Here is a 110,666-nt window from a genome sequence, read left to right on the forward strand (position 1 = left end):
CCGAACTTCGATGCCAGAACCGTCGTGATCGCCGCCGTCAGCGTCGTCTTGCCATGGTCCACGTGGCCAATCGTGCCCACGTTGACGTGCGGCTTGGTCCGCTCAAATTTGCCTTTTGCCATTTTTTCAACTCCAGAAATTTATAAAGAGTTACAAAACCAGTGAATCACTACCGCCGGCCGCAGCACCTTGCATGCTGCGCCGGCTCAAAATTGGTGCCCTTTGCGGGAATCGGACCCGCGACCTCTCCCTTACCAAGGGAGTGCTCTACCACTGAGCCAAAAGGGCTTAAATTCTTCAAAAAGTCAAACGACTTCAATCCCACCGCAATCCAACGCAAGACCAACCAACAGAGCCCGCAAACACCACAAAACCACGATTTTGTGGAGCGGGAGACGGGAATCGAACCCGCGTCATTAGCTTGGAAGGCTAGGGTTCTACCATTGAACTACTCCCGCGCAGCTCTGCCAATTCAACTCACATCAAACCACTCACAGTCCAAAACCCGCTTTTCGCGACTGCTTTGCACTGGCCGCTTGCCAAAAATCAACAAAAATCTGGTGGATGAGGCTGGATTCGAACCAGCGTAGGCGTTAGCCAACAGATTTACAGTCTGCCCCCTTTAGCCACTCGGGCACCCATCCTTCAAGCGAACCTCGGATTATGCCACGCTTTTATGTCGGACGGAATCCCCGGGCATCGCAAAAAGCATTAAAAATAGCTCATGAGCACCCCACCCCCAATCCCCTCGCCGCCAGATCCCTCCTCCCAGCGCCGGGTCAACCTGGCCTTGCAGGGCGGTGGCTCGCATGGCGCCTTCACCTGGGGTGTCCTGGACGCCCTGCTGCAGGACGAGCGCATCCAATTCGACGGCATCAGCGGCGCCAGCGCGGGTGCGGTCAATGCCGTGGCGCTGGCGCACGGATTCGCGGTCGCCGCGCACAAAAACAGCGGAACGCCCAATCCCCGGGAGGCCGCCCGCGCCTCACTGGCGCGGATCTGGCAGGGCGTGGCCGCCATGGGCAGCCTGGGCTCCATGGCCGACGGCATCAGCAAGATGCTGCTGGGAGGCTGGCCCTCCGACAAAGTGGGCACTAACTTTTTCAACAACGCGATGAGCCAATGGCTCTCTCCCTACCAGTCCAACCCGCTGGACATCAACCCCCTGCGCAAGCTGCTGCAGGCCGAAATCGACTTTCCCGCTGTCGCAGCCCTGCAACTGCCCAAGGCTTTTGTATCCGCGACCCATGTGAACACCGGCCAGGCCGAAATCTTTTCGGGCAAACGCCTTACATTGCAGGCGGTGATGGCCTCCACCTGCCTGCCCACGCTGTTCCAGGCGGTGGAAATTGACGGCCAGTCTTACTGGGACGGCGGGTTTTCCAGCAATCCCTCCCTGCTGCCCTTGATCAGCGAATGCAGCAGCCGCGACATCATCGTGGTGCAGATCAACCCGTTGCGGCGGCCCGAGGTGCCCCACACGCCGCACGACATCATGGACCGGGTGAACGAGCTGACCTTTAACGCCAGCCTGCTGTCCCAGATGCGGACCATCGATTTCATCAACCGCCTGCTGGCGGACGGACGTCTGCAGGAAGGCGCGAAGTACAAAAGCCTGCTGCTGCACCGCATCGACGGCGGCGAGGCCCTGGAAAACCTGCCATCGTCGAGCAAGATGTCGGCCGACGGCGCCATGATCGAAAAGCTGTTTGAAATGGGCCAGGGCGCGGCCAAACGCTGGCTGCGCCGCCACTTTGAAGCGCTGGGCCAGCAAAGCACGGTCAATATCCGGCGCGACTATGTCGGCAGCCTCCCCCAAGAGTTCTAGAGGGCCGCTCACAGCCCTCTATTAACTAGTGCTTGTCGCCGCAGCGCTAGGGTTTCGGGTGCGCGTCACGCCATTCCCGCGCCTGCGAGAAATGCCCACAACCGATGAAAGGCAAAGGCGGCCGCAGGGCCGACAGCGGCGAAGGATGGTTGGCCACCAGCACCTTGTGGCGCTTGGCATCAATCAGAGCCCGCTTGCTCTGGGCATGGGAGCCCCACAGCATAAAAACCACCGGGTGGTCGCCGTCGGCCACCTGGCGGATCAACGTGTCGGTCAACACTTCCCAGCCTTTACCCGAATGGCTGGCCGGCTGGCTTTCTTCCACCGTGAGGCAGGTGTTGAGCAGCAGCACGCCGTGCGTGGCCCATTTCACCAAGCTGCCGCCAGGCACCGGGAATTTGGGCGGCGGCGTGCCCAGGTCACGCTGCAGTTCCTTGAAGATATTGCGCAGCGAAGGCGGCAAGGCCACGCCGGGCGCGACGGAAAAGGCCAGCCCCTCGGCCTGGCCCCGGCCGTGGTACGGATCCTGGCCCAGGATCACGACGCGCACCTCTTCGGGCGGCGTGAGTTCCAGAGCGCGCAGCGGCTGCGGCGGAAAAATCACCGCGCCTTGCGCGAGCCGGCCTTGCAGGAAATCCAGCAGCTTGCGGCCGGTGGAACTGTCAAAAAAGGCCTCGGTGGTGGGACGCCAGCCGGGCGCCACCGGCCAGTCCGCAGGGTCCGCGCTCAGCAGCTGGTCCGGAGGGTTCATCTGCACCGCCTCCTGAATTTACTTACCGCCGAACAGCTGGGCCAGCGCCAGGCCCGGCTCGTCGGCGCGCATAAAGGCCTCGCCGACCAGGAAAGCGTTGACGCCGGCGTCCCGCAAGCGCTTCACGTCGGCCGGCGTGGCGATGCCCGACTCGGTGACCAGCAGGCGGTCGGCTGGCACCTGGCTCAGCATGCCCAGTGTGGTGTTCAGCGAAACCTCGAAAGTCTTGAGGTTGCGGTTGTTGATGCCGACCAGCGGCGTTTTGAGCTTGAGCGCCCGGTCCAGCTCAGCCTTGTCGTGCACCTCGACCAGCACCGCCATGTCCAGCGACATGGCCAGCGCCTCCAGCGACTTCATCTGCGCGTCGTCCAGGCAGGCGGCGATCAGCAGGATGCAGTCGGCGCCCATGACGCGTGCCTCATAGACTTGGTAGGGGTCGACCATGAAGTCCTTGCGCAGCACCGGCAGGCTGCACGAGGCCCTGGCCTGCTTGAGGTAGTCGACGCTGCCCTGGAAAAATTGCTTGTCGGTCAGCACCGAGAGGCAGGCCGCGCTGAGCGTGCCGTCGCCTTCGGCATAACTTTGCGCGACGTCGGCCGGGATGAAGTCGGCGCGCAGCACGCCCTTGGACGGGCTGGCTTTTTTGACTTCGGCGATCACCGCGGGCTGGCCCGCCGCGATCTTGGCGCGCAGCGCGCCCACGAAGTCGCGCGTCAGCACGCGCGATTCGGCGTCTTCACGCATCACGGCCAAGGGTTTCTTGCGAATCGCTTCAGCGATTTCCTGGCGCTTGACGGCGATGATTTTGTCGAGGATGTCGGACATGGTGTTCAGGCCGCGAGTTGTTGGGTGGTGGAAACCAGTTGCTGCAGGCGCGCCTTGGCTGCGCCCGAGGCCAGTGCTTCACGGGCCAGAACGATGCCGGCCTTCATGGAGTCGGCCACATTGGCGGCGTACAGCGCCGCGCCGGCATTGAGGATCACGATATCGCGCGCCGCGCCGGGCTGATTGTCCAGCACGCCCAGCAACATGGCCTTGGACTGCTCGGGCGTCTCCACCCGCAGCGCGCGGTTGCTGGCCATGGGCATGTCGAAGTCCTCAGGGTGGATTTCGTATTCAGTGATCTCGCCGTTCTTGAGCTCACCGACGACGGTGGCCGCGCCCAGGCTGACCTCATCCATGCCGTCCTTGCCGTAGACCACCACCGCATGCTCGGCGCCCAGGCGCTGCAGGGCGCGCACCTGTATACCCACCAGATCGGAATGGAACACGCCCATCAGGATGTTGGGCGCGCCGGCCGGGTTGGTCAGCGGGCCCAGGATGTTGAAGATGGTGCGCACGCCCAGTTCCTTGCGGATGGGGGCGACGTTTTTCATCGCCGGGTGGTGGTTGGGCGCGAACATAAAGCCCACGCCGACCTGCTCTATGCATTTGGCGATGGCTTCGGGCGAAAGGCCGATATGGATGCCCAGCGATTCGATCACGTCGGCGCTGCCGGACTTGCTGCTGACGCTGCGCCCGCCGTGCTTGCTGACCTTGGCGCCTGCCGCCGCAGCCACAAACATGGAGCAAGTGGAAATATTGAAGGTGTGCGAACCGTCGCCGCCGGTGCCGACGATATCGACCAGGTGGGTCTTGTCGGCCACGTGAACCTTGGTGGAAAACTCGCGCATCACCTGCGCGGCGGCGGTGATCTCGCCTATGGTCTCTTTCTTGACGCGCAGGCCGGTGATCAGCGCGGCCATCATCACGGGCGACATCTCACCACTCATGATGAGCCGCATGATGTGCAGCATCTCGTCGTGGAAGATTTCGCGGTGTTCGATGGTGCGCTGCAGCGCTTCCTGCGGCGTGATTTTGTGGGTATGGGGCATGGCGTGTCTCGCTTTTTTTGTTCCGGGCTGGAGTAAGGTTCAGTTCGCGGGATTATCGGTAAAGGCAAGCTTGAGGCCAAACGCGATGAACATGGCGCCGGCCGCGCGGTCCAGCCAGTGCATGCCGCGCTGCACGGCGTCGCGCCTGGCCATCCAGGCGGCCGCCACAGCCCAACCCGAATTGACCGGAATGGCGTTCAGGTTGAACAGCACGCCCAGCAGCACAAAGGCCAGCGCCTTGTTTTCGGTGCCCGGCGCGATGAACTGCGGCACAAAGGCCAGGAAGAAAATCGCGACCTTGGGATTGAGCACATTGGTCCAGAAGCCGCCCATAAAAATCGCCTTGAGGGGCTTGGGCGCTTCGGCGGCGGCGACCGCGGCGAGGTCGGTCGTAGCATGCGGCGCCCTGGACAGCAGGATCTTCGCGCCTACCCACAGCAGGTAGGCTGCGCCTATCCACTTGAGCACGGTAAAGGCCAAGGCCGACGTGGCCAGCAAAGCGCCCACGCCCACGGCCGCGGCGAAGATGTGGACAAAGCAGCCCGCCGTGATGCCCAGGCCGGCCACAATGCCGGCGCGCGCGCCCGAGCGCAGCGAATGGGTCACGATGTAAAGCACGTCGGGGCCCGGCGTCAGGTTGAGCAGCCAGCCGGCCGCGATAAACAGCAACAGGTGTTGGAAATCAGGCATGACGGCTCCTCAGCGATGGAAAAATTCCCGGATGGCGGCCACCGCGCGGTCCACGCCTTCGGCATCCACGTCCAGGTGGGTCACAAAACGCAGGCGATACAGGCCCGTGGCCTGGATGCCTCTGCCGGCCAGGTGCTTGAGCAGGGCCGCGGACTGCTCGCGCGCCGCGCCCGTCAGGTCGACAAACACGATGTTGGTCTGCGGCGCTTCGACCTGCAGGCCTTCAATGCCGGCCAGGCCGTCGGCCAGTTGCCTGGCCAGCGCATGGTCCTGGGCGAGGCGCCCCACGTGATGGTCCAGTGCGTGCGAAGCCGCCGCGGCCAGCATGCCGGCTTGGCGCATGCCGCCGCCGGCCATCTTGCGGATGCGGTGCGCCCGCGCGATGAACTCGCGCGAACCGCACAGCGCCGAACCGACAGGTGCGCCCAGGCCCTTGCTGAAGCAGACGGACACACTGTCGAAACAGCCGGCGATGCGTTTGGCTTCGGCAAGAGCGCTGCTTCCCGTTTGCGCGGCCTGCGCGACGGCGGCGTTGAACAGCCGCGCGCCGTCAAGGTGACGGGCCAGGCCGTGTTTTTTTGCGAGTGCGGTGGCCTGCTGCACATAGTTGAAAGGCAGCAGCTTGCCACCCAAGGTGTTTTCCAGCGCCAGCAGGCGTGTGCGCGCGAAATGCGCGTCGTCGGGCTTGATCGATGCCTCGATCTCTGCCAGGGACAACGTGCCGTCGCTATGGTGGTTCAGCGGCTGCGGCTGCACGCTGCCGAACACCGCCGCGCCGCCGCCTTCCCAGCGGTAGCAATGCGCCATCTGGCCGACGATGTACTCGTCGCCGCGCTGGCAATGGCTCAGGATGGCGCAGAGGTTGCTCTGCGTGCCGGTGGGCACAAACAGGGCGGCCTCAAAGCCCAGCAGGCCAGCGATTTTCTCTTGCAGCGCATTGACGGCGGGATCATCGCCGAACACGTCGTCGCCCAGCGGCGCGGTCAACATGGCCTCGCGCATGGCGGCGGTCGGCCGGGTGACGGTGTCGCTGCGCAGGTCCACAAAGGCTTGGCTCATGCGCTTTGCTCCAGGAAGTTTTTCAGCATGGCGTGGCCGTGCTCGGTCAGTATCGATTCGGGATGGAACTGCACGCCCTGGATGGGCAGCTCCTTGTGGCGCACGCCCATGATCTCGCCATCGTCCGTCCAGGCCGTGACGGCCAGGGCCTTGGGGCAGGACGATTTTTCAATCGCCAGCGAGTGGTAGCGGTTGACGACGAACTGCTCGGGTAAGTTGGCGAATACGCCCTCTTGCGTGGTGGTGATCACGCTGGTCTTGCCGTGCATCAGCTGCTGGGCGCGGATGATGTTTCCGCCGAAGGCCGCGCCTATGCTCTGGTGGCCCAGGCAGACGCCCAGGATAGGCAGCTTGCCGGCGAAATGCTGGATCGCCGCGACCGAAATACCGGCTTCGGCCGGCGAACACGGCCCGGGCGAGACCACCAGCAGGTCGGGCGCGCGGGCGGCGATGTCCGCCACGCTGATTTCGTCATTGCGAAACACCTCGACCTCCGCGCCCAGTTCACCGAAGTACTGGACGATGTTGTAGGTAAAGCTGTCGTAGTTGTCGATCATCAAGAGTTTGCTGCGCTTCATGTTCAGGCCTCCTGGCGCAGGCGTTGGAACTCGCCGCGCTCAAAGTCAATGGATGCGGCGATCATGGCGCGGTAGGCCGCTTCCAGGACGGCCTCGGGGGCGCCGGCCGCCCGGGCCTGGGCGCGCACGCGGTCTACGATGAATTCGATGCGTGCGTTGTCGACGATCTGGTCGGCGCTTTGCTTGATGCGCGCGGCCTGCGCGACGTAAGCGCTGCGCTCTGCGACCAGCGCCACGATGCGGTCGTCGAGCGCGTCGATGTTGCGGCGCACGTCGGCCATGGTGTGGCAGTGTTCGATGGATGGGTAGGTGGCCGCGCTCATTCCAGGCCCTCCTCGACGAGCTCGGACGCCCGCAGCAACGCGCGCGCCTTGGCTTCGGTCTCTTTCCATTCGAGCTCGGGCACCGAGTCTGCCACCACGCCGGCCGCCGCCTGCACATACAGCGTCTGGTCCTTGATGATGCCGGTGCGTATCGCAATCGCCACGTCCATATCGCCGGCATAGCTGAGGTAGCCGCAGGCGCCGCCGTAGAGGCCGCGCTTGGTAGGCTCGAGCTGGTCGATGATTTCCATGGCGTGAACCTTGGGCGCGCCGGTCAGCGTGCCGGCCGGGAAGGTGGCTTTGAGCACGTCCATGCTGGTCATCCCATCCAGCAGCACGCCCTCGACATTGCTCACGATATGCATCACATGGCTGTAGCGCTCGACCGCGAAGGCCTCGGTGACCTTCACCGTGCCGGTCTTGGCGATGCGGCCTATGTCGTTGCGCGCCAGGTCTATCAGCATGACGTGCTCGGCGCGTTCCTTCGGGTCGTTGACCAGTTCCTGCTCGACGGCCTTGTCAGCCTCGGGCGAGGAAGCGCGCGGGCGGGTGCCGGCCAACGGCCTGATGGTGATCTTCTGCCCCTCGCTGACTTGTTCCTGCCGCACCAGGATTTCGGGCGAAGCCCCCACCACATGGAAGTCGCCGAAGTGGTAGTAATACATATAGGGCGAGGGATTGAGCGAGCGCAGCGCGCGGTACAGGCTCAGCGGCGACTCGGTGTAGCGTTTCTTGATGCGCTGGCCGACCTGCACCTGCATGAAGTCGCCGGCTTCGATCAGGCGCTTGGCTTTTTCCACGGCGGCGATGTAGTCGGCCTTGGCGAAGTCGCGCTCGGCCGGGTAGCTTTGCGAGGGTTTCACCACCGGGGCGCTGACGGAGTACTTGAGTTTTTCCCTGAGTTCGCGCAAGCGCTTCTTGGCGTTGGCATAGGCCTCGGGCTGGGCCGGGTCGGCGTAGACGATCAGGTAGAGCTTGCCCGAGAGGTTGTCGATCACCGCCAGCTCTTCGCACTGCAGCAGCAGGATATCGGGGCAGCCCAGGGTGTCGGGGGGACAGCTGGCTTCGAGCTTTTTCTCGATGTGTCGCACCGCGTCGTAGCCGAAATAGCCGGCCAGGCCGCCGCAAAACCGCGGCAGGCCCGGCCGCAGCGCCACTTTGAAACGCTTTTGGTAGTCGGCGATGAAGTCCAGCGGGTTGGCCGCCGAAGTTTCCACGACACGGCCGTCCGTCACTACCTCGGTGACCCGGTCGGCGCCAAAACCCGAGGCGCGCACCAGCGTGCGGGCCGGCAGGCCGATAAAGCTGTAACGGCCGAAGCGCTCGCCGCCGACGACGGACTCCAGCAGAAAGCTGAATTTGCCGCCGTCCTTGGAATGCGCGAGCTTGAGATAGAGGGACAGCGGCGTCTCAAGGTCGGCAAACGCCTCCGCCATCAAGGGAATGCGGTTGTAGCCCTGGCCGGCCAGGCTTTTAAATTCGAGTTCAGTGATCACGGTAAATCCTTCGCTGGGAGGCAAAGCGCAAAGAGGCGCCGCCGCCGGTCATTCAAAACGCCCCGAAGATCGAGGCCCGGATGCACCTCTCGGGAGGGCATCGATGGGAAAGGGGGGTGTCGCAGAACCTGCGGCAGTTGCGCGGGCCGATGGCAGCGTGGTAACGCGCCGGCCCGCATGCGCCTCAGGCGTGCGAGAAATGACAGGTACGCCAGGGCCAGGCTCCCCGGTCGCCACAACCTGTTTGAATGATGCGATGAATGAACATGTAGGGCAAAGTGTAGCAAAGACCGGGACCGACCCGCGCCGGGAAAGCATGGCCGGGACAAACTAGTACTAATGCTTATCTCGCAAACCCTCTTGTGAGAGGGGCCCCCGGAACTCGAGAATGGTGAAATAAAAAAGAACGCTCGTTCTATTTCAACCATTCTTTGGAGACAGCCCATGACTTTGACAGCGCGATGCATCGCGGGCCTGACCAGCCTGCTGCTTTCATTCGGCATTCTTGCCGCACCCATGGAAGTAGCTGGCGTCAAACTCGACGACCCGGTGGACCTTCACGGCGCCAAGCTCCAGCTCAATGGCGCGGGCATACGCTACAAGGCCGTGTTCAAAGTCTACGTGGCCGGCATGTATCTGCCCAAAAAAGCCTCCACTCCCGAAGAGGTCTACACCATGGCCGGTCCCAAGCGCATCAGCATCACCCTGCTGCGCGAGATTGACTCCAACGAGCTGGGCAAAAGCTTCACCACCGCCTTCACCGAAAACGCGCCCAAGGCGGAAATGTCCAAGCTGATCCCCGGCCTGATCAAGATGGGCCAACTTTTTGCCGACCAGAAGAAGCTGGTGGCCGGAGAGGGGTTCACCATCGACTGGATTCCCGGCACCGGCACCGTGATTTCCGTCAAAGGCAAACCGCAAGGCGAGCCCTTCAAGGAGGCCGAGTTTTTCAACGCCCTGGTGCGCATCTGGCTGGGCCCGCAGCCCGCCGACTGGAAGCTCAAGGACGCGCTACTGGGCAAATAAGGCCCGAGGCTTTCGGACAATCAACGGGGCGCAAGCCCCGTTGCCGTTTTCACCGCCTCATTGCTATTTCTGGAAACGCAGTTCGGCCAGCGAGTCGACAAAGCCGTCGGCGTCGACCTCGCGCACCGGCTCGCCGTGGTTGTAGCCGTAGGTCACCAGCAGCACCGGGCAGCCCGCAGCTCGCGCGGCCCGAGCGTCATTGCTGGAGTCGCCGATCATCAGGGTCCGCGAGGGTGCGATGCCCAGCGCCTCGCAGGTCTTGAGCAGAGGCAGAGGATCGGGCTTCTTGCGCGCGAAGGAATCGCCGCCAAAGACCTCGCTGAAAAAACCGTCCAGGCCCTTGAGCCTGAGCAGCTGGCGCGCCATGGCCAGCGGCTTGTTCGTCAGGCAGGCCAGTTTGAGCCCGGCTTGCTGCAAGGCACGCAAGCCTTCCAGCCCTCCGGGGTACACCGTCGAATGCACACCATTGATAGCTGCGTAATGCCGTTGGTAGCTCGCCATGGCTTCGGCATAGCGCGCCGGCAGGCCTTCACCGGCATGCGCCAGCACCGCCTTCACGAGGTTCTCGGAGCCTTTGCCGACCATGCAGCCCACGGTCATCGCATCCAGCGCTTGCGGCGTCTGGCCCGGCTTGCGCAACTCGGCCAGCATGGCGTTCACGGCGGCCACGAAGTCGCCCAGGGTGTCTACCAGCGTGCCGTCCAGGTCCACCATGGCGGCGTCGAAATGGGTGAGCGTCAGAACAGCAGGATTCATGCAGAACAGCCGGTAAAAGGTGGCAAGCGGAGCGGGGATCATGCCAGAACCCGCTCCCTGGCACCCGGCTTTCTGCGGTACGCTAGACCTGCACTTTTCCAATTGCCGCCACCGACCTTCCGGGAATGCCATGAATGCTTTTTCTCAAGACCGATGCCGCAACAAGGCGCTGCGGCGGCTGGCCGCGGCCTGTGCCGCATTGTTTGCCGCGACGATGCCGGGGCCCACGATGACCCAGCCTGCACCTGCACCCGCGCCGCTCGCCGTGGTGCCGCCCGGTGCCAACACCTTTGAACGGCTGGCGACAGGTGCCGGAATCACCAGTTGCTCCAAGGCCCTGCGCACGCTGGGGCCGGTGCTGACCGGGCCGGAGGGCGGCTATGCCGTGATGCTGATGGCCAATCGCGTGGCGCCGGCCGCCTCGGCCTTCTCGGCCTCGATTGAAAAAACCGGGCCCGCGGGCACCACCTTTGTCAGCGCATTTTTCAGTCCCGGCCTGATGGGCGGCTGCGATGTCGGCTATGACACCGTCAGCACCTGGAACAAGTCCTGCCAGGACGTCGCCGAGCAGGATTTCCGCTATGCCCAGCCGCTCAACGTGATAGGCCGCAATATCAGCGTGCTGCCGTATTCCCCCACCCACCACGTATACCTGATCCGCATGCCGGGCGGCTGCATCAGCATCAACAAGGAAATGCTCTATCCCTGAACGGCGCTCAAGAGGCGGCGCGGCGCCTGGCCTGAATCGCGCGCTCCAGGCTGCCCAGCAGGCGCTGCTCGTCCAGGGGTTTTTCCAGCCAGCCTGAGACCCCGAGCGTCTGGCTGCCGGCCTGCTGCCGCGCCTCCGCGGCGGTGACCGACAACACCAGCACCGGCAGGCGGGCGGTGCGCTTGTTCGCCCGCAACTCGCGTATCAGCGAGAACCCGATCTCATAGGGTTGCCTGACGTCCACCGTCATTGCCGCGTAGGACTCCATCTTGAGGTAGTCACGCGCCTGCTCGGGGGTGTGCGCCATGTCCGCAGCATAGCCGCCGTTGTCCAGCATCATGCCGATGAGCTGTGCCACGTCGGGATCGTCTTCGTACACCAGCACGCGGGGGCGCGCCACCCCGTCAAGCCCCATAGGCGCCGTGACCGGCGGCGCTTCCCGCCACACGGGCAGCTCGAAGAAGAAGGTCGTTCCCACCCTGTTTTCCGTGGTGAAGCCTATGCTTCCGTCCATGCGCTCGATGATGGCCTTGGAGATGCTCAGGCCCAGGCCGGTTCCGCCTTTTTGCCGCGTATCGGAAGAGTCGGCCTGGGAAAACTTCTGGAAGATGCGCTGTCGGAATTCATCCGGAATGCCGGGGCCGCTGTCGGTGATCTCCACGCGCGCGCGCCCCGCATCCGTGCGCAGCGACACCTGCACGACACCTCCCGGCGGCGAGAACTTGATGGCATTGGACAGCAGGTTGGTCACCACCTGGATCAGCCGGTCGCTGTCGACGCAGACCTGCACGGGCGCCTCCATCCTGCCCAGCGCCAGCGTAACGCCGTGCTGCTCCGCGAAGCCTTCATTGGCGGCCAGGGCCTGCTCCAGCAGGGGCTCCAGCTCCATGGGCCGCAGCTCAAAACTCATCTTGCCGGATTCGATTTTTTCGCTGTCCAGGATGTCGTTGATGAGCCGGATCAGCCGCTCGCAGTTGCTCTTGGCGATGCCCACCAGGTTTTTGGCCTGCGCCGGCAGCTCGCCCGTCACACCGCCCCAGACCAGCCCGAGCGATCCGCGTATCGAGGTCAACGGCGTGCGCAGCTCATGACTGACGGTGGAGACGAACTCGCTCTTCATGCGGTCTATGCGCTTGAGCTCGGTCACGTCGTTGCCCAGCGAGGAAAACCCGATAACCGTGCCCTGCTCGTCCCCCTCACCGTAGCGCGGAAAATGGCTCATGACGTACTCGCGCCGCTCGCCGCCGGGCGTCACCTGCACGCATTCGTAGCGAACCGAATAGCCCGCCAGCGCCTCCTGCACATGGCCCTTGACCTGGTCGTACAGCTGCGGCCCCATGACCTCGAACAGGGTCCGGTTCTGTATCTGCTCGGACGCAAGACCGAAGGCCTCTTCATAGGCCCGGTTGTGGAACTGGAAGCGCTCCTCCCTGTCGACGTAGGCGATCAAGGCCGGCACGGCGTCGGTCAGTTCGCGCAGCTGGGCTTCGCTGCTGCGCAGGGCGTCGCTGATGCGGTTGCTTTCAGTGATGTCATGGATGATCGCGGTGAACAGCCGGCGGCCGCCGACGTTGACGTCGCCGAAGGACGCGTTTACCGGGAACTCGGTGCCGTCGTGGCGCAGGCCCAGGACCTTGACGTCCCATTCGCGAAAGCCGCGCTGGCGCCCGCCCAGGCTCGCGAAGAAGGCCTGAAAGCCCATGCGGTAGCGCGTGGGCAGCAGCATGGTCACTTCGCGGCCCACCAGATCGTCAAGCCGGTATCCGAAGAGATGGCGGGCCGCGCTGTTGGCATTGACGATGATGCCCTCCTGGGTGGCCGTCACCAGCCCTTCGGCCATGCTCTCGGTCACGGCCCGGCTCATGGCTTCGCTGTCGGAAAGCCTGGCCTCGATACGGCGGCGCTTGGCCTGCGCCCGGACAATCATCTGGATGGCCCAGCCGAACACGCTCAGGCAGAGCAGCCCGCCCAGCAGGATCAATTGCTTGACGGTCTGCGCGGTCTGGCGCGTCTCCTCTTTTGAGTGCTCCAGTGCCTGGATTTCGGCTCCCTTGATGCGCGCCACCAGCGCCTCGATCTCGTCATGAAGCTGGCGGTTGGACGCGTTGCCGACGATGGCGGCCGCCGCGTCCAGCCCGGTTTGCTGCCGGGCGGTGATGGCCAGCTCCATGAGTTCGAAGCGGCGCGTCATGGCCTCGCCCAGTGCGCGCCAGTCCTGGCGCGTGCCGGCCTGCGCGTGCACGCGCTGCAGCGCCTGCTGGCTCAGCGAACGAGCCCGCTGGTAGGCGGCGAGGTCGCCGGCGACGTTGGTCAGCAGATAGCGTCGCTGCGAGGACTCCGCCGCCTGGAACTCCGAGACGACCTGCTCCAGCAGCAGAACCGTTTCGCGGGCCTCGGTTTCGCTCTGCGTGCCGCTGAGCAAGGAATTGATCGTGAGATAGGAAGCCGCGATGCTCAGGATGATCAGGACCATCCCGGCGCCCAGCGCGACATTGATGGTGGCGCGAAAAGGTAGCCTCATGGCACTTGAGCCGGCAGGCCTGGTTGACCAGAAAAGCGGCTCATCTCGCCATGCTCGCGCGCTACTGCGAGCCCAGCACGGTGCGGACCGCCTGGATCAGCGACTCGGTCTCCACGGGCTTGGTGATGTAGCCGTCGGCACCGCTGGCCAGCCCCTTGAGCACCGCCTCGCGCGTTGCCTTCGCCGTGAGCATGATCACGGGAATGTCCTTGAGCTGGGGGTGCGAGCGGATGCGCAGCAAGATGTCAAAACCGTCGGCGTCAGGCAGCATGACGTCCAGCAGCACCAGGTCGGGAATCGGCGGCTTGCGGAACTCGGCCACCACTTCGGCGCGCGAGCCCGCCACCCGCACATCGAAACCCTCGAAGGTCAGGTAGTGGTTCAGGAACTTGGCCAGGTGCTCATCGTCGTCCACGATGATGGCCGACTGGCGTTCGCCCGGCGCGCGCTGGCGCGGCGAGCCGCGCTTGCGGGCAATGCGGACATAGTAGTTGGACTTCTTGAGCGTGGCCGCGCAGAGGTCGGCTTCGGCACCCGCGTCCGTGAGCGCCGTCGGGCTCAGCTGGAACTGCAGCGAAGCGGCGAACGGATCCGGCGCGACCTGCGTCACCAAACCCTTGGCCAGCAGCAGTTTGACGGTGTTGTCCAGCGTCGCGCCCACGGCCTCTCCCACGCTTTGGCGTATCTGGGCCATGGACAGGATGCCGTCAAGGCGCACCAGCAGTTCCACCTCGGGCGGAGAAATCGTGGTGGCGGCGCTGCGCAGCTCCTGCTGGCCTTTGGGCGTAACTGCGTAGATGTCGTTGTACTGCACGGTGTAGCTCCTCTCTGTGGTAAGGGGCATGACATGCGCCTGGGCGCCCTGCCTGATGATTCTAAGGGTCCAGGGCCGGCCCGAATGGCGTACGCCCACAGCAAGAAGATACACCAAGCGGGCCGGCCCGGGTGTTCATGGCGATTTCACGGGATCGGGCGGCGGCAAGGCCGAGCGCAAGGCCTCCATCAGTTCCCCCAGCGACTCCTCCATGCGCAGCAGCAGCTCGTCGATGCCCTCACGCGGCGCGTTGTCGCGCAGCGCCTGCTCCAGTGCCTCGGCGTCCTGCGGCAGTTGCGTGGCGCCTATCTGCGCCGAGACGCCGCGCAGCGAGTGGCTCAGCAGTTCCGCCGCCTTCAGGTCACCGGCCGCCAGCGCTTCGCGTATGCGCACCGGCGTGTCCGCCCGGCCGTCCATAAAGCGGCGCAGCATCGAAATGTAAAAGCCTTTCATATTCATTGCCCGGCTCAATCCCACCGTCAGGTTGATTCCGGCAATGCTGTCCGGCAGCGCTTCATCGCCGGCGCCCGCTGTATCCGCCGCCTGCACGGCGGCAAGGCGGGAGGCCTGCGTGCCGGCTGCGGCTCCCGGTGCCGGCGCCAGCGCGGCGATGCTCGCGACGGCCAGCGGCGCGGGCTCCAGGCTGTCCAGCGCCCTGCGCAATTCGGCGGCGGCGTCCGCGCGCTGCGCGGGTGTGAGGCGGCCCGGATCCAGCTCCAGGCGCAGGCCGGGCCGGTCGCACTGGATCACCCCCGCCGCCGCGGCCGGCGGGGCCGGGGTTTTGCGGACCGCGTAAACCGTGATGGGTTCGGAAAACCCCTTTGCGATCACCGGCTCGCGCTCCTCGACCTCGATGTCCCCCTGCACCAGGTCGTAGGTGTCCCTGGAAATCAGGATGCCGCCGGGCTCGGCGGCCTGCTCCAGCCGGGCGGCGAGGTTCACCTCCCGGCCGATGATGGTGTAGTCCATGCGCAGGTTGCTGCCGAAGTTGCCGACGTCGCAAAAGCCCGAGTTGATGCCTATGCGTATCTCGAAAGCCTTGGGGATGCCCAAGGCCTTCCAGCGCTGCCGCAGCTCGGCCATGCGCTGCTGCATGGCGATGGCCATCCTGACGCACTGCACCGCGTCCTGCCGCGGGCCCAGGGTGTGGGGATCACCGAAGAAGATGACGATGGCATCGCCGATGAACTTGTCCAGGGTCGCGCCGTACTCGGCGGCGATCTGCGACATCTCTTCGAAGTAACTGTTGAGCAAAAACGTAACTTCCTCGGGCTGCCACTGCGCCGTGGAGGCGGTGAAGTTCTTGATGTCCGAGAAAAACACCGTGAGCCGTTTGCGCTGGGTCTGGATTTCGGCCTGGCGGGATCCGTCAAAAAGCGACTGGTAGACCTGCGGTGCAAGGTAGCGCGACAGCTGCTCGGACAGGGTCTTCAGGCGCTTGGCATTGGCGCTGCGCTCCAGGTGCAGCCTCACGCGCGCCAGCAGCACGGGCGGGCTGATCGGTTTGGTGATGTAGTCGGTGGCGCCCAGGTCCAGCCCGAACTGCTCTTCTTCCACGCTGCTCAGCGCCGTGAGGAAAATGACGGGAATATCGGCCGTGCGCGGGTCGCGGGCCAGCCGCCGCATGACCTCATAGCCGTCCATGCCGGGCATCATCACGTCCAGCAGGATGATTTCGGGGCGACGATCGGACAGCGCCACCTGCAGGCCTTCTTCGCCCGACTCGGCAGCCTCCACGTCATAGTCGTCCCGCAGCAAGGCGACAAGGAAAAATCTGACGTCCGCCGTGTCGTCCACCACCAGGACGCGGGCGCGGCGCGCGGGACGCTGCCCGTCTTGCTCGCTTACGGCTTCAGTCATGCGGCTCCTCCATGTGTGACGGGGGGCCGGCGTCCGGCCTGGCCGGTTACCGGGATTGGCGCGCGCGGGTGCGCATTGTCGCGCGCCGGCTTATTTCACCAGTTCCGCCCGCATGGCGTCAATTACCGCCTTGTAGTCGGGTTTCCCAAAAATGGCGCTTCCTGCCACAAAGGTGTCGGCGCCGGCAGCAGCCACGCGCGCGATGTTGTCGGCCTTGATGCCGCCGTCGACTTCGAGGCGGATGTCCTTGCCCGAAGCTTCGATGCGCTTGCGCGCCTGTTCGATCTTGCGCAGCGCCGAGTCGATGAAGCTTTGCCCGCCGAAACCGGGGTTGACGCTCATGATCAGGATCAGGTCGATATCCTCGATCATCCAATCCAGCACGTCCAGCGGCGTGGCCGGGTTGAACACCAGCCCGGCCTTGCAACCCTTGGCCTTGATGGCCTGCACGCTTCGGTGCACATGGCCGGAGGCCTCGGGGTGAAAGCTGATCAGGTCGGCGCCGGCGTCGGCAAAGGCCGCGGCCAGCGCATCGACGGGCTGCACCATCAGGTGCACGTCCACCGGCACCGGGGTGCCGTCGGCCTTTTTGGCGTGCGGCTTGAGCGCCTGGCAAATCATCGGCCCGAAAGTCAAGTTGGGCACATAGTGGTTATCCATCACGTCGAAGTGGATCCAGTCGGCGCCGGCGGCGATGACGGCTTTAATCTCGTCGCCCAGGCGGGCGAAATCAGCGGACAGGATGGAAGGAGCGATCCGATAGGTGGGCGGCTGGTTTTTAGGCATGGCAGGATTGTCGCAGCAAGCCGTGGCCCCCGCCTGCCCGCAGTGTTGCCCGCTGTTTCGCCGGGCCAACAGCCACGGCAGGCGGTTAACATGGTCGCGCATGCCCAAATATCAGTTCTCCTGCGAAGTCGTCCCCCAATACCTGCCCGAGCAATCGGCGCCGGAAGACCACGTCTACGGGTTTTCCTATACCGTCACGGTTACCAATACTGGCGAAGTGACGGCCCAGCTGATTTCGCGCCACTGGGTCATCAGCGACGCCAACGGGCACAACGAAGAAGTCAAGGGCCTGGGCGTGGTCGGCCACCAGCCGCTGCTCAAGCCGGGCGAATCCTTCCAGTACACCAGCGGGTCGCGCCTGCGCACGCCCAGCGGCACCATGCACGGCAGCTATTTTTGCGTCGCCGAGGACGGTGAACGCTTCGAGGCGCCTATTCCCATGTTCGTGCTGGAAGCGCACACCGGCAACGGCAGCACCCCGCCCGGCCGCGTCCTGCATTGAGCATCCCGTCCTGACCGCCCGATGAAAGACCTGGCATCCCTGCTCAAGGCGCTGGATCCGGACGCCGGCTTGGCCCAGCGCCATGTCTGGCTGATCAAGCTTTTCGAATGGATACGCGGCGACCAGACTTCCGTCCCGGCCGCGGTCGCGCGGGTGCAGGCCTTCATCGATGCCGTCGAGATGCAGCCCGAGCTGCGCGCCCGCCTGCAGGCCTGGTGGCAGACGCTGATCCAGACGGTCGACATCACCACCTTGCTGGCCGATTTCGGCTTCGCGCCGCGCACGGCCTTCGTCAGCGAACTGGCCGAGCGCCTGCGCCGCAAATGGCTGCCCGGCACGCCCGAGACCGTCGACGCCTCAGAGCTGTTTCCCCTGGTGGCACCCACCCGCTTTGACGCGCAGTGGATGGGCGCGCTCGAGGAGCCCCAGATCGCCCGGCTTACCCTGCTGCTGTCGGCCAGCCCCGACATGGACACGCTGCACTGGCACTACAGCCTGATGGACGCGCTGGCCTACTGCACGGCGCAGATTCGTGCCACCGGCTTCGCGCCTGAGCTGCGCCTGCGCATGAACCGCGCCACGCCGCACGCGCGCGCTTTTCATGCGCTGCCGGCCGACATCGACGGGCTGCGCAACGCCTTTTTCAAGCCCGAACGGGACGAGGCGCAATTGCAGGCCGCGATCGCGCAATACCGCGAGCGGCTGGACGCCTGCCGCCAGGCCGTCAACAGTATCTACACGCACCTGGAGGAAAACGGCATTTCGGTAGGCATGGTGTTTCGCCTGCGCCAGCTGCGCGAGCGCATGCTGCGCGTGCGCGAGCTGCTCGACAGCCTGGTCTCGCCCAAACCGGCCATGGCGGCCGTCAAGCTGCTGGGGCGCCGCGTCATCACCGCGCAAGAGGGCAAAAGCATCAGCGCGCTGATCAGCGCCAACTCCACGCTGCTGTCGGCCAAGGTGGCCGAGCGCAGCGCCGAGACCGGCGAGACCTATATCACCCGCACGCGCGGCGAATACCGTGAAATGCTGGGCAAGGCCATGGGCGGCGGCGCCGTTACGGCCCTCACCACGCTGCTCAAGTTCATGATCGTCGCGCTGGGCCTTTCGGCCTTCTGGGGCGGCTTCTGGTCCGGCCTCATGTATGCCGCAAGCTTCATCATGATCCAGCTGCTGCATTTCACGCTGGCCACCAAGCAACCGGCCATGACGGCACCGGCCATGGCGGCCAAGCTCAAGGACCTCGGCTCGGCCGATGCCAGCAAGACCATAGAGGCCTTTGTGGATGAGGTCACGCACCTGGTGCGCTCACAGGTGGCGGCGGTCTTCGGCAACGTGTTCATGGTGGTGCCGGCGGTGCTGCTGGTCAACACGCTGGTGCTGTTGCTGCTGGGCCGGCCCATGATCAGCCCCACCGAGGCCGAGCATGTGCTGGGCACACTGACTTTGCTGGGCCCCACGCTGATGTGGGCGGGCTTTACCGGCGGCATCCTGTTCGCGGCCAGCATGATCGCGGGCTGGACCGAAAACTGGTTCGTGCTGCACCGCCTGGACTCGGCCATGCGCCACAACCCGCGCATCACCGCCGTGCTGGGCAGCGAGCGCGCGGCCCGCTGGTCAAGCTTCATGCGCGACAACATCTCGGGCTTCGCCTCCAACATCGCGCTGGGCTTCATGCTGGGGCTGATCCCGGCCTTCACCGGCTTCTTCGGCGTGGAACTCCAGGCGCGCCACGTCACGCTGTCCACCGGCCAGCTGGCCGCAGCCGGCGCCTCGTTGGGCCTGGAAGCCTTCAGGCACCCCACCATCTGGTGGTGCGTCGCGGCCATTCCGCTGATAGGCGCGCTGAACCTCGGCGTGAGTTTTTACCTCGCGTTCCGCCTGGCCCTGCAGGCGCACAACGTAAGCAATGTGGACCGGGCCCGCATTCGCGCCGCCATCTGGGCGCGCTGGCGCAGCCATCCGCGCAGCTTCTTTATGCCCTCTGAATAAGCTCACCCCCGTCCAGGCTCACTGCGTGTAGCCTGTTCCCCCCTCAAGGGGGCGGCGCCTGGGGCCGGCGAAGCCGGACCCTCGGCCCCCACTGGTGAACACCCCTCCTCAGAGTTACAACCACTGACTCTTCAAGCAAGCAGGGGCCGCGGAACCGGCTTTGCCGGGCCGCAGGCGCAGCGCCCCCTCGGGGGGGGCAGCGCATTACACGAAGTCGAAGACGCAGTGAAAAGCGTGGGGGCCTTATTTCCGACCTTGTCCTACAGGCTCGTCCCCGGGGCGCCTGTAAATTAATGCAACACGTTTCGTTCGCGCAAACCCACCGGGCCTCACGCCGCAAGGCTGGCCGACCAACGCGCAACATGCTGCCTTCAGGCGGTTTGTCTGCAGAAGTTCCTACCAGAGTGGAGACCCTTTCCCCATGAATGAAATTCTGGCCATCTGGGCCGAATGGATCAAACCTTCGGCAGGTTTGCCGACCGTGCAGTGGTCCATCCTGCTCGCGGTGGCCGCCGCCGCGGGCCATCTGCTGAACCGCTACACCGGCCTGCCCAAGGTGGTCGGCTATTCGCTGGTCGGCGGCTTTGCCGGCCTGGCCGGTTTCACCGGCGCGGTCTGGCCGCTGCAGGGCACGGGGCTCTTTCTGCTGGAGCTGGGCGTGGCCGTGGTGCTGTTCGAGGCCGGCGGACGCATTCCGCTGCGCTGGTTTCGCCACAACCCCATGGTGCTGGTGCAAAGCCTGGCCGAATCGGCGTTGACCTTCATCCTGGTTTACTGGGCCCTGGGCGCGATGAGCGTGCGCGTCGCCGTGGCCGAACCACTGGCCCTGCTGGCCATGGCTGCGTCGCCGGCCGTGCTGTCGCGCGTGGCCATAGACACGCGCGCGGCCGGCCCGGTCACCGAACGCGCACTGGTGCTGTCGACGCTGGGCACCCTCTATGCGCTCACGCTGTGCAGCGCCCGCGCCGGCATGATGCACCGCCCCGAATCGGGTGTGGCCAGCGTGCTCAGCACCCTCTACCCGGTGCTGGTGGTGCTGGGGCTGTCGGTGGTGGTGGGCGCGGTGCTGGCGCTCACGCTGCGAACCGCGCTGCGCGTGATGAGTCCCACCAGCGAAAACACCGCCATCCTGCTGCTGGCCCTGATCGCCGCGGGCGCCGCGCTGGCGGCCCACTTCGGCGGCTCGGCGCCGCTGGCGGCGCTGCTGGGCGGCATGCTGCTCAAGCAGCTCAACCCGCGCCCCTGGTCGTGGCCGCGGCAGATGGGCACGGCCTCCGCCATGCTGACCATGCTGATGTTCGTGCTGGTCTCGGTGGTGGCGGCGCAGGCCGACTGGAGCGGCCCGGTGGCCGGCCTCGTCATCGCCATGGTCCTGGCGCGCATGGCGGCCAAGATCATCGGCGTCGCCATCGGCAACGTGGGCAGCGGTGCCAGCTGGAAACAAGCCTTGTGGGTGGGCTGCGCGATGTCGCCGATGTCCTCGGTCGCGCTACTGCTGGTGTCGCAGTTCGCCACGGCCTCGGGTGCCCTGGGCCGGCAGATTGCCAGCGTGGCCCTGCCCGCCATCCTGCTGATGGAGGTGTTGGGCGCGGTGCTGGCCACCGTGGCCATTTACCGCGCCGGCGAAAGTTCCAAACCCTGGGCGCCGCTCACGCGCGGCCCCGCATCCGGACCCGTCCATGAGCCTTGAACCTTTTCACAAATCGGCCGCGCTGTCGCTGGGCGTGGAGCTTGAGCTGCAGCTGGTGAACACGCACGACTACGACCTCGCGCCCTATGCCGAGGACATGCTGCGCCTGATGTCCAAAATCCCCTTGCCCGGCGCCGTGGTGCCCGAGATGACCTCCAGCATGATTGAAGTTTCCACCGGGATCTGCCACAACGCTTCGGAGGTGCTGGGCCAGCTTTCGCAGATCCGCGACGCATTGGTCAAGAGCGCCGACAAGCTCAACATCGCGGTGGTCGGCGGCGGCACACACCCCTTCCAGCAGTGGCATGAACGCCGCATTTACGACAAGCCGCGCTTTCGCGAGCTGTCCGAGCTCTACGGCTATCTTTCCAAGCAGTTCACCATCTTCGGCCAGCACGTGCACGTGGGCTGCCCCGACGCCGACAGCGCGCTGCTCACGCTGCACCGCATGTCGCGCTACATTCCGCACTTCATCGCGCTGTCGGCCTCCTCGCCCTATGTGCAGGGCCAGGACACGGCCTTCGACTCGGCCCGGCTCAACTCGGTGTTCGCCTTTCCGCTCTCGGGCCGCGCGCCCTTCGCGCTGACCTGGGACGATTTCACCGTGTACTTCGACAAGATGACGCGCACCGGTGTGGTCAAGAGCATGAAGGACTTCTACTGGGACATCCGGCCCAAGCCGGAGTTCGGCACCATCGAGATCCGCGTGTTCGACACGCCGCTCACGGTGGAGCGCGCCACCGCGCTGGCCGGCTTTGTCCAGTCGCTGGCCTCCTGGTTCATGCACGAGCAACCCTTTGTGCCCATCGAGGACGACTACCTGGTCTACACCTACAACCGTTTCCAGGCCTGCCGCTTCGGCCTGGACGCGGTCTACGTGGACCCCGCCACCGGCGGCCACATGCCATTGCGCGAGCACATCCTCCAAACCATGGGCCAGATCGAACGCCATGCCACCGCCATGGGCGCGGGCGCGTCGCTGCACCTGCTGCGCAACAGCGTGGAGCGCGGCGACAACGACGCCCGCTGGCTGCGCGAAAGACAAGGTGAGGAACACCTGCTGGCCGAAGTCATACGCCAGGCGTCGGAACGTTTTCGCGGCGGCGTGACGCACCAGCAGAATTCCTGAACCCCTCCGCCGGCGCAGCCTGTATGCTCTGCGCCATGGGTGAATTTGACCTGATTGCGCGCTACTTCACGCGCCCCGCCGCGCGCGCGGCGCTGGGCGTGGGCGACGACTGCGCGCTGCTGCAGCCCGCGCCCGGCACGCAGCTGGCGATTTCCAGCGACATGCTGGTCGAGGGCCGGCACTTCTTCGCTGACGTGGATCCTCTCACGCTGGGCCACAAGGCGCTGGCCGTCAACCTGAGCGACCTGGCCGCCTGCGGCGCCAAGCCCCTGGCCTTCACGCTGGCCCTGGCCTTGCCGCGGGTCGACGAGGCCTGGCTGGCCGCGTTTTCAAAAGGCCTGCTGGCGTTGGCCGATGCGCACAGCTGCGAACTGGTGGGCGGCGACACCACGCAGGGGCCGCTCAATATTTGCATCACCGTATTCGGCGAAGTACCGGTGCTGAACGGCAAAAGCCAGGCGCTGCTGCGCTCGGGCGCAAAAGCCGGCGATGATGTGTACGTCAGCGGCACGCTGGGCGACGCCCGGCTTGCGCTGGAAGCGCTGCGCGGCACCGTGCCTCTGCCGCTAGGCTTGCTGGCCCAGGCCAGGCGCCGTCTGGAGCAACCCACACCGCGCGTGGCCTTGGGCCAGGCGCTGCGCGGCATCGCCTCGGCAGCCATCGACGTGAGCGATGGCCTGATCGGCGACCTGCAGCACATCCTGCGCGCCTCGCGTGCTGGCGCCACGCTCGAGACGGCACTTGCTACCCGTTTGGTGGCCGCTTGCGCCCACCCTGATTGGTCCGGAACCGGCATTGGCGCTGAAAAACAGCTGGAGTTCACGCTGGCCGGCGGCGACGATTACGAACTCGCCTTCACCGCGCCCGAGTCGGCCCGCGAAGCCGTGCAGGCGGCGGCAAAGCAGGCGCAAACACCTGTCAGCCGCATAGGCCGCATCAACGCGGACCCCGGCCTGCGCCTGCTGGACGCGGCCGGCGCGCTGATTGAGCGGCGCTACGCGTCTTTCGATCACTTCGCCTGAGGGCGGGTGGCGGCGCCCGGGCGCCCTGGGTGCACCAGCCCACGCGTGAAGCGGCCCAGCGCCGACCAGAATTGGGCTGGTGCCAGGGCACGCAAATGCCGGGCTTCAGCTATCGCGGCGGCGGCCAGGCGCTTTTCTTCGGCTGCGGTGTAGAGGGAGTTCATGAGAGCGTCCTTTCGGTTGAGGTACGCCTCCACTGTGCGCAAAATCATCGCCGCCGGAAACCACCCGCGGCGCAAATGCGTCTTGCGCCGGACGCAAAACAAAAAGCCCGGCGATGGGTAATATGGCCGGCATGCGCAACCTGAACTTTGACGACATGCACCTGTTCGCGCGCGTGGCCGAACTGGGCAGCTTCTCGGCCGTGGCCCGCGCCCGAGGCGTGCCCGTCAGCCAGGTGTCGCGCGCTATCGCCCGCATCGAGAAAACCTGCAACGCGCGGCTGGTGCAGCGCAGTACGCACGCGCTGACCCTCACACCCGAAGGTGAGACCTTTCTCGGCTATTGCCGACGCATGACACACACACTGGACGACCTGGAAGGCGAGTTCGCCAGCCAGAGCGGCGAGGCCAGCGGCTGGGTGCGAGTGGCGGCCAGCACCGTGATGGCCGAGTACCTGCTGGTGCCCAGCCTCGAAGGACTTAGCCGGCGCCATCCGCACGTTCGCGTGGAGCTGAAGGTGGACGACCGCCTTGTGGACATGGTGCGCGACGGTGTCGACATCGCGATCCGCAGCGGCACGCACACCAACGAGAACACGGTGATGCGACAGATCGGCACGCATGGGCGCAGGCTATACGCCACGCCGAGCTATCTGGAGGCCCACGGCACGCCCGAGCATCCCGACGACCTGGGCCGGCATCGCCTGATCAGCAACAGCGGCGCGACAACGCTCAACCGCTGGCCCTTCATCATCAACGGCCAGCCCGTGGTGATCACGGCAGACGGCCATTGGCGCGCCGACTCCACCGGCACAACCAGCCAGTTGGCCCTGCAAGGCCTGGGCATTGCGCGCTTTGCCATGCTGGCGGCCGAGCCCTTGGTGCGGCGCGGCCTGCTGGTGCCGGTATTGCCGGGCTTTGTCGACGAGCAGCCCGTGCCCATCCATGCCGTGACGCTGGGCGGGCGCCACCGGCTGCCGAAGATCCGGGCCTGCATTGACTACTGGGCCGAATGGTTCAGCCACGAAGGAGACTTGATCCGCTGACCCCCTACCGGTTGATCCGGCCGGGTTATCTGGCGTCGACCAGCGCGCGGATATCCAGCAAAGTCAGCTCATTGGCATCGGGCTTGCCGATTTCGCGCCCCGATGAATAGGGAAAATTGTTGTCGTTGACCAGCACGATGTGGGTCGCGTCGACAATCGCCAGGCCTTCGGGGCCCAGATGCGGCAGCGAAAACATCGCTTCATTGGGCCCCAGCTTCGCGAGGCGTTGCGGGTTGGCGATGCGGGTCAGGTCGATATAGGCCACCTTGCGCACAAAACCATCGGCATCGGCGGCCGCCAGGTCTATCTTGTAGACGCGCTTGAAACGCGCGGGCCGCGTGAAGCAGTCGGTGCGCGCTTCGCCCGGACAGGCCGGCGCCTGGCCTTCGGTGCTGTCGTCGCGCTCTATCACCAGGCCCGTGGTGGCGTCCAGCAGCTGGAAATCGGCCGCGACATTGCCCACTTCCTCGAGCAGGTACTTCCACTGCTTGCCGGTGTAGCTGCCCGAGGCAACGTCCACCTCGTTGATGCGCACATAGGTCTTGTCGCCGGTTTTCTCCACGCTTTTGGCCGCGGTATCGAACAGCGGGCCTTCAAACATGGGATAAAGCTTGCTGCCGTCTGGTGATTTGGCCATGCCTTCAAAGCCGTTGGAGCGGCGCACCTCGAACAAGGCCTCGCCGGGCAGGTTGGGCAGGCGGCCCTGCATGTAGTGGTCGGGCGAAGCCAGCAGCTTGCCCTTGATGACGGTTTCGATCACGCCCAGCACCCGGCCCTGGAAGTCGGTGCGCAGCAGGTAGGGGCCGTATTCGTCGCCTATCCACCATTCATTGCCCACCACCTGCAGGGATTCCGGATCGAAATCGATGCCCGTGAGGTAGCGCCGCGAGGTGTTTTCGTTCTGAATGTGGAAAGGAATACGCTTGTGGGGGTCGCTCAGGAAGGTCGTGCCGCGGCGCAGGACCCGACCCTTGCCCCAGTCGACGGACAGCCGGTGCACCATCAGCAGCGCGTCCTGCGAGTTGACCTTGTTGCCGAAACCGTTGTCGGTCAGCGCCAGGAATTCGCCTTTGCCCAGGGAGACAATGCCCGAAAAACCCTGCACCGACTGGCCCTTCATGGGCAGCGCGCCGCCGGAGGCGCGCGGGTATTTGGGGTCTCCGACAAAGGTGTTGGCGCTTTCGCTGCCGAGCTGCTCGTTGCGCTGGCGTTTGGCATTGGCAAACTTGCCCGCCGTGGCAAAGAATGCCCCCGCATCGCGCGGCGCCGCCACCGAAGCGTCGGCGCCCAGGACCGCATGGCCCGCCAGCGTAGCCTCCACGGCCGGCGCCGTCTGGGCGCGGCCGCTGCCGGCCGCAAGGCACAGCGCGCAGGCGGCGGCCAGGGTCAAGGCGTTCATCCTGTTCAAAACCTGCTTGTGTTTGCTCATCCCGAATTCCCTCTTGTCTACTGAATCGCTGGACTGTGCCGACCGCGTGTGAAACCGCTGTGACAAAATCAACCACTGCCCCGGGCATTCGCTGCCCGCCCCCACACATGACCGACACCACCACGCCGCTGCCCGCCTTCCGGCCCACCGCGAAATTCCTGCTGACGCACCCCGCGCACTTCATTGCCCTGGGCTTTGGCGCCGGCCTGAGCCCGGTCGCGCCCGGCACGGCCGGCACACTCTGGGCCTGGCTGGCCTTCCTGGTGCTGCAGCAGTGGCTCACGCCAGCCGAGATGGGCTGGCTGATCGCGGCTTCAACACTGGTGGGCTGGTGGGCCTGCACCGTGACAGCCAAGGCCATGAACGTACTCGACCCGGGCAGCATCGTCTGGGACGAAGTCGTGGCCTTCTGGTTGGTGCTATGGCTGGTGATGCCCGCGGACTTCGGGGCCCAGCTGGCCGCGTTTGCGCTGTTCCGCTTTTTTGATGCCGTCAAACCCGGTCCCGTGGCCTGGGCCGACCAGGCCTTCAAGGGCTTTAACTGGCGCGGCGGCTTCGGCATCCTATTTGATGATTTCGTGGCGGCGTTTTGCGCGCTGCTGGTGATCGCGCTCTGGAGGTTCTGGTGAGCGGCGTAGCCGAGCTGACGGAACAGCTCGCCGGCCTGCTGCAGGCCCAGGGCCGGATGCTGGCCACCGCCGAAAGCTGCACCGGCGGCATGATTTCCGCGGCCTGCACCGACCTGGCCGGCTCCAGCAACTGGTTTGAGCGCGGCTTTGTCACCTATTCCAATGAAGCCAAGACGGAACTGCTGGGCGTCCCGGCCCCGCTCATCGCACGCCACGGCGCGGTCAGCGAGGAAGTGGCCCGCGCCATGGCCTCTGGTGCGCTGGCGCATTCTCGCGCGCAGGTGTCCGTGGCGGTCACGGGGGTGGCCGGCCCGACGGGCGGTAGCGCCGCCAAACCCGTGGGTACGGTATGGTTTGGCTTCGCGCTGCCGGGGCGGCTGGTGTCGGAAGTCCAGCGCTTTGACGGCGACCGAGCCGCGGTGCGCGGCGCCACGGTGGAATACGCGCTGCGGCGGCTGCTGCAATTGCTGCAATTGCTGCAAGAACCGGAAGCGCCGGAAGCACCGGAAGCACCGCAAGAGGCCGGCTGACGCCTGAGTGACGCCCGCCCCGCGCCGGTCGCTATAGAGTTCGCGGACCCGATCCTCACCGACATTGCCGACATTGCCGACCAGGAGACAGCATGCATCCCAACCAGATCACCCTCGATCACTTCTACGCTTCCTTCGCCCGCCTCGACTCAGATGCCATGGCAGCCTGCTACGCGTCCGACGCCCAGTTCGACGACGAGGCCTTCTCGCTGCGCGGTCACAAGGAGGTCACCGGCATGTGGCACATGCTCTGTGACGTGACCAAGGCCAAGGGCGCCGACGTCTGGAAGCTGACCTACAGCGGCATTGAGGCCGGCGCGCAGACCGGAAAATCGCACTGGGAGGCCGACTACCGTTTCAGCACCACCGGGCGCATGGTGCACAACGTGATCGACGGCCAGTTCGAATTCAACGAACAGGGGCTCATCAGCCGCCACCGCGACCGCTTCGATTTCTGGGCTTGGTCGCGCCAAGCGCTGGGCGCACCGGGCCTGCTGCTGGGCTGGACGCCTTTTCTGCGCGCCAAGGTCAGGGCCCAGGCGGCGGCAAATCTGCAAAAATACCTGGCGTCACGGCACTAGCCCCACGCAAGACTTGAACCCCGACGGGAGTAGCCCATGCCCTGGTTTGACGGTTTTGAATCGCGCAGCTTCGAGGTTAACGGCGCCTCCATCAACGCACGCGTCTCGAAAACCACGCTGGGCGAGCCGCTGCGCCCGGCCCTGTTGCTGCTGCACGGCTTTCCGCAGTCGCATGTGATGTGGCACCGCGTGGCCCAGCGCCTGGCCGGCGACTATTTCCTGGTGATGCCCGACCTGCGCGGCTACGGCGACTCCTCCAAGACGGCGGGCCTGCCCGACCACAGCAATTACAGCAAGCGCAACATGGCGCACGACATGATAGGCGTCATGGACGCGCTGGGCGTGAACCGCTTCTTCCTGTGCGGCCACGACCGCGGCGGGCGTGTGGCGCACAGGCTGGCGCTGGACCATGCCGCACGCGTGTCCAAACTCTGCGTCATCGACATCGCGCCCACGCTCGACATGTATGAAGGCCGCAGCATGACCGAGCCCTATATGGCCTTTGCCCGCGCCTACTACCACTGGTTCCACATGCTGCAGCCCGCGCCGCTGCCCGAGATCATGATGGGCGCCAACCACCCGGAAACCGCCAAGGCCTATCTGCACGCCAAGCTGGGCGGCTGGGGCAGCGCCGGACTGAACTACATCGAGCCGCAGGCGCTGGCCGAATACGAGCGCAGCTTTTGCAATGCCGAAGCGCTGCACGCCGCCTGCGAGGACTACCGCGCCAGCGCCGGCATAGACCTGGAGCACGACCGCGACGGTCGCGCGCAGGGCCTGAAGCTGGCCTGCGAGCTGCTGGTGCTGTGGGGCGAGCGCGGTGTGGTGCACCGCCTGTTCGACCCGATGGCGCTGTGGCGGGCTCAGTGCGGCGGCGAAGTCAGCGGCCAGGCCATGCCCGCCGGGCATTTCATTCCCGAAGAGCAGCCCGAGGCCACCGCACGCGCGCTGCGCAACTTCTTCAATTGATCCACTCCGGACCTTCGAAACATGTCGCACTACACCGCACAAACCTTGTGGGAACGCAAGGACGCCAACTTCCTGGACAACCGTTACAGCCGCCGCCACCTGCTGCGCTTTGACGGCGGCCTGGAGGTCCCGGGTTCGTCCTCGCCTTCCGTCGTGCCGCTGCCCATGTCCGACGCCTCGGCGCTGGACCCGGAAGAGGCTTTTGTGTCCGCGCTGTCGAGCTGCCACATGCTGTGGTTCCTGACCATGGCTGTCAAACGCAAGTTTCGCGTGGACCGCTACTTCGACGCGGCGAGCGGTGTCATGGAAAAAAACGCGGAAGGCAAGGTGGCCATGACCGTGGTCACGCTACATCCCGAGGTGACATTTTCCGGCGAGCACCGGCCCAGCCGCGAAGAGCTGGCCAAGATGCACCACGACGCGCACGAGGCCTGCTTTATCGCCAACTCGGTGAAGACCGAGGTGCGCTGCGAGCCGGTCTACGGCGATGCCTGAACGGCCGCGGCGCAGCGCCTTGCGCTACTTGAGCCAGCCGCGCTTCCTGAAGTACCACATGGGCACAACGGCGCTCGCCACCATCAGCAGGATCGCGTAGGGGTAGCCCAGCGACCAGTCCAGCTCGGGCATGAGCTTGAAGTTCATGCCGTAGACGCTGGCGATCAGCGTGGGCGGCAGCAGTGCGACGCTGGCCACCGAGAAGATCTTGATGATCTTGTTCTGGTTGATGTTGATGAAACCGACCGTGGCATCCATCAGGAAGTTGATCTTGTCGAACAGGAAGGCGGTGTGCGAGTCCAGCGAGTCGATGTCGCGCAGGATCTGCCGCGCCTCCTCGAACTGTTCGGCATTGAGCATCTTGCTGCGCATCATGAAGCTGACGGCGCGGCGCGTGTCCATCATGTTGCGGCGTATGCGGCCGTTCAAGTCTTCGTGGCGGGCAATGCTGCCCAGCACTTCGCCGGCCAGCGCGTCGGTCACGTCGCCCGACAGCACCTGGGTGCTGACTTTCTCTAGCTCAACGTAAATGCCTTCCAGCGTGTCGGCCGAGTATTCGGCGTCGGCGTCGAACAGCTTGAGCAGCACTTCCTTGGCATCCTCGATCAGGCCGGGGGCGCGGCGCGCGCGCATGCGCAGCAGCCGGAACACCGGCACGTCCTCGTCGTGGATGGAGAACAGCACGCCCTTGCTCTTGAGGTCGTCGTTGACCAGGTTCAGGATGAAGGCCACGCGCACGGTGCGCGGCTCGGCATCGTCGGCGATCAGGAAGTCCGAGCGTATGTGCAGCTCGCCGTTGTCTTCCTCGTAAAAGCGCGCCGACTCCTCGATGTCTTCGTCCATCGCGTCTTCCGGGATGGACAGGCCGTAGTACTGCTTGATCCAGCGTTTTTCTTCGAGGGTGGGGGACTCCAGGTCCACCCAGATGGGCTGGAACCTGGAGAGTTCTTCCAGGGATTCGATTTCTTCCTGGAAAAGCCGGCCGTTGGCGAGCGTGAAAATATTGAGCATGACTGACTGCCTATCGGTTCAGGGACCTGCACACAAGGCCTGCGCTCAGGCCTTGCGCAAAGCGCGGTAAAGGGGAGGTGGGATGGTGCATCGCTTTCAACCCCTCTTTTGAACGTGAGCCTTTGCAAGCCTGCGTCAGTCTGCGGTGTTGAAAGCTAGCGACTAGGGCTGCTTTCCAAGGATTTCTCCGTAATTGAACTGCGGCGATTATGGCATTTCAGGCCCGGCTTAGGCTACATAAAAAAGGCGATGAGCTCGTCCTTGCGCGCATAGGCGTCGCGCTCGCCCAGCGCCATCAGCGCCTTCACAAAACCCGGCTCGAACAGCAGGTAGCTGGCCAGCGCGGCGCCGCCGGGGCTGCCCTTGGCGCCCAGCGCGCCCAGGCCCGCCAGGGCGTTGTAGGTCGCCGCGGGCAGTTCGGACGCATGGGCCTGGGCCAACGCGTCCAGCGATTGCGAGGGTGCGATCGCGAGGATGTCCACCGGCCGGTAGGGCATGATGGCCGCGATCTCGCGCGGCATCTGGCGCACGGTCTTGCTGACACGCTGCGCCTGCTCCACGTCGGCCTGCAGCGTGTCCTGGAAAACGCTGGCCATGGCATGGCCGGCAATCGCGCCCAGCGAAGGCCGGCCGGTGACGTTGGCGCCGTTGCCTCCGCCCACAAAGCCGGCGCGTTCGGGCTGGCCCACGCCTATCACCAGCACCTTGCCGGCACCCAGGTGCAGCGCGGGCGACAGCGGCGAGCTCTGGCGCATGGAGCCGTCGCCGAAGAACTCGGGATGGCCGTCCACCCACAGCGGCGTGGCCGGAAACAGGAAAGGGATGGCGCTGGAGGCCATCAGGTGCTCGATGGTGATGGGCTGGAATTCGGCGCGGCGCCCGGGTCGGCTCCACAGGTCGGACTGCCGGCCCGCCGCCATCTGGCAGAAGGTCCAGTGCACGCCGCTGCTGTAGCTCGAAGCCGTGACGGCCACGGCGCGAAGCGTCCTGTCCTGCAGGGCCTGCTCGATGCGACCCAGCGAGATGGTGCGGTGCAGCGTGTCCACCAGCGGCGTGTTGTCCAGCAGCGCCTGCTGCGCCCGCACCTGCTGCGACAGGAACAGCGCCGCGGCGATGCGGCTCGAGCGTATCCAGGCCGGAACCTTGAGCTTGTAAACATGCGAGGAGCGCAGCGTGGTCCAGAAAGCCGCCAGCTGCGCAAAGGCCTGCAAGCCTTCGCCGGCGCGGCTCGCGAGGAAAGCGGCATTGAGCGCGCCGGCCGAGGTGCCCACCAGGATGTTGAACGGAAAACGCTCGCCAGCCCCGCCGCCCTGCAGGCTCAACATGGTCGACAGCGCATGCAGCACGCCGGCCTGGTAGGCGGTGCGCGCCCCGCCGCCCATGAGCACCAGCGCACTGCGGTCCTCGTCGGGCCGGGTTAATGCGGAGGAAATAATGGTCTCAAGCGACATGGCCGGGCCGGGTCGGAGGCGAACAGGGGAAAAGCAGGCGGTGCATGGTCGTGAAGAGGCCTGTTGTTATGGTTTTCCTGCAGCCCGGCACACAGCTTCCCGGTCCTGGATGGACCCTTGTTTCAGCCCCGGAGCAGCCGGCGTGAACCTTGCCCGCATGATGCCGCCCGCGCGGATTTCCCGCAAGCCTGGCATCCCTCCAAGCGTGGCTCCGGCCGCAAAAAGCCTGCGAAATCAAGCGCTTGCCGCACCTGCGGGAACGGCACCCCGACCGGCCTCGCGAATGCGGCACCGTACCGGTCAAGAGGATTTTCAGAAGGTTTCATTATTTATTGCAAGCCCGGTTGCAATTGACGGCCTTCGGGCGCATAGTGAATCCAAGAGCGTTGTCCCCGTCTGCCACCCTCCCCTCACGGGCCGGGTGGTGTTTTCAACCCCAGCTCCAACTTTGGAAAAGGAGTCTCTTTATGAACTTGACGATCAGCGGTCACCATCTTGAAGTCACCCCCGCGTTGCGCGGCTACGTGACGAGCAAGCTGGATCGGATTACCCGGCATTTCGACCAGGTAGTGGACGTAAAAGTCCTGTTGACAGTGGACAACATGAAAGAAAAGGAAAGACGCCAGCGGGCCGAGTGCAATGTGCATGTCAAGGGCCGCGACCTGTTTGCCGAGAGTTCCCACGCTGATCTTTACGCTGCTGTAGACGAGTTGACCGACAAGCTGGATCGCCAGGTCGGGCGCTACAAAACCAGAACCCAGGACCACCACCACGTTGCCGCCAAGCGCCAGGCCTGAAGGGCCTACCCGTTTTTTGCCCGAGCCGGTGCGCCGCCCTGCCAAGGGGGCGCGCTGTTCCCAACGCGGCCCGACTGGAGGCTTCGCCTTGGCAACCGGCACCGGGTTTGCGCAAATTGCATGAAAAAAGCCGCTTGAGGGCTCAAGCGGCTTTTTTATGCCTCTTTTCCCAGCAAACCCGCTGCAAAGTGCATAATTCGGCGACTAAAAGATTGTTATGAACCGTCTTTCGCAAATTTTGCCCCCCTCCCAAGTGCTGGTCAGCGTCGAAGCGACCAGCAAAAAGCGTGCTTTTGAAGAAGCCGGGCTGCTGTTCGAGAACCAGCACGGCCTGAACCGCGCGCTGATCACCGACAGCCTGTTCGCCCGTGAACGCCTGGGCTCGACCGGTCTCGGCCATGGGGTGGCGATTCCGCACGGCCGCATCAAGGGGCTCAAGGCTCCTATGGCGGCGGTGTTCCTGCTGCAGTCGCCGATCGGCTTCGACGCGCCGGACGAGCAGGCCGTGGCCCTGCTGATCTTCCTGCTGGTGCCCGAGGCCGCCACGCAAAAACACCTCGAGATCCTCTCGGAAATCGCCGAACTGCTCAGCGACAGCACCTTGCGCGAGCAACTCAAGACCAGCACCGATGCCGCTGGACTGCACCATCTGATCGCTTCCTGGCACTCGGTCCACGAAGTCAGCTCCTAGTGTCGCGTCACGCATGATCTGTCGTTTTGCACTCGTCCTCGACGCACATCGCGGCGTTGCAGCCCTTACCCATGCTTCAGCATGGGCGGCGGCCTGCGCCTTGCGCTGCACGCCGATGACTTTGCGCAAATCCGACATCTCATGCGTGACGCGACACTAGCCCTAACGGCCTTTTCCCGCGTCACAGGCCGGCATGAAGCCCACCGTTGTCAGCGCCGACGTTTTATTTGAAGACCACCGCGCCTCCCTGAAATGGGAATGGGTCGCCGGCCTGGGCGCTTCCGAGCGGCGTTTCGACGAAGTGGCCGTGCGGGCCGCGCGCTCCGGCGCCGACCTGGTCGGCTACCTCAACTACATCCATCCCTACCGCGTGCAGATTCTGGGCGAGCGCGAGGTCGCCTACCTGACCAACGCCAGCCCCGAGGACTGCGCCCGCCGCATATCCCGCATCATCACGCTGGAGCCGCCGGTGCTGGTCGTGGCCGACGGCCAGGTGGCGCCCGACACGCTGCTGTCCATGTGCGAGCGCGCGCAGCTGCCGATGTTTTCCACGCCGGAGTCGGCCGCCTTCGTGATCGATGTGCTCAGGGCCTACCTGTCCAAGCATTTCGCCGACCGCACCTCCATGCACGGCGTGTTCATGGACATCCTGGGCATGGGCGTGATGATCACCGGCGAGTCGGGCCTGGGCAAAAGCGAGCTGGGCCTGGAGCTGATTTCGCGCGGCCACGGCTTGGTGGCCGACGACGCGGTGGACCTGTACCGCATCAACCAGACCACGATCGAGGGGCGCTGCCCCGAGCTGCTGCAGAACCTGCTCGAAGTGCGCGGCATAGGCCTGCTCGACATCAAGGCGATTTTTGGCGAGACGGCGGTGCGCCGCAAGATGCGCCTCAAGCTGATCGTGCACCTGGTGCGCCGCGAAACGCTGGAGCGCGACTACGAACGCATTCCCTACGAACCGCTGACGCAGGACGTGCTGGGCATACCCGTGCGCAAGGTCATCATCCAGGTGGAAGCCGGCCGCAACATCGCCGTGCTGGTCGAGGCCGCGGTGCGTAACGCGATTTTGCAGCTGCGGGGCATCAATACTTACCAGGAATTCGTCGAAAGGCACCGACGAGCCATGGAACAGGATGATTAGCCCCCACGCTTCTCACTACGCCTTCGGCTTCGTGTAGTGCGCTGCCCCCCCCGAGGGGGCGCTGCGCCTGCGGCCCGGCAAGCCGGTTCCGCGGCCCCTGCTGGTTTAAGAACTCCCAGACCTCGGGACGCTCGCTACGGTTTCTTCACACCTTCTACGCCGCGCGGCACTTCCCACTCAATAGACACCCCCCAAACTCTCACGAATGGTGATGCCTGACCGGCGTGCCGGTGTTGCGGTTGGGGCATTTGTCCTTGGTGCAGTTGGCGTAGATGGACAGGGAGTGGTCGGCGATGGCGAAGCCCTTGGACTTGGCGACCGACTGCTGGCGCTTTTCGATCTCGGCGTCGTAGAACTCCTCAACCTTGCCGCAGTCCAGGCACACCAGGTGGTCGTGGTGCTGGCCTTCGTTGATCTCGTAGACCGCCTTGCCGGACTCGAAGTTGCTGCGGTTGAGCAGGCCGGCCTGCTCGAACTGGGTCAGCACCCGGTAGACGGTGGCCAGGCCGATGTCCGAGCGCTCTTCGAGCAGCACCCGGAACACGTCTTCGGCCGTCATGTGGCGCTGTTTGCCGGTCTGAAAAATTTCCAGGATCTTCAGGCGCGGCAGCGTGGCCTTCAAACCCGTGTTTTTCAGCTCGTCAATGTTGCTCATGGGAAAACTCTCTGGGTAAAACCGGTGTAAAGCGGCAATGCGCCCCGTCCGGGCGGATGCCGGCCGGGAGCCCCCAGCCGCTACAATGAACAATCATATCGCTACACCCCCTTACTATGTCAGCCATGCCTGCAAATCATCGTTACGGCGCCCGAACCGCTTTCCTGCTCCTGGCTTGCACGGTGCTGGCGTCCTGCAGCAGCCTGAGCGGCATGAGTGCCAGCTCCGCCAACCCGATCAATTGGGTCACCCCCTACAAGGTCGATGTGATCCAGGGCAACTTCGTGTCCAAGGAGCAGGTCGAGCAGCTCAAAACCGGCATGACGCGCGACCAGGTCAAGGCCACGCTGGGCACCCCGCTGATGGCCAGCCTGTTCCACGCCGACCGCTGGGACTACGTCTTCACCCTGAAACGGCAAGGCGTGGAGCCCCAGTCCTACAAATACACCGTGTTCTTCAAGAACGACCAGCTGGAGCGTTTTGAAGGCGACGCCATGCCGAGCGAAACCGAATTCATCGCCAAGTTGGGCAATCGGCGCAAACTGGGCGAAGTGCCCGTGCTCGAAGCCACCGAAGAGCAGCTGATCAAGGCCGCCGGGAAATCCAAGCCGGCAGCGGACAGCACCGCCGCAACGTCCGCGAACGTGCCGGCCGGCGCGCCAGCCGCCAGCTACCCTCCCCTCGAAAGCCCGAAACAGTGAGCGGGGCGGTTGCCAACCAGGCCCGCCGCCACCGGGTCGCGGTGGCGGGCGCCAGCGGCCGCATGGGCCAGATGCTGATCGAGGCGATCAACGCCAGCACCGACTGCCAGCTGACCGGCGCGCTTGACCAGGCCTGCAGCCCGGCCATAGGCGCCGACGCCGCCGCTTTCACCGGCCGCGCCAGCGGCGTGGCCATCAGCGCCGACATCCGCCAGGGGCTGAAAAACTCTAGTGTTCTGATCGACTTCACCCGCCCCGAAGGCACGCTGGCCCACCTGGCGGCCTGTCGCGAGATGGGCGTCAAGCTGGTCATAGGCACCACCGGCTTCTCCGATGCACAGAAAGCCGAAATCGCCGCCGCCGCCAAAGATATCGCCATCGTCATGGCGCCCAACATGAGCGTGGGCGTCAACGTCACGCTCAAGCTGCTCGAGATGGCGGCCCGGGCCCTGTCCACCGGCTACGACATCGAGATCGTCGAAGCCCACCACCGCCACAAGGTCGACGCGCCTTCCGGCACCGCGCTCAAGATGGGCGAGGTCATCGCCGGCGCGCTGGGCCGCGACTTGAAGGACTGCGGCGTCTATGCGCGCGAGGGCGTGACGGGCGAGCGCGACCCGCTGTCCATAGGCTTTTCCGCCGTGCGTGGCGGCGACGTGGTGGGCGACCACACCGTGATGTTCCTGGGCACCGGCGAGCGCATCGAAATCAGCCACAAATCGTCCAGTCGCAGCAACTATGCCCAGGGCAGCCTGCGCGCCACCCGTTTCCTGGACGGGCATGCCACCGGCCTTTTCGACATGTTCGACGTGCTGGGTCTGAAAAAATAAGCGCGGCCCGGGCCGCGGCAACTCAAAGGTGTGACCTACATGGATTTCCTGAGCCTCATGACCCAAGGCGGCATCGTCAGCCAGTTGGTAGCCGCCCTGCTGCTGGCCATGTCGGTGGCGAGTTGGGTCGTGATCCTCTGGAAAACCTGGCTGCTTCACCGCGCCGCCGGCGACGTGGCGCGCAGCACCGCGGCCTTCTGGCAATCGGCCTCGATGGAGCAGGCCGGTGAAAAAGTCGCCGCCTTCGACCGCGAAGCGCTGGTGTGGCCGCTGATCGCGGCGACCAAACTCCCGGCCGCCGGCACGCTGGCCACGGCGGGCGACAAGTCCCAGCAACTGACCCGGGTGCTGCGCGACGCGCTGCACGCCGTGCTGCACAAGCTGCAATTCGGCCAGGTGCTGCTGGCCACCGTCGGCTCCACCGCGCCTTTCGTGGGGCTGCTGGGCACGGTCTGGGGCATTTACCACGCGCTGGTCGGCATTGCCTCGGCCGGCCAGATCACCATCGACAAGGTTTCAGGACCCGTCGGCGAGGCCCTCATCATGACGGCGGCGGGCCTGGCCGTGGCCATCCCGGCCGTGCTGGCCTACAACATCTTCGGCCGCTCCATAGGCCGCATCGAAGCCGACCTGGAAGGCTTCGCGCGCGACCTGCGCGAGCTTCTGGCGCACAAGGCCTGACGACCATGGCCTTTGGACGCCTTGAACGCACCCAGGGCCCGCAGCCCATGAGCGAGATCAACGTCACGCCGCTGGTGGACGTGATGCTGGTGCTGGTGGTCATCTTCATCATCACCGCGCCCCTGCTGGCCAGCAGCATACGGCTGGACCTGCCCAAGACCGATGCCGCCAAGCCGACCGACGCGCCGAAATTCATCACGCTGGTGGTCGACAAATCCGGCCAGGCGTTCCTGAACGACAAGCCACTGAATAGCGACGAACTGGCAGGCCGGCTGCGTGAGACCGCCGCCCAGAACCCCGAGACCGAGGTCCAGCTACGGGCCGACGAGGGTGTGCCCTACGGCAAGGTGGTGCAGGTGATGGGCCTGGCGCAAAAAGCCGGGCTCAACCGCATCGGCTTCGTGGCCGACAACCCTTCCGCCTCGGCCGCCCCGCGCTAAACCACGCCAAAGCAGCCCAGCCCCTAAAATCGGGGATTCCCGGCAACGGCGCGCCGCCCGGCCTTTTTCCTGTTTCCTGTTCCGCTTTCCGCCTTCCCGGTTCTCCATGCAAGACAAATACAACCATCTCGACGTTGAGCGCGACGCTCAAGCCCACTGGACCGCCGCCGACGCCTACCGCGTGACGGAGGATGCCGGCCGCAAGAAATACTACGCCTGCTCCATGCTGCCCTACCCCAGCGGCAAGCTGCACATGGGCCACGTGCGCAACTACACCATCAACGACATGCTCACGCGCCACCTGCGCATGAAGGGCTACAACGTGCTGATGCCCATGGGCTGGGATGCCTTCGGCCTGCCGGCCGAAAACGCCGCCATGAAAAACGGCGTGCCGCCGGCCCGCTGGACCTACGACAACATCGCCTACATGAAAAAGCAGATGCAGGCGATGGGGCTGGCCATCGACTGGAGCCGCGAGGTCGCCACCTGCGACCCGGACTACTACAAGTGGAACCAGTGGCTGTTCCTGAAGATGCTGGAAAAAGGCATTGCCTACCGCAAGACCCAGGTCGTGAACTGGGACCCGGTCGACCAGACCGTGCTGGCCAATGAGCAGGTCATTGACGGCAAGGGCTGGCGCACCGGCGCCACCGTGGAAAAGCGCGAAATCCCCGGCTACTACCTCAAGATCACGGCCTACGCCGAAGAGCTGCTCGACAGCGTCAGCCACAAGCTGCCCGGCTGGCCCGAGCGCGTCAAGCTGATGCAGGAAAACTGGATAGGCAAAAGCGAAGGCGTGCGCTTTGCCTTCACGCACGACATCCAGGATGCCTCCGGAAAACTGATCGGCGACGGGAAGATGTACGTCTTCACGACGCGCGCCGACACCATCATGGGCGTGACCTTCTGCGCCGTGGCGCCCGAGCATCCGCTGGCCCTGCATGCGGCGGCTTCCAGTCCCAAGGTCGCGGCCTTCATCGAGGAAAGCAAGGCCGGCGGCACGACCGAAGCCGAGCTCGCCACGCAGGAAAAGAAGGGCGTGCCCACAGGCCTTTTCGTCACGCACCCGCTCACCGGCGGCAAGGTCGAAATCTGGGTCGGCAACTATGTGCTCATGAGCTATGGCGACGGCGCCGTCATGGGCGTGCCGGCGCATGACGAGCGCGACTTCGAGTTCGCCAAAAAATACGGCCTGCCCATCAAGCAGGTGGTCGACGTCAAAGGTCTGGTCTACAGCCTGGACGCCTGGGCCGACTGGTACGGCGACAAACAGCAAGGCGTGACCATCAATTCGGGCAAGTACGACGGCCTGGGCTTCAAGGCCGCCGTCGACGCCGTCGCGGCCGACCTCGCAGCCAAGGGCCTGGGCGAGAAAAAAACCACCTGGCGCCTGCGCGACTGGGGCGTGAGCCGCCAGCGCTACTGGGGAACGCCCATTCCCATCATTCATTGCGAGGAACACGGCGCCGTGCCGGTGCCGGAAAAAGACCTGCCCGTGGTGCTGCCGCAGGACTGCGTGCCCGACGGCTCCGGCAACCCGCTGCACAAACACGCGGGCTTTCATGCCGGCGTAGTCTGCCCCGTCTGCGGCAAGCCCGGGCGCCGCGAGACCGACACCATGGACACCTTTGTCGACTCTTCCTGGTACTTCATGCGCTACTGCGATCCGAAGAATGCCGAGAAGATGGTGGCCGAAGGCGCCAATTACTGGATGCCCATGGACCAGTACATAGGCGGCATCGAGCACGCCATCCTGCATCTGCTCTATGCGCGCTTCTGGACCAAGGTCATGCGCGACTTGGGGCTGGTGAAAGTCGACGAGCCCTTCACCAAGCTGCTCACGCAGGGCATGGTGCTCAACGAGGCCTTCGCGCGCACCACCACCGGCAAGCAGTACTTCTGGGTGCACGAACTCGACATCGTGCGCGACGAACACGCCAAAGTGATCTCCGCCACCGCCAAGGCCGACGGCCTGCCGGTGCCTTACGAGGGCTGGACTACCATGTCCAAGTCCAAGAACAACGGCGTCGACCCGCAGGACCTGATCGAAAAGTACGGCGCGGACACCGCCCGGCTCTACACCATGTTCACCGCGCCGCCCGACACCACGCTGGAGTGGAACGACGCCGCGCTCGAAGGCTCCTACCGTTTCCTGCGCCGCGTCTGGAACTTCGGCGTCAAGCTCGGCGCCGGCAAGCAGCCCGAAGGCGGCGCGCCCTCGCTCGACAAGGACACCAAAGCCTTGCGCCTGGAAATCCACACCGTGCTCAAGCAGATCGACTACGACTACCAGCGCATGCAGTACAACACCGTGGTATCGGGCAACATGAAGCTGCTCAACGCGCTGGAAGACTTCAAGGGCGCGGCCTCCGCCGGCTCGGAAGCTGCCCTGCGCGAAGGCTTCGGCATCCTGCTGCGTTGCCTGTACCCGGCAACGCCCCACCTGGCGCACGCGCTGTGGTCGCAGCTCGGTTATGCCGCGCAGCACGGCGATCTGCTCGACGCGCCCTGGCCGCAGGTGGACGCCTCCGCCCTGCAGCAGGACGAGATCGAGCTGGTGCTGCAGATCAACGGCAAGCTGCGCGGCGCGGTCACGGTGCCGGCAGGCGCCGACAAGGCCGCCATCGAGGCGGCCGCGCTGGCATCCGAGGCCTTCACCAAGCAGGCCGCGGGCGCGCCCGCCAAAAAAGTGATCGTGGTGCCCGGCCGCCTGGTCAACATCGTCATCTGAGACCGTTTCAACGAAAAGAAGGCAAGCCCATGCAGCGTCGCGCATTCCTTTCCCTGTCGGCCACCGCCGCCGCCCTCACGCTGAGCGGCTGCGGCTTCGCCCTGCGCAAAGCACCCAACTTCGCCTTCAGCACGCTTTTTTCTTCCCTGGGCGAAGGCTCGCCGCTGGGCGTGGAACTCAGGCGCTCCTTGCAATCGACCCGCAAGGTGGAAGTGATCTCCGACCCTCGCCGCATCAACGAGGCGCAGGTCATCCTCGACGTGCTGGGCGACCAGCGCGAGAAGGTGGTGCTCAGCACCAACGCCTCGGGCCAGGTGCGCGAGTTCCAGCTGCGGCTGCGTTTTCGCTTCAGGCTGCGCACGCTGGCGGGCAAGGAATTGATCCCCGACACCGAAATCCTGCAGCAGCGCGACATCAGCTTCAACGAATCCGCCGTGCTCGCCAAGGAAGCCGAAGAAGCCCTGCTGTACCGCGACATGCAAAACGACGTGGTGCAGCAGATCATGCGCCGCCTGGCGGCCGTGACGGAGCTGTAGGTCGGGAAACGCGGGCCTCAGGCCCGCATCAAGGTGCTCTTGCCGAACAGGCTTTCGATCAGGTCCACCGCGACTACGGCCGTGCCGTTGCGCACGTCCAGCGCCGGGTTCAGCTCCATCACGTCCAGCGAACCCAGCAGGCCAGTGTCGGCGATCATTTCCATGCACAGCTGGGCCTCGCGGTAGGTCGGCCCGCCCTTGATGGCGGTGTCCACGCCGGGCGCGATGGACGGGTCCAGGAAATCCACGTCAAAGCTCACGTGCAGGTGGGTGTCGGCATCCATGCCGGCCAGGGCTTTTTCCATGGTGTGGCGCATGCCCATCTCGTCGATGTAGCGCATGTCGAAGACCTCCAGCCCCTCCTGGCGCACAAAGCGCTTTTCGCCCTCGTCCACGCTGCGGATGCCGATCTGCCGTATCGCCGAAGGGCTCATGGCCGGCGTGGCGCCGCCTATGCCGGTGAGTTCGGCCGGGCCGTGGCCGCACAGCACGGCCACCGGCATGCCGTGCACATTGCCGGTGGGCGTGAGGGCGTTGGTGTTGAAGTCGGTGTGCGCGTCCAGCCAGAGCACGCGCAGCTTTTTGCCGCTGGCGCGGCAGTGGCGCGCCACCGCGCTGATGGAGCCTATGCCCAGGCAGTGGTCGCCGCCCAGCAGGATGGGCAGGCGTCCGGCGGCCAGGCTCTGGTACATGGCCTCATGCACGGCCCTGTTCCATTCGACCACCTCCTGCAGGTGGCGGTAGCCGTCGGCCGGCGGCAGCCAGGGATTGGTCGGACCGGCCAGGTTGCCGGTGTCGGCCACTTCCAGGCCGCGCGCATGCAGTGCTTCGCGGATGCCGGCCACGCGCAAGGCCTCGGGGCCCATGGAGGCGCCGCGACTGCCCGCGCCAATGTCGGTGGGCGCGCCTATCAGGTCAACGGGAATGCTCATCAAGGGCCATTTCAGGGGTGGTGTCGGGATGCGGTGCCTTGACTGTACGGGCTGCGGCCGGCGCCAGCAAGCCGAACAGGTCCTTGGGGTTGTCCAGGAGCGGCACCAGGTCGATCTGACGGCGCAGGGCCGGGTCGGCGAGCTGCAGCTTGTGCAGGTAACGCAGGGCCGAGTAGTCCTCCAGCGCGAAGCCAACCGAATCGAAAATCGTGACTTCTTCAGGCGATGCGCGCCCGCTGGCCGTGCCCTTGAGCACGTCGGCGAATTCGGCCACCTTGAAATCCTCGGGCATTTGCTGGATCTCGCCCTCTATGCGCGACTGCGGCTCGAACTCGACCACCACGCGGGCGTCGGGGCGCAGCAGGATGTCGGCGTGCAGCTCGGTCTTGCCGGGGCAGTCGCCGCCCACGGCGTTCAAGTGCATGCCGGGTTTGACCATTTCCGGCGTCAGGATTACGGCGTTGCGCTTGTCGGCGGTGATGGTGGTCACGATGTCGGCGCCTTGCACGGCCTCGGCAGCGGAGCGGCAAACCGTCACGCGCAAGCCCTGCAACCCCATCGTGTGCAGGTTGCGCGCCAGCTTGTCGCTGGCCGCGGCGTCGATGTCGAAGAGGCGCATCTCGCGTATACCCAGCATGTGGTGAAAGGCGATCGCCTGGAACTCGCTTTGCGCGCCGTTGCCGATGAGGGCCATGACGCGGCTGTCTGGCCTGGCCATCCATTTCGCGGCCAGGGCGGAGGTGGCGGCAGTGCGCAGCGCGGTGGTGATGGTCAGCTCGGACAGAAGCAGCGGGTAGCCGGTGTCCACATCGGCCAGCACGCCGAAGGCGGTGACTGTCAGCAGGCCCAGCTCGGTGTTCTTGGGGTGGCCGTTGACGTACTTGAAGGAATACTGGTGGCCGTCGCTGGTCGGCATCAGTTCGATCACGCCGTCGGGCGAATGGATGGCGTGGCGCGCCGACTTGTCAAAATCGTTCCAGCGCCGATAGTCATGCTCGATCTCGCCGGCCAGGCCTTCGATAAAGGCGGCGGCGCCGCGCTGGCGCACGATTTTCTGGATGCTTTCAATGCCAATGTAGTCAACCATGGTGGGGCTCCCAGTCTTGTGTTGATTTCCATTGTCTGCAGCCCTCATGGCAAAGAAAAGTCAGTAAGTTGATCAGATTTTCGAGTTGTTTGAGCAAATAGCCAGCTCATACTGGCATTTCGCCAATAAAATCAGTCCATGGACGATACCGACCGCCAACTGCTGTCCCTGCTGCGCGACAACGCGCGGGCGTCCATCGCCTCCCTGGCCAAGGTGCTACGGGTCTCGCGCGGCACGGTGCAAAACCGGCTGGCCAGGCTGGAGGCCGACGGCACCATCACGGGTTACACGGTGCGGCTCAAGCCCCAGGCCGAAGGCCACCGCATCCGCGCCTTCATGACGGTGGCGGTCGAGGGCAATCGCACCGACGCGGTGCTGGCCGCCCTGCGCGGCGACCCGGCCGTGAGCGCCCTGCACACCACCAACGGCCGCTGGGACATGGTGGCCGAGCTGCAGGCCGACAGCCTGGAAGCCTTTGACCGCGTGCTGGGCCGCATACGCCTGCTCGAAGGCATTGCCAACACCGAAACCAGCCTGCTGCTGTCGACCACCAAGCTTTAAACTCCCCGACATGAATCTGGCCCCCGCCCAACTCCAGGAACACCTCAAGCGCGGCTTGAAGAGCCTGTACACCCTGCACGGTGACGAGCCCCTGCTGGTGCAGGAGTTCGCCGACGCGCTGCGCGCCGCAGCGCGCGCCCAGGGCTACACCGAGCGCACGGTGCACACCGTGGCCGGCGCGCATTTCGACTGGAGTGAGGTGCTGGCCAGCGGCGGTTCCTTGAGCCTGTTCGCCGACAAACAGATCGTCGAGATCCGCATTCCCAGCGGCAAGCCCGGCAAGGATGGCTCGGTCGCGCTGCAGCAGATCGCCGAGCGCGCGCAGGGCGACGACAGCACGCTGACCCTGGTCATGCTGCCGCGGCTGGACAGCATGACGGCCAAGGGCGCCTGGTTCGGCGCGCTCGAAAGCTTCGGCGTCACCGTCAAGTTCGACCCGATAGATCGCCGCAACCTGCCGCAGTGGATCGCCCAGCGCCTGCAGCAGCAGGGCCAGCGCGTGGCCGCCGGCGAGGAAGGCCAGCGCACGCTGCAGTTTTTCGCCGACCGGGTTGAGGGCAACCTGCTGGCGGCGCACCAGGAAATCCAGAAGCTGGGCCTGCTCTACCCGGCCCAATCGGGCGGCAGCGACGGGGTCCTCAGCTTCGACCAAGTCGAAAACGCCGTGCTCAACGTGGCACGCTACGACGTCTTCAAGCTCTCCGAAGCCGTGCTGGGCGGCCAGGCGGTGCGCGTGGCCCGCATGCTGGACGGCCTGCAGTCCGAGGGCGAGTCCGAAGTGCTGGTGCATTGGGCGCTGGCCGAAGACATCCGCAGCATGAAGCGGGTGAAGGATGCCATTAGCGCCGGCCGGCCCATGCCCATGGCGCTGCGCGAAAACCGCGTCTGGGGCATCAAGGAAAAACTGTTCGAGCGCGTGCTGCCCCACATTGGCGACACCACCTTGGCCAACCTGCTGCACGCTGCCCACAAAGTCGACGGCATCGTCAAGGGCCTGAAGCAGCCCGACTGGCCCGCAGACGGCTGGCAAGCCCTGCACCGCCTGGCCGGCATGGTCTGCGAGCAATGCGCTGCGCCGGGCCGCACCCGGCAGGCATAGCACCCCAAGCCGTGGGTGCCCTGCGGCAGGCCTAAAATGGCAGGATGAATGCGCCCGACTCCCACCAAGCCCTTGCTTCTTCCAGCGATGCCGCCGGCGACGTCGCTGGCCTGATGGAACTGCTGGGCTCCCGGGCCAAGGCGGCTTCGACCGAGATCGCGCGCGCGCCGGCCGCCGCCAAGAACAAAGCCTTGCTGAACCTGGCCAAGTCGCTGCGCAAAAACACGGCGGCGCTGGAAGCCGCCAACCAGCGCGACCTGGAGCGCGCCAAAACCGCCGGCCTGGCCGGTCCCCTGCTGGACCGGCTCAAGCTCACGCCCAAGATCATTGACACCGTGGCCCAGGGCTGCGAACAGCTGGCCGCAATGGCCGACGTGATCGGCGACATCATCGGCATGAAGGAGCAGCCCAGCGGCATACGCGTGGGCCAGATGCGGGTGCCCATAGGCGTGTTCGGCATGATTTACGAAAGCCGGCCCAATGTGACGATAGAGGCCGCCTCGCTCGCGATCAAGAGCGGCAACGCCTGCATACTGCGCGGCGGCTCGGAAGCCATCGAATCGAACAAGGCGCTGGCCGCGCTGGTGCAGCAAGCCCTGGCCGACGCCGACCTGCCGCCCGACGCCGTGCTGCTGGTGCCCACCACCGACCGCGAGGCCGTCGGGCAACTGATCGCCATGCCGCAGTATGTGGACGTCATCATCCCGCGCGGCGGCAAGGGCCTGATTGAACGCATCAGCCGCGATGCCAAGGTGCCCGTCATCAAGCACCTGGACGGCAACTGCCATGTGTACGTCGACGACCCCTGCGACATGGAGATGGCCTTCAAGGTCGTCGAAAACGCCAAGACGCAGAAGTACAGCCCTTGTAATGCCGCAGAGAGCTTGCTGGTGGCGCGATCGATAGCAACCGGGTTCCTGATTCACATGGGTGCCATATTTGCCGCGAAAGGCGTCGAAATGCGCTGCGATGAAGAGTCAGCAAAGATTCTTCGGAGTGATGGACTACCCGACGCATGCGTGAAAGACGCCACCGAGCAGGACTGGTACGAGGAATACCTGGCGCCCATCATCAGCATCAAAGTGGTGGACGGGATTGACGAAGCCATCGCCCACATCAACCACTATTCCAGCCACCACACCGACGCCATCCTCACGCGCGACCACATGCACGCCCAGCGTTTTCTGCGCGAAGTGGATTCGGCCAGCGTCATGGTGAATGCAAGCACCCGCTTCGCCGATGGTTTCGAGTTCGGGCTGGGCGCCGAAATCGGCATCAGCACGGACAAGTTCCACGCGCGCGGGCCGGTCGGCATAGAGGGGCTCACCTCTCTTAAATATGTGGTGCTGGGACAGGGCGAAGTGCGCTCCTGAAGGCATGCCGGGCCGCGAATGCGGTCCACGGATTTTCGGATGATTTGCGTTGGCGTTACCCCTTGTAACCCGGGGATGCCATCCCAATATCCCTAAAATTCGGTCAGCTATAACCGAAGCAAATAACAGATTCCCTCATCGAAAGTGGCCGAATGGTTCCGCACCTCATCACCGCCCTGAACGGCCCCATCAACGAACTCGAACAACGCGTGCTGGACTCCACCCCGGCCATCGAGCGCTGGTTCCGGCTGGAGTGGATGGAGCACACGCCGCCGTTTTACAGCTCGGTCGACATCCGCAACGCGGGCTTCAAGCTGGCCCCGGTGGACACCAACCTGTATCCCGGCGGCTGGAACAACCTGACGCCCGAGATGCTGCCGCTGGCGGTGCAGGCCGCCATGGCCGCGATCGAGAAGATCTGCCCGGAAGCGCGCAACCTGCTGGTCGTGCCCGAAAACCACACGCGCAACACTTTTTACCTGTCCAACGTGCTGCAGCTCAAGCGCATCTTCCACCAGGCGGGCCTGAACGTGCGCTTTGGCTCGCTGAGCCCCGAGATCAAGGCGCCCACCACGCTGAACCTGCCGACCGGCGAGACCATCACCATCGAACCGCTGATACGCACCGACAGACGCCTGGGCCTGAAGGACTTCGATCCCTGCACCATCCTGCTGAACAACGACCTGTCGGCCGGCATCCCGGGCATCCTGGAAGACATCAACGAGCAGTACCTGCTGCCGCCGCTGCACGCGGGCTGGTCGGTGCGCCGCAAGTCGCACCACTTCAAGGCTTACGAAGAAATCTCCAAGCGCTTCGGCAAGCTGCTGGGCATAGACCCCTGGCTGATCAACCCCATGTACGCGCAGTGCGGCGAGGTCAACTTCGCCGAGAACACCGGCATGGAGTGCCTGACCACCAACGTCGACGCGCTGCTGACCAAGATCAAGCGCAAGTACAAGGAGTACGGCATCAACGAAAAGCCCTTTGTCGTCGTCAAGGCCGACAACGGCACCTACGGCATGGGCATCATGACGGTGCGCGACGTCAAGGACCTGGACGCGCTGAACCGCAAGACCAAGAACAAGATGAGCACCACCAAGGACGGCCAGGCGCTGTCGGAAGTGATCATCCAGGAAGGCGTGCTGACCAACGAACGCGTCAACGACGCGGTGGCCGAACCCGTGGTCTACATGATGGACCGCTATGTGGTCGGCGGCTTTTACCGCGTGCATGCCGAGCGCGGCGTGGACGAAAACCTCAACGCGCCCGGCGCCAGCTTCGTGCCGCTGGCCTTTGCCGACAGCGGCCGCCTGCCGCAGCCCGGCGAAAAGCCCGGCTCCAGCAGTCCCAACCGCTTCTATATGTATGGCGTGATCGCCCGGCTGGCCATGCTGGCGGCGAGCTACGAACTCGAAGCGACCGACCCGGACGCCGAGGTTTACGACTGAAAAACCCCCGCAAGGGGGTTTTTTGATGGCCTTTATGGATTTTCGGGGCCAGCCCCCATGGGCCATACACAGCCCACTATTAAATACATAGCATTACCCGGTCATCGGCCGGATCGGCCCCAAGCACGTGCGGCGCCTCCGCGTCGTTACAAGTTGTTGCGGTGCAACAAAATCGGTATTAGTTGGATTTAGGGGTGCCCGCCGACTTGCAAGCCGGGCCCCCGGGCGCAAAATAGCGTTCCCAAAGGTAACCATTCCCGCCGCTTCGGACCCGCTTGAACGGGCCGGGCGCAAAGACGGGAAGTTTTTGTGTCTAGTCAAAAATCATCACTCGCGGCGCTCACCTTGGGCGCCATCGGTGTCGTCTACGGCGACATCGGAACAAGCGTCCTGTATGCCGTCAAGGAAGTTTTCGGTTCCGGGCACGTTCCCTTCACCCCCGACAACGTCTACGGCATCCTGTCCATTTTCTTCTGGACGCTGACCGTCATCGTTTCCATCAAGTACGTGGCGTTGGTACTGCGGGCCGACAACAACGGCGAAGGCGGGCTGATTGCCATGCTGGCGCTGGCCTCCACCGCGGTGAAGGACAAGCCCCAGCTGCGCCGCACCCTGCTCGTCGTGGGCATTTTCGGCACCTCCCTGTTCTACGGCGACGGCGTCATCACGCCGGCGATTTCTGTGCTGTCGGCGGTCGAGGGCCTGGAAGTCGTCTCGCCAGCCTTCAAACAGGGCGTGATCCCTATCACCCTGGTCATCCTGTTTGCCCTGTTCGCGGTGCAAAAGCACGGCACCTCCGGCATAGGCAGGTTTTTCGGACCCATCACACTGATCTGGTTCGCCGTGCTGGCGCTGCTGGGCATTTCGCAGATCGCCACCAACCCCCACATCCTGGTGGCGCTGAGCCCGCATTACGCGGTCATGTTCATGTGGGGCAACCCCGGTACCACTTTCATCATCCTGGGCGCCGTGGTGCTGTGCGTGACCGGCGCCGAGGCGCTGTACGCCGACCTCGGCCACTTCGGCAAAAAACCGATACGCCTGGCCTGGTTCTCGGTGGTCATGCCATCGCTGGTGCTCAATTACTTCGGCCAGGGCGCCCTGCTGATCAGCAACCCCGCCGCTGTGAAGAACCCCTTTTATCTGATGGCGCCCGAGTGGGCGCTGCTGCCGCTGGTGGGTCTGGCCACCATGGCCACGGTGATCGCCTCGCAAGCCCTGATCACCGGGGCCTTCAGCGTGACCAAACAAGCCATCCAGATGGGCTATCTGCCGCGCCTCAATATCCAGCACACCAGCGTGCGCGACACCGGCCAGATCTACATGCCTTTCGTCAACTGGGGCCTGTTCATCACCATCGTGCTCGCGGTGGTGATGTTCCGCTCGTCCAGCAACCTGGCGGCCGCCTACGGTATCGCGGTCTGCACCGACATGCTGATCACCACCATCCTGACCTTCTACGTGATCCGCTACGGCTGGAAGTACCCGCTGAGCCTGTGCATCGCCGCCACCGGCGTGTTCTTCCTCGTCGACTTCGCCTTCTTTGCCTCCAACCTCATGAAGCTGTTCGCCGGCGGCTGGTTCCCGTTGGTCATAGGCGGCGCCGTCTTCACGCTGATGATCACCTGGAAGGAAGGCCGGCACCTGCTCAATGAAAAGCTGCGCGCCGACGCGATAGACCTGCCCAGCTTCCTGGACGCCGTTTTTGTGAGCCCGCCCGCCCGCGTCGAAGGCACGGCCGTGTTCCTGACCGCCGAGCCCGGCAGCGTGCCCAACGCGCTGCTGCACAACCTCAAGCACAACAAGGTGCTGCACGAGCAGAACCTGTTCGTGACCGTGCGCAACCACGAGGTCCCCTGGATAGGCATGAACAAGCGCCTGGAAATCCAGGCACTGGGGCATGACTGCTGGCAGGTCAATGTGCACTACGGCTTCAAGAACGACCTGGACCTGCCCAAGGCCCTGCAGCAGATCAAGGGCCGGGGTTGCGAGCTGGAGTCCATGACGACCAGCTATTTCCTCTCGCGCGACACTGTGATCCCGACAATTGGCAGCGGCATGGCGCCATGGCGCGAAAAACTTTTTGCGCAGATGCACCACAACGCGAGTGGGGCGGCTGACTTCTTGAATTTGCCGAACAACTCCGTGGTGGAGCTGGGCAGCAAGATAGAAATCTGACGCCCGCCCGCGAGGGCGAGCAAACCCTCAAACGCCGCCCGCCAGCAGCGCGGCATTCCCGCCAGCCGCAGTGGTATTCACCGTCACCGTCTGCTCAGCACAGAAACGGTAAAGATAATGCGGCCCGCCGGCCTTGGGACCGGTGCCGGAGAGCCCCTCTCCGCCAAAGGGCTGCACCCCCACCACCGCGCCAATCATGTTGCGGTTCACGTAAATGTTGCCGACATGGGCCGCCGCGGCCAGCGCCTGTGCGCGTGAATCGATGCGGGTCTGTATGCCCAGGGTCAGGCCGTAGCCCAGTGAGTTGATCTGCGCGATCACGGCCTGCGGGTCCTTGAGATCGCCGCTGCCCCAGCGCACGACCTGCAGCACCGGGCCGAAGATTTCATCTTTCACGTCGGCCAGGCTGGACACTTCAAAGGCCGCGGGCGGGATGAGGTTGGCCGGTGAAACCGGGGCCGCCGGTGCGACCAGCACCTTGGCGCTTGCACCCAGGCGCTGCAAATGCTTCTGGATGTTGTCAAAGGCCTCACGGTCTATCACCGGGCCGACGTCGGTGGCGAGGTCTGCCGTCTCGCCGGCTGCCAGTTCGCGCGCCGCGCCCTGGATCATCTCTATCACGTGGTCGGCGATGCCTTCGTGCACGCACAGCAGGCGCAGCGCCGAGCAGCGCTGGCCGGCGCTGCGAAACGCGCTTTGCACCACCGCGTCGGCCACCTGCTCAGGCAGGGCCGTGCTGTCGACCAGCATGGCGTTGATGCCGCCGGTTTCGGCGATCAGCGGGACGATGGGGCCGTCCTTGGCGGCCAGCGCGCGGTTGATGATTTTGGCGACCTGGGTGGAGCCGGTGAACACCACGCCTGCCACCAGGGGTGCCGCCACCAGCGCCGCGCCCACGGTCTCGCCGGGGCCGTGCGCGAGCTGCAGCGCACCTTCGGGTACGCCGGCTTCATGCAGCAGCTTTACGGCCTCCCAGGCAATGCCGGGCGTCTGCTCGGCGGGCTTGGCCAGCACGGCGTTGCCGGTGGCCAGGGCGGCCGCGACCTGGCCGGTGAAAATCGCCAGCGGGAAATTCCAGGGGCTGATGCAGACCCAGACGCCGCGGGCCGTGAGACGCAGCTCGTTGGTCTCGCCTGTCGGACCGGGCAGGGCCACCGGCTGCATGATGCGTTCGGCCTCATTGGCGTAATAGCGTAGAAAGTCCACCGCCTCGCGCACTTCCGACACGGCGTCGCCCCAGGTCTTGAAGGCTTCCTTGACCAGCAGCGCGCAGAACCTGGGCATTTGCCGCTCCATCGCGTCGGCGGCGCGGCGCAGGAAAGCCGCGCGCTCGGCCACGTCCACTTTGCTCCATTGTCGATAAGCGCCGGCGCCCTTTTCCACCACAGCCGCGGCCTGCCGGGGGTCAAACTCCGGCACCACGGGCACTGGGGTAATCGCCAGCGCGGCCAGCAGCGGCGCGCGCATGCTGCCCACCGTGAGGTCCAGACCCAGGCTGTTGGGCCGGCCGGGGCCGTAAAGCGCGGGCGGCAGCGGCAGCGAGGACTCGGACTCCAGCCGCAGCGGCGAGGTCAACAGCTCGCCCATGCCGACCGACTCGTCGGCGAGCTGGTGCACAAAGGAGGAATTCGCGCCGTTCTCCAGCAATCGGCGCACCAGGTAGGCCAGCAGGTCGCGATGCGCGCCCACGGGGGCGTAGACGCGGCAGCTGATCAGCGGGTTCTTGAGCACCTCGCGGAACACTCCTTCGCCCATGCCATGCAGGCGCTGCAGCTCGAAGGGCACGGCATTGCGCGAAGCCATCTGCAAAATCGCGGCAATGGTCGCTGCATTGTGGCCGGCGAACTGCGGGTAAATCGCATCGGGCGCGGCCAGCAGGGCCTGCGCGCAGGCCAGGTAGGACACGTCGGTGTGGTGCTTGTGCGTGAACACCGGATAGTGCGGCAGGCCCATCTCCTGCGCGCGCTTGATTTCCGAATCCCAGTACGCGCCCTTGACCAGGCGGCACATCAAGCGCAGCTTGTACTTGCGGGCGATGGCGGCGATGTGATGGATCAGATCCAGCGCGCGCGTCTGGTAGGCCTGCATGGCCAGGCCGAAGCCCTGCCACTGCGGGTGGTGTTGGGCCACCAGCGCGGCCAGCGACTCAAAGACGTCGAGCGAAAGCTCAAGCCGGTCGACTTCCTCGGCATCTATCGTGAGGTTGATATTGGCCCGGGCCGACAGCTCGCACAGGCCCCAGACACGCGGTACCAGTTCGGCCATCACACGTTCGCGCTGCGCGTCTTCATAACGCGGATGCAGCGCGCTGAGCTTGATCGAGATACCGTCGTTTTTTTCGGTCGGGCCAGCGGCATTCGCGCCGGCGGCGATGGCCTGGATGGCATGGGTGTAGCTCGCCAGGTAGCGCAGCGCATCGGCGTCGGTGCGCGCGCCCTCGCCCAGCATGTCGTAGCTGAAGCGCAGGTTGGGGATTTTTTTGCGGCTATCGTCGGCCTCGCCCATGGCGTCGCCAATGGTCTGTCCCAGCACGAATTGCCGGCCCAGCAGTTGCACGGCGCGCAGGGTGGCGGCCACCACGGTGCGCGCGCCCAGCTTGCTCATCAGGTTGGGATGGCCGCCTTCGGGCAAAAACAGCTTGGACATCGCGATCGCGGAGGCCGACAGGCGCGCCATCACGCCGTCGCCGGCGCCGTCGAAATCCGCGCGCCCCAACTGGTCGGCCGTCAGGGCAATCGCGGTTTCGGCGTCCGGCACGCGCAGCAGGGCTTCGGCCAGGCGCATCAGGGCCAGGCCCTCGGCGCTGGAAATCGGGTATTCCTTGAGCAGGCTTTCCATGGCCCAGAAAGGCGGCGGGTTGTCGCGCACGGCCTGCACCCAGGGCTGGGCCGAATGCGCCGCCGCGGCCCAGTCCAGCGCGCCGGCCAGGCTTCGCAGCTGGCCGGCCACGATCTCGGATTCAGGGCGGTAAGGAAAAGGCAGGCGCGGGGAGGTGAACATCAGGGGCTCCATGGAGGATTTCACGGTGTGGGGCACTTATTCAGTGGATGCATCGATGTTCCGTTGAATAATGACGAATTTCCCGCTAAATTTCTAAAAATAACCGAATAATTCACTACTCATGTTTGAAGCCTCCGCAGAAATTGACCGCATAGACCTCAAAATCCTGAATGTTTTACAGCAGGACGGCCGGATTTCCAACCTCAAGCTGGCCGAAAGCGTCGCCCTGTCGCCCACGGCCGTATTGGCACGGGTACAGCGCCTGAGCCGGGACGGCTACATCCTGGGCTATGAGGCCCTGCTCAATCCGCTCAAGCTGGGCGCCGGCATGATGGTGTTTGTGGAGGTGCTGCTGGACCGCACCACGCCCAATGTGTTCGAGGCCTTCAAGGCCGCGGTGCAGGTGCGCCCTGAAATCACCGAATGCCATATGGTGGCGGGCGGCTTCGACTACCTGCTCAAGACCCGCATGGCCGACATGGCGGCCTACCGCTCTTTCGCCGGCACCGTGCTGTGGCAGCTGCCGGGCGTGCGCGAAACCCGCACTTACGCGGTAATGGAAGAGGTCAAGAGCACCACCCGGCTGGCACTGGGCGTGTAAGCCCTGCGGGACATTCATCACGCAATTCGAGACTTTTGCGGCATTTTTGCCCCTCTTGAGGCACTGCAAGCGCAAGAACGGGGGCTAACCGTGTTGCCAAGCCGGCGGGCTTGGGATACCTTGGCAGCACAACACCTAAGTAGTGGATTGCATAGGTCGCCGCAGCCGTATCCCCGGCAGCGGACAACATCGGAGGGCTTCCTGATGAACAACCAGCCATGGTCCCGGTTCGGCGCACTGCTGCTGGCGCTGGCCGCCGGTAGCGCGCACTGCGCGGAAACCGGTGTCAGCGACAGCGAAATCCTGGTCGGGCAGTTCGCCGCCCAGACCGGCCCCGCGGCCGAGCTGGGCAAGCGCATGCAGCTGGGCATACTGGCCCACTTCAATGCGGTCAATGCGGCGGGCGGCATCAACGGCCGCAGCCTCAAGCTGGTCTCGCGCGACGACGGCTATGAGCCCGAGAAGGCCGCCGCCGCGGTCAAGGCCCTGATCGAAGAGGACAAGGTGTTCGCGCTGGTCGGCTCGGTCGGCACGCCGACCACCCTGGCCGCCGTGCCGGCCATCAACGCGGCCGGCATCCCGCTGATAGGCCCCTTCACCGGCGCGCAGGCCCTGCGCGAGCCCTTCAACCGCAACATCTTCCATGTGCGCGCCAGCTACTTTGACGAGACCGAGCGCATCGTGCAGCACCTGAGCACTGTCGGCATCACCAGGATCGCCGTCTTCTACCAGAACGACTCCTACGGCAAGGCCGGGCTGGAGGGCGTGACGCGGGCGCTGGCCAAACGCAACCTCAAAGCCGCGGCCAGCGTCACCGTCGAGCGCAACAGCGTGGACGTGGCCGCGCCGCTGGCGGAGATCCTCAAGGCCGCGCCCGAAGCGGTGATACAAATCAGCGCCTACAAATCCTGCGCCGCGCTGATCAAGCAGGCCCGGGCCAAGGCCTACGGCGGCCAGTTTTTCAACGTGAGCTTCGTCGGCTCCAAGGCCCTGGCCGAGGAACTGGGCGATGCCGGGGCCGGCGTGACGATTTCGCAGGTCGTGCCCTTTCCCTACACGCCCTCCTCGGCCATCGTGCGCGAGTACCAGCAGCGCATGACGGAAGCCGGCAACAAGGATTTTGATTTTTCGAGCATGGAAGGTTTTCTCGCGGCCAAGGTCTTCACCGAGGGACTGCGCCGCGCCGGCAAGAACCTGACCCGCGAAAGCCTGGCCACGGCGCTGGAATCGATGCGCGACCACAACATGGGCGGCTTCACCATCAACTACGCGCCCAAAAGCCACGAAGGCTCGCGTTTCACCGACCTGACCATCATCGGGCGCGGCGGAAAATTCATGCGTTGAAGCGGGCCCGCCGTTCGGGCAAGGGCCGCGCCGGGGCTTGCCAGGCGGCGCTCCCTGGCCATAATGCGAGCACAAACCACACCCCTCTCTGTCCGACCTCACCAGGAGTGCCTATGAAATCCACCTCTCTTCTGCTGGCAGGCGCCACACTGGCCTTCGCCGCCGGCGCTTATGCGCAAACCACCAAGCCCGGTTTGTGGGAAATCACCAACAAGATGCAGTCGAGTTCCGGCGAAATGGAAAAAGCCATGGCCAATATGGAAAAGCAGATGGCCAGCATGCCGCCCGAGCAGCGCAAACAGATGCAGGACATGATGGCCAAGCAGGGCATGTCCATGGGCTCGGGCTCTGGTGGCGGCATGAGCATGAAGGTATGCATCACCAAGGAAATGGCCGAGCGCAATGAGTTGCCGCAGCAGCAGCAAGGCGACTGCAAAACCACCCGTTCGCCGGGCAGCGGCAACACCATGAAGTTCTCTTACGCCTGCACCCAGCCGCCCTCCAGCGGCGAAGGCGTGATGACCTTCAACGGCGACACCGGCTACACCATGAAGATGAACACCACGACCACCGTCAAGGGCAAGCCCGAGAAGATGACCATGGATGCCACGGGCAAATGGCTGTCGGCCGACTGCGGAAACATCAAGCCCATCACCCCTCCGAAGAAGTAGCCCCCACGCTTTTCACTTCGTGTAATACGCTGCCCCCCGAGGGGGCGCTGCGCCTGCGGCCTGGCAAAGCCAATTCCGCGGCCCCTGCTTGCCTTACTCCCTATCCCTCTGGGAGAGGGCGGGGGTGAGGGCCGACGGCGATTGAAAGTCAGCCCGCCACGTCGCGGCTTACCGGCTTCCGAAGATGGCGGTGCCTACGCGGACCATGGTGCTGCCCGCATGGATGGCGGCTTCGAGGTCGGCGGTCATGCCCAGCGACAAGGTATCCATTGGTACGGCCAAGACACCGGAAGCGTTGACGGCATCGAAGACGGCCTTGGTCCTGGCATGCACCGCGCAGGCCGCGTCGAAATCGGCGGCGGGTTCGGGAATGGCCATCAGGCCGCGCAGCACCAGGCGCGGCAGCTGCGCGACTTCCCGCGCCAGGGCCTGGACCTCGGCCGGGGGCAGGCCCGACTTGTTGGCGCCGCCGTCGATGTTGACCTGCAGGCAGATCTGCAGCGGCGGCAGGCTGTCAGGCCGCTGCTCGCTCAGGCGCTGGGCGATCTTGAGCCGGTCGACCGACTGCACCCAGTCAAAATGCTCGGCGACCAGGCGGGTCTTGTTGCTTTGCACCGGGCCTATGCAGTGCCACTCCAGGGCCTGGCAGCCCGGCCGGCCCCGCAGCGCGAGGATTTTTTCCACGCCCTCGGCGATATAGTTTTCGCCGAAGGCGCGCTGCCCGTCCGAGGCGGCGTCGGCGACGGCATCGGCGCCGAAGGTTTTGGAAACGGCCAGCAGCCGCACGGTGGCCGGGTTGCGCCCGGCGGCGAAGCAGGCCGTGGTGATACGGTCACGGACAAGCTGGAGATTGCGCACAATCGTGGTCATAATCGAACTGTAAACTTTAGTTGAGTCATTTTTAGAAGGGTCCCGGGATGGATATCACGCAGTTGCTGGCCTTTAGCGTCAAGAACAAGGCGTCCGACTTGCATTTGTCGGCTGGCTTGCCGCCCATGATTCGGGTTCACGGCGACGTGCGGCGCATCAACATCGACCCGCTGGACCACAAGCAGGTGCATTCCATGGTGTACGACATCATGAACGACACCCAGCGCAAAACCTACGAAGAATTCCTGGAGGTCGACTTCTCGTTCGAGATCGACGGGCTGGCCCGCTTTCGTGTCAATGCCTTCAACCAGAACCGCGGCGCCGGCGCCGTGCTGCGGACCATTCCGTCCAAGATTCTGACGCTGGAGCAGCTCAACGCCCCGAAAATTTTCGGCGACCTGGCGCTTAAACCGCGCGGTATGGTGCTGGTGACGGGCCCCACGGGCTCGGGGAAGTCCACCACGCTGGCGGCCATGGTCAACTTCCTGAACGAAACCGAGTACGGCCACATCCTCACGGTGGAAGACCCCATCGAGTTCGTGCACGAATCCAAAAAATGCCTGATCAACCAGCGTGAGGTCGGCCCGCACACGCTGAGCTTCAACGCCGCGCTGAAATCCGCACTGCGCGAAGACCCGGACGCCATTCTCGTGGGCGAAATGCGCGACCTGGAAACCATACGCCTGGCCATGTCGGCCGCTGAAACCGGCCACCTGGTCTTCGGCACGCTGCACACCTCCAGCGCCGCCAAGACGATCGACCGGATCATCGACGTGTTCCCGGCCGAGGAAAAGGAAATGATCCGCTCCATGCTGTCGGAGTCGCTGCAGGCTGTGATCTCGCAGACGCTGTGCAAGACCAAGGACGGCGCGGGCCGGGTCGCGGCGCACGAGATCATGCTGGGCACCTCCGCAATCCGCAACCTGATCCGCGAAGCCAAGGTCGCGCAGATGTATTCGGCCATCCAGACCGGCAACAGCGTGGGCATGCAGACCCTGGACCAGAACCTGACCGACCTGGTCAAGCGCAATGTGATTTCCGCCGCGGAAGCACGAGGCAAAGCCAAAATCCCCGAGAACTTTCCGGGCTAGAGATGGGCAACACGCACAACACGGACTTGCTCCCTGCCAGCAGGGGCCGCGGAACCGGCTTTGCCGGGCCGCAGGCGCAGCGGCCCCTCGGGGGCAGCGCAGTACACGAAGTGACAAGCGTGGGGCATTAATGATTAAAGGAGCCGCTCATGGAACGCGACCAGGCCAGTAAATTCATCAACGACTTGCTCAAGCTCATGGTCAGCCGCAACGGCAGCGACCTGTTCATCACAGGCGACTTTCCGCCGGCCATGAAGGTGGACGGCAAGGTGACCAAGGTGTCGCCGCAGCCGCTCAACGCCAACCACACGCTGGCGCTGGCGCGCTCCATCATGAACGACAAGCAGGCGGCGGAGTTTGAGCGCACCAAGGAATGCAACTTCGCGATCTCGCCACCCGGCGTGGGTCGTTTTCGCGTGAACGCCTTCATCCAGCAGGGCAAGGTCGGCATGGTCATGCGGACGATTCCGGCCACGCTGCCCACCATCGACGGGCTGGGCGTGCCCCAGGTGCTCAAGGAAGTGGTGATGAGCAAGCGCGGCCTGACCATCCTGGTCGGTGCCACCGGTTCGGGCAAGTCGACCACGCTGGCCGCCATGGTGGACTGGCGCAACGAGCAGTCCTACGGCCACATCATCACGATTGAAGACCCGGTGGAGTTCGTCCACGCGCACAAGAACTGCGTGATCACGCAGCGCGAAGTGGGCCTGGATACCGACAGTTGGGAAGCGGCCCTGAAAAACACGCTGCGCCAGGCGCCCGACGTGATCCTGATGGGCGAGATCCGCGACCGCGAGACCATGGAGCACGCCATCGCCTTCGCCGAAACCGGCCACCTGTGCCTGGCCACGCTGCACGCCAACAGCGCCAACCAGGCGCTGGACCGCGTGATCAACTTTTTCCCCGAAGAGCGCCGCACCCAGTTGCTGATGGATCTGTCGCTCAACCTCAAGGCCATGATCTCGCAACGCCTGGTGCCCAAGCAGGACGGCAAGGGCCGTTTTGCCGCGGTGGAAGTCATGCTCAACTCGCCGCTGATCTCCGACCTGATCTTCAAAGGCGAAGTCTCCGAGATCAAGGAGATCATGAAGAAGAGCCGCAACCTGGGCATGCAGACCTTCGACCAGGCCCTGTACGACGCCTTCGAAAGCCACTTCATCACCTATGAAGATGCCCTGCGCAATGCCGACTCGGTGAACGACCTGCGCCTGCAGATCAAGCTCAATTCGCAGCGCGCCAAGTCGACCGACCTGTCGGCCGGCACCGAAAACTTCGCCATCGTTTAAACCGCTGAACTACCGGTTTTAGTGTGGCCGGGAGCCACGCCAGAAGAAGTGAAATCCACGAAGCAGGCCTGAAGGTAATCGATGGTGGCGCGAATTTTGGGGGCCCGGTGGCGCTCGGCCAGGATCACCGCATCAATTGAATAAGCACCGCTTACCGCGTACCGGGCCAGCACTGGCCTCAGCCGGCCCTGCGCCACCAGCGTGCGGCCGATAACATCATTGATGCGGGCAATACCCGCTCCAGCCAATGCAAGCGACACCACTGCCGCGCTACTATTGACGCGCAACTGCCCCTGAACTGCAAGTGTGCTGACAGCCGTACCGTCTGCAAAACCCCATTGGTTATGGGTAATCGAAGCGGTATTTGATATCAGACTGTGCGATTGAAGATCCGCCGGTGTACGGGGAACTCCATGCTTCCTGAGGTACCCGGGTGAAGCATACAACGCCCGCCCATGGCTCCCCAGGTTTCTGGCAACGGCTGTCTGTGGAGGTGCGACACCCGCCCGCACAACGATATCCACCGCCTCATCGGCCATGCTGACAAGGCGATCGTCAAGGTGCAGGTCCAGTTTCAATTCCGGATGCAAGGCTCGCAACTTGCCCAACCCCGGGATCAATACATATTCAGCAAGAAGTTGGCTGATGCTCAAGCGCACCGTACCCGCCACCGACCGGCTTCGGCTGGCGAAACTGTTTTGCAACTGCCTGTGCTCGGCAAGAATGCGCTGCGCATATTCAAGAAAGACCTCACCTTCGTCGGTAAGGGAAAGGCTGTGGGTGGTCCGATGCATCAGCCGCAGGCCGCATTGGGCCTCCATGCGCGCCAGCGAACGCGACATATGGCTGGCCGCAACATTGCGCTCCCTCGCTACCGTCGAGAGCGACTGTGCGGATGCAAGTTGTGAAAACAGCGCGAAATCATTCAGGCTGAGATTTTTCATGCTTGTGCAGATTTGACACAAGCATTATGCATTCTGAGATGTTTCCAACAGGAGGCATTCTGGGCACAGTTCACACCGCACGGACATATTGCACCGTCAACCATCAAAGGACTTTTATGCCCATCTCCATCCAGCTATCCCGGGGGCTTTTAACAGTGGCCGGCGAACGTGAGGTTTTCTCCAGGATCGCGGACGCCTTGTTGCAGGTACATGGCCTCGGCGGAAACGCATTCCTGGCTCCCACAGTCATCGGGCATGTCGATATTTACCCTGAAGAACACAGCTATGCCGGCGGCAAACCCCAGTCGCTCGCGGTCATTGAGGTCAAGGTTCCCTCCGTCACTTTTCCTGACGAGTCTGTGAAAAGCCGCTTCGTCAAAGTGGCCACGGACATTATTGATGAACTCAAGGCGGGTGGACACCCGAGAGACCGCACCTTCGTCAACGTGACCTACGCCGTTGACGGTGCCTGGGGAATTGCCGGCAAGGCCTATACCAACGCCGACCTGGGACGCGCCATCGGGGCGGCCGCAGGCCAGGCAAGCTGAGGAGTCAGCCCCACTCGCGCCCGCATCCACTTAAGAGCGCCACAACACGCGTGCCAATCAATCGAAAGGAAACACATGCCGCTCGTACGAATCGACCTTCCGGATACCACATCGGACGAAGAGTGTTCAGCAATCTCCCAGCTTGTGCATCAGGCCCTGGTAGACACCTTCAATGTCCCAATGCCGGATCGCTTCCAGATACTTACGCGGCGCACGCCGCACGAACTCATCTGCTCCGAGGAGTTCCTCGGTGTCAGGCACTCCGCCCATGTGGCCTTCATTCAGATATTCTGCGCACCCGGCCGTTCACTGGAGATGAAGAAGGCGCTATTTTCGGAAACCGCGCGGCAAGCTTCTTCGCAATGCAGCTTCAGCGCGGCGGACGTCATCATCAACCTGGTTGAAACGCCCCGGGAAAACTGGTCTTTTGGAAACGGCTTGATGCAGTACAGCCCGTGAGGGGATGCGGGGCTACAGGTTGTGGGTCCGCCGCGGGGGAGCACAAAATGAAAAGTGGGCCCTCTTCGCGCCGAAAGCAGGCCCTCTGCGACAAACCACGCGACCAAGCCATAATCATTGCTGCTCAACCTTTAACCGACGGACTTGGAGAGATTTCACTGTGCCATCTACCAACCCCAAAACCTACGAACCCTCTTCCGCCCGCCAGGTCGCCTTCCTGGGCCTGGGTGTCATGGGTTACCCCATGGCCGGGCACTTGGCGCTGGCCGGCCACAGTGTCACGGTCTACAACCGCAGCCCGGCCAAGGCTGCCGCATGGGTCGCCGAGTTCGCGTCGACGAACAAGCCGGCGCACGCCGCCCTGCCCCGCCTGGCGGTAGCCGGCGCCGATATCGTGTTTTGCTGCGTCGGCAATGACGACGACCTGCGCGCCGTTACCCTGGGCGCGGACGGCGCCTTCGCCGGCATGAAGCCGGGCGCCATTTTTGTCGATCACACCACGGCCTCGGCCGATGTGGCGCGCGAGCTCTACGCGGCGGCGGCCAAACTGGGCCTGCAGTTCATCGACGCCCCGGTGTCGGGCGGCCAGGCCGGCGCGCAGAACGGCGCGCTCACCGTGATGTGCGGCGGCGACAAGGCGGCATTCGACGCCGTCAAACCCGCCGGCATGGCGTTTTCCAAGGCCTTCACGCTGATGGGCGCCAGCGGCGCGGGCCAGCTCACCAAGATGGTCAACCAGATCTGCATCGCCGGCCTGGTGCAGGGCCTGAGCGAAGCGGTGGCCTTCGGCCAGAAAGCCGGGCTGGACGTGAACCAGGTGCTGGAAGTGATCGGCAAGGGCGCGGCGCAAAGCTGGCAGCTCGACAACCGCGGCAAGACCATGGTCGCCGACAAATTCGATTTCGGCTTCGCCGTCGACTGGATGCGCAAGGACCTGGGCCTGGTGCTGGACGAGGCCAAGCGCAATGGGGCCCGGCTACCGGTCACCGCCCTGGTGGACCAGTTCTACGCGGATGTGCAGGCCATGGGCGGCCAGCGCTGGGATACCTCGAGCCTCATCAAGCGCCTGCGCTAAGCGCGCGTCACAGGCAAAAAAAAAGCGGCCGTACCGGGCAAGCCGGTGCGGCCGCTTTGCTTTTGGGCCTCAGCCTCCCGCGGGCTTGGTGCTTTGGGCCGGTGGCGTGGCGGGCTTGGCCGGCAGCATGCGCGCCAGCTCTTCCTCGCTGATGATCTCGAAAATGCGGATGACCTTCTGCACGCCCGGCGTGGAGCGCACCACCTCGGTGGCGCGATCGGCTTCACGCTGCGTGACACGGCCCATCAGGTAGGTCGTGCCGCGCTCCGTGATCACCTTGAAGGCGTTGGACGACAGGTCGCGCGCATCGAGCAGCATGGCCTTGACGCGGCCGGTGACCAGGGCGTCGGAAGAGCGCTGCGTCAGGGTCGAGGCGCCCATGATGGACAGCTCGTTGACCACCGAGTTCACGTTTTCCACACGCGCAACGATCTGCTCGACCAGTTGTTTGTCCTGGGCATTCGGCACTTCGCCGGTGAGCAGCACCTGACGGTTGTAGCTGGTCAGGTTGACATGCACGCGCTCGCCGACATTGCTGCGGATGCGGCTGGTGGCGCGCAGCTCTATGCCCTCGTCCTCGAGTTGCGCGCCGGAGGTGCGGCGGTCGGTCGCCACCATCGCGCCGCCCGCGACGCCGCCCACCACCAGCGGGAAGCAGGCCGTCAGGCTTGCGCCCAACAGGGTGGCCGTGACCACGGTCAAAGTCAGCCGTTTAAACGAAACACATTTCATACAGAGGTCTCCTGGTCGCCAAGTAACTGGGTATCCACGCCATCGCAGATGCAATGGAGGACAAGAAGGTGCACTTCCTGGATACGCGCGGTCCGCTCATGCGGCACGCAGATATGCACATCGGTTTCACGCAAGGCGTGGGTGATCTTGCCGCCGCCGCGGCCCGTCAGGGCCACCACGGTCATCTCGCGCTCATGGGCGGCTTCGATGGCGGCCAGCACATTGGCCGAGTTGCCGCTGGTGCTCATGGCCAGCAGCACATCGCCGGCGACGCCCAGCGCGCGAACCTGCTTGGAGAAGATCACCGAAAAATCGTAGTCGTTGGCAATCGCGGTGAGGATGGAGCTATCCGTCGTCAGGGCGATCGCGCCCAGCTCGGGCCTCTCGCGTTCATAGCGGCCGACGAACTCGGCGGCGAAATGCTGGGCATCGGCGGCCGATCCGCCGTTGCCGCAGGCCAGCACCTTGCCGCCGCTGGTGACACTGGCCAATATGGCCTGCACCGCCGCCGCGATCGGTTTGGAGAGAACCTGGGCGGCCTGGTACTTGAGGTCGGCGCTGTCGATAAACTGCTGTTCAATGCGTTGTTCAAGCATGCGCCAATGATAGCGGGTCATGGTGGCCCTCTGATTGCCGGCCGGCGCAGGTCGGCCGGCCCGCCCCGGCGATCTTTATAGAATCGAAGGCTTTGCGAAAAAGCAGCCGCCCCCCGGGTAGGCCTGCCCCGTATCGCGGGGCACAAAAGCGGAACTAGTTCCAGGAACTATGTCCCGGTTCATTCCAAAAATGCGGCGCGCGACCGCCGCTTGCGGAGAAATTGGGCCATCATCGATACACACGGTTACCTAACAAACCAGTCCCCACGCACATGAGCAGTCCCGTCTTTGATCCCGAGGTCGTGAGCAGAGTGACCACCGCCTTTATGCAGGCAACGGCCGCGAGATGGTCGTTTCCGAGCGTGGAGCTGCAGGACCGCGACACCTTCATGCTGATACGCGTAGACGTTCCGCCCTCGGACCAGCGCGACATCGACCTGCCCGTGCGGCAATCCATCGCACTCGCGCTCAACCAGGCCGTGCCCGTGCATTTCACGCAGAAGTTCGGCCACTGGATCGTCACCTTTCTGCGCGACAACAAGATGGTCGAGACCGTGCACCCGAGCGAATTTCAAACCTGACGAAGCGAGCCCCCGCAATGCCGGCGGGCACGGTTCACGAAGCGTCGAACGCGGCCGGCAGCCATTCGATGGCGGTGCCCGCCTTTTGACCGAGCGCGCCCTGCACCAGCACCACGTCAAAACGGCAGGGCGGCGGGCTCGCGAAACGCATCAGGTAGTGGCGCGCCGCCAGCACGATGCGCTGCCGTTTGGCGCTGCTGATGCTGGCCGCCGCGCCGCCGTGTGAGTCATCCGCCCGCTGCCGCACCTCCACGAACACCAGCGTGCCGTCGGGCGCGCGCATCACCAGGTCGATCTCGCCGCCGCCGCGGCCGGGCGTTCGATAATTGGCCTCCACAAAGCGCAAGCCGGCCCGTTGCAGGTAAGCGCGCGCGGCGGATTCCGCAGCATCGCCGCGCGACTTGGTGGTAACCTGACCGGGCTCGGGCCGCGCCTCGGCGGCCGCGGCCACCGGCGGCACCTTGGAAACCTGTTTTCTGGAAAACCACATTGAACGCTTCTTTCGACCTGGCCCTGGATGCGGCGCGCGCCGCGGCGGGCATGCAGCATTATCCGGAAAGCGCGCTGTATGTCGTGGCCACGCCCATAGGCAACCTGGCCGACATCAGCCTGCGCGCGCTGCAGGTGCTGCAGCTGGTGGATGCGATCGCCTGCGAGGACAAACGCCACTCCCAGCCCCTGCTGCGCCAGTACGGCATCGATAAACCGCTGCTTGCGGTGCATGAGCACAACGAGGCGCAAGCCGCGAACCTGGTGATCGAGCGCCTGCAGCGCGGCGAGCGCGTGGCCTACGTCAGCGATGCCGGAACGCCCGCCGTGAGCGACCCGGGCGCGCGCCTGGTCGCGGCGGTGCGCGCGGCCGGCCTGGCCGTCATGCCCCTGCCCGGAGCCAGCAGCGTCACCACGGTGCTCAGCGTGGCCGGGTTGGCCAGCCCTGGCGGCGAGACCGGTTTTGTCTTTGCCGGCTTCCTGCCGAACAAGGCCGGCGAACGCGACCAGGCCATCGCGGCGCTGCAGGCCGATGCGCGCGCCATCGTCATTCTTGAAGCACCGCATCGCATCGAGGCGCTGGCGCGCGCCATGGCCGTTCTGGGGCAACGCCTGGTCACCGTGGGCCGCGAATTGACCAAGCAGTTCGAGGAAATCGCGACGCTGCCGGCGCAGGACTTCGCGGCCTGGCTGGCCGCGGGGCCGCAGCGCACACGCGGCGAATTCGCCCTGGTGCTGCACCCGTCCATCGCGCCCGAAAGCGCCGAGGACGGCACGCGGGTGCTGCGGCTGCTGCTGGCCGAACTGCCGCTCAAGACTGCCGTGAAGCTGGCCGCGGACATCACCGGCCTGGGACGCAACGAACTCTACGAAACCGCCCTCAAACTCAAAAACGCATGAATCCCAATGCCGACCAGCTCTGGCGCGCCCCGCGCTGGACACTTGCCGCCCTGCTGGCCATTCTCGGCATGCTGGGGCCGTTTTCCATAGACACCTACATCCCGGCGTTCTCCGGCATCGCGCAGTCGCTGGGCGCCTCGCCGGTGCAGATGCAGCAGACGCTGTCGGCCTACCTGTTCGGCTTTGCCTTCATGAACCTGTTCCACGGCGCGCTGGCCGACAGCTTCGGCCGCCGGCCGGTGGTGCTCTGGGGCATCGCGCTGTTCACCCTGGCGTCGGCCGGCTGCGCGCTGTCGCAAAGCATAGGCCAGCTGGTCTTCTTCCGCGCCGTGCAGGGCCTGTCGACGGGCGCCGGCATCGTGGTCTCGCGAGCCGTGATCCGCGACATGTACCCGCCGGCCCAGGCCCAGCAGGTCATGAGCCAGGTCACGATTTATTTCGGCGTGGCGCCCGCGCTGGCGCCCATCGTCGGCGGCTGGCTGTTTGTGCACCTGGGCTGGCACAGCATCTTCTGGTTCCTCACCGGCGTGGGCGTAGTGCTGTGGGCAACCAACTTCCGCTTCCTGCCCGAGACGCTGCCGCCGCTGGACCGCCAGCCGTTTGAGGTGCGGCATTTGATGCGCGGCTACTGGCAGTTGGGCTCCAGCCCGCGCTTTTTGCTGCTGGCTCTGGCCAGCGGCGTGCCCTTCAATGGCATGTTTTTATACGTGCTGTCGGCGCCCGCGTTTCTGGGGGACCACCTGGCGCTGCAGCCCACCGAGTTCTTCTGGTTTTTTCTGCTCACGATTTCCGGCATCATGTCCGGCGCCTGGCTGAGCGGCCGGCTGGCGGGCAAGATCGCGCCCAAGCAGCAGATACGCCACGGCTTCGTCATCATGCTGATGACCTCGCTGCTGAATCTCACGGCAAACCTGCTCTTCACGCCGCATGCCTCCTGGGCGCTGTTCCCGATCGCGGTGTTCGCCTTCGGCTGGGCGCTGATGGTGCCGGTGGTCACGCTGCTGGTGCTGGATCTGTACCCCGAGCGGCGCGGCATGGCGTCGTCGCTGCAGGCCTTTATCGGCTCCACCGCCAACGGCATTGTGGCCGGCATCGTCGCTCCGCTGGTCATGCATTCCACGCCCGCGCTGGCCGCGGTGTCACTGGGCATGATGTGCATAGGACTCACGGCCTGGATGTATCTGCACCACCGCTGGCCCGAGATAGGCCGCGTCGCCTCGCGCGACTGAGGGCGGAACCAGGAACCGCTTTACAAGCGGTCGTTCACCCTGACCGGGAACTCCATGCCCTGGCCCACACGCTGCACCACGTAGCCGGCATCGAGGTAGACAAAGAAAAACATGTCCTGGACGCCGTCCCGCCAGCGGTAGGTCATGATGTCGCCCGACCAGGAGGCCACACCGTCTACCTTCGCGGGAGGCCCGAACTCGCGCTCCACGTCCGCACGCGTCCATTTGCCGACTTCTATCCTGGAGAAGTCCTGCGGGTTCAGGACCTGCCTGGCGCTCACCACCTTGCCCGTCGCATCGAGGTCAACCATCACAGCCGTCTGGCCCGAGGGCTGGCGGGAATACTGCAGGCGCGTGCCCGAGGCCAGCGCCACCGTGCGCGTGGGCGTTCCATAGCTCGCGAGGACCTGCTCGCGCGACATCCCGGGCTGCACGCCGACGGCACAGCCCGCGGCCAAAAAAGCGGCAAGGGCCGCTGCGGAAACGGTTTTAACCATAGTCATAAGGGGTAACTCCTGGATTCATCCCTGAATCTGTCTGACATCGCCGGTGCATGAATGTTCCCGGTGAACCGGAACGGACTAGCTGTTCAGTTGCGCCCAGCCCGGCGTGCCCGCGCGGCCCGAGTAGCGGCTCGTCGCGTCGTAGCGCTCCCACGCCAGCCGCGCTGCCCGCCCGCCATAAACATCCCGCTGCAGCCATTCACATTCGGCCTGCAACGCAGCGTCGCCGCCCAGCCGCGTGTGCCAGACCTTGGCGGTGCTGTCCCAGCGGTAGCCGCGGTTCTTGAGCAACTCTTTGGCCGCAAACGGCGCACCTGTGGCCTGCAGGCGGTAGCTGGGCAGGCGGGCGGTGGACAACAAGTGCGCCAAGCCGTTCACCCCCTGGCCCGGCAGCCCGGCCAGCAGCACCGCCAGCAGCGCATGGCAGTCCATCTCGGCGCGGTGCGCATCGTAAAACCAGCCGAGTTCGGACGCCAGGTAACTGAGCTTGGCCGAGCTGTGGCCTGCCGCCGTCCAGTCGATGTCGGCAAAAGAGCAGGCCCAGTTCAAGGCCTGGGCCCCGGGGATCAGGCCCTCCACAAAGGGACGGTCAAAACCGGCGTTGTGCGCGATGACAAGGTCCACGCCCTCCAGCAGGCTGCCCACGCGCGCCATGTCCAGCGTTTGGCCGGCCAGCATCTCGTCGGTGATGCCGGTGATCTCGCGCGCGACCTTCGGCACCGGCATGCCCGGGTCGCGCAGCCCGTCGTAGACCTGGACCGGGCCCGTCGCGAGGCCGGTCCGCGTGTCGACCTGGATGCGCAGCAGCGCCAGCTCCATGATCTGGTCGCGCGAGGCGTCCAGCCCCGTGGTTTCGGTATCCAGGATCACCACCTGGGCTACGGGCCCCTGCGGCGTGTGCGGAAATTCCATGGCCGGCACCAACCGCCTGAGCACGCGGTAGTCAGGGTGACGCTCAAGCGCCAGGGCCATGGCCTCGGGACCGGCGCCCACGACGGCAGGCACGGCGAGGACGGCGGGAGGAGTCGCCACGGCTTTGGCGGCCCGGGGCTTGCGCGCCTTGGCGGGAGCCGCCTGCGCGGCCGGCACCAGTGCGTCCTCGTCAAAACCAAAACCCAGCTGCCCGCCGGTCATGCGCACAAAAAGGCCTGAGGCCTCTGGGGGTGGATACCGTCTTGCATGCTGAGCTCCCGGATTTGCTAGGAATAAAGCACGCTATCTTCGCAGATAGCCAGCCAGCAGTCCTTTCATGTCGGCACCGTTTACCGTGCAAGAGGCCGAGGCATTCGACGCCTATGCGCGCGCCGGCTCTGCGGCTTTGTGCTGCCGCGCGAAGCTCTTGGCCAGGTCCAGGAAATTCTTCTCGGCTGGCGAGTCACTGTCTTCGCGGCTCACCAGCGTGATGGGGGCCACCAGGGCGGGCCTGGCATTGCGGATGCGGCAGTACACCACGCTCTCGCGGTGGAAATTCTTCATCGAGGCGGGAACGACGGAGACGCCCGCGCCGGCCGCGACCAGACTGATGTTGGTCAGCATGCGCTCGACCTCCGTGGCGATCTTGAGCGTGAAGCCCGCCTGTTCGCAGGCCTCGATCAGGTCGGAATACATGCCCGGCGCACCGTGCCTGCGCACCAGGATGAACTGCTCATCGGCCAGGGCCCTCAAGTCAATGACCGGCATCTTGTCCCTGGCGGCGCCCGCGACCAGCGCGTGGCCCACCGGCAGGATCAGCAGCATCTCTTCTTCCAGCAAGGAAAAAAAACTCACGCCGCGCGGATGGCTGACGGGCGAACGCAAAATCGCGACATTGACCGTACCCCTGTCTATGCCCTCGGTCAGCTCGGCCGCATTGGCTTCCCGCAGGTCCAGGTGGACATCGGGATAGGCGTCGCGGTAGGCGCGGATGATGCCGGGAATCAGGGGATGGGCCGCGGCCGAACTGGTAAAGCCTATGGCCAGCGTGCCTTCAAAACCCTGAGCGGCGCGCGCCGCGCGCGCCGAGGCCTGCTCGACGCCGCGCAATATGGCCTTGGCCTCCTGCACAAACACGGCGCCGCCGGCCGTCAGCGCCGCGCCTTTGGGATGGCGGCGGAACAACTCGAAACCCAGCTCTTCTTCCAGCAGCCGGATCTGGTGGCTCAGGGGCGGCTGCTGCATGTTGAGTCGCTCGGCGGCGCGCGTGAAGTGCTGCTCCTCGGCAACCATCAGGAAGTAGCGCAAGTGTCTAAGTTCCATCGCCTCAGCCCATCTTTTAAAGATATTAGGAGTATTGCATCCGGATTTTATGTATATGCCCTCGGAACCGGGTGACGCCTTCGCGTCTTTACACTCGCCGTCCATCCCAAAAAATCCACCGTACGGCGCGGCTTGCGAAGCCCCGCGGCTGGATCACCCGTAGACTGGGCGGTCGATGACCAGAACCAGAAAAACACTTCTCCATCCCATCGCGCAGATGGCCCTGGCTTTTGCCGCGGGCATGCTGCTGGGGCATTTCTTCCCTGCAGCCGGCGTGCTGATGAAGCCTCTTAGCGACGGCTTTCTGCGCCTGGTCGGCATGCTGATCGGCGTGCTGATTTTTTGCCTGGTGGTGTCCGGCATCGCCGGCATGCGCAACCAGCTGCAGGCCACACAAGTGGGCGTCAAGGCCTTCTTCTACTTCGAGACCATGACGATGCTCTCGCTGGCGGCGGGCATTGCGGGCGCCCTGCTGCTGGCGCCCGGCAAGGGCTTCGCACCGGTTTTTGCCGCCGAGGCCGCGCAGCACGCGGCCCCCGCGCCGGCCACGCAAAGCGCGAGCGAATTTTTGCTCGACATCATTCCCTCGACATTCACCGGCGCCTTCACCGGCAGCAGCATTCTGCAGGTCCTGCTGCTGGCGCTGCTGACAGGCATCGCGCTGGCGCGCGTGGGCGAGCGCGGCCGCGGCTTGCTGGAGCTCATAGAAGGCGTGCAGCAAGTGTTCTACGGCATTGTCGGCATGGTCCTGAAGCTCGCGCCGCTGGCCGCCTTCGGCGCGGTGGCCTTCATGATAGGACGCTACGGCATATCCTCGGCGCTGCCGCTGCTGCACTTTCTCGCCGCAATCTACCTCGTCAGCATCCTGTTCGTCTTCGTCGTGATGGGCCTGGTCGCGCGCGCCGCCGGCTGCAACATCTTCCGCCTGCTCGCCTACGTGAAGGAAGAGCTGATGCTGGTCTTTTTCACCAGCTCATCGATTGCCGCCCTGCCGGGCCTGGTCGAGAAGCTGGAAAAAATGGGCTGCGCCAAACCGGTGGTGCGCCTGATGCTGCCGGCCGGCTACAGCTTCAACCTGAACGGCAGCAATCTTTACATCGCGATGGCGGCGGTCTTCCTGGCGCAGGTGGCGCATGTCGACCTGGGGTTCTGGCAGCTGCTGACGCTGCTGGGCATCATGATGCTGACGTCCAAAAGTGCCGCCAGCGTCGCCGGTTCGTCCTTCGTGGCCCTGACCGCGACGCTGGCCAGCCTGAACCTGATTCCCTTGACCGGCATGGTCTTGCTGCTGGGCGTGGAGCGGCTGATGAAATGCCGCTCCCTCACCAACGTGATCGGCAATTGTGTGGCCTGCATCGCCGTCTGCGCCTGGGAAAAAGCGCTGGACCGCCAGGCCATGCATCAGGCCCTGTCGGGCGCGGACCTCCCGGCCGCCGCCAACCAGATCTGATGCAGGCGATCGCCCAGGCACTCTGCGCGACCTTCGAATAAGGCGCCCAAACACTCGGGCCGTTCCAGCCGCTGATATAGCGCGGCCCGCTCCGCGTAAACGTCGGCCATGCGGATGGCGGCCGCGACGTAGTCCTCCACGCCGGCGGCAATGCTCCAGTCCGGCAAGCCCAGGCGCCGGAACAGGGCTTCATCAATGTGCTCGAACACCTCGGGCCCCGTCTTGCACACGCCGGGCAGGCCGACCGTCACCGCGTCGGTGATGCCGTTGGTGTTGCCGAAAGGGAAAGGGCTCAGGAACATGTCGCAGCGGCTGAAGATGGCGAGATAGTCCGGGTAAGGCTGGTGGGCGTAGACCTCGGCGTCCGGCAGGTAGCGGCGTATCACCCTTCGCACCTGCGGATAGATCAGGCCGGTCGCCTGCCCGATCAGGAAATGAAAGCGCACCTGCTTGCGCGAGCCGGCGCGTATCTTCTGGCAGGCCAGCAAAAACTTCGGGTTGAGCTTCATGGTGGTCGAGGCCACGGCGATATTGACGACGGGCGAGTCCTGCCGCCGTGGCCGTTCCAGCGAAACCTCGATGGCGGACGGCCGGTAAGGCTGCCCGTCCTTGGGCAGGCGCAGCAGGGTTTCGCTGAAGCAGGCCGGGTCGCCGACAAAGTCGTCTTCCACGCTGACGTAGTCGATGCGGTCGGAGTGCGTGGTGGCGGGATGGCCCAGCGCGGCCACCTGCACCGGCGCCAGGCGCTGGTTGGCCGCGAACATGGTGATGGGAAACATGCCGACGCTGGGCATGTAGAACACGGCGGGCTTGAGGGCGCAGGCCAGCGTGTGCAGCTGACGCAGGCAGGCCATCATGTCGTTGGGCGCCTCGAAGTCCACGACCTCGTCGAACACCGCCCGGCCCAGCTCGTCGATATTGCCGGGATAGGCGACGGCCACCACGTAGAAATGCCGGCGCGCGGCCTCCATGCTCCTGGAGTGTGTGCGGTAAATCGAATGCCCGCCGGAAAACCACTCGAGCAGCACCAGCATGACGGGCTTGTCCGTGCTGGCAGGAGCCAGGGTGAGGGGCACGCGAGCCAGGCCCAGCGCGTCGAGCTTCTTGCGGATCAGGCGGTTGATGGGGCGCTTGATCTCATGGCGGCCGGGCAGGTCGGCGTAGCTGCAATGCATGTACACGTCATGCAGAATGCCCAGCGGCAGCAGGTCCAGGGTATCGATTTCCTCGAGATGATCGGGCAGCCAGGCCAGCAGCGCCTCGCGTTTGGAGTGCGCGGCGGGCGAGCCGAGAAAGCGCGGCGAGAGCAAGGCCGTGAACAGCGCGGCCGCCAGTTTTTTGTTTTGCCGCCACAACAGTTCGGCGTCCAGTGGAATTTCCGATTCGGGCGAATACAGGATGCAGAACTTCACCAGGTCCTGCTCGCTCACATGAAACTCCGGCGCGCCCGGGCCCAGGAAGTTGAGCGACTTCAGGATGTGGTCGCAGTGGACGAAGGCGCTGGCGGCGAACAACGCCGAGAGCCAGCGCTGGAAGTTGATGAGCTGGCCGAAGCCGTTTGGCGTGACGTGAAAGCCCGGGTCGGAAAACAGGGCCGAGATGGCGCTGGTGATGCGGGTCAGACCGTGCGCGTCGCGCTCCTGCGCGCCCACGGCGGCCGACAGGCTGAGCGCGAAGTTGCCGTCCAGGTTGCCGTAATTCCTGTCTATGAGCAACAGCAGCTTGACCAGCTCGCGCGCGGCCGGCTCCTGCTGCCGGGAGTAGCACAGGTATTCGAAGTTCTCGAGCGAAAAAATATCCTCAACCATGGCGCCCCTCCAGCAACGCCAGTATCACCGTTGCCGACGCCAAGCTCACTGGAACAACCCCGAAAAAGTGCGGTCCAGCTTCTGCTGGGCCAGCGCGAGTTTTTCTTCCTGTGCCTTGAGCCAGGCGGCATCCTGCTCCAGCCGGCGCTTCTCGGCCGCCAGCATCCTGGCGGTCTCCGCGCGCTGCGGGCCGCCCAGGCCCTTGCTGGAGGCCAGCATGTTCTGCGCGGTCAGCGAAACCCGGTAGCGCTCTTCCGTCAGCGGAAATTCGGTTTTCGGGAAGTCGAAGGCCTTCACTGCATCGGCATACAACTGCTTGACCACGTCAAAGGGAATCTCGGCGGGCTTGAGCTTGTGGGCGCGCCCATGATTGACCAGTTCCGAGGCGAAATGGTGGCCGACACGGAAAGGCACGTCGGCCTCGCGCTGCAGGATGTCGGCCAGCTCGGTGGTGGTGGAATAGTCGGCCTCGACTTCCTGCAGGGCGCGGCTGCGGTCGATGACGAGGTTGTTCATCACGTCGGCCAGCTTCACAAAGGCATCGGTCGTGAGTTCCAGGGTTTTCTCGACCTGGTCGCGCTTGTAGTCGGGCATGCCGGACGTGACGTTGTGCGCCTCCAGCTGGTAGGTGAAGGCGCGACCCACCGCCTCGCTGGCCTGCAAGCGCAGCGCGTTAAGGGCATAGGGGTTGCGCTTTTGCGGCATGATGCTGCTGGTGCCGGTGAGCCGCCCTTCCTGGAGGGTGATCCAGGGAGCGGCCTGGTGGTACTGGGTGTGCATGTCCTGCACCAGCACGCCCATCATCAGCGCCGCGTTGCTGCACAGGCCCACCAGTTCCACGCCCTGGTCCAGCGCGCCGAGCTGGGCCGCGTCGTAGGAATTTTCCAGCGCGCCGTCAAAACCCAGCAGTTCCGCCAGACGCTCGCGGTTGACCGGAAAGCTGGAGGTGCCGAGCGCGCCCGCGCCCAACGGGCTCAGGTTCAGGCGCGCATAGGCCTGCTTGAGGCGCTCGCTGTCGCGCCCGAAGACAGAGGCAAAGGCCAGCAGATAGTGCGCGTAAGTGGTGGGCTGGGCCTGCACGCCGTTGGTGTAGGCCGGCACGATGGTGTCCAGGTTTTTTTCGGCCACGGCCAGCAGTTGCGCCTTCGACTGGATCATGGCGTCCATCAGGGCCAGCGCTCGCTCGCGCTGCATCAGTCGCCGTGTGGTGGACAGGATGTCCTGGCGGCTGCGGCCCGAATGCATGCGCGAGCCGTCGGGGCCGGCCAGCGCCAGGATCAGCGGCTCGTACTGCAGGTAGTCCCCCGGGCGTTTGGCGCCGGGCTGGTTTCCGTCCCTGATCACCTGGTCGACCGCCCGCGCGATTTTTTTGCCGAGCTCGGGCGGAACGATCCGGGTCTCCACCACCATCACGGTCGAGGCCTTGTTCATCTCGCCGAGGAAATGGAAATTGTCGTGCTCGGCCTTTGCGGAGGTTTTGTCTGCGGCGATAGCCGCGCCGCACAGCGATGCCAGCAGCAGCGCAAGCAGCACCAGCCGCCCGGTGCGGCGCGGCGGCACGAAGCGAATGGTCGCGGATTCAAGGCGTCGCATCGTCTTTTCCTGCCGCGGATGCATTGAGATTGGAGCCGGGCGACAGCACGGATATGGTGAGCCTGTCCGTGCCGGCGCCGGGGGGTGGTGCCATGGTATCGCCCGCAAGCGGCGCCATCCAGTCACCGCCGGCCATTTCGGTCTGCAGCGCGGCGGTGGCGCCGGCTGACGCCGCGCTGGTCAGGCTGTTGTTCATGGTGCCGCCCAGGCTGCGCAGCACGGTGCCGGAGCCGGTGGCGGCAATCGTCGTGACATCCGAGGACTGGCTGAAGGCCTGCCCGTTGGGCGCGCTGGCGCTGATGAGCAGCAGGCCGTTCTCCACCTGCAGCGTGTTGGTGCCGCCGTCTATGCGCACGCCGTAGCTGCCGCCCGAACCCGAAATGCGCAGGCTGCCGTCACCGCCCGTGCTGACGGTGTTGAAGGCATTGGTGCTGCTGCCGACGATGGAGAGCCCCTCGCCGGAGCCGGCGGTCGTCGCCTGGATGTCGATGTCGCCGCTGCCGGAGGTGATGCTGACGCCGTTGGCGGCGCCCGAGCCCGCGCTGCGCAACAACACCGCCGGAGCGGCCGAGGCCGCGCCGCTGTTTCCCGTGACCGAGAGCTTGCCCGACACCGTGGAGATGGCGGCGGAACTGGTCGCCGTGGAAGGGTAGAGGGTGACGCCGCTGCCGTAGCTGGAACTGCCGGCCACGCTCACCGTGCCGCCGCCGGTGGCGCGTATGACGTTGTTGCCGGTCAGCACGCCCACGCCGTCGCCGTAGACACTGCTGCCGGTGATGGCGAGCGCACCGTTCTCGACACTGACCAGCGCTTTGCCGCCGCCGTAGATGCTGACGCCGTTGCCCTGGTCGGCGGCGTTGCCGACCAGCGTCACATTGCCCGCGCCCGTGGTCTGGATGCGGTTGGTGACGTTCAGGATGGCGATGCCGTGGTCCAGTTCCGCGGTGTTCGGCGAATGGAAGTTGCCCAGCAGCGTGATGTTGCCGCCCTGCGAGGCGATGTTGTTGACCGAGTTGGTGCTCGAAGCGCTGCCGCCCAGCGAGATGGCATCCGAGGTGCCTATGGAGTCGCCGCGGAAAGTGATGTCGCCGCTCACGGTGGTGACGTTGACACCGTTCGAGTTGCCGGTGGAGTTCAGGAAGATGCCGTAACCGCCGAAGCTGCTGGTGCTGTTGCCGTTGACGGCGATGGCGCCGCTGCCGGTAGTGATGTTGATCGCCGCATTGGCGCCGGAAGGCGCGATGTCGACGCCGCGGCCCGAATAACTGGTGCCGTCCAGCGTCAGCGCGCCCGACTGCGTGCCCAGGTTGATGCTGGCGTAGGCGCCGCTGGCGTCCAGCGACACGGCCTTGAACGAGCCGGTGGTCGGGTTGACCACGCTGTTGTTGGCCAGCAGCTTGAGCGCGCCGGCCGTGCTGCTGATGTTGACTCTGGAGGCGGTGGCCGCGCTGGCGCCGCTGCCGGAGCTCAGCAGCCCCAGCGCGGGCGTGGTGCCGCCCGAGGTGTTGCCGGCCACCGTGATGTTGCCGTCCGAGAAGATGCTGATGGAAGATCCCGAGCCCGTCGAATTGAGCACCGTGCCGTAGCTGCCGGTGCTGCTGCCGCCCAGCGTGATGGCCCCGCCGGCCGTGGCATTGAGCACCACGCCGCCGGTGCCCGAGGCCGCCAGGTAGACGCCGCGGCCGGCGCCGGCAAAGCCGTTGGAATTGGCCTGCACCGTCAGGTTGCCGCTGCCCACGGTGAGTTGCTGCGAGGAGGTGCTGGCGGTCGAGCAGATCAGCACGCCGAAGCCGGTGGTCGCATTGCCCCTGATCGTCAGATTGCCGGAGCCGCTGGCGGCCATGGTGTTGTTGGTGCTGAAAATGCGCGTGCCGTTGCCGCTGCCCAGGTTGGTGCTGTCCACGGTGATGGAGCCGGCGCCGCTGGTCTGCACGTTGCTGCCGCCGGTGAGCACAAAGGCGTCGCCGGTCGCGCCGGCGATGCCGACGTTGGCCACGATGGAGATGTTGCCGCCGCCGGCATTGAGCGTGGCGCCGGATATATTCACCGCGCTGCTGGTGGAGCTTGTCGAGGTGGAGGCGCCGCGTATCGTGATGTTGCCGCCGCTGGTGCTCAGCGAAGCGCCATTAAGTGCCACGCCAGAGGCGCTGCTCTGGTTGGTGGCGGCATAGCCGGTCAGCGGATTGCTGCCGCCGCTGATGGTGATGGCCCCGCCGTTGGTGCTGATGGTGCTGCCCGTCAATGCCACCGAACCGTTGCCGGTATCGCCGTAGTTGGAGACCAGCGAGACGTTGAGGCTTTTGCCGGTGCCGTTGGAAATGGTGCGGCCGCTGCCGATGATGATATTGCGGTGCGCCTGCAGGGTCAGCGAGGCATTGCCCACCCCCCTGACGTTGTCCAGCACGTTGATGTCGCCCGAGGTGCCGCCGACGGCGGAGGTTTGGACTATCACATTGGCGCCTTCGGACAGCGAGGCGTTGAGCACCGCCGAACTCAGGTTGGAGCTGGCCGCGCCGCTGGAGGTGAAGGGCGAGCTCGAGGTTGCGCCGACGCTTGCCGTACTCGTGATGTTGATGTTGTAGGGGTCGATCAGCCAGGTGCCGCCCTTGCCGGAGGCCGCGCTGATATCCACCGAACCTGTCGCGTCCAGGTTGTGGCCCGAGGTCTCGACCAGGCCGCCGCTGCCGGTTTGCCCGCCCCCCAGCACGGTGATGCTGCCGTGAAAGCGCGTGCTGTCGGTGGACCACAAAACGACTTTGCCGCCGTCGCCGCTGTTGAGCGCGTCGGCGCTGATGCGGGCGTCTTCGCCCATGTAAGTCCCGACGGCCTGGCGCTCGGTGCCGCTGCCCTGGTAGTTGCCGCCCACCAGCACGGTGCCGCCGCCGGCATCGCCCGAGGCGTCGATGCGCGCGCCGTCAAACACGCCGACGTACTGGCCCAGGGCCTTGAAGCTGCCGCCGGTCTCGCCGGCGCCGCGGCCCGAGACGTCGACACGGCCGCTCACCGCGACGACACCCGCGCCGCCGCCGTCGAGCAGCACGGCGCCGTTGCGGCGCTGCAGGCTGGTCGCCTCGATCACGCCCTCGTTGTTGACCACATTGGACAGCAGCGCGTCGCCGGAGCGCGCCGACATGACGACCACGCCGCCATTGGCCTTGAGCAGGCCCTGGTTCACCACACTGGCGCCCAGCGAAGGGTCGCTGACCTGCATGTTGATCAGGCCGTCGCCGTTGAAGTCCAGCGTGATTTTCTCGCCGGCGCCCAGCATCACACTGCCCAGCCGCGCGGTGATGCTGCCTTCATTGCGTACCTGCGCGCCCAGCAAGGCCACGTAGCCGCCGTCGGCCGCGACGATGCTGCCCTGGTTGATCACGGCGCCGCCCGCCCCACCCGTGCCAACGGCTTCAAACCGGTTGTTGCCGGCCATGAAGTTGGCGTCGGAGAGGTTCAGCGAGCTGGCCACCAGGCCGCCGACGTTGACCGCCGAGCCCTGGCCGAACAGGATGCCCGAGGGGTTGATCAGGTAGACCTGCCCGTTGGCATTGAGCTGGCCCATGATCTGCGAGGCGTCGCTGGACGTGACCCGGTTGAGCGCCACCGACGAGGCCGAGGGCTGCGCGAAATTGACCTTGGCCGCGCTGCCGATGTTGAAGGTGTTCCAGGTGGCGGCCATGCGGTCGCTGCCCTGCACCACGTTCATGACGTTGCCGCTCTGGCTGATGCTGCCGCTGCCGGCCGTGACCTGGCCACCGGTCGGCAGGGCTCCGGGGTCCAGCGCATACACCCGCAACGGGTAGATGCTGCACAGCGCCGACAGGATGGCGGCCGTCAGCGGCTTCAGCGGCGTCAACGCCGGGCGGGTTTTGCGCGCCGAACGCATGGAAGAAGCGGGGGAAGATTTGTGTGTCATGGCGAGCCCCTCAGAATGTGTAGTTGATACCGACACCGACCGCGCGAATCGTGGTGCCGACGCCGGAGGTACCGAACACGCCGGCGACGGCGTAGTTGTAGTTGGCCAGCGGCTGGTTGCGCAGCACCACGTACTGGCCGAAGATCCTGAGCTGCTTGCTCCAGTTGTAGGAAAAACCGATCGCCTGGGAGGTCGCGCCCATGCCATCGGTCGAGCAGTTCACGCCGTTGCCGGAAATCATGGTGCAGTCGCCCGCGAAGGCCTTGGCATGGCTGGCGCGCAGTTGCCAGGCGCCTATCTTGTGGGTGACGCCGACCATGTAGGCGCGGCGGCGGTAGCTGGACATGTCGCTGGAGGTGACGCTGGTGTTGACGACGCCGGACTCGGCGTAGCGCAGCTCGTCGGCGATCAGCGAGACCTTGGTGTCGCCGAAATCGTAGGCCACGCCGTAGCGCACGCTGTAGTCGTCCGACGTGGTGCCCTGCGTGACATGGGTATTGGTGCCCACGCCGCGCGCGTTGCGGCCCAGGCTGGCGATGCCGAAGTAATTGATGTGCTGCTCGGCCGCCACCACGGCGGAGAAGCCGCCGTTCTCATAGGACAGGCTGCCGCCGTAGAGGTAGCCGGTGTCAACATCAGGTGCGGCCTTCATGCCGTTGTTCGAATACGCCAGCTTGAGCTGAAAGCCCCCCATCTTGGGCGTCCAGTAGCCGTATACGCCGGCCTGGCGGCGGTTGAAGGCGGCATCGTCGTTGTTGTTCACCGCCGCCGTGCCCACCGGGCCCGAGTTACGGGTGATGCTGGTGGCAAAACCCGGGGAGCCGATGATGTTGTAGTGGGCCGCGCTGGTGGTGGCGCCGAAGGGGTCGAAGGAGGTTGTGCTTTCCTTGAGCGGCATGTCCCAGTTGCCGTACATCGCGGTGCCGGCGTCGGGATGGGCGACGGCCACGCCGGTGTTGCGCAGCTCCTGCCTGTGCGTCCAGTCCGGCGAGGCATCGACACCGGCGGCGCCCGCGCTCAGCGACAGGCCGAGCTCCAGCTGCCACAGCAGCTTCCACTGCTCGTAAATCGGGATGCCGCCGCGCGCGCCTATATAAGAGACGTTGTCGCGCGCGCGCCAGAAACCCGACATATTGCGCCCGTTGGGCGTGGCCAGCTTGCTCTGGTCGGCGGGCGCCGCGGGCGTGGAGTCCGAGCGGCTCACGTATTCGGGGATGATGCCCAGCGAGCCGTAAAACAGCATGCCGTCCTGCGCCTCCTCGAAATCCTCGCCTTTGTTGCCGCCGCTGCTGCTGGAGGCCAGGCCGGTGAAGGCCTGGGGCGAACCCGAGACCGACAGCCACAGGCGGCGCGCGCTTTTCGGTTCGCTGGTCGGGTTGACGCCGGGCGATATCGCCAGGCTCGCGTTGAACACCAGGTCCTTGTTGTAGACGTTCAGGCCCACGCCGTAACCGTAGCGGCTGGCGCGGTTTTCGCTGGCGTCCCAGGGTTTTTTGTTGATGGTCACGCGCCCCGCGTCGGCGAACAGCGCGCCTTCCACCACCGAGTTGCCGACGACGCCCAGGGTCTTGCGCAATTCCAGCCGGGCCAGCATGCCCTGGTCGCCCGCGGCCTCGCCGGCCGGGTAGGCGCGCACGCCATTGGAGCCGCCCAGGCTCATTTTTTCCGATGCGTCCAGGTTCTTGTCGGCGTACTGCGCGCTGACGGAACCCAGCAGCGAGAAGCCGCCGCCCAGCTGCTGCAGGCGGCTGTAAGACAGGTTGAGTTTTTTGTAATCACCGGCCGCATTGGCCGTGAAGCGGTCCAGCGCGGCGTCGTTGGCCGTTTCTTTTTTCAGGTGGCCCATGCCCACACGCGCATTCCAGCTGTTGCTGGCCGGCGCGCCGGTCAGAGCGTCTCGCCAATCGCCCGACAGGCCCGCGCTCAGCACATGGGCGGATTTGTCGACGGTGGTGCCGCCTGTGGTGTCCTGGAAATGCCGGTATTCCGCCGCCAGCGAAGCATTGACGTTGGCGCGCCGGCTGCGCAACAGCGCGGCGTTGAGGAACAGCGTGCTGATGCGGGCTTCGCCGCTGGCCTGGACCTCCTTGAGGTTTTTCCCGATGTTGTACTGCAGGCCCGCGAAGTTCGCGCCCACCGTCAGGCCTGTCGTTCCCAGGGGCTGCTGATAGCCCACGCCGGCGATGCGCAGGCCTTCAAAGGTTTGCTGGGTGTTGAAGCTGAAGCTTTCGCCCATGCCCAGCGCATCGTTGAGGCTCAGGTTGGCGGACAGGCGATTGGCGCCCGTGTAAAAGCTGCCGCCGTTGTCTATGCTCACGCGCCCGGTGATCGCGCCCATCTCGCTGACCTTGACGATAACGTCGGTGGCGCCCGGCTCCGCCGACGGGCGCAGCACCGCCTTGACCGTCACGCCGGCGATGTCGGACAGGCGCAGCAGCGTGTTTTCCAGGTCGCTTTCCTGGATCACCTCGCCCGGCTGCAGCCCCGCGAGGTGCCGGCCTATCAGCTCCGGGTCCAGGCGCACATTGGTGTCGGGCTCCGCCACCACCCGGCCTATGACGCCTTCACGGATGCCGAGGGCGACCACGCCGCCCTGTATTTCCTGGGCCGGCAGATAGGCGCGCGCCACCAGGTAGCCGCGCGCGCGATAGTAGGCGGTGATCTTGGCGGCGGCCTTGCCAAGCCCGGCGAAGTCCAGCTCGCGGCCGACAAACTCCTGCAACTGGCCCTGCAGTTCGGAAGCCGGCAGGGACCGGTTGCCGCTCAGCACAAAGCCCGTGACCTGCACGCCCGGCCCGCCCGCGGAAAGGCCCTGGCCTTCGTCGCTGCCTTCCGTTTCTTTCTCGATGCGCGCGGGGCGCTGCACCGTCGCCGGCGCGCCGGTGCTTTCCGTGGGCGAGAGCTGCTGCCGGTTCGCGTCAAACAGGGTGCCGGCGCTGGGCGGTGTTTGGGCCTGGACAGCAAATGGCACGGTGAAGGGCGCGGCGGCCAGCATCGCGCAGATCTGCGATGCGAGGATTTTTCGCCGGGGCGCGGCAAGGCGTGAGGGTTCCATCATGTTGTCGTTTTCTGTCTTGTTGTTGTGTTCACACCGTCGGCGCTTCTTTTGTTTTCTGCTTGAGCCCGCGTTTCGGCGTGTCCTCTGTTTTTCCCTGTATTCCCTGTTTTCCCTGTGTGTCCTTGTGCTGTCCCAGCTTTTCGCTAGTGGCCGACGGCCGGGAAAATTTTTGCGGCGACCTCGCGCGATTCAAAAATTTCGGCTGCTTCGTGGCCCGCGTCCGGCACCACCACGACGGCGCGCGCCACGGGCGTGCTCCACTTGCGGGCCAGAAATTGTTCGTAGCGCATGTAGTTCCTGTGCCGGTTCAGGCGGTCCGTGCCCTGCATGGCGGCACCGCAGGATTTGTCGAGCGATTCGTAGGCCGGGTCGTTGTCCTGCGCGCCCACCAGGTAGAGGACTTCGCGCGCCGCATATCGCTTGAACAGCTGTTCGCCGTCCAGGCCCTGGCCGTAGGGAACCATGTTGGCCAGGCCATAGCGGAAGTTGTTGTAGCCGGGGCAGAGAATGCTGTTCACCGGCTTGAAGTCGTCGCCCTCGGGACGGTTGGCGTCCAGGTACAGATAGGAGGACGGGCTGGAGACCACATAACGCACGCGTATGCCCGCCTTGCGCAAGGCCTCCTCGCTGTTGTTCAGCACGGCATAACGCTGCATCAGCTGGCCGCCGGCCGAGTGGCCGATAAATACGAGTTCCTTGAGCATGGGGAAACGCTTGTCCGCGCTCAGGTAGCGGGCGATGTCGTCGAGCACGCCGCAGGAGTTGATGGCCTCCTTGCCGCGGGACTCCTGGCACTGCATCCAGTTGCCGCCGCGCCAGAGCGGGATCCTGCCGTCCGGCGACGGGTCCGACGCCGTCAGGAAATGCGGCACCAGCAACACGGTGCTGGATGCGTCCAGCCGCGCGGCCTGTAGCAGCCCCAGGCCCACGCCGAAGTAGCGGTCGGCGTCGCGCTGCACGCCATGCACAAACACCACGGCGCGCTCGATGCCGGGGGCCGGCCGGCGCAGGTCGATATTGGAATAGACCGCAAAGGGATAAGCCGCGCCGGTGGTTTCCAGGTCAATCACCTGCTCCCCGGGCGGCTCGCCGCCGGCCTTGTCTGCGGCGGCAAAAAGGCGCACACACAGAAAGGCCAGCCCCATGGCCACCACCACTTGTAACCACCTATTGCGAATGCACGTCATATCGAATCCCATCCTGTCGAAAACATGTGCAGCGAAAAGGCTTCACGCGGCGTGCCCGGATGCCGGTTTCCCGGCTATCTGCGGCACAAGTGGATCAGGGATCCAGCGTTTCCTTGACGATCTTTTTGCGAGCGGCCGGGAGTGGCGATCTGTAACAACTTGCAAATCCCAGCGCTGTTTTCGGCGATTCTAGGAAGGCATGTGCCGCATGTAAAATATCTTGATTCGCGATACTTGATACTTTTAAAGTATTCAAAGAGGCGCATCTCTCCCCTCCCATCGAGCGGGAAACCGGCAAACGCCACGCGGGCGGGGCATGCAGCCGAACTAAAACGTGTGAAAAAGCTGCGGGCCGCCAGGGACGGCCTCGGTTCGCGGTCTAGGCGGACCGCAGCGAGCGCGCGCCTATCTGCAGCGCGTGCGGCCCCCGCACCAGTTGCTCCTTGAGGAACTCGACGCAGACCCTGACCTTGGCCGAGCCGGCCGAGCGGGTGCTGGTCATGGCCCAGACATCGGCCGGCTCGTGGTGTGTGGGCAGCACCCTCACCACCCGGCCGTCGCGCAGGGGCTGCGCAACATCCCATATCGACAGCAGGCAGATGCCCTTGCCGTCCACGCTCCAGCCTTTCACCACGTCGCTGTGGTTGGAGCTGAAGCGGCTGGTTACCTTGACCGACTCCGGCCCCTTGGGCCCCATCAGGCGCCAGGTGCCGAAGGGCTGCTCGCGCTCGCGGTACAGCAGGCATTCGTGTTCCGCGAGTTCGGCCACCGACTTGGGGTGGCCGCGCTGCGCCAGGTAGACGGGCGAGGCGCACAGGATGCGCCAGCTCTCGACCAGGCGCTGGGCGATCAGCTGCGGCTGGGCCGGCTCGCCGACACGGATGTCGAGGTCGAAGTTCTCGCTGACCAGGTCCACGCGCCGGTCCAGCAGTTCGAGCCAGACCTCGATGCGGGGGTAACGCGTGCCAAGCAGAGAGAGTATGGGCGCCACATGTTCGCGGCCCAGGTGCTGGCTGGTCGCGATGCGCAACTGGCCCGAGGGCTCGCTCTTGGCGCTGCTGAAAGCCTCGGACATCGCGTTGGTGTCATCGAGGATACGCCGCGCCCACTGGTAGGCGCGCTCGCCGTCCTCGGTGATCACCACGCGGCGTGTCGTGCGGTGGAACAGGCGCACACCCAGCTGCGACTCCAGGATGCCTATGCGCTTGCTGATGTGCGCCGGCGTGGTGCCGACCTCCAGCGAAGCGGCGGCAAAACCGGAGCGACGCACCACCTCGCAAAACACTTGGAGATCCTTCAGGTCCATGGCCTTGATTATCAACAGCTCGTTGAATATGACTCAACTATTTGTCAGTTGTAGATATTTTTGTTGTTACTAGACTCCAGCTCAACAACAGCCCTCACCCAGAAAAGGACCCATGAGCAGACTCCCCATCGCCGTGATCGGCGCCGGCCTGATCGGCATCACCCATATAGACCGTGCGCTCAAAAGCCCGGACGTCCAACTCACCGGCATCGCCGACCCGACACCGGCGGCCGCCGACTTCGCGCGCTCCATCGGCGTCCCCTGTTTCCCTGACTACCAAAGCCTGCTGGCCGAAACCAGGCCCAAGGGCGTGATCGTCGCGACGCCCAACGTGACGCACGCCCAGATCACGGTCGACTGCCTGGAGCGCGGCGCCGCGGTGCTGGTCGAAAAGCCCATCGCCGACACCCTGGCCGACGGCCGGCGCATCTGCGAAGCCTCGCGCGCCACCGGGCTGCCGGTGCTGGTGGGCCACCAGCGCCGCCACAACCCCATCATGCGCAAGGCCAAGGCCATCGTGGCCGCCGGCACGCTGGGCCGGCCGGTCAGCGCCACGGCGATGTGCACCTGGCTCAAGCCGCGGGACTACTTCGACGTGGCCTGGCGCCGCAAGCCAGGCGGCGGCCCCATCCTGATCAACCTGATCCACGACATCGACCTGATGCGGCATCTCTACGGGGAAATCGACAGCGTGCAGGCCCTGGCCTCCAGCGCGGTTCGCGGCTTCGAAGTCGAGGACACCGCGGTAGTCGCGCTGCGCTTTCGCAACGGCGCGCTGGGCACGGTCACCGTGTCGGACACGGCGGCCGCGCCCTGGAACTGGGACCTGGCGGCGGGCGAGGCGGAGCGCTTCCCGCGCCAGGACATCAACGCGCATTTCTATTCAGGCACCGAAGGCTCGCTGACCCTGCCGCGCCTGGAAGTCTGGCGCTACCGCCAGGACCAGGGCCCGGCCCAGGGCTGGCACGACCCGCTGACCATGGAACGCACCGCCTTGCACATCGGCTGCCCCTACACCGAACAGCTACGCCACTTCGCCGCCCTCATCGAGGGCCGCGAAGCGCCCGTGTGTTCGGCGCAGGACGGTTTCCGCACGCTGGAAGCGACGCTGGCGGTGACGAAGGCAGCAACGACGGGACGCGCGGTCGCGCTGCCGGCTTGAGGGAGACAGCGTGACTCCGCTGTCTCTTGCCCATCTCACCGTGCTGGACGTGGCGCCGCCCGCCTTCTTTGATCTCGCGGCCCAGGCCGGCTATCAGAAGGTCGGCATACGCGTCTTTCCCGTCGCGCCCGGCGGCACGGCTTATCCGCTGAGCAGGCCCACGGTCATCGAATGGCGCCGCCGCCTGGCCGATGCCGGCGTCGGCGTGCATGACGTGGAGTTTCTCTCGATCGCGCCGCAGCTGCGTGTGAACAACTACGCGGCGACCCTGGCGCTGGCCGCCGAACTTGGCGCAAAGCGGCTCAGCGTCTCGGGCGACGACGCGAACTTCGAGCGCCTGGCTGAAAACTTCGGCGCGCTGTGCGACCTTGCCGCCGGTGTCGGCATAGGCGTGGACCTGGAGTTCATGCGCTTTCGCATCGTCGGCACGCTGCCGCAGGCCCTCGACATCGTCAAGCGCGCGGCGCGGCCCAACGGCAGGCTGCTCATAGACCTGCTGCACCTGTACCGCTCCGGAGGAACCGCCGCCATGCTGCGCGATGTTCCGGCCGCCCTGCTCGGCTCAGTGCAGCTGTGCGACGCGCCGCTCAGGGATCCTACCGATGCCGGCATCACGGACGAAGCGCGCCAGGGGCGCTTGTTCCCGGGCGAAGGCGAGTTGCCGCTGAAAGATTACATGGATGCCTTGCCCGCCGACATCCCTTTGTCGGTGGAGGTGCCGGCCGGCAAGACACATCCGGAGCTGGGACTGCCGCAACGCGCCGCGCGGGCCTGTGCCGCGTCGCGGGAGCTGCTGAAGTCCTGGCGGCCGTCGCGCTGATTCACATGCGGGGTTATCCCTGGAAACATAACTGTGCCGCCGCGATACGTCGAACGCGGACTGCGGCCGCGACAGGGAAATGGCCGCACGTTCAGGCGGCATTAGCTACAGCGAGCCTATACCGCCCGCCACCCTGCGTCACGCACTGGTCACCGACACAATTACTCCTAAGCACATTGCGCAGATGCGGGCCGCGCTTGACGAAGCACCCTTGAGCGTGCCATCTGCGGCCGTGGCTCAAATGGAGTTGGAGGACGGTGAGCCACCCAAGGTAATGTGGCAGAGAATGCGCCAACTGGCAGCGGTAATGGCCTGTACCCGCGATATCTGGTCTTGACTGTCCGCCTAGAATCGGTATGCGGGGTTTGGTTCCTTTTTTATCGACCTGAGCGAAACTCAAAATGGGCAATAAGTCTTTTAACAACAGGCACTTGACTGGATTTTCAGCAGCCAGGCTGTACGGCAGGGGCGATGTTATACCGCAGACCTTGCGGTATACATTACGTTAGGCGCCCGAATGAACCGATCTGTCCGATTCGCGGTGGTCTATGTCGTGCTTAGCGTAGTGTTGTTCCCAGTCACGCTGCTTCTCGTGCTTCCACACTTTCCTGGCACTGCCCTCGGTTGGCTGGCACTCATCGTATTGCCTGTGCCGCTAACCGCAGCCGGAGAATGGCTGTTTCAGTACAGGGAAATTAAGTGGTTGCGTCCTGTAGATGAGTGGGCAGCCGGGAGCGCCGCGTCACCATATCGCCTGGCCGTCGTCATTGGTATCGTTGCCCTGGCGGGAAGTCTTGGGTTGGTCGCAATGTGGTTAGCAGCCTAGGCAGCTACGAGTTGTTTGCTCGCTATGCAGGCGCCTAGCCCTTCCATCAACCGGACGTCCAACGAGCTTCGCCCGTCGGCCACCGATTATGTCAAACGTTAGACCGCACGGAAGCCATGTCCCGATCAGACGTTATCCCCGAGTTTCAGCGGCGCCGAGCTCTAGCGCAAATTCGAAAATCGCGCGCGGTGTGGTTCGTCCTGGCGTTCTTTGTCGGCATGGCAACTTCGCTTGTGCATGGCGCGCGCTTGCTTCCGTTCATGATTTGCAGTGGCGCAATTGTTGGTTTTTTCGGTACGCATCTATGGGCCCAGAATACATTCCGGTGCCCTAGCTGCAATCGCCAGCCGTTCCCGCGAGCGTGGCTGGTAGCGCGCCGTAATAATGTATTTCCGAGCGACCCTCTAGCCTGTCCCCATTGTGGAGTACGTCTGAAGTGAGTGCACTGATCTCTATCCACCGTCGGCGCAGGTCTAACTGGTCAATCGACACGGACGCACGAGTGCCTCCGGCTACTCCGCGGCCATTCTTGTGCGCCGGTCATCTCCAACGTCAGGCGTCGTGAACACCCCCGTCTCTGACCTCGCAACACTCTTGCGCACCATGGAGCCGGTGCTGCACGAGGGTGTGTACGTTTACTCCGTCGTTCCGGCCAACACCGAGCTGAGTTCTGTCCAGGCAATCGCAACGTTTCAAGAAGCCGAAGGCACGACGGTCATCACGTCAGAGGCCGAAGCGCTCAAAGCCGATCTGCCGATCCTGTTCCGCGCCGCCTGGATCACCCTCAAGGTCCACTCCGATCTTCAGGCAGTCGGTCTGACGGCAGCCTTCTCACATGCACTGAGCAAGGTCGGCATCAGTTGCAATGTCGTCGCAGCGGCCTACCATGACCACATATTTGTTCCCGTCGAACGGGCGCAGGAATCCTTGGCACAACTCAGGGCGCTGCAAGAGGCGGCCTCATCATGAAATGCGAGTCCACCGCTGCGACGCCGAACGCTTGAGATCAAACCAGAACTACACCTATGAACCTGTCCCCGCTTCTTTTCCGCCGGCGCATGCTGGCGAGTCTCGTATCGTTGACGACGGTGATCTGGTGGCGCAACGGGTCCGCGCAAGTGGGCTCGGGAGGAACTGGCATTACTCAAAGCATTGGCAGTGCTGATTTGGTGGTGGGTGAGGTCACTTTGCGCAGGGCCGGGCAGCAACCAACAGGCATGGTGAAAGGCGCCAAGCTGCTCCAAGGCGACCTCATTGAAACCAGGAACGACTCTGAGGCCCACGTTGCGTTTGACGATGGTGGCTACCTCGCCATACGACCGAACTCGACTGTCCGGATAGCCCAGTACGTCGTTACAGGCGATGCCACAGACCTGGCGACAATTGACTTGATCAGAGGCGCATTGCGATCGGTGACCGGGTGGATCGGCAAGCTCGACGCGCCGCGTTATCGAATCACCGCCAACACTGCCACGATTGGGGTCAGAGGCACCGATCACGAAGTGGTACTGGTACAAGCTGGAGATACCGCAGGCCTTGAGCCAGGGGTCCATAACCATGTCAACGAGGGCGCGACCACTTTGCGCAACCAAAACGGAGTCGTGAACATTGCGTCCGGCACGGCCGCTTATTCGCCGAGTTCAGGAGCGCGACCTTTGCGCCATGCAGTCGTCCCTGGTATTTTTGAACGCCTGCGTACACGACAGGAAAGCGCGATAAACAACCATGCCCAAAATATTCGCCAGCGCATGGAAGAACGTTTGCGCGAACGTGGAAAACTGCGCTCCAACGAGCGTTTCGAGCAGTTCCGGCAGCGTCAGCAAGCTCTTCGCCAGGGACGGGCGGACCTCAAGCAGCCGGGAAACAACACCGGCCAATCCCGGGCCGCTGAGGTATCGAAAGACAGACAGGCAGCACGACAGGCATTGCGGGAACAGCGGCAAGAAAAAATTCGGCAGCAGCAGGAAAGCCGGGCTCAAGAACGGGCGGGCCAACGAAAGAAGGCCGGCGAAAAACGTCGAATCGAAAAATGATCATGCGAGCATTACCGCTTGAGGGAGATCGTATGGAGAACACATCGGGCCAGGGTGCAGCAGCGACCGTCCCCGCAGACATCGATAAGTGGAACTGGGGAGCGTTCCTTCTGAACTGGATCTGGGGTATAGGCAACAACACATTCATCGCGTTGCTCATGTTCGTGCCCTTCGTCAACGTGGTCATGATCTTCATCTTGGGAGCGAAAGGCAGTTCCTGGGCCTGGCGAAACAAGCGCTGGGACAGCGTTGATCAATTCAAGGCCATGCAACGGCGTTGGGCCAAGTGGGGCGTAGCCGTATGGGTAGGCGCTATCCTAGGGTGTGTTGCCTTGTTCTTCACGATCGCCGCTTCTTTTAAGAGCTCCGAGGCCTTCAAACTTGCGATGGTCAAGCTGGGTGCAGACGAACAGGTATCTCAGCTCATAGGAAAGCCCATGTCGGCAGGCATGCCTATGGGCAGCATCGAGGTGTCCGGCCCGCGCGGTAGCGCGAGCCTGTCGTTCACCGTCGAGGGACCAAAGGGCAAGGGCACGGCCTATGTGGAGGCGGTCAAGGATCTTGGGCAATGGAAAATCGAGCGCATGGCGTTCGAGCAGGAAGGCACAGGGCGCCGAATTGATCTCGCTCAGTGATCCAACCCCTCCATTGAGTCGAACGTAAAACCTCATGATTCGTCGCGGGTCAGGTCAGGTCGACGGCTTCGAATGGCTGCAACTGGACGGCGCTGTCCTGTCGTTCGCGCACATCGTGTCCGGGCTCTGCGAAGACAACCATCTTCTGATCTCCTGCTTTGATTCCGGCCCCATATATCCGTCGGATGAGGAGCAGTCCATTGGATGGCGGTCGCTTCCTGCCGGCATGCTGAGTCCGCCTCTGCATGCCGGCTTGACGCTCCCTTCGGAGCAATATGATGAGTGGTGGGTGTTCGAACTCGCGCAGCAAGCCGAAGCTCTTCCTGCATACGATTGCTTTGTCAACCGCACCGCTTGGACACTCCGTACTTTGGAGGAAATTGAGAGCGCGTACGATCCGACTTGGGAACGAGGAAGGTTGGAGTGGCTTGGCGTGATGCAGGAGCGCTTCTGGTCAATGGTGCGCTCCTATCGACCGGTTGCCTACATTGCGGACGGCGACTCTTTGATCGTCGCATCTAACAGCAGGAGGTTGCTTGAAGCGTTTCAGAGGCATGATGTTTAACTGGTCGTTCGGCATGCACGCCCAGCGGCGTCCGCTCCCTGCGGTCGCACCTTTTCCCAGTCGCCGGCCAACTCGGCGTTATGCCGCAAATGTCCTGAGTGTCGTCTGCGCCATCTTCGTCAGCGCGCCCATGGCGGCTCCTGCGGAGGGTACGCGCCATCCCAGCGCCGTTTCCATCGGGCCTGGTGCGGAGCAGACAGAACGAGAGATCGCCGCGCTTAAGCGCAAGCGAAGAGCTCAGCTCGAAGCGCTCAAAAAGCAGCTTCAGACGCTGCCGCCGCCCCCTGAGCGGCGGGACGGCGAGCCATCGCACGTCACGGAGAGAAGAGAAAAATACTTTGAATTCCAGCGCACGCTGGCGGAGATAGAGAGACGCATCCTCGTTGAGGAACGCACAACCGTTGGTTGGCAAAAGTCAGTCGACCCAGTGGTCCGAAGCTACTACGACAGAGTTCGTATCCGGATTGAATCTCAAGGCAACAAGGACTTCCCAAAGGAGGAAGGCAAGTCTCTGTACGGGCGCGTCGAAGTCTCCTTTGAGGTTCTGCCGCAGGGCACGATCAACAACATCGTCACCGCCCAAGCAACGTCGGAAGCCTTGGCTGCCCACGCAGTTCGAATTATTGAGGCGGCGGCGCCGTTCGAGCCCTTTCCTCCTGCCTTGGCCAAGAAGTTCGATCGAGTGGTTATTAGCGCTCCCTTCAACTATTCCAAGGAGTAGCGATGCGGCATAAGCTGTCAATCGGCACGGACACACAACATCTGAAGGCGGCTTCGTGCATTAACTTCAGAACGAAGCACGCCGTTGTCGCCAGTTCATCACCAACATCAGGCACCCTCACCCCACTGACGCCATGAAACACGCTCTTCTCGCCGCGCTTCTCGGGCTGCTCACAACCTGCAGTCTTGCCGCCGGTCCAGCGTTGGCGCCAAACGCTCCGAAAGACAATCCTGTTCGCGCCAAGTCGGCGGCGGACATTGACAAGGCAATTGCGCCGTACATTGCCCAGGCAAAAGCCTCGTATCCACAGGCCAAGCAGCGTTTCCTCATCGGCGTCCCGAAAGGCCAATCCTTCTTTCTCACGACACGTCTCTTCGATCGGAAGGGAAATGTGGAGCAGGTCTTTGTTGCGGTGCAGAGCATTCGCAACGGCCTGGTTGAGGGAAGGATCTGGAGCGACATCGAGCGCGTTGAAGGTTTCCGCCACGGCGACGCATACTTTTTTCACGAGGCAGCGATGATCGACTGGCTCATTACCAAGCCCGATGGAACGGAGGAAGGTAACTTCGTCAGAAAGTTCCTCGATACTTACTCCAGCAAGTAAGCGCCGAATGCCTGACGCTTCCATCGACTTTCATCGAACTGCCTACTCCAGAGAACCGGGGCATGCAGCCATGCATCTAACCTTAGACTCTTTTTTACATTCAACGCACTGTGTGGGAGGCCATGAATGAGCTGGGATGTCTCGCTATACAAATTTACGCGGTCATACAAAATCATCGAAGAAATTCCAAATGACGAAAAGCTGCTAGCTCTGGGATCGCTACGCGAGGTCCAGGCTGCGGTGTCCTCAGTCTTCCCCGGCACCAGCTGGAGCGACCCTCACTGGGGAATCTACGACAGTGAGTTTGGCTCGATCGAGTTCAACATCGGGAAGGAGGAGCCGGTGGAGGGCCTGGCGCTTCACGTGCGCGCGAGTGATGCCATCGTTGGCGGCATTCTTCAGCTGTGCGGGCTCATGGGTTGCCAAGCCATAGATATGACCGACAGCAGCTTTCTGGACCAGTCGGAACACCCGGCGGCGGGCTTGCAGAAGTGGCGGGAATACCGAGACCAAGTCGTTGGCAACGATGCGGTTTAACCTTTCCTTCAAGCGGACGCCTTCCGGCCTGCTTCGTGCGTTTCCAGTCGCGACTCATGTTCAACCAGAGCTGGAGAACGGAGCGCCCACGCAAGGTAACGTAGCAGAGAATGCGCCAACTCTGGTGGGAAGGGGCGCCTGAAGACAGTCATTTGGTCGGATTGAAAGCCGGACCAGTCCTACAATCGGCCATGCGCCTCAGAACCATCATCATCCTATCTATCACGCTGCCCTTGGGCGCATGCGTCTCCTTCAACAATTTGAAATCTGCGGGAGAGTTGCGCACCTCTCCCGATGAGGGCGTTGTGATCATCGGTGCTCCCGCAGGAACCAAGCTCGTGGTTCATAGCGGAAGTGCTGAATCTGGAAAATTCGTAGCCGACGGTTTTCTACCTGATGGGATCATCGGGACCGCCGACGACGGATTCCTTGTTCGCAAGCTACGCATTCAGAAGCCCGGTCGAGGTTACGCCCTTGTCTCGATAATCTCTGACAAGAGCTACTCTGCCAACTGTGGGCAGAATCTTGCAATGTTCACGGTGAAGCCTGGAGAGATTCAGTACATCACGACCTTTGCTTTCAATCCGTCGGGAGATCGAGTTGGCGTTAGCAATACATCTGATTTGCCTTCGGCCGCAGGCTACATAAAGGCAAAGTTCCCTGAGATTGCGCGGGAAGTCATTCAAGGCGACGTCGGAGTCATTGAGCAGGGTCGCTGCCAAAGCGGAGGCGGCGTCAACTACATCCCAATCTACATGCCACGCAGGCGCTGATGCCTGACCCCTCCGTCAAGGGGACCGGCCTACGGCATCTACAAAGTTGAGGGGTATGCGGAAACCCGCGATGCAATCATCTGGGTTATGTTGACCGCGCCGAACTTCAAATATGGCTTGTCGCTCGAACAAGTCTTTGCCGGCTTGAGACATGGTTTTCAGTCAGTACGGCCCAAGTTGAAAGATAGTGGGCGTATTGAGCAATGGGAGGCTTCGCGCCAGAAAATGCAACCGGCCTACGCGTTGTTCGCAAATGGCAACTTTCCTCGGGGGACAAAGATACTGCAAGAGGCCCAGGAACTTTTTACGACATTGCGCCGGATCAAAGGCAAGGCTGTGTCGCGCCAAGAACTGGGTGATACCGAGAACGCTGCGAATCAACTCGACGAGCGGTAGAGGTGGTTGCTCTACCGCACGCTGCTCGTCCAGCGATGCATTCAGCTTAGTGCACGCCCTTTACATGCTGAATTCGCTCCCCATAACCTTGAGAGGCAATGCCCGCCGAGTGCGGCAGTTGGGGTAAAGCCTGCTCGTTCACGATCGACCAGCGTCTTACAGTTTTGGCGGTGGCGTTGACGATCCGCGGCACACTTATGCATCCAAAAGCGGCACGGTTATGCTTCCAAGGACAGGATTCCATCGGCGCGGCGATGGCGATTGGTGCGGCTGGCGGGGATCGAACCCACGACCCTTGGCTTCGGAGGCCAATACTCTATCCACTGAGCTACAGCCGCAACGCTGAAAAACGGTTTGCGCCGGAATTCGCGGCCGTAGGGCGCGAAATCAGGGCAGTTTGCACCGCGCGAGCGATTCACGCCGCGCAGCGTGTCCGATTCTACCAGCCGGCCATGGTGCCCACCGGGGCTGCGCAAGGCCCCAGTTATAATGTGAGGTTGCTGAGCAAGCGCTATACAGGCGCGCCACCAACACGCGATAGCCCCCCGATTTTTAGTTTTTTGAGGACGCCATGAGCGCAAACGACCACACCACGGCCCACGAAGAAGCCCACACTGGCCCGATCAAGACGCCCCAGCAGCTGCTGGCAGCGGTTTTTTTCTCTTTTGTCGTCCCCGTTTTCGCCATCATCGGCCTGGTTTATTACGTCGCTTCGGCCAACAAGCCGGCCGCAGGCGCCAGCGAAGATGCCAAAGCCGTCGCACAGCGCATCCAGAAAATCGGTTCAGTTGAAATCCGCGATGCGAACCGTCCCCTCAAATCCGGCGAAGAAGTCTACAAAGCCCAGTGCGTGACCTGCCACGGCACGGGCGCCGCCGGCGCACCGAAGTTCGGCGACGCGGGCGCCTGGGCACCGCGCATCAAGACCGGCTTCGACGCCCTCTGGCATTCCGCCCTCAAGGGCAAGGGCGCGATGGGTGCGCAAGGCGGCGGCGACTTTGAAGACATCGAAGTTGGCCGCGCCGTGGTCTACATGACGACGGCCGCCGGCGGCAAGTTCGCCGAACCCAAGGCACCTGCCGCGACAGCAGCGGCTCCCGCCGACGCACCGGCCGCCGCGGCCCCATCGGCTGACGTCGTGGCGGCCCTGGCCGCCGCCAATAAGGGTGCGGCACCCGCTGCGGCACCTGCCGCCGCCGGCGGTGCCGTCCCCGCGCTGTACGGCCAGGTCTGCGCCACCTGCCACGCAACGGGTGTGGCCAACGCCCCCAAGCTCGGTGACAAGGCCGCCTGGGGCCCACGCGTGGGCGCTGGCGTCGATGGGCTGACCGCCAGCGCCATCAAGGGCAAAGGCGCAATGCCTCCCAAGGGCGGCTCCGCAGCGTCCGACGGCGAAATCAAGGCCGTGGTTCAGTACATGGTGAACGCGGCCAAGTAAGCACCCGCCTCGCATACAAAAAAGCCGGTCGTTGACCGGCTTTTTTTATGTGCCTTCCGGCTATGTGCGCAGCCCCTGCGGGCTGCGCACATAGCCGAAGCGCGCCGGCAGTTCGCGGGCGGTGTGTTCCTCGGGCACCCACAGGCCCTGCTCCACCGCATCGGCGGCATGCGTCATGTCCTGGGTGTGGACCAGGCCGAAACCCAGGTCGGTCTCCAGGTAAAGCCGCCCGGCCTCATCCAGAATGCAGCGCTGCGCGCGCGCGGCCGCGCCGGTGTGCGCGCTGACCAAAAAAGACGGCGCCGGGGCTACGCGCCAGACCAGCGGTGTGGCTTCGAGCTCCACATAGACGCGCTGCGGGCCGTTCTGGAAGAACCAGCGGCCGCTGGCGTCGCTTTCGTAGTTGCGCTGGATGAAGTCGATCAGCTTGTCGTGCTTGAGCAGCGAGCCCTTGGCGACCTTGTTGCGTGCGGGGTCGGCTCCTGCTGTACCGCTGAAGGGCCCGGCGGCCTGGGCCCTGTCGTCACGCATATACCAGTTGCCGCGCGCGTCCAGGCCCAGCCAGCCGTAGCAGTCGGGAACATTGGGCCACTTGGCAATCGCCTGCCGAACTATGTCGTCCATGGTCTTATTCTGCGCCGTGCATCGCGCTTTTATAGCTGTGCCGCGAGGAACCCTGTGACCGCATCGGGCATGGCGCGCACATGGCCCGGAAAGGGTGCCGAGGGAAAGCCCACGTGGCCGCCTTGGGCCGGCTGCCACAGCGTGACATGCGGGCCCGCTTCCGAGGCCTGCGGCAGGCTGGACGCAGGCACAAAGGGATCGTTGAGCGCGTTCAGGGCCAGCGCGGGCACGGCAATCCGGTGCAGGTGCGGCTTGGCCGAGGCCCGCGACCAGTAGTCATCGGCATTCTTGAAGCCGTGCAGCGGTGCGGTGAAAACGTCGTCGAACGCATAAAGGTCGCGCGCGGCCAGCAGCCGCTCGCGGTCGAACAGCCCGGGATGCTGCTCGAGCTTTTGCAAGGCCTTGGGCACCATGGTCTTGAGGAACATGCGGGTGTAGACCAGGCGGTTAAAGCCCCGGCCTATGGCCCAGCCGCTGGCGGCAAGGTCCAGCGGCGAGCACACGGAAGCGACGCCGGCCACCACCTGCCGGGCCTCGGCGCCCATCTCGCCGGCCCAGCGCATGAGCGCATTGCCGCCCAGCGAGATGCCGACGGCCATCACCGGCCCGCCGCGCTGGGCCGCGAAGCGCCGCAGTATCCAGTCGATCTCGGCGAAGTCGCCCGAGTGGTAGGCACGCGGCGCGAGGTTGATCTCGCCCGAGCAGCCGCGGAAATGCGGGATCGCGCAGGCCCAGCCGCGTTCGCGCGCGGCATCGGCCAGCGCTTCGGCATAGTGGCTGGCGGAGGAGCCTTCGAGGCCATGGAAGACGACCAGCAAGGGTGTTGCCGCGGTAGCTGTGTCATCCGTCACCAGCCAATCCACATCGACAAAATCCTCATCGGGCGTGGTCCAGCGTTCACGGCGAAACACCGGCTGCGGGCCGAGGAAGCGGCGCGACTGCAGGGCAGCCCAGATGGTCTGCAGGTTGCCACCCGGGAGCCACCAGGGCGCGGCATAGTTCATGGTGGGTTCCATGCGCAGCCGGATCAATGGAGAACGGTGGGCGTTTCCGACACTTCCTGCATTTCGCGCGGCGTGCCGGGACTGGCATGGTGGGCCACCATGCGCCAACCCTGCGCGGTCTTGTGGTACACATTGGTGGCGATGACGTAGGCGTGGCGAGGGCCTTCTTCGGTGAGCACCTCGATGCGCTCGAGCACGCTGTGCACGCTGGCGCTCATGGTCTCCACCTTGCGCACCTTGATGGGCTGCGCGCGTATGGTGCCGTTGGAAAACATCGCATCGAAGGTGGCGCGTATGGCCGCCGGCCCCACGAGGCGGGCGCCCCCCGGGTGCACGCAGACGATGTCGTCCTCGTCACCCCAGCAGGCCATGAGTTTTTCAATGTCGCCGCTTTGCAGCGCATCGTAAAAAGCCGCCTCGATGTCATCGGCGTTGCCGGTGCTGGCGGGCGGGACTTTGGGTTTGGGCATGGGGGCGATCAAAAAGAGTTCGGGCAAGAGGATGGCGGCTTCAATCCGGCTTGGCGTTTGGTGCTGAATTCTGCGCGGGATTGCGCGCCGCAGCAAGCCAGTCCTGGACCACGCCCTGCATGCCGCCGCCCGCCTGGCCCGTGCCGCGGCCGCTGCGGCTGCCGCTTTGGTTGGCCTGCCACAGCAACTCGGGCGCGGCCACGTGGGTGCCGGGCGGCAGCAGCTGCAGGGCGGCATCGACGAACTCCGCGAGCTTGGCGGGCCGCACCGGCTGCTCGGCTTGGGGAATCATGAACCTGAGCGTGGACAGCATCCAGGCCGCGACCCGCTCCAGGACATTCTTTCCCGCGGCGTCCTGCGCCTTGCGGGCCGAACGCACCAGCAGCAGGCGTTCAAAGCCCAGGGCGGCGACGGCTTGCTCGTCCAGATTGGCCAGGCCGCGCTTGAGCGCATCGGGCAGGCGCCCGGTGGCGTGCGGCACCACCACGACCAGGGCTTGCACGCCGCAGCGCTTGAGCCATTGCGCCAGCGCGGGCAGCTCCGAAGGCGCGGGCGTCCAGAGCGTGCGCTCACGTCCGTAGTACATGCGCGGCGGCTCGAACATGACCAGCCCGGTGTGCGCCGGCAGCGGCCTGGCGGCCCATTGCGCTATCGGCGAAGGCAGGCCCGCCAGCGCGATGCTGACGCCGGAGAGCCCGGTCGCCATGGCCTCGGTGGCCAGCACCTCGGTGTGCGCATAGCGGCCGCTGCCGACCAGGCGGCGCAGCACCTCGTTGCCCAGCACGCCGGTGGCGCCGGCCACCAGCAGGCGCGGCTTGGCCTGTGCGGGCGGCGGGCGCAGGGCGGACTGCAAAGCCTGCAGCGGGCTGCCGGACGCGGAGGATGTGGGCAGCGGGGACATTCGACTATGTTAGTGTTGCGGCTTGCATTTTCGGAGGCATTGCCATGACGATATCCCGCTTTTTGACATTCACCCTCGCGGCCCTGCTGAGCCTGCTGCTCTCGGGCTGCGGCTACAACGACTTCCAGCGCCTGGACGAGCAGACCAAGTCGGCCTGGTCCGAAGTGCTGAACCAGTACCAGCGCCGCGCCGACCTGGTGCCCAATATCGTGGCCACGGTCAAAGGTGAAGCGGCCTTCGAGCAGGATACGCTGACCAAGGTGGTGGAAGCGCGCGCCAAGGCCACCTCCATCCAGGTGACGCCCGAAACCCTCAACGACCCGGCCGCCTTCAGCAAATTCCAGGCCGCGCAGGGCGAGCTGGGCAGCGCGCTGAGCCGACTCATGGTGGTCAGCGAGCGCTACCCCGACCTGAAAGCCAACCAGGGCTTTCGCGACCTGCGCGTGCAACTCGAAGGTACGGAAAACCGTATCACCGTGGCGCGCAACCGCTACATCCAGACCGTGCAGGAGTACAACGTGCTCACGCGCAGTTTCCCGAACAACCTGACGGCCATGATCTTTGGTTACCAGGTCAAGCCCAACTTCTCGGTGCAGAATGAGGCGCAGATCTCCACGCCGCCGGTGGTGGACTTCAACAAGAAATAAAGCGCGGCGGACCTGAGCGTGCAGCGCCTCATGCTTCTCGTTCGCGACGGCGCCCGGCTGCTGCTGGGCCTGCTGCTGGCCGCCTGGCTGCCGCTGGCGGCCTGGGCGCAGGGCGGCGTGCAGCCTGTGCCGGCGCTAACGGCACATGTGATGGACAGCACCGGCACTCTGGAGCCCGCGCAGCGCGAAGCGCTCGAAGCCAAGCTCACGGCCTTCGAAAAAAGCCGCGGCGCCCAGGTGGTGGTGCTGCTGGTTCCCACAACCCAGCCGGAAGACATTGCCGCCTATGCGCAGCGCGTGGGCGACAGCTGGAAGATAGGCCGCAAGGACGTAGGCGACGGCCTCTTGCTGGTGGTGGCCAAGAACGACCGCAAGGTGCGCATAGAAACCACCAAGGCGCTGGAAGGCGCCATCCCCGACCTGGCGGCGCGCCGGGTCATAGACACGGCCATCACGCCGCGCTTCAAGCAGGGTGACTTCGCCGGTGGGCTCGATGCCGCAGCCGATCAGCTCATTGCGCTGATCAGCGGTGAAAACCTGCCCGCGCCCGAACACAGCCGCGGCAGCGGCGGCCACAACGACGGTTTTGAGTGGACGGACCTGGCCGTCTTCCTGTTTTTTGCGGTGCCGATTGCCGGGCGGATCGCGGCCATGGTGCTGGGGCGCAAATTCGGCGCGCTGGCCACCGGCGGTGTGGTCGGCGTGCTGGCCTGGATTTTCACCAGCAGCCTGATCGTGGCCGGCCTCGCCGTGCTGGTGGGTACGGTGTTCGCGCTGGTCGCCAGCCTGGGCGCACTGGGCGGACTGGGCCGAGGCGGCCGCTCATCGGGCGGCTGGACCAGTGGCGGTTTTGGCAGCGGCGGTGGCGGCGGCTGGAGCAGCGGTAGCAGCAGCAGCGATGGCGGCGGCTTCAGCAGCGGCGGCGGTGGTGATTTCGGCGGCGGCGGCGCCTCGGGAGACTGGTAGGCATCATGCTCAACAAGCTCAAGACCCTGCTCAAACACCTCTGGCTGGATGCCTCCGACACCCGGCGCGCGATTCCGCCCGATATGCTGCAGCGGCTCGCGCGGCGCGTGGCGGCCAGCGAGCGGCGCCACAGCGGCGAGATCCGCATCTGCGTGGAGGCTTCACTGCCCCTGAGTTATCTGTGGCGCCTGGGCAAACAGAATTCCATCGCCGCGCTCACGCGCCAGCGCGCGGTCACCATGTTCGGCAAGCTGCGGGTCTGGGACACGGAGCACAACAACGGCGTGCTGATTTACGTGCTGCTGGCCGAGCGTGCGATCGAGATCGTCGCCGACCGCGGCCTGGCGCGGCATGTCGGCCCCGACCAATGGCAGGCCTTGGTGGCGCGCATGGCGGCCGCGTTTCGCGAGCAGCGTTATGAAGACGGGTTGACGCAGGCACTGGAAGAAACTTCGGCGGTGCTGATGCAGCACTTCGCGGTGGATGGCTCAGAAGAAGGCGCACAAGCCAGGGCGAATGAACTGCCCGATGCGCCGCTGCTCCAATAAGAGAGCCAAAGAATCAGGATGAAAGCAGGACGCCCAGGACGAACAACCCCGTCAGCACAACCAGGATGCGGCGTATCCATGTCCTGAGCGAACGTCGTCCCCGGCGCTGCGGCGAAAGCTCTTCGTCCCACGTCAGACTGTCCAGTGTGCTGTTCATAGTCCCACCTCGTCGGTTAGCTTGAATCCCTGGATCCACGATACGGCAGGGGCGCCCTTGCTGGCTACGATTTAGCGTGTCCAGTTGTTAAGCTGAGGTGCCGGCGCAACAGCATGAGTGCGAAAGAATTACCGGCCATGCGCCGCCCATGAAAAAAGCCCCTGGCTTTCGGCAGGGGCTTCGTGCATTCCGGTGGAACCGGAAAGACTGTTTTTATTTCTTCTGGCGGTATTTGCGCAAAGCGGCGATCTGCGCGGCCATGACGGCGAGTTCAGACTGGGCCATGGCGATGTCGATGTCGCTCTTGGCGTTCTTCAGCGCTTCCTCGGCGGCAGCCTTGGCTTCGCTGGCCTTGGTCTCGTCCAGGTCTTTGCCGCGGATGGCGGTGTCGCTCAACACCGTCACGCAGTTGGGCTGCACTTCGAGCAGGCCGCCGGCCACGAAGACGAACTCTTCCGTGCCGTCGGCTTTTTCAATGCGCACGGCACCCGGCTTGATGCGGGTGATCAGCGGCGTGTGGCGCGGGTAAATGCCCAGCTCGCCAGCCTCGCCGGGCAATGCCACGAACTTGGCTTCGCCCGAGAAGATGGACTCTTCTGCGGATACGACGTCGACGTGAATGGTGCTCATACGTACTCCAATTAAAAAGGTGAGTGGAAAGTGGACAGTTGAGATGAGCCGCTAGGCGGCGCGCGGAAATGTGCAGAAAGCACATTAAGCACGCCAACAACGCGGATCGCTCAAATGGCCGCTTTACGCCACCTTTTTGGCTTTTTCGAAGGCTTCGTCGATGGTCCCGACCATGTAGAAAGCCTGTTCGGGCAGGTGATCGCACTCGCCGGACACAATCATCTTGAAGCCGCGAATCGTTTCAGCCAGGCTGACGTACTTGCCGGGGGAGCCGGTGAACACTTCAGCAACGTGGAAAGGCTGCGACAGGAAACGCTGGATCTTGCGAGCGCGGGCCACGGCCAGCTTGTCTTCAGGGGCCAGTTCGTCCATGCCCAGAATCGCGATGATGTCGCGCAGTTCCTTGTAGCGCTGCAGCGTGCCCTGCACGGCACGGGCCGTGTTGTAGTGGTCTTCGCCGACGACGTTCGGGTCCAGCTGGCGGCTGGTGGAGTCCAGCGGGTCGACCGCGGGGTAGATACCCAGCGAAGCGATGTCACGCGAGAGCACCACGGTGGAGTCCAGGTGGGCGAAGGTGGTGGCAGGCGACGGGTCGGTCAAGTCATCGGCAGGGACGTAAACGGCCTGGATGGAAGTGATGGAGCCGACCTTGGTGGAGGTAATACGCTCTTGCAGGCGGCCCATTTCCTCGGCCAGCGTGGGCTGGTAGCCCACGGCGGAAGGCATACGGCCCAGCAGCGCGGACACTTCGGTACCGGCCAGCGTGTAGCGGTAGATGTTGTCCACGAAGAACAGCACGTCGCGGCCTTCGTCACGGAAGGATTCGGCGATGGTCAGGCCCGTCAGCGCGACGCGCAGGCGGTTTCCTGGGGGCTCGTTCATCTGGCCGTAGACCATGGCCACTTTGGATTCGCCGAGGTTCTCGAGGTTCACGACGCCGGAGTCGGCCATCTCGTGGTAGAAGTCATTGCCTTCGCGGGTACGTTCGCCCACACCGGCGAACACGGACAGGCCCGAGTGCGCCTTGGCGATGTTGTTGATCAGTTCCATCATGTTCACGGTCTTGCCGACGCCGGCGCCGCCGAACAAGCCCACCTTGCCGCCCTTGGCGAAGGGGCAAACCAAATCGATCACCTTGATGCCGGTTTCCAGCAGTTCCTGCGACGGCGACAGTTCGTCGTACGCGGGAGCTTTGCGGTGGATGGGGGCGGTCAGGGTCTGGTCGACCGGGCCGCGCTCGTCGATGGGCGAACCCAGCACGTCCATGATGCGGCCCAGCGTGGCCTTGCCCACGGGAACCGTGATGTTGGCGCCGGTGTTGTACACGACGTTGCCGCGGCGCAGGCCGTCGGAGGTGCCCAGCGCGATGGTGCGCACGATGCCGTCGCCCAGCTGCTGCTGGACTTCCAGCGTCAGCGCGGAGCCTTCCATCTTGAGCGCGTCGTAAATCTTGGGCATCTGGTCGCGCGCGAATTCCACGTCAACCACCGCACCAATACACTGAACAATCTTGCCTTGAGCCTGAGCCATGATTGAATCCTTTTCCGTTTCTTTAAATCTTTAAATCGGGTGTGGCGGCCTAAACCACTATCAGACCGCTGCAGCACCGGCAACGATTTCCGAAAGTTCTTTCGTGATCGCCGCTTGACGCGTTTTGTTGTAAACCAGCTTGAGTTCGCCGATCACGCTGCCGGCGTTGTCGGTGGCGGCCTTCATGGCCACCATGCGGGCGGACTGCTCGGACGCCATGTTCTCGGCAACCGCCTGGTACACCAGCGCTTCCACGTAGCGAACCAGCAGGTCGTCGATCACGGTCTGCGCGTCGGGTTCGTAGATGTAGTCCCAGCCGTGCTGGTCCTTGTCGGCCTGCAGGTGCGCTGCCGTCAAAGGCAGCAACTGCTCGACCACGGGCTCCTGGCGCATGGTGTTGATGAACTTGGTGTAGCACAGGTACACCGCGTTGATCTTGCCTTCGCTGTAAGCGTCGAGCAGCACCTTGACGGGGCCAATCAGTTTTTCCAGGTGCGGCTTGTCGCCGAGCTGGGTCGCGTGCGACACCACCTTGGCGCCCACCCGATTGAGAAAACCGAGGCCCTTGTTGCCGATGGCGACTGCCCGCGCGTCATGGCCGGCGGCCTGCACTTCCTTGAGCTTGGCCGTCACGGCGCGCAGCACGTTGGTGTTCATGCCGCCGCACAAGCCCTTGTCGGTCGTCACCACGATGAACCCGGTGGCCTTGGCGTCGTTGGACTCCATGAACGCGTGGGTGTACTCGGGGTTGGCCTGACTCAGGTTGGCCGTGATGTTGCGGATCTTGTCGCTGTAAGGACGGGCAGCGCGCATCCGCTCCTGCGCCTTGCGCATCTTGGAGGCGGCCACCATCTCCATGGCCTTGGTGATCTTCTTGGTGTTTTCCACCGATTTGATCTTGCCGCGTATTTCCTTGCCTGCTGCCATATGGATTCCTAAGGGGTTCCTGAGGGTTGCTTAATTACCTGCTTGACGATGAGGTCAGGCGAGATCAGGCAAACGACTTCTTGAACTCGGTCACGGCCGCGTTCAGTTCCGCCTCAGCGTCCTTGTCCATGGCCTTGTTGGCTTCGAGCTTGGCCATCAGGGCCGCGTTCTTGTCCTTCAGGTAGGCGTGCAGGCCGTGTTCAAAAGCCAGGACCTTCTTGACTTCGATGTCGTCCATGAAGCCCTTGTTCACGGCGAACAGCGTGGCGGCCATGTTGGAAATCGACAAAGGCGAGTACTGGGCCTGCTTGAGCAGTTCGGTCACGCGGGCACCGCGGTCCAGCTGCTTGCGGGTGGCTTCGTCCAGGTCGGAAGCGAACTGCGCGAAGGCAGCCAGTTCACGGTACTGGGCCAAGTCGGTACGGATACCGCCGGACAGGTTCTTGATCAGCTTGGTCTGGGCGGCGCCGCCGACGCGGGACACCGAGATACCGGCGTTAATGGCGGGACGAATACCGGCGTTGAACAGGCTGGTTTCCAGGAAGATCTGGCCGTCGGTGATCGAGATCACGTTGGTCGGCACGAAAGCGGACACGTCGCCGGCCTGCGTTTCGATGATGGGCAGCGCGGTCAGCGAACCGGTCTTGCCTTTGACCGCACCCTTGGTGAAGTCTTCCACATACTTCTCGTTCACGCGGGCTGCGCGCTCGAGCAGACGGCTGTGCAGGTAGAACACGTCGCCGGGGTAGGCTTCGCGTCCTGGTGGGCGGCGCAGCAGCAGCGAAACCTGGCGGTAGGCCACGGCCTGTTTGGACAGGTCGTCATACACGATCAGCGCGTCTTCGCCGCGGTCGCGGAAGTACTCGCCCATGGTGCAGCCGGAGTAGGCGCTGACGTATTGCATGGCGGCGGACTCGGAAGCCGCAGCGGCCACGACGATGGTGTATTCCATCGCGCCGGCTTGTTCCAGTGCGCGCACCACGTTCTTGATCGAGGAAGCCTTCTGGCCGATCGCGACGTAGACGCAGGAAACGCCCTTGCCCTTCTGGTTGATGATGGCGTCGATGGCCACGGCGGTCTTGCCGGTCTGGCGGTCGCCGATGATCAGTTCGCGCTGGCCGCGACCGACGGGCACCATGGAGTCGATGGACTTCAGGCCGGTCTGCAGGGGCTGGTCGACGGATTTACGGGCGATCACGCCGGGCGCGACCTTCTCGATCACGTCGGTCATCTTGGCGTTGATCGGGCCCTTGCCGTCGATGGGCTGGCCCAGGGCGTTCACCACGCGGCCGAGCAGCTCGGGGCCGACGGGCACTTCCAGGATGCGGCCCGTGCACTTGACGGTGTCGCCTTCGGCGATATGTTCGTATTCGCCCAGGATCACGGAACCGACCGAGTCGCGCTCGAGGTTCAGCGCCAGGCCGTAGGTGGGGGAGCCGTCGGCGGTTGCGGGGAATTCCAGCATTTCGCCCTGCATCACGTCGGACAGGCCGTGGATGCGGACGATACCGTCGGTGACGGACACCACGGTGCCCTGGTTGCGGATGTCGCTGCTGCCGGTCAGGCCTTCGATACGGCTCTTGATCAGTTCAGAAATTTCTGCGGGATTGAGTTGCATGACTCTTTCCTTCTTTCAGTATGTTGTTGGCTAAAAACCTGCGGACTGCGCCTGGGCACCGGGCTCAGGAAACCAGCGCCACTTTCATTTGCTCTAAACGGGCTTTGACCGAGGTGTCCAGCACCTCGTCACCCACCACGACTCGCACGCCGCCTATCAGGGCCGGCTCCAGCTCAACCTGGAGGTTGAGCTTCTTGCCAAAGCGCTTTTCCAGCGTTGCCGACAGGTCGGCCAGCGCCGCGCCGTCGAGCGCGAAAGCGCTGTAGACGGTCGCATCGGACGAACCGCTCTGCGCATTTTTCAGGACACGGAACTGCGCGGCGATTTCCGGCAGGACGCTAAGGCGGCCGTTCTCGATCACCGTGCGCAGGAAGTTTTTCGCGGCGTCCGGCAGCTTGGTCTTGGCAACGCCCGAAATCACGTCGAACGCCTGCGCCGAAGTGACGCCGGGGTTGCCGGCGTACTGCTGCAGCTGCGCATTCGCAGCGATGGCGGCCAGCTCGTCGAGCCAGGCGGCGGTGCCGCCCAGGTCGGAGCCGGAGGCCTTGAACAGCGCTTCGGCGTAGGGACGGGCAATGGTGGCTAGTTCGGCCATGTTGATGCTCGCTTAGAGTTCGGTCTTCAGGCGGCCCAGCAAGTCAGCATGCACACCGGCATTGACTTCCTTGCGCAGAATCTGCTCGGCGCCCTTGACGGCCAGCGCAGCCACCTGCTCGCGCAGGGCTTCGCGGGCCTTCACGGCCTGCTGCTCGGCTTCGGCCTTGGCGGCGGCAATGATCTTGCTGCCTTCCTCGGTGGCCTTGGCCTTGGCTTCTTCGATCAGGGCCTGGCCCCGGCGCTCGGCTTCGGCCAGGCGCACGGCCGCTTCGTTGCGCGACTTGGCCAGCTCTTCTTCCACGCGCTTGTTGGCGACGGAGAGTTCGGATTTGGCTTTGTCGGCAGCAGCAAGGCCGTCAGCGATTTTTTGCGCGCGCGCGTCCAGGGCCGCCGCGATGGGTGGCCACACAAACTTCATCGTGAACCCGACCAAAATCAGGAACACGATCAGCTGGACAATAAGGGTACCGGTAATGCTCACTGCTCATCCTTTCCCTTGGGGCCCAGCTGGAAGCCGGCCCGAAGGAATGACATTCTTGGGACTTGGGTCAATGCTTACTTGGGCAGGTTGGCGATTTGCGCCAGGAAGGGGTTAGCGGTGGCGAACCACAGCGCGATACCCGTGCCGATAATGAAAGCGGCGTCGATCAGACCGGCCAGCAGGAACATCTTGGTCTGCAGTTCGCCCATCAGCTCAGGCTGGCGTGCAGCTGCTTCGAGGTATTTGCTGCCCATGATGCCGATGCCGATACAGGCGCCGACAGCACCGAGGCCGATGATGAGGCCAGCGGCCAGAGCGACAAAACTAATAACTTCCATGATGACTCCTTAGGACTTTGGTTACGAGAGAAAAAGAAAAACGGGAAACGGGGACAACTGATTAGTGGTGATCGTGCGCCTGGCCGATGTACACCAGCGTCAGCATCATGAACACGAACGCTTGCAGCGTGATGATCAGGATGTGGAAGATGGCCCAGGCAGAGCCGGCGATGATGTGGCCGATGGCCAGTGCAATACCGGTGCCCAGCCCGACGGAGGCGAAGGCGCCACCCATCAGGGCGATCAGCAGGAAAATCAGTTCGCCGGCATACATGTTGCCGAACAGTCGCATGCCGTGCGAGACCGTCTTGGCGACGAACTCGATGACCTGCATCAGGAAGTTGAAGGGGTACAGCGCCCAGTGGTTGCCGAAGGGCGCGGTGAACAGTTCGTGGATCCAGCCGCCCACGCCCTTGATCTTGACGTTGTAGACCAGGCAGGTGATCAGCACGCCCATGGACAGGCCCATGGTGATGGAAAGGTCGGCGGTGGGCACCGAGCGCATGTAAGCGTGGTGCGCGTCATGGCCGGCGGCGCCGTAAATCCAGGCCCAGATCACCGGCAGCAAGTCCACCGGCAGCAAATCCATGGCGTTCAGCAGGAAAATCCAGACAAACACCGTGAGGGCCAGCGGCGCGACCAGCTTGCGGCTTTCGGCGTTGTGCACGATGCCCTTGGCTTGGGAGTCGACCATTTCGACGAGGATTTCAACCGCGGCCTGGAAACGGCCGGGAACGCCGGAGGTGGCTTTGCGGGCGGCTTGCCAGAGCAGGAAGCACCCGATCACACCCAGCAGGATGGTGAAAATGGTGGAATCAATATTGATGACGCTCAGATCGAACGGGCCAACAAGTTCCTTGTTGCGCCAGTGCGTCAGGTGGTGAACGATGTATTCACCGGCGGTTGGACCGCCATGTCCAGCAGCATTCTCAGCAGCCATTTATTGCTCGCCTCAAAGTTTATTTTTCCTGACCGCGAACAACAGCGCGAGCCAGGACGTTTTCATTGTCACCACCAGGCCGACCAGCATGGCCGGCCAACTCAGCATCGAAACCAGCCTTGGCGCGGCAAACAGCATTGCCACCGTCAAGGCGATCTTGACCATTTCCCACAAAAAGAAACCAGCCACCGCAGTGCCTGGATTCATGGACCACACTTTGCCGGTCAAGCCGCGCGCAAACAGCGCAGCCGGAATCACCACCGCCAGCGCTCCGTAGAGCGCCGACCAGCCGGCGGACCGCTGGCCTGTCAGCGCCCAGGCGGCACACGCCACCAGAACCCCGACCACCAGTTGCCCTGCCAATACCGACCAGGGGGAGATCGACGGACTCGTTTCACGAAGCTTTTGGGCCTCTTCCCGCGTCAGGGTCTTGAAACCCGCGTCGTCCGCCTCAAGCTCATATGTAACTGCCCGGGGGACCGGGTCCGTCGCCGAATTCGCCGAATTTGTCATTCTGAAACCTACAAATTACGGGAAAGTTACAGGGGCCGCTATTAGCAAAGCCCTTGATTATACGTAGAAACCCCTGCACCCCCATAAAAAACCCCGCTTCCGGGTGAATTAGGGGCCTCTTACGCGTGCGCCGGGGCCCGCGGCAGGCGGTGGTTCACAATGGGCTGGCCAGCAACGCCCCACTGAAAGATCCCTCCATGCACGCCCTGATGAAATTCCTGCACCTCGCCGCCGCCATCGCCTGGCTGGGCGGGATTTCCTTCATGCTGTTTGCCCTGCGCCCCGCCGCGGCGGAACAGCTCGCACCGCCGCAGCGCCTGCCCCTGATCGTGCAGGTCCTGCGGCGTTTCTTCGTCGGGGTGTGGGCCGGCATCGCAGTCCTGCTGCTGACGGGCCTGGCCATGCTGCTGGCCGTCGGCATGAAAAGCGCGCCCACCGGCTGGCACATGATGTTCGGACTGGGCCTTTTGATGTTCGCGCTTTTCGGCCACCTGTATTTCGGCCCCTTCCGCCGCCTCAAGCAGGCCGTGGCCGCGTCCGACTGGCCCGAAGGCGGGCGCCGTGTCGGGCAGATCGCCACCCTGGCCATGGCCAATCTCGCACTGGGCGCGCTGGCGATCGCCGCCGTCATTTTTCTCGCGTGAAGAAGGCGCGGCCCCAACCCCGGAAAAAAACCGGCTGGCTGGAGCGCCTGAAGGCGTCGGTGCCGACCCGCGAGGCACTGGCCGCCCATCCCTGGCTCAGGCCCGTGGCGCATCGCCTGCTGGACCCGCAGTTGTGGCGGCTGCAGCACGAAGCCGTGGCGCGCGGCGCGGCCATAGGCATCTTCTGGGCCTTTGCCCTGCCCTTCGCGCAAATCGTCGCGGCCGCCGCCCACAGCGTCTGGTGGCGCGCCAATATTCCGGTCGCCGTCGGCATCACTTTCATCACCAACCCCTTCACTGTGGGTTTCTGGCTCTGGCTGGCCTACCAGGCCGGCAGCCTGTTGCTGGACGCGCCGCCGCCGGTGCCCATGTCCGAGGGTGCGGGTCTCATCGGCTGGCTGGCATCGTTTGGCGGGCCTGCCATACTGGGCATGGGCCTGTTCGCGGTGCTGGGCTCTGCCTCCGGCTACCTGCTGGTCAAGCTGGCCTGGCGTTTGCGCATCTGGTTCAAGCGCCGCCGCCGTTGAACGCCGGACCCTGGACAATCGGGTATTTACGTCTCTTTCTTTTTCTTCCTTCTTTTCCTCTTTTCTTCGTTTCAAGCCACCATGACCACGCCCCCTACCAGCCTTGCCAGCCTTCCCGACACGCCCTGCTACCTCAACGGCGAATACACCCCCCTCAAGGACGCCAAGATCAGCGTGATGGACCGCGGCTTCATCTTCGGCGACGGTGTGTACGAAGTGGTGCCGGCCTATGGCGGCCGGCTGTTCCGTTTTGAGCAGCACATGGCACGCCTGGAGCGCAGCCTGGCCGAGCTGCGTATTCCGAACCCGATGACGCGCGCCGAGTGGCAGGCCGTGGCCCTGAAGCTGATCGCGGCCCACGCGCAATCCTCCGGGTCGCCGGCCGAAAGCGGCAACCAGCTGGTCTACATCCAGCTCAGCCGCGGTGTCGCCATGCGCGACCACCCCATGCTGCCGGGCCTCGCGCCCACCGTGTTCGTGATGGCCAACACCATGAAGCTGCCCGGCGCGCAGCAGCGCGAAGCCGGCGTCGCCTGCGTGACGGCCGACGACTTCCGCTGGGAAAAAGCCCACATCAAAAGCACCAGCCTGCTGGGCGCGGTGTTCGCGCGCCAGATCAGCGTCGATGCCGGCGCGGTGGAAACCATCATGTTTCGCGGCGAGCACCTCAGCGAAGCCGCTTCGAGCAACGTCTGGATCGTCAAGAACGGCAAGGTGCTGGGCCCGCCCAAGGACAACCTGGTGCTCGAGGGCATACGCTTCGGCCTGATCGAGGAAATCTGCCGCGCCGCCGGCATCCCCTTCGAGCTGCGCCGCATCACGCGCGCTGAAGTGCTGGCGGCCGATGAGGTTTTGCTGTCGTCGGCCACCAAGGAAGTGCTGCCGGTCACTCTGCTGGACGGCCAGCCCGTGGGCCACGGGCTGGAAAAGGGCAAGCCCGGCCCCATCTATGCCAAGCTGTACGCCCAATACCAGCGCGCCAAACAGGCCTGAAAGGACCCCTTGCAATGACCACATCGCCCGACACCCCGAAAATCATCGGAGTCCCCGGCTCCGAGCCTTCGCGCCAGGAGTCGCTGATCGAATACCCTTCGCAGTTCCCCATCAAGGTCATGGGCCACAAGGTCGATGGGCTGGTCGCCGCCATCACTTCGGTGGCGCACCAGTTCGACCCGAACTTCGACGCCTCCACCATAGAGCTGCGCGAGAGCAAGGGCGGCAAATACCTGGGCGTCACCGTCACCGTCACCGCCACCAGCCGCGAACAGCTCGACGAGCTCTACCGCACGCTGTCGACCCATCCCATGGTCAAGGTGGTCCTCTAGGCCACCGCTGAAGCTGCAGACATGCAGGCTGAAACACGCCACCTGGGCCGGGTCGACTACCTACCCACCTACGAAGCCATGCAAGCCTTCACGGCCGCCCGCCACCCGGGCGCCGATGAGGGCGAGCCCGACCAGCTGTGGATTTGCGAGCACCCGCCGGTCTATACCCAGGGCCTGGCGGGCAAACCCGACCATCTGCTCAACCCCGGCGCTATCCCGGTAGTGCAGACCAACCGCGGCGGCCAGGTGACTTACCACGGCCCCGGCCAGGTGGTGGCCTATCCGCTCATTGACTTGAAGCGCGCCGGCTACTACGTCAAGGAATATGTCTACCGCATCGAGGAATCGGTCATCAAGACCCTGGCGCACTTCGGCGTCACCGGCCACCGCGTGGCCGGCTCGCCCGGCATTTACGTGCGCCTGGACAACCCGGCCTCGCATGCCGCGCTGACCGGCCCGCTGCACCCGGCCGACCCGTTTCGCGGCCTGGGCAAGATCGCGGCGCTGGGCATCAAGGTCAGCCGGCATTGCACCTACCACGGCGTGGCGCTCAATGTGGCCATGGACCTGGAACCCTTCTCGCGCATCAACCCTTGCGGCTATCCGGGACTGCAAACCACAGACCTTTCTACAATCGGGGTATCGGCAAGCTGGCAGGAAGCCGCGGATGTGCTGGGCCGCAAGCTCGCCACCTACCTGGCGCCCTGAGGCGCAATGCCACCTGCCGCCAACACGAAACACACCATGAGCACACCCGATCCCCTCCAAGCTGTAGCCAACCCCGTGGTCCGCGAAGTCCAGGCCCTGGAAGGCTACAACCCGCTGGCCAAACAAAAGGCCGCGGCCAAGCTCTCGCGCATCCCCGTCAAGGTGGTGCAGGGCGAAATGCTCAAGAAGCCCGACTGGATTCGCGTCAAGGCCGGCAGCCCGACCACGCGCTTTTACGAGATCAAGCAGATCCTGCGCGAAAACAAGCTCAACACCGTCTGCGAAGAAGCCAGCTGCCCCAACATCGGCGAATGCTTCGGCAAGGGCACGGCGACCTTCATGATCATGGGCGACAAATGCACGCGCCGCTGCCCGTTTTGCGACGTGGGCCACGGCCGGCCGGACCCGTTGGACGTCAACGAACCGCTGAACCTGGCGAAAACCATCGCGGCCCTGAAACTCAAATACGTGGTGATCACCAGCGTGGACCGCGACGACCTGCGCGATGGCGGCAGCGGCCATTTTGTCGAATGCATCCAGAAAATCCGCGAGCTCTCGCCCGCCACCACGATTGAGATCCTGGTGCCCGACTTCCGCGGCCGCGACGACCGCGCGCTCGAGATCCTGAAAGCCGCGCCGCCCGACGTGATGAACCACAACCTCGAAACCGCGCCGCGCCTCTACAAAGAAGCGCGCCCCGGCAGCGACTACGCCTTTAGCCTCAACCTGCTCAAGAAGTTCAAGGCCCTGCACCCCGATGTGCCGACCAAGAGCGGCATCATGGTGGGCCTGGGCGAGACCGACGAGGAAATCCTGCAGGTGATGCGGGACATGCGCGCCCACAACATCGACATGCTGACGATCGGCCAGTACCTCGCGCCTTCGACCAGCCACCTGCCGGTGCGCCGCTACGTGCACCCCGACACCTTCAAGATGTTCGAGGAAGAAGCCTACAAGATGGGCTTTACCCACGCCGCCGTGGGCGCCATGGTGCGCAGCAGCTACC

General features: G+C 64.5%; 111 protein-coding genes and 4 tRNA genes (1 of these 115 running past the window's edge). 61 read left to right on the top strand and 54 right to left on the bottom strand.

From position 1 onward, the window contains the following. The 4 genes from ACEN8I_RS11275 to ACEN8I_RS11290 all read right to left on the bottom strand — a co-directional run. A partial coding sequence (locus ACEN8I_RS11275) for a GTP-binding protein (RefSeq protein WP_413328703.1) occupies positions 1-122 on the bottom strand: 122 nt, incomplete at its 3' end. A gap of 91 nt (positions 123-213) precedes the next feature. Beyond that, a tRNA-Thr gene (locus tag ACEN8I_RS11280) sits at positions 214-288 on the bottom strand. 96 nt (positions 289-384) lie between these two features. Next, positions 385-458 (bottom strand) — tRNA-Gly (locus ACEN8I_RS11285). Positions 459-558: 100 nt separating this feature from the next. Continuing rightward, positions 559-644 (bottom strand) — tRNA-Tyr (locus tag ACEN8I_RS11290). Between the two features lie 80 nt (positions 645-724). On the opposite strand from ACEN8I_RS11290, the gene ACEN8I_RS11295 reads away from it, so the two are divergent. Continuing rightward, complete coding sequence (locus ACEN8I_RS11295) at positions 725-1,828, top strand: patatin-like phospholipase family protein (protein ID WP_413328538.1); 1,104 nt, start codon at positions 725-727, stop codon at positions 1,826-1,828. 46 nt (positions 1,829-1,874) lie between these two features. Here the strand turns inward: ACEN8I_RS11295 and ACEN8I_RS11300 are convergent, their stop codons facing one another. Genes ACEN8I_RS11300 through trpE form a run of 8 tightly spaced genes read right to left on the bottom strand, consistent with a single transcriptional unit; the run spans position 1,875 to position 8,599 of the window. After that, positions 1,875-2,579 carry a uracil-DNA glycosylase gene (locus ACEN8I_RS11300; RefSeq protein WP_413328539.1) on the bottom strand — a complete coding sequence of 235 codons (705 nt, stop codon included), beginning with the start codon at positions 2,577-2,579 and terminating at the stop codon, positions 1,875-1,877. Between the two features lie 18 nt (positions 2,580-2,597). Continuing rightward, positions 2,598-3,404, bottom strand: coding sequence for an indole-3-glycerol phosphate synthase TrpC (gene trpC, locus ACEN8I_RS11305; RefSeq protein ID WP_413328540.1), 807 nt, complete (start codon positions 3,402-3,404; stop codon positions 2,598-2,600). Positions 3,405-3,409: 5 nt separating this feature from the next. Then, positions 3,410-4,453: an anthranilate phosphoribosyltransferase gene (gene trpD / locus ACEN8I_RS11310; RefSeq protein WP_413328541.1), complete on the bottom strand. Its 1,044-nt coding sequence runs from the start codon at positions 4,451-4,453 to the stop codon at positions 3,410-3,412. A 39-nt stretch (positions 4,454-4,492) separates the two neighbouring features. Then, on the bottom strand, positions 4,493-5,143 hold the full coding sequence (locus ACEN8I_RS11315; RefSeq protein ID WP_413328543.1) for a LysE family translocator: 651 nt from the start codon (positions 5,141-5,143) through the stop codon (positions 4,493-4,495). 9 nt (positions 5,144-5,152) lie between these two features. After that, complete coding sequence (gene ltaE, locus ACEN8I_RS11320; protein WP_413328544.1) at positions 5,153-6,202, bottom strand: low-specificity L-threonine aldolase; 1,050 nt, start codon at positions 6,200-6,202, stop codon at positions 5,153-5,155. After that, positions 6,199-6,780 carry an aminodeoxychorismate/anthranilate synthase component II gene (locus tag ACEN8I_RS11325; protein WP_074578871.1) on the bottom strand — a complete coding sequence of 194 codons (582 nt, stop codon included), beginning with the start codon at positions 6,778-6,780 and terminating at the stop codon, positions 6,199-6,201. The genes ltaE and ACEN8I_RS11325 overlap by 4 nt, the downstream gene beginning before the upstream one ends. Before the next feature lie 2 nt (positions 6,781-6,782). Continuing rightward, positions 6,783-7,103, bottom strand: coding sequence for a chorismate mutase (locus ACEN8I_RS11330; protein ID WP_413328545.1), 321 nt, complete (start codon positions 7,101-7,103; stop codon positions 6,783-6,785). Further along, positions 7,100-8,599 carry an anthranilate synthase component I gene (gene trpE, locus ACEN8I_RS11335; RefSeq protein WP_413328546.1) on the bottom strand — a complete coding sequence of 500 codons (1,500 nt, stop codon included), beginning with the start codon at positions 8,597-8,599 and terminating at the stop codon, positions 7,100-7,102. The genes ACEN8I_RS11330 and trpE overlap by 4 nt, the downstream gene beginning before the upstream one ends. A gap of 444 nt (positions 8,600-9,043) precedes the next feature. Here trpE and ACEN8I_RS11340 point away from each other — a divergent pair, with 444 nt between their 5' ends. Further along, on the top strand, positions 9,044-9,625 hold the full coding sequence (locus ACEN8I_RS11340; protein ID WP_413328547.1) for a chalcone isomerase family protein: 582 nt from the start codon (positions 9,044-9,046) through the stop codon (positions 9,623-9,625). A gap of 63 nt (positions 9,626-9,688) precedes the next feature. On the opposite strand, the gene gph is transcribed toward ACEN8I_RS11340, so the two are convergent. Beyond that, on the bottom strand, positions 9,689-10,381 hold the full coding sequence (gene gph, locus ACEN8I_RS11345; RefSeq protein WP_413328548.1) for a phosphoglycolate phosphatase: 693 nt from the start codon (positions 10,379-10,381) through the stop codon (positions 9,689-9,691). 130 nt (positions 10,382-10,511) lie between these two features. On the opposite strand from gph, the gene ACEN8I_RS11350 reads away from it, so the two are divergent. Continuing rightward, complete coding sequence (locus ACEN8I_RS11350) at positions 10,512-11,090, top strand: hypothetical protein (RefSeq protein WP_413328549.1); 579 nt, start codon at positions 10,512-10,514, stop codon at positions 11,088-11,090. Positions 11,091-11,097: 7 nt separating this feature from the next. Here ACEN8I_RS11350 and ACEN8I_RS11355 read toward each other — a convergent pair whose 3' ends face one another. From ACEN8I_RS11355 to rpe, 4 genes are all read right to left on the bottom strand, one after another. After that, the gene (locus tag ACEN8I_RS11355) at positions 11,098-13,611 is read right to left on the bottom strand and encodes a PAS domain S-box protein (RefSeq protein WP_413328550.1); all 2,514 of its coding nucleotides are present in this window, start codon (positions 13,609-13,611) and stop codon (positions 11,098-11,100) included. 61 nt (positions 13,612-13,672) lie between these two features. Next, complete coding sequence (locus tag ACEN8I_RS11360; RefSeq protein WP_413328552.1) at positions 13,673-14,455, bottom strand: response regulator transcription factor; 783 nt, start codon at positions 14,453-14,455, stop codon at positions 13,673-13,675. A gap of 105 nt (positions 14,456-14,560) precedes the next feature. Further along, a complete protein-coding gene (locus ACEN8I_RS11365; protein ID WP_413328553.1) occupies positions 14,561-16,285 on the bottom strand; it encodes an adenylate/guanylate cyclase domain-containing protein in 1,725 nt (574 codons plus the stop codon). A 90-nt stretch (positions 16,286-16,375) separates the two neighbouring features. Continuing rightward, complete coding sequence (gene rpe, locus ACEN8I_RS11370) at positions 16,376-17,071, bottom strand: ribulose-phosphate 3-epimerase (RefSeq protein WP_413328554.1); 696 nt, start codon at positions 17,069-17,071, stop codon at positions 16,376-16,378. Between the two features lie 100 nt (positions 17,072-17,171). Here rpe and apaG point away from each other — a divergent pair, with 100 nt between their 5' ends. The 5 genes from apaG (at position 17,172) to thiL (ending at position 23,403) form a co-directional block, all read left to right on the top strand. Continuing rightward, positions 17,172-17,573: a Co2+/Mg2+ efflux protein ApaG gene (gene apaG / locus ACEN8I_RS11375; protein WP_413328555.1), complete on the top strand. Its 402-nt coding sequence runs from the start codon at positions 17,172-17,174 to the stop codon at positions 17,571-17,573. 21 nt (positions 17,574-17,594) lie between these two features. Next, entirely contained in the window at positions 17,595-19,562 is a 1,968-nt protein-coding gene (locus ACEN8I_RS11380; protein WP_413328556.1) for a site-specific recombinase, read from the top strand. A gap of 421 nt (positions 19,563-19,983) precedes the next feature. Continuing rightward, positions 19,984-21,252 carry a cation:proton antiporter gene (locus ACEN8I_RS11385; protein ID WP_413328557.1) on the top strand — a complete coding sequence of 423 codons (1,269 nt, stop codon included), beginning with the start codon at positions 19,984-19,986 and terminating at the stop codon, positions 21,250-21,252. Continuing rightward, on the top strand, positions 21,242-22,381 hold the full coding sequence (locus ACEN8I_RS11390) for a YbdK family carboxylate-amine ligase (protein ID WP_413328558.1): 1,140 nt from the start codon (positions 21,242-21,244) through the stop codon (positions 22,379-22,381). Before ACEN8I_RS11385 ends, ACEN8I_RS11390 begins: the two co-directional genes overlap by 11 nt. Before the next feature lie 35 nt (positions 22,382-22,416). Beyond that, the gene (thiL, locus tag ACEN8I_RS11395) at positions 22,417-23,403 is read left to right on the top strand and encodes a thiamine-phosphate kinase (protein WP_413328559.1); all 987 of its coding nucleotides are present in this window, start codon (positions 22,417-22,419) and stop codon (positions 23,401-23,403) included. On the opposite strand, the gene ACEN8I_RS11400 is transcribed toward thiL, so the two are convergent. Then, positions 23,391-23,567: a hypothetical protein gene (locus tag ACEN8I_RS11400; protein ID WP_413328561.1), complete on the bottom strand. Its 177-nt coding sequence runs from the start codon at positions 23,565-23,567 to the stop codon at positions 23,391-23,393. The genes thiL and ACEN8I_RS11400 overlap by 13 nt on opposite strands. A gap of 113 nt (positions 23,568-23,680) precedes the next feature. Between ACEN8I_RS11400 and ACEN8I_RS11405 the strand changes: the two genes are divergently transcribed. Next, complete coding sequence (locus tag ACEN8I_RS11405) at positions 23,681-24,610, top strand: LysR substrate-binding domain-containing protein (protein WP_413328562.1); 930 nt, start codon at positions 23,681-23,683, stop codon at positions 24,608-24,610. A 25-nt stretch (positions 24,611-24,635) separates the two neighbouring features. On the opposite strand, the gene ACEN8I_RS11410 is transcribed toward ACEN8I_RS11405, so the two are convergent. Further along, a complete protein-coding gene (locus tag ACEN8I_RS11410) occupies positions 24,636-26,009 on the bottom strand; it encodes an esterase-like activity of phytase family protein (RefSeq protein WP_413328563.1) in 1,374 nt (457 codons plus the stop codon). Between the two features lie 137 nt (positions 26,010-26,146). Here ACEN8I_RS11410 and ACEN8I_RS11415 point away from each other — a divergent pair, with 137 nt between their 5' ends. From ACEN8I_RS11415 to ACEN8I_RS11435, 5 genes are all read left to right on the top strand, one after another. Continuing rightward, on the top strand, positions 26,147-26,668 hold the full coding sequence (locus ACEN8I_RS11415; RefSeq protein ID WP_413328564.1) for a phosphatidylglycerophosphatase A: 522 nt from the start codon (positions 26,147-26,149) through the stop codon (positions 26,666-26,668). Next, positions 26,665-27,198, top strand: a complete 534-nt coding sequence (locus tag ACEN8I_RS11420; RefSeq protein ID WP_413328565.1) for a CinA family protein — start codon at positions 26,665-26,667, stop codon at positions 27,196-27,198. The genes ACEN8I_RS11415 and ACEN8I_RS11420 overlap by 4 nt, the downstream gene beginning before the upstream one ends. 92 nt (positions 27,199-27,290) lie before the next feature. After that, positions 27,291-27,779, top strand: a complete 489-nt coding sequence (locus ACEN8I_RS11425) for a nuclear transport factor 2 family protein (RefSeq protein ID WP_413328566.1) — start codon at positions 27,291-27,293, stop codon at positions 27,777-27,779. Positions 27,780-27,815: 36 nt separating this feature from the next. Continuing rightward, on the top strand, positions 27,816-28,748 hold the full coding sequence (locus tag ACEN8I_RS11430) for an alpha/beta fold hydrolase (RefSeq protein ID WP_413328568.1): 933 nt from the start codon (positions 27,816-27,818) through the stop codon (positions 28,746-28,748). 21 nt (positions 28,749-28,769) lie between these two features. Continuing rightward, positions 28,770-29,243 carry an OsmC family protein gene (locus ACEN8I_RS11435; protein WP_413328569.1) on the top strand — a complete coding sequence of 158 codons (474 nt, stop codon included), beginning with the start codon at positions 28,770-28,772 and terminating at the stop codon, positions 29,241-29,243. 24 nt (positions 29,244-29,267) lie between these two features. Here the strand turns inward: ACEN8I_RS11435 and corA are convergent, their stop codons facing one another. Together corA and ACEN8I_RS11445 are read right to left on the bottom strand one after the other, a co-directional pair. Next, positions 29,268-30,254 carry a magnesium/cobalt transporter CorA gene (corA, locus tag ACEN8I_RS11440; protein ID WP_007872834.1) on the bottom strand — a complete coding sequence of 329 codons (987 nt, stop codon included), beginning with the start codon at positions 30,252-30,254 and terminating at the stop codon, positions 29,268-29,270. A 233-nt stretch (positions 30,255-30,487) separates the two neighbouring features. Then, positions 30,488-31,705 (bottom strand): patatin-like phospholipase family protein, encoded by a 1,218-nt coding sequence (locus tag ACEN8I_RS11445; protein WP_413328570.1) that lies wholly within the window; start codon positions 31,703-31,705, stop codon positions 30,488-30,490. A 467-nt stretch (positions 31,706-32,172) separates the two neighbouring features. Between ACEN8I_RS11445 and hpf the strand changes: the two genes are divergently transcribed. From hpf to hprK, 3 genes are all read left to right on the top strand, one after another. After that, positions 32,173-32,502, top strand: a complete 330-nt coding sequence (hpf, locus tag ACEN8I_RS11450) for a ribosome hibernation-promoting factor, HPF/YfiA family (RefSeq protein ID WP_007872838.1) — start codon at positions 32,173-32,175, stop codon at positions 32,500-32,502. A 217-nt stretch (positions 32,503-32,719) separates the two neighbouring features. Continuing rightward, positions 32,720-33,193 (top strand): PTS sugar transporter subunit IIA, encoded by a 474-nt coding sequence (locus ACEN8I_RS11455; protein ID WP_007872841.1) that lies wholly within the window; start codon positions 32,720-32,722, stop codon positions 33,191-33,193. Positions 33,194-33,386: 193 nt separating this feature from the next. Beyond that, the gene (gene hprK / locus ACEN8I_RS11460; protein ID WP_007872844.1) at positions 33,387-34,337 is read left to right on the top strand and encodes an HPr(Ser) kinase/phosphatase; all 951 of its coding nucleotides are present in this window, start codon (positions 33,387-33,389) and stop codon (positions 34,335-34,337) included. Positions 34,338-34,536: 199 nt separating this feature from the next. Here the strand turns inward: hprK and fur are convergent, their stop codons facing one another. Next, on the bottom strand, positions 34,537-34,992 hold the full coding sequence (fur, locus tag ACEN8I_RS11465) for a ferric iron uptake transcriptional regulator (RefSeq protein WP_413328571.1): 456 nt from the start codon (positions 34,990-34,992) through the stop codon (positions 34,537-34,539). Between the two features lie 125 nt (positions 34,993-35,117). Between fur and ACEN8I_RS11470 the strand changes: the two genes are divergently transcribed. From ACEN8I_RS11470 to lptE, 6 genes are all read left to right on the top strand, one after another. After that, positions 35,118-35,693 carry an outer membrane protein assembly factor BamE gene (locus ACEN8I_RS11470; RefSeq protein WP_413328572.1) on the top strand — a complete coding sequence of 192 codons (576 nt, stop codon included), beginning with the start codon at positions 35,118-35,120 and terminating at the stop codon, positions 35,691-35,693. After that, positions 35,690-36,523 (top strand): 4-hydroxy-tetrahydrodipicolinate reductase, encoded by an 834-nt coding sequence (dapB, locus tag ACEN8I_RS11475; protein WP_413328573.1) that lies wholly within the window; start codon positions 35,690-35,692, stop codon positions 36,521-36,523. Before ACEN8I_RS11470 ends, dapB begins: the two co-directional genes overlap by 4 nt. 39 nt (positions 36,524-36,562) lie before the next feature. Continuing rightward, the gene (locus tag ACEN8I_RS11480; RefSeq protein WP_413328574.1) at positions 36,563-37,204 is read left to right on the top strand and encodes a MotA/TolQ/ExbB proton channel family protein; all 642 of its coding nucleotides are present in this window, start codon (positions 36,563-36,565) and stop codon (positions 37,202-37,204) included. 5 nt (positions 37,205-37,209) lie between these two features. Then, complete coding sequence (locus ACEN8I_RS11485; RefSeq protein WP_413328575.1) at positions 37,210-37,644, top strand: ExbD/TolR family protein; 435 nt, start codon at positions 37,210-37,212, stop codon at positions 37,642-37,644. A gap of 106 nt (positions 37,645-37,750) precedes the next feature. Beyond that, positions 37,751-40,375 carry a leucine--tRNA ligase gene (leuS, locus tag ACEN8I_RS11490; RefSeq protein ID WP_413328576.1) on the top strand — a complete coding sequence of 875 codons (2,625 nt, stop codon included), beginning with the start codon at positions 37,751-37,753 and terminating at the stop codon, positions 40,373-40,375. Positions 40,376-40,404: 29 nt separating this feature from the next. After that, entirely contained in the window at positions 40,405-40,911 is a 507-nt protein-coding gene (gene lptE, locus ACEN8I_RS11495; protein WP_413328577.1) for an LPS assembly lipoprotein LptE, read from the top strand. 17 nt (positions 40,912-40,928) lie between these two features. Here the strand turns inward: lptE and rocF are convergent, their stop codons facing one another. After that, a complete protein-coding gene (gene rocF / locus ACEN8I_RS11500) occupies positions 40,929-41,843 on the bottom strand; it encodes an arginase (protein WP_413328578.1) in 915 nt (304 codons plus the stop codon). Then, positions 41,827-42,930, bottom strand: coding sequence for an ornithine cyclodeaminase (locus ACEN8I_RS11505; RefSeq protein WP_413328579.1), 1,104 nt, complete (start codon positions 42,928-42,930; stop codon positions 41,827-41,829). Before ACEN8I_RS11505 ends, rocF begins: the two co-directional genes overlap by 17 nt. A gap of 138 nt (positions 42,931-43,068) precedes the next feature. On the opposite strand from ACEN8I_RS11505, the gene ACEN8I_RS11510 reads away from it, so the two are divergent. The 5 genes from ACEN8I_RS11510 to ACEN8I_RS11530 all read left to right on the top strand — a co-directional run bounded on the left by ACEN8I_RS11510 (position 43,069) and on the right by ACEN8I_RS11530 (position 49,589). Further along, entirely contained in the window at positions 43,069-43,491 is a 423-nt protein-coding gene (locus ACEN8I_RS11510; protein WP_413328580.1) for an Lrp/AsnC family transcriptional regulator, read from the top strand. A gap of 10 nt (positions 43,492-43,501) precedes the next feature. Beyond that, positions 43,502-44,590, top strand: a complete 1,089-nt coding sequence (gene holA, locus ACEN8I_RS11515) for a DNA polymerase III subunit delta (protein WP_413328581.1) — start codon at positions 43,502-43,504, stop codon at positions 44,588-44,590. A gap of 113 nt (positions 44,591-44,703) precedes the next feature. Further along, positions 44,704-45,963, top strand: coding sequence for a glutamate-5-semialdehyde dehydrogenase (locus tag ACEN8I_RS11520; RefSeq protein WP_413328704.1), 1,260 nt, complete (start codon positions 44,704-44,706; stop codon positions 45,961-45,963). A 152-nt stretch (positions 45,964-46,115) separates the two neighbouring features. Next, positions 46,116-47,411 (top strand): glutamate--cysteine ligase, encoded by a 1,296-nt coding sequence (gene gshA, locus ACEN8I_RS11525; RefSeq protein ID WP_413328582.1) that lies wholly within the window; start codon positions 46,116-46,118, stop codon positions 47,409-47,411. A gap of 309 nt (positions 47,412-47,720) precedes the next feature. Beyond that, the gene (locus tag ACEN8I_RS11530; RefSeq protein ID WP_413328583.1) at positions 47,721-49,589 is read left to right on the top strand and encodes a potassium transporter Kup; all 1,869 of its coding nucleotides are present in this window, start codon (positions 47,721-47,723) and stop codon (positions 49,587-49,589) included. Positions 49,590-49,616: 27 nt separating this feature from the next. Here ACEN8I_RS11530 and ACEN8I_RS11535 read toward each other — a convergent pair whose 3' ends face one another. Next, positions 49,617-52,589: an L-glutamate gamma-semialdehyde dehydrogenase gene (locus ACEN8I_RS11535; protein ID WP_413328705.1), complete on the bottom strand. Its 2,973-nt coding sequence runs from the start codon at positions 52,587-52,589 to the stop codon at positions 49,617-49,619. 121 nt (positions 52,590-52,710) lie between these two features. On the opposite strand from ACEN8I_RS11535, the gene ACEN8I_RS11540 reads away from it, so the two are divergent. The 3 genes from ACEN8I_RS11540 (at position 52,711) to ACEN8I_RS11550 (ending at position 55,205) form a co-directional block, all read left to right on the top strand. Then, complete coding sequence (locus ACEN8I_RS11540) at positions 52,711-53,190, top strand: Lrp/AsnC ligand binding domain-containing protein (RefSeq protein WP_413328585.1); 480 nt, start codon at positions 52,711-52,713, stop codon at positions 53,188-53,190. Between the two features lie 204 nt (positions 53,191-53,394). After that, complete coding sequence (locus tag ACEN8I_RS11545) at positions 53,395-54,534, top strand: ABC transporter substrate-binding protein (protein ID WP_413328586.1); 1,140 nt, start codon at positions 53,395-53,397, stop codon at positions 54,532-54,534. A 113-nt stretch (positions 54,535-54,647) separates the two neighbouring features. Next, the gene (locus tag ACEN8I_RS11550) at positions 54,648-55,205 is read left to right on the top strand and encodes a DUF3617 domain-containing protein (protein WP_413328587.1); all 558 of its coding nucleotides are present in this window, start codon (positions 54,648-54,650) and stop codon (positions 55,203-55,205) included. Positions 55,206-55,373: 168 nt separating this feature from the next. Here ACEN8I_RS11550 and ACEN8I_RS11555 read toward each other — a convergent pair whose 3' ends face one another. Next, positions 55,374-56,075 carry a YggS family pyridoxal phosphate-dependent enzyme gene (locus ACEN8I_RS11555; protein ID WP_413328588.1) on the bottom strand — a complete coding sequence of 234 codons (702 nt, stop codon included), beginning with the start codon at positions 56,073-56,075 and terminating at the stop codon, positions 55,374-55,376. Between the two features lie 47 nt (positions 56,076-56,122). Between ACEN8I_RS11555 and ACEN8I_RS11560 the strand changes: the two genes are divergently transcribed. Together ACEN8I_RS11560 and ACEN8I_RS11565 are read left to right on the top strand one after the other, a co-directional pair. Then, complete coding sequence (locus tag ACEN8I_RS11560) at positions 56,123-57,166, top strand: type IV pilus twitching motility protein PilT (RefSeq protein ID WP_074578797.1); 1,044 nt, start codon at positions 56,123-56,125, stop codon at positions 57,164-57,166. 149 nt (positions 57,167-57,315) lie between these two features. Then, positions 57,316-58,452, top strand: coding sequence for a PilT/PilU family type 4a pilus ATPase (locus tag ACEN8I_RS11565; RefSeq protein WP_413328589.1), 1,137 nt, complete (start codon positions 57,316-57,318; stop codon positions 58,450-58,452). Here ACEN8I_RS11565 and ACEN8I_RS11570 read toward each other — a convergent pair. Continuing rightward, complete coding sequence (locus tag ACEN8I_RS11570; RefSeq protein ID WP_413328590.1) at positions 58,449-59,396, bottom strand: LysR substrate-binding domain-containing protein; 948 nt, start codon at positions 59,394-59,396, stop codon at positions 58,449-58,451. The genes ACEN8I_RS11565 and ACEN8I_RS11570 overlap by 4 nt on opposite strands. A gap of 116 nt (positions 59,397-59,512) precedes the next feature. Here ACEN8I_RS11570 and ACEN8I_RS11575 point away from each other — a divergent pair, with 116 nt between their 5' ends. The 3 genes from ACEN8I_RS11575 to ACEN8I_RS11585 all read left to right on the top strand — a co-directional run bounded on the left by ACEN8I_RS11575 (position 59,513) and on the right by ACEN8I_RS11585 (position 61,478). Continuing rightward, positions 59,513-59,944, top strand: a complete 432-nt coding sequence (locus tag ACEN8I_RS11575) for a 4-oxalocrotonate tautomerase (RefSeq protein WP_413328591.1) — start codon at positions 59,513-59,515, stop codon at positions 59,942-59,944. Between the two features lie 75 nt (positions 59,945-60,019). Next, entirely contained in the window at positions 60,020-60,403 is a 384-nt protein-coding gene (locus tag ACEN8I_RS11580; protein ID WP_413328592.1) for a tautomerase family protein, read from the top strand. A gap of 160 nt (positions 60,404-60,563) precedes the next feature. After that, positions 60,564-61,478 carry an NAD(P)-dependent oxidoreductase gene (locus ACEN8I_RS11585; RefSeq protein ID WP_413328593.1) on the top strand — a complete coding sequence of 305 codons (915 nt, stop codon included), beginning with the start codon at positions 60,564-60,566 and terminating at the stop codon, positions 61,476-61,478. A 69-nt stretch (positions 61,479-61,547) separates the two neighbouring features. Here the strand turns inward: ACEN8I_RS11585 and ACEN8I_RS11590 are convergent, their stop codons facing one another. Then, on the bottom strand, positions 61,548-62,210 hold the full coding sequence (locus ACEN8I_RS11590) for a BON domain-containing protein (protein WP_413328594.1): 663 nt from the start codon (positions 62,208-62,210) through the stop codon (positions 61,548-61,550). After that, on the bottom strand, positions 62,207-62,806 hold the full coding sequence (locus ACEN8I_RS11595) for a phosphoheptose isomerase (RefSeq protein ID WP_413328706.1): 600 nt from the start codon (positions 62,804-62,806) through the stop codon (positions 62,207-62,209). Before ACEN8I_RS11595 ends, ACEN8I_RS11590 begins: the two co-directional genes overlap by 4 nt. 272 nt (positions 62,807-63,078) lie before the next feature. On the opposite strand from ACEN8I_RS11595, the gene ACEN8I_RS11600 reads away from it, so the two are divergent. Next, positions 63,079-63,387: a hypothetical protein gene (locus ACEN8I_RS11600; protein WP_413328596.1), complete on the top strand. Its 309-nt coding sequence runs from the start codon at positions 63,079-63,081 to the stop codon at positions 63,385-63,387. A 34-nt stretch (positions 63,388-63,421) separates the two neighbouring features. Here ACEN8I_RS11600 and ACEN8I_RS11605 read toward each other — a convergent pair whose 3' ends face one another. After that, positions 63,422-63,877 carry a YraN family protein gene (locus ACEN8I_RS11605; RefSeq protein WP_413328597.1) on the bottom strand — a complete coding sequence of 152 codons (456 nt, stop codon included), beginning with the start codon at positions 63,875-63,877 and terminating at the stop codon, positions 63,422-63,424. A 50-nt stretch (positions 63,878-63,927) separates the two neighbouring features. On the opposite strand from ACEN8I_RS11605, the gene rsmI reads away from it, so the two are divergent. Both rsmI and ACEN8I_RS11615 read left to right on the top strand, forming a co-directional pair. Continuing rightward, positions 63,928-64,776, top strand: a complete 849-nt coding sequence (gene rsmI, locus ACEN8I_RS11610; protein WP_413328707.1) for a 16S rRNA (cytidine(1402)-2'-O)-methyltransferase — start codon at positions 63,928-63,930, stop codon at positions 64,774-64,776. Further along, on the top strand, positions 64,773-66,005 hold the full coding sequence (locus ACEN8I_RS11615) for a multidrug effflux MFS transporter (RefSeq protein WP_413328599.1): 1,233 nt from the start codon (positions 64,773-64,775) through the stop codon (positions 66,003-66,005). The genes rsmI and ACEN8I_RS11615 overlap by 4 nt, the downstream gene beginning before the upstream one ends. 20 nt (positions 66,006-66,025) lie before the next feature. Here the strand turns inward: ACEN8I_RS11615 and ACEN8I_RS11620 are convergent, their stop codons facing one another. The 3 genes from ACEN8I_RS11620 to ACEN8I_RS11630 all read right to left on the bottom strand — a co-directional run bounded on the left by ACEN8I_RS11620 (position 66,026) and on the right by ACEN8I_RS11630 (position 68,743). Next, a complete protein-coding gene (locus tag ACEN8I_RS11620) occupies positions 66,026-66,508 on the bottom strand; it encodes a hypothetical protein (RefSeq protein ID WP_413328600.1) in 483 nt (160 codons plus the stop codon). A 78-nt stretch (positions 66,509-66,586) separates the two neighbouring features. Then, positions 66,587-67,642 carry a 3'-5' exonuclease gene (locus tag ACEN8I_RS11625; RefSeq protein WP_413328601.1) on the bottom strand — a complete coding sequence of 352 codons (1,056 nt, stop codon included), beginning with the start codon at positions 67,640-67,642 and terminating at the stop codon, positions 66,587-66,589. Between the two features lie 159 nt (positions 67,643-67,801). Continuing rightward, a complete protein-coding gene (locus ACEN8I_RS11630) occupies positions 67,802-68,743 on the bottom strand; it encodes a LysR family transcriptional regulator (protein WP_413328602.1) in 942 nt (313 codons plus the stop codon). Between the two features lie 175 nt (positions 68,744-68,918). On the opposite strand from ACEN8I_RS11630, the gene ACEN8I_RS11635 reads away from it, so the two are divergent. After that, the gene (locus ACEN8I_RS11635) at positions 68,919-70,193 is read left to right on the top strand and encodes a cation:dicarboxylate symporter family transporter (protein WP_413328603.1); all 1,275 of its coding nucleotides are present in this window, start codon (positions 68,919-68,921) and stop codon (positions 70,191-70,193) included. Here ACEN8I_RS11635 and ACEN8I_RS11640 read toward each other — a convergent pair. From ACEN8I_RS11640 to ACEN8I_RS11665, 6 genes are all read right to left on the bottom strand, one after another. Then, positions 70,145-72,001, bottom strand: coding sequence for a peptide transporter (locus tag ACEN8I_RS11640; RefSeq protein ID WP_413328604.1), 1,857 nt, complete (start codon positions 71,999-72,001; stop codon positions 70,145-70,147). The genes ACEN8I_RS11635 and ACEN8I_RS11640 overlap by 49 nt on opposite strands. Before the next feature lie 45 nt (positions 72,002-72,046). Beyond that, positions 72,047-73,594 carry an argininosuccinate lyase gene (locus tag ACEN8I_RS11645; protein ID WP_413328605.1) on the bottom strand — a complete coding sequence of 516 codons (1,548 nt, stop codon included), beginning with the start codon at positions 73,592-73,594 and terminating at the stop codon, positions 72,047-72,049. Beyond that, positions 73,581-77,504, bottom strand: coding sequence for a beta strand repeat-containing protein (locus ACEN8I_RS11650; protein ID WP_413328606.1), 3,924 nt, complete (start codon positions 77,502-77,504; stop codon positions 73,581-73,583). Before ACEN8I_RS11650 ends, ACEN8I_RS11645 begins: the two co-directional genes overlap by 14 nt. Positions 77,505-77,514: 10 nt before the next feature. Continuing rightward, positions 77,515-80,562 carry a ShlB/FhaC/HecB family hemolysin secretion/activation protein gene (locus ACEN8I_RS11655; protein ID WP_413328607.1) on the bottom strand — a complete coding sequence of 1,016 codons (3,048 nt, stop codon included), beginning with the start codon at positions 80,560-80,562 and terminating at the stop codon, positions 77,515-77,517. A 143-nt stretch (positions 80,563-80,705) separates the two neighbouring features. Beyond that, a complete protein-coding gene (locus ACEN8I_RS11660) occupies positions 80,706-81,707 on the bottom strand; it encodes an alpha/beta fold hydrolase (RefSeq protein WP_413328608.1) in 1,002 nt (333 codons plus the stop codon). Between the two features lie 421 nt (positions 81,708-82,128). Further along, positions 82,129-83,055: a LysR substrate-binding domain-containing protein gene (locus ACEN8I_RS11665; RefSeq protein WP_413328609.1), complete on the bottom strand. Its 927-nt coding sequence runs from the start codon at positions 83,053-83,055 to the stop codon at positions 82,129-82,131. Between the two features lie 112 nt (positions 83,056-83,167). Here ACEN8I_RS11665 and ACEN8I_RS11670 point away from each other — a divergent pair, with 112 nt between their 5' ends. From ACEN8I_RS11670 to ACEN8I_RS11720, 11 genes are all read left to right on the top strand, one after another. Continuing rightward, positions 83,168-84,217, top strand: coding sequence for a Gfo/Idh/MocA family protein (locus ACEN8I_RS11670; RefSeq protein ID WP_413328610.1), 1,050 nt, complete (start codon positions 83,168-83,170; stop codon positions 84,215-84,217). A gap of 10 nt (positions 84,218-84,227) precedes the next feature. Then, positions 84,228-85,037 carry a sugar phosphate isomerase/epimerase family protein gene (locus tag ACEN8I_RS11675; protein ID WP_413328611.1) on the top strand — a complete coding sequence of 270 codons (810 nt, stop codon included), beginning with the start codon at positions 84,228-84,230 and terminating at the stop codon, positions 85,035-85,037. A 1,387-nt stretch (positions 85,038-86,424) separates the two neighbouring features. Continuing rightward, positions 86,425-86,832 (top strand): ACT domain-containing protein, encoded by a 408-nt coding sequence (locus ACEN8I_RS11680; RefSeq protein WP_413328612.1) that lies wholly within the window; start codon positions 86,425-86,427, stop codon positions 86,830-86,832. Between the two features lie 56 nt (positions 86,833-86,888). Then, positions 86,889-87,896 (top strand): FecR domain-containing protein, encoded by a 1,008-nt coding sequence (locus ACEN8I_RS11685; protein WP_413328613.1) that lies wholly within the window; start codon positions 86,889-86,891, stop codon positions 87,894-87,896. A 32-nt stretch (positions 87,897-87,928) separates the two neighbouring features. Next, positions 87,929-88,531 carry a cytochrome c oxidase assembly factor Coa1 family protein gene (locus ACEN8I_RS11690; RefSeq protein ID WP_413328614.1) on the top strand — a complete coding sequence of 201 codons (603 nt, stop codon included), beginning with the start codon at positions 87,929-87,931 and terminating at the stop codon, positions 88,529-88,531. A gap of 34 nt (positions 88,532-88,565) precedes the next feature. After that, positions 88,566-89,096, top strand: coding sequence for a hypothetical protein (locus ACEN8I_RS11695; RefSeq protein WP_413328615.1), 531 nt, complete (start codon positions 88,566-88,568; stop codon positions 89,094-89,096). After that, a complete protein-coding gene (locus ACEN8I_RS11700; RefSeq protein ID WP_413328616.1) occupies positions 89,068-89,817 on the top strand; it encodes an energy transducer TonB in 750 nt (249 codons plus the stop codon). Before ACEN8I_RS11695 ends, ACEN8I_RS11700 begins: the two co-directional genes overlap by 29 nt. Before the next feature lie 133 nt (positions 89,818-89,950). Further along, positions 89,951-90,421 carry a hypothetical protein gene (locus ACEN8I_RS11705; RefSeq protein ID WP_413328618.1) on the top strand — a complete coding sequence of 157 codons (471 nt, stop codon included), beginning with the start codon at positions 89,951-89,953 and terminating at the stop codon, positions 90,419-90,421. Between the two features lie 126 nt (positions 90,422-90,547). Continuing rightward, positions 90,548-90,958 carry a hypothetical protein gene (locus tag ACEN8I_RS11710; protein WP_413328619.1) on the top strand — a complete coding sequence of 137 codons (411 nt, stop codon included), beginning with the start codon at positions 90,548-90,550 and terminating at the stop codon, positions 90,956-90,958. 110 nt (positions 90,959-91,068) lie between these two features. Beyond that, complete coding sequence (locus ACEN8I_RS11715) at positions 91,069-91,731, top strand: hypothetical protein (protein WP_413328620.1); 663 nt, start codon at positions 91,069-91,071, stop codon at positions 91,729-91,731. Positions 91,732-91,818: 87 nt separating this feature from the next. Continuing rightward, positions 91,819-92,127, top strand: coding sequence for a hypothetical protein (locus ACEN8I_RS11720; protein WP_413328621.1), 309 nt, complete (start codon positions 91,819-91,821; stop codon positions 92,125-92,127). A gap of 262 nt (positions 92,128-92,389) precedes the next feature. On the opposite strand, the gene ACEN8I_RS11725 is transcribed toward ACEN8I_RS11720, so the two are convergent. Next, positions 92,390-92,465, bottom strand: a tRNA-Arg gene (locus tag ACEN8I_RS11725). A gap of 233 nt (positions 92,466-92,698) precedes the next feature. Between ACEN8I_RS11725 and ACEN8I_RS11730 the strand changes: the two genes are divergently transcribed. Then, positions 92,699-93,565 carry a c-type cytochrome gene (locus tag ACEN8I_RS11730; RefSeq protein ID WP_413328622.1) on the top strand — a complete coding sequence of 289 codons (867 nt, stop codon included), beginning with the start codon at positions 92,699-92,701 and terminating at the stop codon, positions 93,563-93,565. A 60-nt stretch (positions 93,566-93,625) separates the two neighbouring features. Here ACEN8I_RS11730 and ACEN8I_RS11735 read toward each other — a convergent pair whose 3' ends face one another. From ACEN8I_RS11735 to ACEN8I_RS11750, 4 genes are read right to left on the bottom strand one after another with little or no spacing between them, the layout of a single operon-like run. Continuing rightward, positions 93,626-94,189 (bottom strand): DUF2946 family protein, encoded by a 564-nt coding sequence (locus tag ACEN8I_RS11735; protein WP_413328623.1) that lies wholly within the window; start codon positions 94,187-94,189, stop codon positions 93,626-93,628. A 29-nt stretch (positions 94,190-94,218) separates the two neighbouring features. Next, positions 94,219-95,193: a YheT family hydrolase gene (locus ACEN8I_RS11740; RefSeq protein WP_413328708.1), complete on the bottom strand. Its 975-nt coding sequence runs from the start codon at positions 95,191-95,193 to the stop codon at positions 94,219-94,221. 23 nt (positions 95,194-95,216) lie between these two features. Further along, entirely contained in the window at positions 95,217-95,663 is a 447-nt protein-coding gene (locus ACEN8I_RS11745) for a YybH family protein (RefSeq protein ID WP_413328624.1), read from the bottom strand. A gap of 40 nt (positions 95,664-95,703) precedes the next feature. Then, positions 95,704-96,564, bottom strand: a complete 861-nt coding sequence (locus ACEN8I_RS11750; protein ID WP_413328625.1) for a hypothetical protein — start codon at positions 96,562-96,564, stop codon at positions 95,704-95,706. A gap of 44 nt (positions 96,565-96,608) precedes the next feature. On the opposite strand from ACEN8I_RS11750, the gene ACEN8I_RS11755 reads away from it, so the two are divergent. The 3 genes from ACEN8I_RS11755 to ACEN8I_RS11765 are packed head-to-tail and all read left to right on the top strand — an operon-like array spanning position 96,609 to position 98,725. After that, positions 96,609-97,211 carry a LemA family protein gene (locus ACEN8I_RS11755; protein ID WP_413328626.1) on the top strand — a complete coding sequence of 201 codons (603 nt, stop codon included), beginning with the start codon at positions 96,609-96,611 and terminating at the stop codon, positions 97,209-97,211. Between the two features lie 30 nt (positions 97,212-97,241). After that, positions 97,242-98,177 carry a TPM domain-containing protein gene (locus ACEN8I_RS11760; RefSeq protein ID WP_413328627.1) on the top strand — a complete coding sequence of 312 codons (936 nt, stop codon included), beginning with the start codon at positions 97,242-97,244 and terminating at the stop codon, positions 98,175-98,177. A gap of 5 nt (positions 98,178-98,182) precedes the next feature. Continuing rightward, complete coding sequence (locus ACEN8I_RS11765; RefSeq protein WP_413328628.1) at positions 98,183-98,725, top strand: TPM domain-containing protein; 543 nt, start codon at positions 98,183-98,185, stop codon at positions 98,723-98,725. Positions 98,726-98,738: 13 nt separating this feature from the next. Here ACEN8I_RS11765 and ACEN8I_RS11770 read toward each other — a convergent pair whose 3' ends face one another. The 10 genes from ACEN8I_RS11770 to ACEN8I_RS11815 form a co-directional block, all read right to left on the bottom strand. Beyond that, positions 98,739-98,882: a hypothetical protein gene (locus tag ACEN8I_RS11770; protein ID WP_413328629.1), complete on the bottom strand. Its 144-nt coding sequence runs from the start codon at positions 98,880-98,882 to the stop codon at positions 98,739-98,741. Positions 98,883-99,095: 213 nt separating this feature from the next. Further along, positions 99,096-99,512, bottom strand: a complete 417-nt coding sequence (locus ACEN8I_RS11775; RefSeq protein WP_007868942.1) for a F0F1 ATP synthase subunit epsilon — start codon at positions 99,510-99,512, stop codon at positions 99,096-99,098. A 123-nt stretch (positions 99,513-99,635) separates the two neighbouring features. After that, positions 99,636-101,042, bottom strand: coding sequence for a F0F1 ATP synthase subunit beta (gene atpD / locus ACEN8I_RS11780; RefSeq protein WP_007868954.1), 1,407 nt, complete (start codon positions 101,040-101,042; stop codon positions 99,636-99,638). Between the two features lie 60 nt (positions 101,043-101,102). After that, positions 101,103-101,969, bottom strand: coding sequence for a F0F1 ATP synthase subunit gamma (gene atpG, locus ACEN8I_RS11785; protein WP_007868957.1), 867 nt, complete (start codon positions 101,967-101,969; stop codon positions 101,103-101,105). 64 nt (positions 101,970-102,033) lie between these two features. Further along, complete coding sequence (atpA, locus tag ACEN8I_RS11790) at positions 102,034-103,587, bottom strand: F0F1 ATP synthase subunit alpha (protein ID WP_413328630.1); 1,554 nt, start codon at positions 103,585-103,587, stop codon at positions 102,034-102,036. 64 nt (positions 103,588-103,651) lie between these two features. Continuing rightward, entirely contained in the window at positions 103,652-104,182 is a 531-nt protein-coding gene (locus ACEN8I_RS11795) for a F0F1 ATP synthase subunit delta (protein WP_413328631.1), read from the bottom strand. Between the two features lie 12 nt (positions 104,183-104,194). Beyond that, a complete protein-coding gene (locus ACEN8I_RS11800) occupies positions 104,195-104,665 on the bottom strand; it encodes a F0F1 ATP synthase subunit B (protein WP_413328632.1) in 471 nt (156 codons plus the stop codon). A gap of 74 nt (positions 104,666-104,739) precedes the next feature. Beyond that, on the bottom strand, positions 104,740-105,003 hold the full coding sequence (gene atpE, locus ACEN8I_RS11805; RefSeq protein ID WP_007868969.1) for a F0F1 ATP synthase subunit C: 264 nt from the start codon (positions 105,001-105,003) through the stop codon (positions 104,740-104,742). A gap of 61 nt (positions 105,004-105,064) precedes the next feature. Then, entirely contained in the window at positions 105,065-105,943 is an 879-nt protein-coding gene (atpB, locus tag ACEN8I_RS11810) for a F0F1 ATP synthase subunit A (protein WP_413328633.1), read from the bottom strand. 12 nt (positions 105,944-105,955) lie between these two features. Further along, positions 105,956-106,456, bottom strand: a complete 501-nt coding sequence (locus ACEN8I_RS11815) for an ATP synthase subunit I (RefSeq protein ID WP_413328635.1) — start codon at positions 106,454-106,456, stop codon at positions 105,956-105,958. 197 nt (positions 106,457-106,653) lie between these two features. Here ACEN8I_RS11815 and ACEN8I_RS11820 point away from each other — a divergent pair, with 197 nt between their 5' ends. From ACEN8I_RS11820 to lipA, 6 genes are all read left to right on the top strand, one after another. Continuing rightward, on the top strand, positions 106,654-107,100 hold the full coding sequence (locus tag ACEN8I_RS11820; RefSeq protein WP_413328636.1) for a DUF4149 domain-containing protein: 447 nt from the start codon (positions 106,654-106,656) through the stop codon (positions 107,098-107,100). After that, complete coding sequence (locus ACEN8I_RS11825; RefSeq protein WP_413328637.1) at positions 107,097-107,627, top strand: DUF2062 domain-containing protein; 531 nt, start codon at positions 107,097-107,099, stop codon at positions 107,625-107,627. The genes ACEN8I_RS11820 and ACEN8I_RS11825 overlap by 4 nt, the downstream gene beginning before the upstream one ends. 81 nt (positions 107,628-107,708) lie before the next feature. Then, entirely contained in the window at positions 107,709-108,620 is a 912-nt protein-coding gene (locus ACEN8I_RS11830) for a D-amino acid aminotransferase (RefSeq protein ID WP_413328638.1), read from the top strand. Positions 108,621-108,634: 14 nt separating this feature from the next. Continuing rightward, positions 108,635-108,952: a YbeD family protein gene (locus tag ACEN8I_RS11835; RefSeq protein ID WP_413328639.1), complete on the top strand. Its 318-nt coding sequence runs from the start codon at positions 108,635-108,637 to the stop codon at positions 108,950-108,952. Between the two features lie 21 nt (positions 108,953-108,973). Next, positions 108,974-109,660 (top strand): lipoyl(octanoyl) transferase LipB, encoded by a 687-nt coding sequence (gene lipB / locus ACEN8I_RS11840; protein ID WP_413328640.1) that lies wholly within the window; start codon positions 108,974-108,976, stop codon positions 109,658-109,660. A 36-nt stretch (positions 109,661-109,696) separates the two neighbouring features. Then, on the top strand, positions 109,697-110,666 hold the 5' portion of the coding sequence (gene lipA, locus ACEN8I_RS11845) for a lipoyl synthase (RefSeq protein WP_413328641.1). The gene runs 68 nt beyond the window's last position; 970 of the gene's 1,038 nt are visible here — the first part of the coding sequence; it begins with the start codon at positions 109,697-109,699; its stop codon lies off the right edge, out of view.

The sequence above is a fragment of the Polaromonas sp. CT11-55 genome (assembly GCF_047303325.1).
Lineage (GTDB): Bacteria > Pseudomonadota > Gammaproteobacteria > Burkholderiales > Burkholderiaceae_C > Polaromonas.

Coding starts and splice junctions, on each gene's coding strand:
- ACEN8I_RS11350 (WP_413328549.1), top strand. CDS start 10,512: ATGAATGCTTTTTCTCAAGACCGATGCCGCAACAAGGCGCTGCGGCGG.
- holA (WP_413328581.1), top strand. CDS start 43,502: ATGAATCTGGCCCCCGCCCAACTCCAGGAACACCTCAAGCGCGGCTTG.
- ACEN8I_RS11705 (WP_413328618.1), top strand. CDS start 89,951: ATGAAACACGCTCTTCTCGCCGCGCTTCTCGGGCTGCTCACAACCTGC.
- ACEN8I_RS11480 (WP_413328574.1), top strand. CDS start 36,563: ATGGATTTCCTGAGCCTCATGACCCAAGGCGGCATCGTCAGCCAGTTG.
- ACEN8I_RS11415 (WP_413328564.1), top strand. CDS start 26,147: ATGACCGACACCACCACGCCGCTGCCCGCCTTCCGGCCCACCGCGAAA.
- ACEN8I_RS11365 (WP_413328553.1), bottom strand. CDS start 16,285: ATGACTGAAGCCGTAAGCGAGCAAGACGGGCAGCGTCCCGCGCGCCGC.
- ACEN8I_RS11755 (WP_413328626.1), top strand. CDS start 96,609: ATGACGATATCCCGCTTTTTGACATTCACCCTCGCGGCCCTGCTGAGC.
- ACEN8I_RS11330 (WP_413328545.1), bottom strand. CDS start 7,103: ATGAGCGCGGCCACCTACCCATCCATCGAACACTGCCACACCATGGCC.
- ACEN8I_RS11560 (WP_074578797.1), top strand. CDS start 56,123: ATGGATATCACGCAGTTGCTGGCCTTTAGCGTCAAGAACAAGGCGTCC.
- ACEN8I_RS11760 (WP_413328627.1), top strand. CDS start 97,242: ATGCTTCTCGTTCGCGACGGCGCCCGGCTGCTGCTGGGCCTGCTGCTG.
- atpG (WP_007868957.1), bottom strand. CDS start 101,969: ATGGCAGCAGGCAAGGAAATACGCGGCAAGATCAAATCGGTGGAAAAC.
- ACEN8I_RS11575 (WP_413328591.1), top strand. CDS start 59,513: ATGCCCATCTCCATCCAGCTATCCCGGGGGCTTTTAACAGTGGCCGGC.
- ACEN8I_RS11815 (WP_413328635.1), bottom strand. CDS start 106,456: ATGACAAATTCGGCGAATTCGGCGACGGACCCGGTCCCCCGGGCAGTT.
- lptE (WP_413328577.1), top strand. CDS start 40,405: ATGCAGCGTCGCGCATTCCTTTCCCTGTCGGCCACCGCCGCCGCCCTC.
- ACEN8I_RS11295 (WP_413328538.1), top strand. CDS start 725: ATGAGCACCCCACCCCCAATCCCCTCGCCGCCAGATCCCTCCTCCCAG.
- ACEN8I_RS11430 (WP_413328568.1), top strand. CDS start 27,816: ATGCCCTGGTTTGACGGTTTTGAATCGCGCAGCTTCGAGGTTAACGGC.
- ACEN8I_RS11485 (WP_413328575.1), top strand. CDS start 37,210: ATGGCCTTTGGACGCCTTGAACGCACCCAGGGCCCGCAGCCCATGAGC.
- ACEN8I_RS11635 (WP_413328603.1), top strand. CDS start 68,919: ATGACCAGAACCAGAAAAACACTTCTCCATCCCATCGCGCAGATGGCC.
- ACEN8I_RS11390 (WP_413328558.1), top strand. CDS start 21,242: ATGAGCCTTGAACCTTTTCACAAATCGGCCGCGCTGTCGCTGGGCGTG.
- hpf (WP_007872838.1), top strand. CDS start 32,173: ATGAACTTGACGATCAGCGGTCACCATCTTGAAGTCACCCCCGCGTTG.
- ACEN8I_RS11590 (WP_413328594.1), bottom strand. CDS start 62,210: ATGAAATGTGTTTCGTTTAAACGGCTGACTTTGACCGTGGTCACGGCC.
- ACEN8I_RS11325 (WP_074578871.1), bottom strand. CDS start 6,780: ATGAAGCGCAGCAAACTCTTGATGATCGACAACTACGACAGCTTTACC.
- ACEN8I_RS11770 (WP_413328629.1), bottom strand. CDS start 98,882: ATGAACAGCACACTGGACAGTCTGACGTGGGACGAAGAGCTTTCGCCG.
- ACEN8I_RS11620 (WP_413328600.1), bottom strand. CDS start 66,508: ATGACTATGGTTAAAACCGTTTCCGCAGCGGCCCTTGCCGCTTTTTTG.
- thiL (WP_413328559.1), top strand. CDS start 22,417: ATGGGTGAATTTGACCTGATTGCGCGCTACTTCACGCGCCCCGCCGCG.
- ACEN8I_RS11535 (WP_413328705.1), bottom strand. CDS start 52,589: ATGTTCACCTCCCCGCGCCTGCCTTTTCCTTACCGCCCTGAATCCGAG.
- ACEN8I_RS11540 (WP_413328585.1), top strand. CDS start 52,711: ATGTTTGAAGCCTCCGCAGAAATTGACCGCATAGACCTCAAAATCCTG.
- ACEN8I_RS11740 (WP_413328708.1), bottom strand. CDS start 95,193: ATGAACTATGCCGCGCCCTGGTGGCTCCCGGGTGGCAACCTGCAGACC.
- ACEN8I_RS11640 (WP_413328604.1), bottom strand. CDS start 72,001: ATGGTTGAGGATATTTTTTCGCTCGAGAACTTCGAATACCTGTGCTAC.
- ACEN8I_RS11385 (WP_413328557.1), top strand. CDS start 19,984: ATGAATGAAATTCTGGCCATCTGGGCCGAATGGATCAAACCTTCGGCA.
- ACEN8I_RS11555 (WP_413328588.1), bottom strand. CDS start 56,075: ATGACCACGATTGTGCGCAATCTCCAGCTTGTCCGTGACCGTATCACC.
- ACEN8I_RS11360 (WP_413328552.1), bottom strand. CDS start 14,455: ATGCCCCTTACCACAGAGAGGAGCTACACCGTGCAGTACAACGACATC.
- fur (WP_413328571.1), bottom strand. CDS start 34,992: ATGAGCAACATTGACGAGCTGAAAAACACGGGTTTGAAGGCCACGCTG.
- ACEN8I_RS11505 (WP_413328579.1), bottom strand. CDS start 42,930: ATGGTTGACTACATTGGCATTGAAAGCATCCAGAAAATCGTGCGCCAG.
- atpE (WP_007868969.1), bottom strand. CDS start 105,003: ATGGAAGTTATTAGTTTTGTCGCTCTGGCCGCTGGCCTCATCATCGGC.
- ACEN8I_RS11520 (WP_413328704.1), top strand. CDS start 44,704: ATGGAACTGCTGGGCTCCCGGGCCAAGGCGGCTTCGACCGAGATCGCG.
- ACEN8I_RS11695 (WP_413328615.1), top strand. CDS start 88,566: ATGATTCGTCGCGGGTCAGGTCAGGTCGACGGCTTCGAATGGCTGCAA.
- atpB (WP_413328633.1), bottom strand. CDS start 105,943: ATGGCTGCTGAGAATGCTGCTGGACATGGCGGTCCAACCGCCGGTGAA.
- ACEN8I_RS11660 (WP_413328608.1), bottom strand. CDS start 81,707: ATGGGGCTGGCCTTTCTGTGTGTGCGCCTTTTTGCCGCCGCAGACAAG.
- ACEN8I_RS11510 (WP_413328580.1), top strand. CDS start 43,069: ATGGACGATACCGACCGCCAACTGCTGTCCCTGCTGCGCGACAACGCG.
- ACEN8I_RS11445 (WP_413328570.1), bottom strand. CDS start 31,705: ATGTCGCTTGAGACCATTATTTCCTCCGCATTAACCCGGCCCGACGAG.
- ACEN8I_RS11550 (WP_413328587.1), top strand. CDS start 54,648: ATGAAATCCACCTCTCTTCTGCTGGCAGGCGCCACACTGGCCTTCGCC.
- ACEN8I_RS11455 (WP_007872841.1), top strand. CDS start 32,720: ATGAACCGTCTTTCGCAAATTTTGCCCCCCTCCCAAGTGCTGGTCAGC.
- ACEN8I_RS11820 (WP_413328636.1), top strand. CDS start 106,654: ATGCACGCCCTGATGAAATTCCTGCACCTCGCCGCCGCCATCGCCTGG.
- ACEN8I_RS11435 (WP_413328569.1), top strand. CDS start 28,770: ATGTCGCACTACACCGCACAAACCTTGTGGGAACGCAAGGACGCCAAC.
- ACEN8I_RS11410 (WP_413328563.1), bottom strand. CDS start 26,009: ATGAACGCCTTGACCCTGGCCGCCGCCTGCGCGCTGTGCCTTGCGGCC.
- trpD (WP_413328541.1), bottom strand. CDS start 4,453: ATGCCCCATACCCACAAAATCACGCCGCAGGAAGCGCTGCAGCGCACC.
- ACEN8I_RS11795 (WP_413328631.1), bottom strand. CDS start 104,182: ATGGCCGAACTAGCCACCATTGCCCGTCCCTACGCCGAAGCGCTGTTC.
- ACEN8I_RS11600 (WP_413328596.1), top strand. CDS start 63,079: ATGAGCAGTCCCGTCTTTGATCCCGAGGTCGTGAGCAGAGTGACCACC.
- ACEN8I_RS11400 (WP_413328561.1), bottom strand. CDS start 23,567: ATGAACTCCCTCTACACCGCAGCCGAAGAAAAGCGCCTGGCCGCCGCC.
- ACEN8I_RS11670 (WP_413328610.1), top strand. CDS start 83,168: ATGAGCAGACTCCCCATCGCCGTGATCGGCGCCGGCCTGATCGGCATC.
- ACEN8I_RS11340 (WP_413328547.1), top strand. CDS start 9,044: ATGACTTTGACAGCGCGATGCATCGCGGGCCTGACCAGCCTGCTGCTT.
- ACEN8I_RS11565 (WP_413328589.1), top strand. CDS start 57,316: ATGGAACGCGACCAGGCCAGTAAATTCATCAACGACTTGCTCAAGCTC.
- ACEN8I_RS11630 (WP_413328602.1), bottom strand. CDS start 68,743: ATGGAACTTAGACACTTGCGCTACTTCCTGATGGTTGCCGAGGAGCAG.
- ACEN8I_RS11830 (WP_413328638.1), top strand. CDS start 107,709: ATGACCACGCCCCCTACCAGCCTTGCCAGCCTTCCCGACACGCCCTGC.
- corA (WP_007872834.1), bottom strand. CDS start 30,254: ATGCTCAATATTTTCACGCTCGCCAACGGCCGGCTTTTCCAGGAAGAA.
- atpD (WP_007868954.1), bottom strand. CDS start 101,042: ATGGCTCAGGCTCAAGGCAAGATTGTTCAGTGTATTGGTGCGGTGGTT.
- ACEN8I_RS11690 (WP_413328614.1), top strand. CDS start 87,929: ATGGAGAACACATCGGGCCAGGGTGCAGCAGCGACCGTCCCCGCAGAC.
- ACEN8I_RS11715 (WP_413328620.1), top strand. CDS start 91,069: ATGCGCCAACTCTGGTGGGAAGGGGCGCCTGAAGACAGTCATTTGGTC.
- ACEN8I_RS11355 (WP_413328550.1), bottom strand. CDS start 13,611: ATGAGGCTACCTTTTCGCGCCACCATCAATGTCGCGCTGGGCGCCGGG.
- ACEN8I_RS11750 (WP_413328625.1), bottom strand. CDS start 96,564: ATGTCCCCGCTGCCCACATCCTCCGCGTCCGGCAGCCCGCTGCAGGCT.
- ACEN8I_RS11710 (WP_413328619.1), top strand. CDS start 90,548: ATGAGCTGGGATGTCTCGCTATACAAATTTACGCGGTCATACAAAATC.
- ACEN8I_RS11470 (WP_413328572.1), top strand. CDS start 35,118: ATGCCTGCAAATCATCGTTACGGCGCCCGAACCGCTTTCCTGCTCCTG.
- rpe (WP_413328554.1), bottom strand. CDS start 17,071: ATGCCTAAAAACCAGCCGCCCACCTATCGGATCGCTCCTTCCATCCTG.
- ACEN8I_RS11615 (WP_413328599.1), top strand. CDS start 64,773: ATGAATCCCAATGCCGACCAGCTCTGGCGCGCCCCGCGCTGGACACTT.
- lipB (WP_413328640.1), top strand. CDS start 108,974: ATGCAGGCTGAAACACGCCACCTGGGCCGGGTCGACTACCTACCCACC.
- atpA (WP_413328630.1), bottom strand. CDS start 103,587: ATGCAACTCAATCCCGCAGAAATTTCTGAACTGATCAAGAGCCGTATC.
- ACEN8I_RS11765 (WP_413328628.1), top strand. CDS start 98,183: ATGCTCAACAAGCTCAAGACCCTGCTCAAACACCTCTGGCTGGATGCC.
- gshA (WP_413328582.1), top strand. CDS start 46,116: ATGGTTCCGCACCTCATCACCGCCCTGAACGGCCCCATCAACGAACTC.
- ACEN8I_RS11380 (WP_413328556.1), top strand. CDS start 17,595: ATGAAAGACCTGGCATCCCTGCTCAAGGCGCTGGATCCGGACGCCGGC.
- ACEN8I_RS11685 (WP_413328613.1), top strand. CDS start 86,889: ATGAACCTGTCCCCGCTTCTTTTCCGCCGGCGCATGCTGGCGAGTCTC.
- ACEN8I_RS11425 (WP_413328566.1), top strand. CDS start 27,291: ATGCATCCCAACCAGATCACCCTCGATCACTTCTACGCTTCCTTCGCC.
- ACEN8I_RS11545 (WP_413328586.1), top strand. CDS start 53,395: ATGAACAACCAGCCATGGTCCCGGTTCGGCGCACTGCTGCTGGCGCTG.
- ACEN8I_RS11580 (WP_413328592.1), top strand. CDS start 60,020: ATGCCGCTCGTACGAATCGACCTTCCGGATACCACATCGGACGAAGAG.
- apaG (WP_413328555.1), top strand. CDS start 17,172: ATGCCCAAATATCAGTTCTCCTGCGAAGTCGTCCCCCAATACCTGCCC.
- ACEN8I_RS11735 (WP_413328623.1), bottom strand. CDS start 94,189: ATGGACGACATAGTTCGGCAGGCGATTGCCAAGTGGCCCAATGTTCCC.
- ACEN8I_RS11595 (WP_413328706.1), bottom strand. CDS start 62,806: ATGCTTGAACAACGCATTGAACAGCAGTTTATCGACAGCGCCGACCTC.
- ACEN8I_RS11300 (WP_413328539.1), bottom strand. CDS start 2,579: ATGAACCCTCCGGACCAGCTGCTGAGCGCGGACCCTGCGGACTGGCCG.
- ACEN8I_RS11315 (WP_413328543.1), bottom strand. CDS start 5,143: ATGCCTGATTTCCAACACCTGTTGCTGTTTATCGCGGCCGGCTGGCTG.
- gph (WP_413328548.1), bottom strand. CDS start 10,381: ATGAATCCTGCTGTTCTGACGCTCACCCATTTCGACGCCGCCATGGTG.
- ACEN8I_RS11605 (WP_413328597.1), bottom strand. CDS start 63,877: ATGTGGTTTTCCAGAAAACAGGTTTCCAAGGTGCCGCCGGTGGCCGCG.
- ACEN8I_RS11405 (WP_413328562.1), top strand. CDS start 23,681: ATGGGTAATATGGCCGGCATGCGCAACCTGAACTTTGACGACATGCAC.
- ACEN8I_RS11645 (WP_413328605.1), bottom strand. CDS start 73,594: ATGCGACGCCTTGAATCCGCGACCATTCGCTTCGTGCCGCCGCGCCGC.
- ACEN8I_RS11625 (WP_413328601.1), bottom strand. CDS start 67,642: ATGACCGGCGGGCAGCTGGGTTTTGGTTTTGACGAGGACGCACTGGTG.
- rocF (WP_413328578.1), bottom strand. CDS start 41,843: ATGAGCATTCCCGTTGACCTGATAGGCGCGCCCACCGACATTGGCGCG.
- ACEN8I_RS11730 (WP_413328622.1), top strand. CDS start 92,699: ATGAGCGCAAACGACCACACCACGGCCCACGAAGAAGCCCACACTGGC.
- ACEN8I_RS11720 (WP_413328621.1), top strand. CDS start 91,819: ATGTTGACCGCGCCGAACTTCAAATATGGCTTGTCGCTCGAACAAGTC.
- ACEN8I_RS11745 (WP_413328624.1), bottom strand. CDS start 95,663: ATGCCCAAACCCAAAGTCCCGCCCGCCAGCACCGGCAACGCCGATGAC.
- trpC (WP_413328540.1), bottom strand. CDS start 3,404: ATGTCCGACATCCTCGACAAAATCATCGCCGTCAAGCGCCAGGAAATC.
- ACEN8I_RS11570 (WP_413328590.1), bottom strand. CDS start 59,396: ATGAAAAATCTCAGCCTGAATGATTTCGCGCTGTTTTCACAACTTGCA.
- ltaE (WP_413328544.1), bottom strand. CDS start 6,202: ATGAGCCAAGCCTTTGTGGACCTGCGCAGCGACACCGTCACCCGGCCG.
- ACEN8I_RS11665 (WP_413328609.1), bottom strand. CDS start 83,055: ATGGACCTGAAGGATCTCCAAGTGTTTTGCGAGGTGGTGCGTCGCTCC.
- ACEN8I_RS11655 (WP_413328607.1), bottom strand. CDS start 80,562: ATGATGGAACCCTCACGCCTTGCCGCGCCCCGGCGAAAAATCCTCGCA.
- ACEN8I_RS11650 (WP_413328606.1), bottom strand. CDS start 77,504: ATGACACACAAATCTTCCCCCGCTTCTTCCATGCGTTCGGCGCGCAAA.
- ACEN8I_RS11835 (WP_413328639.1), top strand. CDS start 108,635: ATGACCACATCGCCCGACACCCCGAAAATCATCGGAGTCCCCGGCTCC.
- hprK (WP_007872844.1), top strand. CDS start 33,387: ATGAAGCCCACCGTTGTCAGCGCCGACGTTTTATTTGAAGACCACCGC.
- leuS (WP_413328576.1), top strand. CDS start 37,751: ATGCAAGACAAATACAACCATCTCGACGTTGAGCGCGACGCTCAAGCC.
- ACEN8I_RS11775 (WP_007868942.1), bottom strand. CDS start 99,512: ATGAGCACCATTCACGTCGACGTCGTATCCGCAGAAGAGTCCATCTTC.
- rsmI (WP_413328707.1), top strand. CDS start 63,928: ATGCAGCATTATCCGGAAAGCGCGCTGTATGTCGTGGCCACGCCCATA.